The organism is Methylobacterium sp. Leaf113, assembly GCF_001423325.1.
In the GTDB taxonomy this organism is placed as follows: Bacteria; Pseudomonadota; Alphaproteobacteria; order Rhizobiales; family Beijerinckiaceae; genus Methylobacterium.
Map to the genome: position 1 here is coordinate 1 of NZ_LMNJ01000004.1, position 115343 is coordinate 115343.

At 69.3% G+C, this 115343-nt stretch carries 91 protein-coding genes, 1 tRNA gene and 1 pseudogene; 50 read left to right on the forward strand and 43 right to left on the reverse strand.

Annotated features, from left to right (window positions below; genetic code table 11):
• Positions 1–843: 843 nt before the first annotated feature.
• Together ASF60_RS04325 and ASF60_RS04330 are read left to right on the forward strand one after the other, a co-directional pair.
• Positions 844–2583 carry a type I secretion system permease/ATPase gene (locus ASF60_RS04325; protein ID WP_056180959.1) on the forward strand — a complete coding sequence of 580 codons (1740 nt, stop codon included), beginning with the start codon at positions 844–846 and terminating at the stop codon, positions 2581–2583.
• Complete coding sequence (locus tag ASF60_RS04330; protein WP_056180962.1) at positions 2583–3932, forward strand: HlyD family type I secretion periplasmic adaptor subunit; 1350 nt, start codon at positions 2583–2585, stop codon at positions 3930–3932. The genes ASF60_RS04325 and ASF60_RS04330 overlap by 1 nt, the downstream gene beginning before the upstream one ends.
• Positions 3933–3975: 43 nt before the next feature.
• Here ASF60_RS04330 and ASF60_RS04335 read toward each other — a convergent pair whose 3' ends face one another.
• The 5 genes and pseudogenes from ASF60_RS04335 to ASF60_RS04355 all read right to left on the reverse strand — a co-directional run bounded on the left by ASF60_RS04335 (position 3976) and on the right by ASF60_RS04355 (position 8445).
• Positions 3976–4827, reverse strand: a complete 852-nt coding sequence (locus ASF60_RS04335) for an alpha/beta hydrolase (RefSeq protein ID WP_056181265.1) — start codon at positions 4825–4827, stop codon at positions 3976–3978.
• Positions 4820–5737, reverse strand: a complete 918-nt coding sequence (locus ASF60_RS04340; RefSeq protein ID WP_056180965.1) for a polysaccharide deacetylase family protein — start codon at positions 5735–5737, stop codon at positions 4820–4822. Before ASF60_RS04340 ends, ASF60_RS04335 begins: the two co-directional genes overlap by 8 nt.
• Before the next feature lie 109 nt (positions 5738–5846).
• A complete protein-coding gene (locus ASF60_RS04345; RefSeq protein ID WP_056180968.1) occupies positions 5847–6626 on the reverse strand; it encodes an ABC transporter ATP-binding protein in 780 nt (259 codons plus the stop codon).
• Complete coding sequence (locus tag ASF60_RS04350) at positions 6619–7488, reverse strand: ABC transporter permease (protein ID WP_082507744.1); 870 nt, start codon at positions 7486–7488, stop codon at positions 6619–6621. The genes ASF60_RS04345 and ASF60_RS04350 overlap by 8 nt, the downstream gene beginning before the upstream one ends.
• Positions 7485–8445 (reverse strand): annotated as a pseudogene (locus tag ASF60_RS04355) (ABC transporter substrate-binding protein). Before ASF60_RS04355 ends, ASF60_RS04350 begins: the two are co-directional and overlap by 4 nt.
• Positions 8446–8594: 149 nt before the next feature.
• Between ASF60_RS04355 and ASF60_RS04360 the strand changes: the two are divergent.
• Together ASF60_RS04360 and ASF60_RS04365 are read left to right on the forward strand one after the other, a co-directional pair.
• Positions 8595–9503, forward strand: coding sequence for a LysR family transcriptional regulator (locus ASF60_RS04360; protein WP_056180971.1), 909 nt, complete (start codon positions 8595–8597; stop codon positions 9501–9503).
• Positions 9500–10636, forward strand: a complete 1137-nt coding sequence (locus ASF60_RS04365; RefSeq protein ID WP_156633854.1) for a hypothetical protein — start codon at positions 9500–9502, stop codon at positions 10634–10636. The genes ASF60_RS04360 and ASF60_RS04365 overlap by 4 nt, the downstream gene beginning before the upstream one ends.
• Before the next feature lie 16 nt (positions 10637–10652).
• On the opposite strand, the gene ASF60_RS04370 is transcribed toward ASF60_RS04365, so the two are convergent.
• The 3 genes from ASF60_RS04370 to ASF60_RS04380 all read right to left on the reverse strand — a co-directional run bounded on the left by ASF60_RS04370 (position 10653) and on the right by ASF60_RS04380 (position 13654).
• A complete protein-coding gene (locus ASF60_RS04370; protein WP_056180976.1) occupies positions 10653–11024 on the reverse strand; it encodes a pilus assembly protein TadG-related protein in 372 nt (123 codons plus the stop codon).
• Positions 11025–11171: 147 nt separating this feature from the next.
• On the reverse strand, positions 11172–12185 hold the full coding sequence (locus ASF60_RS04375) for an HD-GYP domain-containing protein (RefSeq protein WP_056180979.1): 1014 nt from the start codon (positions 12183–12185) through the stop codon (positions 11172–11174).
• Positions 12186–12403: 218 nt separating this feature from the next.
• Positions 12404–13654 carry a GGDEF domain-containing protein gene (locus ASF60_RS04380; RefSeq protein ID WP_056180982.1) on the reverse strand — a complete coding sequence of 417 codons (1251 nt, stop codon included), beginning with the start codon at positions 13652–13654 and terminating at the stop codon, positions 12404–12406.
• Between the two features lie 438 nt (positions 13655–14092).
• Between ASF60_RS04380 and ASF60_RS04385 the strand changes: the two genes are divergently transcribed.
• Entirely contained in the window at positions 14093–14770 is a 678-nt protein-coding gene (locus tag ASF60_RS04385) for an OmpW/AlkL family protein (RefSeq protein WP_162241291.1), read from the forward strand.
• A 24-nt stretch (positions 14771–14794) separates the two neighbouring features.
• On the opposite strand, the gene ASF60_RS04390 is transcribed toward ASF60_RS04385, so the two are convergent.
• From ASF60_RS04390 to ASF60_RS25965, 3 genes are all read right to left on the reverse strand, one after another.
• On the reverse strand, positions 14795–18247 hold the full coding sequence (locus ASF60_RS04390) for a YhaN family protein (RefSeq protein WP_056180988.1): 3453 nt from the start codon (positions 18245–18247) through the stop codon (positions 14795–14797).
• Between the two features lie 289 nt (positions 18248–18536).
• Entirely contained in the window at positions 18537–19787 is a 1251-nt protein-coding gene (locus ASF60_RS04395) for a metallophosphoesterase family protein (RefSeq protein WP_056180991.1), read from the reverse strand.
• Positions 19788–19881: 94 nt separating this feature from the next.
• Positions 19882–20016, reverse strand: coding sequence for a hypothetical protein (locus tag ASF60_RS25965; RefSeq protein ID WP_274533540.1), 135 nt, complete (start codon positions 20014–20016; stop codon positions 19882–19884).
• A 278-nt stretch (positions 20017–20294) separates the two neighbouring features.
• On the opposite strand from ASF60_RS25965, the gene ASF60_RS04400 reads away from it, so the two are divergent.
• Both ASF60_RS04400 and ASF60_RS04405 read left to right on the forward strand, forming a co-directional pair.
• A complete protein-coding gene (locus ASF60_RS04400) occupies positions 20295–20747 on the forward strand; it encodes a hypothetical protein (RefSeq protein ID WP_056180994.1) in 453 nt (150 codons plus the stop codon).
• A 386-nt stretch (positions 20748–21133) separates the two neighbouring features.
• Positions 21134–21589 (forward strand): Rrf2 family transcriptional regulator, encoded by a 456-nt coding sequence (locus ASF60_RS04405; protein WP_056180996.1) that lies wholly within the window; start codon positions 21134–21136, stop codon positions 21587–21589.
• A 131-nt stretch (positions 21590–21720) separates the two neighbouring features.
• Here the strand turns inward: ASF60_RS04405 and ASF60_RS04410 are convergent, their stop codons facing one another.
• Together ASF60_RS04410 and rocF are read right to left on the reverse strand one after the other, a co-directional pair.
• Positions 21721–22950, reverse strand: a complete 1230-nt coding sequence (locus ASF60_RS04410; RefSeq protein WP_056180999.1) for a sensor domain-containing diguanylate cyclase — start codon at positions 22948–22950, stop codon at positions 21721–21723.
• A gap of 149 nt (positions 22951–23099) precedes the next feature.
• Entirely contained in the window at positions 23100–24029 is a 930-nt protein-coding gene (gene rocF / locus ASF60_RS04415; RefSeq protein ID WP_056181003.1) for an arginase, read from the reverse strand.
• 380 nt (positions 24030–24409) lie between these two features.
• On the opposite strand from rocF, the gene ASF60_RS04420 reads away from it, so the two are divergent.
• Positions 24410–25459 carry a YeiH family protein gene (locus ASF60_RS04420; RefSeq protein WP_056181006.1) on the forward strand — a complete coding sequence of 350 codons (1050 nt, stop codon included), beginning with the start codon at positions 24410–24412 and terminating at the stop codon, positions 25457–25459.
• A 70-nt stretch (positions 25460–25529) separates the two neighbouring features.
• On the opposite strand, the gene ASF60_RS04425 is transcribed toward ASF60_RS04420, so the two are convergent.
• Entirely contained in the window at positions 25530–26420 is an 891-nt protein-coding gene (locus ASF60_RS04425; protein ID WP_056181009.1) for a LysR substrate-binding domain-containing protein, read from the reverse strand.
• 311 nt (positions 26421–26731) lie between these two features.
• Here ASF60_RS04425 and ASF60_RS25970 point away from each other — a divergent pair, with 311 nt between their 5' ends.
• A complete protein-coding gene (locus tag ASF60_RS25970; RefSeq protein ID WP_274533541.1) occupies positions 26732–26860 on the forward strand; it encodes a hypothetical protein in 129 nt (42 codons plus the stop codon).
• Between the two features lie 451 nt (positions 26861–27311).
• Here ASF60_RS25970 and ASF60_RS04430 read toward each other — a convergent pair whose 3' ends face one another.
• A complete protein-coding gene (locus ASF60_RS04430; RefSeq protein WP_056181271.1) occupies positions 27312–27617 on the reverse strand; it encodes an antibiotic biosynthesis monooxygenase family protein in 306 nt (101 codons plus the stop codon).
• Between the two features lie 196 nt (positions 27618–27813).
• On the opposite strand from ASF60_RS04430, the gene ASF60_RS23445 reads away from it, so the two are divergent.
• The 7 genes from ASF60_RS23445 to ASF60_RS04460 all read left to right on the forward strand — a co-directional run bounded on the left by ASF60_RS23445 (position 27814) and on the right by ASF60_RS04460 (position 36141).
• A complete protein-coding gene (locus ASF60_RS23445; protein WP_200940901.1) occupies positions 27814–27954 on the forward strand; it encodes a hemin uptake protein HemP in 141 nt (46 codons plus the stop codon).
• Positions 27951–28904, forward strand: coding sequence for a heme/hemin ABC transporter substrate-binding protein (locus tag ASF60_RS04435; RefSeq protein ID WP_244478324.1), 954 nt, complete (start codon positions 27951–27953; stop codon positions 28902–28904). The genes ASF60_RS23445 and ASF60_RS04435 overlap by 4 nt, the downstream gene beginning before the upstream one ends.
• Positions 28897–30030, forward strand: coding sequence for a FecCD family ABC transporter permease (locus tag ASF60_RS04440; RefSeq protein ID WP_056181011.1), 1134 nt, complete (start codon positions 28897–28899; stop codon positions 30028–30030). Before ASF60_RS04435 ends, ASF60_RS04440 begins: the two co-directional genes overlap by 8 nt.
• Complete coding sequence (locus ASF60_RS04445) at positions 30023–30883, forward strand: heme ABC transporter ATP-binding protein (protein ID WP_056181014.1); 861 nt, start codon at positions 30023–30025, stop codon at positions 30881–30883. Before ASF60_RS04440 ends, ASF60_RS04445 begins: the two co-directional genes overlap by 8 nt.
• A gap of 148 nt (positions 30884–31031) precedes the next feature.
• Positions 31032–33191 (forward strand): TonB-dependent hemoglobin/transferrin/lactoferrin family receptor, encoded by a 2160-nt coding sequence (locus ASF60_RS04450; protein WP_056181016.1) that lies wholly within the window; start codon positions 31032–31034, stop codon positions 33189–33191.
• A gap of 184 nt (positions 33192–33375) precedes the next feature.
• Positions 33376–35151 carry a rhamnogalacturonan lyase B N-terminal domain-containing protein gene (locus ASF60_RS04455; RefSeq protein WP_082507748.1) on the forward strand — a complete coding sequence of 592 codons (1776 nt, stop codon included), beginning with the start codon at positions 33376–33378 and terminating at the stop codon, positions 35149–35151.
• Between the two features lie 585 nt (positions 35152–35736).
• Positions 35737–36141 (forward strand): Panacea domain-containing protein, encoded by a 405-nt coding sequence (locus tag ASF60_RS04460; protein ID WP_056181019.1) that lies wholly within the window; start codon positions 35737–35739, stop codon positions 36139–36141.
• A 624-nt stretch (positions 36142–36765) separates the two neighbouring features.
• Here the strand turns inward: ASF60_RS04460 and ASF60_RS04465 are convergent.
• On the reverse strand, positions 36766–37335 hold the full coding sequence (locus ASF60_RS04465; RefSeq protein WP_056181022.1) for a hypothetical protein: 570 nt from the start codon (positions 37333–37335) through the stop codon (positions 36766–36768).
• 148 nt (positions 37336–37483) lie between these two features.
• On the opposite strand from ASF60_RS04465, the gene ASF60_RS04470 reads away from it, so the two are divergent.
• From ASF60_RS04470 to ASF60_RS04480, 3 genes are all read left to right on the forward strand, one after another.
• Positions 37484–38044 (forward strand): recombinase family protein, encoded by a 561-nt coding sequence (locus ASF60_RS04470; protein ID WP_056181026.1) that lies wholly within the window; start codon positions 37484–37486, stop codon positions 38042–38044.
• Positions 38045–38144: 100 nt separating this feature from the next.
• A complete protein-coding gene (locus ASF60_RS04475) occupies positions 38145–39317 on the forward strand; it encodes an AlbA family DNA-binding domain-containing protein (RefSeq protein WP_056181029.1) in 1173 nt (390 codons plus the stop codon).
• A gap of 86 nt (positions 39318–39403) precedes the next feature.
• A complete protein-coding gene (locus ASF60_RS04480; RefSeq protein WP_156633856.1) occupies positions 39404–39619 on the forward strand; it encodes a hypothetical protein in 216 nt (71 codons plus the stop codon).
• A 147-nt stretch (positions 39620–39766) separates the two neighbouring features.
• On the opposite strand, the gene ASF60_RS04485 is transcribed toward ASF60_RS04480, so the two are convergent.
• Positions 39767–40003 (reverse strand): hypothetical protein, encoded by a 237-nt coding sequence (locus tag ASF60_RS04485; RefSeq protein ID WP_056181037.1) that lies wholly within the window; start codon positions 40001–40003, stop codon positions 39767–39769.
• 207 nt (positions 40004–40210) lie between these two features.
• Between ASF60_RS04485 and ASF60_RS04490 the strand changes: the two genes are divergently transcribed.
• From ASF60_RS04490 to ASF60_RS04525, 8 genes are all read left to right on the forward strand, one after another.
• On the forward strand, positions 40211–40600 hold the full coding sequence (locus tag ASF60_RS04490) for a hypothetical protein (RefSeq protein WP_056181040.1): 390 nt from the start codon (positions 40211–40213) through the stop codon (positions 40598–40600).
• Between the two features lie 138 nt (positions 40601–40738).
• Positions 40739–40984 carry a hypothetical protein gene (locus tag ASF60_RS04495; RefSeq protein ID WP_056181045.1) on the forward strand — a complete coding sequence of 82 codons (246 nt, stop codon included), beginning with the start codon at positions 40739–40741 and terminating at the stop codon, positions 40982–40984.
• A gap of 270 nt (positions 40985–41254) precedes the next feature.
• A complete protein-coding gene (locus tag ASF60_RS04500; RefSeq protein WP_156633858.1) occupies positions 41255–42682 on the forward strand; it encodes a hypothetical protein in 1428 nt (475 codons plus the stop codon).
• Between the two features lie 118 nt (positions 42683–42800).
• The gene (locus tag ASF60_RS04505; protein WP_056181052.1) at positions 42801–43082 is read left to right on the forward strand and encodes a hypothetical protein; all 282 of its coding nucleotides are present in this window, start codon (positions 42801–42803) and stop codon (positions 43080–43082) included.
• Complete coding sequence (locus ASF60_RS04510) at positions 43079–43531, forward strand: hypothetical protein (RefSeq protein ID WP_056181055.1); 453 nt, start codon at positions 43079–43081, stop codon at positions 43529–43531. Before ASF60_RS04505 ends, ASF60_RS04510 begins: the two co-directional genes overlap by 4 nt.
• A 148-nt stretch (positions 43532–43679) precedes the next feature.
• Complete coding sequence (locus tag ASF60_RS04515; protein WP_156633860.1) at positions 43680–45938, forward strand: hypothetical protein; 2259 nt, start codon at positions 43680–43682, stop codon at positions 45936–45938.
• Positions 45939–46018: 80 nt separating this feature from the next.
• On the forward strand, positions 46019–49846 hold the full coding sequence (locus ASF60_RS04520; RefSeq protein ID WP_056181061.1) for a phage tail tip lysozyme: 3828 nt from the start codon (positions 46019–46021) through the stop codon (positions 49844–49846).
• A 111-nt stretch (positions 49847–49957) separates the two neighbouring features.
• Entirely contained in the window at positions 49958–50356 is a 399-nt protein-coding gene (locus ASF60_RS04525) for a ribonuclease H family protein (RefSeq protein WP_056181064.1), read from the forward strand.
• A gap of 98 nt (positions 50357–50454) precedes the next feature.
• Here the strand turns inward: ASF60_RS04525 and ASF60_RS24260 are convergent, their stop codons facing one another.
• The 5 genes from ASF60_RS24260 to ASF60_RS04545 all read right to left on the reverse strand — a co-directional run bounded on the left by ASF60_RS24260 (position 50455) and on the right by ASF60_RS04545 (position 57818).
• Entirely contained in the window at positions 50455–51930 is a 1476-nt protein-coding gene (locus ASF60_RS24260; protein WP_156633862.1) for a hypothetical protein, read from the reverse strand.
• 87 nt (positions 51931–52017) lie between these two features.
• A complete protein-coding gene (locus tag ASF60_RS04530; RefSeq protein ID WP_056181068.1) occupies positions 52018–53727 on the reverse strand; it encodes a site-specific integrase in 1710 nt (569 codons plus the stop codon).
• 97 nt (positions 53728–53824) lie between these two features.
• A tRNA-Ser gene (locus ASF60_RS04535) sits at positions 53825–53914 on the reverse strand.
• A 155-nt stretch (positions 53915–54069) separates the two neighbouring features.
• Entirely contained in the window at positions 54070–56202 is a 2133-nt protein-coding gene (gene mdoH, locus ASF60_RS04540; protein WP_056181274.1) for a glucans biosynthesis glucosyltransferase MdoH, read from the reverse strand.
• A 23-nt stretch (positions 56203–56225) separates the two neighbouring features.
• On the reverse strand, positions 56226–57818 hold the full coding sequence (locus ASF60_RS04545; protein ID WP_056181071.1) for a glucan biosynthesis protein: 1593 nt from the start codon (positions 57816–57818) through the stop codon (positions 56226–56228).
• Between the two features lie 378 nt (positions 57819–58196).
• Here ASF60_RS04545 and glmU point away from each other — a divergent pair, with 378 nt between their 5' ends.
• Both glmU and glmS read left to right on the forward strand, forming a co-directional pair.
• Positions 58197–59588 (forward strand): bifunctional UDP-N-acetylglucosamine diphosphorylase/glucosamine-1-phosphate N-acetyltransferase GlmU, encoded by a 1392-nt coding sequence (gene glmU, locus ASF60_RS04550; RefSeq protein WP_056181074.1) that lies wholly within the window; start codon positions 58197–58199, stop codon positions 59586–59588.
• 258 nt (positions 59589–59846) lie between these two features.
• Positions 59847–61673: a glutamine--fructose-6-phosphate transaminase (isomerizing) gene (glmS, locus tag ASF60_RS04555; protein ID WP_056181077.1), complete on the forward strand. Its 1827-nt coding sequence runs from the start codon at positions 59847–59849 to the stop codon at positions 61671–61673.
• A gap of 140 nt (positions 61674–61813) precedes the next feature.
• Here the strand turns inward: glmS and ASF60_RS04560 are convergent, their stop codons facing one another.
• Positions 61814–63157, reverse strand: coding sequence for a dicarboxylate/amino acid:cation symporter (locus ASF60_RS04560; RefSeq protein WP_056181080.1), 1344 nt, complete (start codon positions 63155–63157; stop codon positions 61814–61816).
• Between the two features lie 363 nt (positions 63158–63520).
• Between ASF60_RS04560 and ASF60_RS04565 the strand changes: the two genes are divergently transcribed.
• Both ASF60_RS04565 and ASF60_RS04570 read left to right on the forward strand, forming a co-directional pair.
• The gene (locus ASF60_RS04565) at positions 63521–65506 is read left to right on the forward strand and encodes a sensor histidine kinase (protein ID WP_056181082.1); all 1986 of its coding nucleotides are present in this window, start codon (positions 63521–63523) and stop codon (positions 65504–65506) included.
• On the forward strand, positions 65503–66861 hold the full coding sequence (locus tag ASF60_RS04570) for a sigma-54-dependent transcriptional regulator (protein ID WP_056181086.1): 1359 nt from the start codon (positions 65503–65505) through the stop codon (positions 66859–66861). Before ASF60_RS04565 ends, ASF60_RS04570 begins: the two co-directional genes overlap by 4 nt.
• Before the next feature lie 85 nt (positions 66862–66946).
• Here ASF60_RS04570 and ASF60_RS04575 read toward each other — a convergent pair whose 3' ends face one another.
• From ASF60_RS04575 to ASF60_RS04585, 3 genes are all read right to left on the reverse strand, one after another.
• Positions 66947–67528 (reverse strand): PepSY domain-containing protein, encoded by a 582-nt coding sequence (locus ASF60_RS04575; protein WP_056181089.1) that lies wholly within the window; start codon positions 67526–67528, stop codon positions 66947–66949.
• A 93-nt stretch (positions 67529–67621) separates the two neighbouring features.
• The gene (locus ASF60_RS04580) at positions 67622–69217 is read right to left on the reverse strand and encodes a PepSY-associated TM helix domain-containing protein (protein WP_156633864.1); all 1596 of its coding nucleotides are present in this window, start codon (positions 69215–69217) and stop codon (positions 67622–67624) included.
• A gap of 45 nt (positions 69218–69262) precedes the next feature.
• Complete coding sequence (locus tag ASF60_RS04585; protein ID WP_082507754.1) at positions 69263–71524, reverse strand: TonB-dependent siderophore receptor; 2262 nt, start codon at positions 71522–71524, stop codon at positions 69263–69265.
• 716 nt (positions 71525–72240) lie between these two features.
• On the opposite strand from ASF60_RS04585, the gene ASF60_RS04590 reads away from it, so the two are divergent.
• Positions 72241–72918, forward strand: a complete 678-nt coding sequence (locus ASF60_RS04590) for a Crp/Fnr family transcriptional regulator (protein WP_056181280.1) — start codon at positions 72241–72243, stop codon at positions 72916–72918.
• 11 nt (positions 72919–72929) lie between these two features.
• On the opposite strand, the gene ASF60_RS04595 is transcribed toward ASF60_RS04590, so the two are convergent.
• The 4 genes from ASF60_RS04595 to ASF60_RS04610 form a co-directional block, all read right to left on the reverse strand.
• Entirely contained in the window at positions 72930–73223 is a 294-nt protein-coding gene (locus tag ASF60_RS04595) for a hypothetical protein (protein ID WP_056181092.1), read from the reverse strand.
• A 92-nt stretch (positions 73224–73315) separates the two neighbouring features.
• On the reverse strand, positions 73316–73651 hold the full coding sequence (locus ASF60_RS04600) for a DUF6894 family protein (protein WP_200940905.1): 336 nt from the start codon (positions 73649–73651) through the stop codon (positions 73316–73318).
• Between the two features lie 252 nt (positions 73652–73903).
• Positions 73904–76189, reverse strand: a complete 2286-nt coding sequence (gene recD2 / locus ASF60_RS04605) for an SF1B family DNA helicase RecD2 (RefSeq protein WP_443136727.1) — start codon at positions 76187–76189, stop codon at positions 73904–73906.
• 51 nt (positions 76190–76240) lie between these two features.
• Complete coding sequence (locus ASF60_RS04610) at positions 76241–76930, reverse strand: hypothetical protein (RefSeq protein ID WP_056181098.1); 690 nt, start codon at positions 76928–76930, stop codon at positions 76241–76243.
• A 237-nt stretch (positions 76931–77167) separates the two neighbouring features.
• Here ASF60_RS04610 and ASF60_RS04615 point away from each other — a divergent pair, with 237 nt between their 5' ends.
• Positions 77168–77503, forward strand: a complete 336-nt coding sequence (locus tag ASF60_RS04615) for a hypothetical protein (RefSeq protein ID WP_056181101.1) — start codon at positions 77168–77170, stop codon at positions 77501–77503.
• Between the two features lie 124 nt (positions 77504–77627).
• Here the strand turns inward: ASF60_RS04615 and ASF60_RS04620 are convergent, their stop codons facing one another.
• A complete protein-coding gene (locus ASF60_RS04620; RefSeq protein ID WP_056181282.1) occupies positions 77628–77891 on the reverse strand; it encodes a hypothetical protein in 264 nt (87 codons plus the stop codon).
• A 186-nt stretch (positions 77892–78077) separates the two neighbouring features.
• On the opposite strand from ASF60_RS04620, the gene ASF60_RS04625 reads away from it, so the two are divergent.
• Positions 78078–78920: a DUF502 domain-containing protein gene (locus ASF60_RS04625; RefSeq protein ID WP_056181103.1), complete on the forward strand. Its 843-nt coding sequence runs from the start codon at positions 78078–78080 to the stop codon at positions 78918–78920.
• A gap of 34 nt (positions 78921–78954) precedes the next feature.
• Here ASF60_RS04625 and ASF60_RS04630 read toward each other — a convergent pair whose 3' ends face one another.
• Positions 78955–81444 carry a putative bifunctional diguanylate cyclase/phosphodiesterase gene (locus tag ASF60_RS04630; RefSeq protein WP_443136730.1) on the reverse strand — a complete coding sequence of 830 codons (2490 nt, stop codon included), beginning with the start codon at positions 81442–81444 and terminating at the stop codon, positions 78955–78957.
• 203 nt (positions 81445–81647) lie between these two features.
• On the reverse strand, positions 81648–83795 hold the full coding sequence (gene recG, locus ASF60_RS04635; protein WP_056181107.1) for an ATP-dependent DNA helicase RecG: 2148 nt from the start codon (positions 83793–83795) through the stop codon (positions 81648–81650).
• A 210-nt stretch (positions 83796–84005) separates the two neighbouring features.
• Between recG and ASF60_RS04640 the strand changes: the two genes are divergently transcribed.
• The 3 genes from ASF60_RS04640 to ASF60_RS04650 all read left to right on the forward strand — a co-directional run bounded on the left by ASF60_RS04640 (position 84006) and on the right by ASF60_RS04650 (position 86600).
• Complete coding sequence (locus ASF60_RS04640) at positions 84006–84299, forward strand: FAD assembly factor SdhE (protein WP_056181110.1); 294 nt, start codon at positions 84006–84008, stop codon at positions 84297–84299.
• Between the two features lie 112 nt (positions 84300–84411).
• Positions 84412–84906, forward strand: coding sequence for an NUDIX hydrolase (locus ASF60_RS04645; RefSeq protein WP_082507750.1), 495 nt, complete (start codon positions 84412–84414; stop codon positions 84904–84906).
• A gap of 182 nt (positions 84907–85088) precedes the next feature.
• Positions 85089–86600, forward strand: coding sequence for an MFS transporter (locus ASF60_RS04650; RefSeq protein ID WP_274533542.1), 1512 nt, complete (start codon positions 85089–85091; stop codon positions 86598–86600).
• 308 nt (positions 86601–86908) lie between these two features.
• On the opposite strand, the gene ASF60_RS04655 is transcribed toward ASF60_RS04650, so the two are convergent.
• The gene (locus ASF60_RS04655; protein WP_056181113.1) at positions 86909–87412 is read right to left on the reverse strand and encodes a cysteine hydrolase family protein; all 504 of its coding nucleotides are present in this window, start codon (positions 87410–87412) and stop codon (positions 86909–86911) included.
• Between the two features lie 94 nt (positions 87413–87506).
• Here ASF60_RS04655 and ASF60_RS04660 point away from each other — a divergent pair, with 94 nt between their 5' ends.
• Positions 87507–88442, forward strand: coding sequence for a GlxA family transcriptional regulator (locus ASF60_RS04660; protein ID WP_056181116.1), 936 nt, complete (start codon positions 87507–87509; stop codon positions 88440–88442).
• 1021 nt (positions 88443–89463) lie between these two features.
• Positions 89464–93072, forward strand: a complete 3609-nt coding sequence (mfd, locus tag ASF60_RS04665) for a transcription-repair coupling factor (protein ID WP_056181120.1) — start codon at positions 89464–89466, stop codon at positions 93070–93072.
• 126 nt (positions 93073–93198) lie between these two features.
• On the opposite strand, the gene ASF60_RS04670 is transcribed toward mfd, so the two are convergent.
• Both ASF60_RS04670 and ASF60_RS04675 read right to left on the reverse strand, forming a co-directional pair.
• Positions 93199–93543: a hypothetical protein gene (locus tag ASF60_RS04670; RefSeq protein ID WP_056181292.1), complete on the reverse strand. Its 345-nt coding sequence runs from the start codon at positions 93541–93543 to the stop codon at positions 93199–93201.
• A 308-nt stretch (positions 93544–93851) separates the two neighbouring features.
• A complete protein-coding gene (locus tag ASF60_RS04675; RefSeq protein ID WP_156633866.1) occupies positions 93852–95159 on the reverse strand; it encodes an AMP-binding protein in 1308 nt (435 codons plus the stop codon).
• 521 nt (positions 95160–95680) lie between these two features.
• Between ASF60_RS04675 and ASF60_RS04680 the strand changes: the two genes are divergently transcribed.
• The gene (locus ASF60_RS04680; protein WP_056181123.1) at positions 95681–96475 is read left to right on the forward strand and encodes an invasion associated locus B family protein; all 795 of its coding nucleotides are present in this window, start codon (positions 95681–95683) and stop codon (positions 96473–96475) included.
• Between the two features lie 134 nt (positions 96476–96609).
• Here ASF60_RS04680 and hspQ read toward each other — a convergent pair whose 3' ends face one another.
• Positions 96610–96939 carry a heat shock protein HspQ gene (hspQ, locus tag ASF60_RS04685; RefSeq protein ID WP_443136728.1) on the reverse strand — a complete coding sequence of 110 codons (330 nt, stop codon included), beginning with the start codon at positions 96937–96939 and terminating at the stop codon, positions 96610–96612.
• A gap of 103 nt (positions 96940–97042) precedes the next feature.
• Positions 97043–98095, reverse strand: coding sequence for an HpcH/HpaI aldolase/citrate lyase family protein (locus ASF60_RS04690; protein WP_056181126.1), 1053 nt, complete (start codon positions 98093–98095; stop codon positions 97043–97045).
• A gap of 204 nt (positions 98096–98299) precedes the next feature.
• Here ASF60_RS04690 and ASF60_RS04695 point away from each other — a divergent pair, with 204 nt between their 5' ends.
• Complete coding sequence (locus ASF60_RS04695) at positions 98300–99586, forward strand: patatin-like phospholipase family protein (RefSeq protein WP_056181129.1); 1287 nt, start codon at positions 98300–98302, stop codon at positions 99584–99586.
• On the opposite strand, the gene ASF60_RS04700 is transcribed toward ASF60_RS04695, so the two are convergent.
• Positions 99587–100816 (reverse strand): FAD-dependent monooxygenase, encoded by a 1230-nt coding sequence (locus tag ASF60_RS04700; RefSeq protein WP_056181132.1) that lies wholly within the window; start codon positions 100814–100816, stop codon positions 99587–99589.
• A gap of 180 nt (positions 100817–100996) precedes the next feature.
• On the opposite strand from ASF60_RS04700, the gene ASF60_RS04705 reads away from it, so the two are divergent.
• From ASF60_RS04705 to pncA, 3 genes are all read left to right on the forward strand, one after another.
• Positions 100997–102388, forward strand: coding sequence for a GntP family permease (locus ASF60_RS04705; RefSeq protein WP_056181135.1), 1392 nt, complete (start codon positions 100997–100999; stop codon positions 102386–102388).
• Positions 102389–102647: 259 nt separating this feature from the next.
• Positions 102648–103622, forward strand: a complete 975-nt coding sequence (locus ASF60_RS04710) for a quinone oxidoreductase family protein (protein WP_056181138.1) — start codon at positions 102648–102650, stop codon at positions 103620–103622.
• Complete coding sequence (gene pncA / locus ASF60_RS04715) at positions 103619–104251, forward strand: bifunctional nicotinamidase/pyrazinamidase (protein ID WP_056181141.1); 633 nt, start codon at positions 103619–103621, stop codon at positions 104249–104251. Before ASF60_RS04710 ends, pncA begins: the two co-directional genes overlap by 4 nt.
• A gap of 301 nt (positions 104252–104552) precedes the next feature.
• Here pncA and rimO read toward each other — a convergent pair whose 3' ends face one another.
• Positions 104553–105896, reverse strand: a complete 1344-nt coding sequence (gene rimO / locus ASF60_RS04720) for a 30S ribosomal protein S12 methylthiotransferase RimO (RefSeq protein ID WP_056181144.1) — start codon at positions 105894–105896, stop codon at positions 104553–104555.
• A gap of 323 nt (positions 105897–106219) precedes the next feature.
• Between rimO and pabB the strand changes: the two genes are divergently transcribed.
• From pabB to ASF60_RS04740, 4 genes are read left to right on the forward strand one after another with little or no spacing between them, the layout of a single operon-like run.
• Positions 106220–107656 (forward strand): aminodeoxychorismate synthase component I, encoded by a 1437-nt coding sequence (gene pabB, locus ASF60_RS04725; RefSeq protein WP_056181147.1) that lies wholly within the window; start codon positions 106220–106222, stop codon positions 107654–107656.
• The gene (locus ASF60_RS04730; protein WP_056181150.1) at positions 107653–108273 is read left to right on the forward strand and encodes an anthranilate synthase component II; all 621 of its coding nucleotides are present in this window, start codon (positions 107653–107655) and stop codon (positions 108271–108273) included. Before pabB ends, ASF60_RS04730 begins: the two co-directional genes overlap by 4 nt.
• Positions 108260–109090, forward strand: a complete 831-nt coding sequence (locus tag ASF60_RS04735; RefSeq protein WP_056181153.1) for an aminotransferase class IV — start codon at positions 108260–108262, stop codon at positions 109088–109090. The genes ASF60_RS04730 and ASF60_RS04735 overlap by 14 nt, the downstream gene beginning before the upstream one ends.
• A 32-nt stretch (positions 109091–109122) precedes the next feature.
• Complete coding sequence (locus ASF60_RS04740; RefSeq protein ID WP_056181301.1) at positions 109123–109506, forward strand: DoxX family protein; 384 nt, start codon at positions 109123–109125, stop codon at positions 109504–109506.
• On the opposite strand, the gene mazG is transcribed toward ASF60_RS04740, so the two are convergent.
• Complete coding sequence (mazG, locus tag ASF60_RS04745; protein ID WP_056181156.1) at positions 109484–110326, reverse strand: nucleoside triphosphate pyrophosphohydrolase; 843 nt, start codon at positions 110324–110326, stop codon at positions 109484–109486. The two genes, ASF60_RS04740 and mazG, sit on opposite strands and share 23 nt — an antisense overlap.
• A gap of 624 nt (positions 110327–110950) precedes the next feature.
• Here mazG and ASF60_RS04750 point away from each other — a divergent pair.
• The gene (locus ASF60_RS04750; protein ID WP_443136729.1) at positions 110951–112060 is read left to right on the forward strand and encodes a replication protein RepA; all 1110 of its coding nucleotides are present in this window, start codon (positions 110951–110953) and stop codon (positions 112058–112060) included.
• 127 nt (positions 112061–112187) lie between these two features.
• Positions 112188–112766, forward strand: coding sequence for a hypothetical protein (locus ASF60_RS04755; protein ID WP_056181162.1), 579 nt, complete (start codon positions 112188–112190; stop codon positions 112764–112766).
• Between the two features lie 284 nt (positions 112767–113050).
• Here ASF60_RS04755 and ASF60_RS04760 read toward each other — a convergent pair whose 3' ends face one another.
• Positions 113051–114811, reverse strand: coding sequence for a methanol/ethanol family PQQ-dependent dehydrogenase (locus ASF60_RS04760; RefSeq protein ID WP_056181165.1), 1761 nt, complete (start codon positions 114809–114811; stop codon positions 113051–113053).
• A gap of 139 nt (positions 114812–114950) precedes the next feature.
• Positions 114951–115256, reverse strand: coding sequence for a GCG_CRPN prefix-to-repeats domain-containing protein (locus ASF60_RS04765; protein WP_056181168.1), 306 nt, complete (start codon positions 115254–115256; stop codon positions 114951–114953).
• Between the last annotated feature and the right edge of the window lie 87 nt (positions 115257–115343).

Here is a 115343-nt window from a genome sequence, read left to right on the forward strand (position 1 = left end):
CGACCGCGACCTCCTGGAGGAGCGCGCCCGGGTCATGGTGAGCTCTCGAAACGTGTCAGCAATCGTCTCACAATCCCCACTACAGGGATCCGCAAGGACAATAATCGCCGCCCACGCTTCTCTTTCTCAGATTCACTTGTCAAAGAACACCAACAACAGACAGAAACGATATATCTCCGGCTTTTGGCCGAATACAGTATCTGCAGGTCTGTCAAGAAGCTCCGGCTGGCCGCCAAATCCGCTGGCCGCCGCCGATGAGCGGGGTATACGGACGGTGTCCGAGCCCGTCAACACCCATACATCACATTTTTACGACGGTTGCGCGTCGCCGCAGGCGATCCGTCATCCGGGGCGTGTCCTGACACTGGCAAGTCCGGGCCGCGAAGTCCGGGCCGCGAAGTCCTGGCCGCGAAGTTCACGCCACGAAGTCCGCACCGCCAGATCTCCACCGATCGCCTCTCCTGTAAGCCTGCCGGAAGGCTCGGGGGCAGGGCTCGCGCCGTGGCGCGTGACCTGAACCGCCAGCGCGCCGGACCGTCCCCCTCTTCTCGGGATGGGGAAGGGCGCGCCCCCGAGCCGTGGCCCCCGTCGGCGAGCCGATTCACCGCATCTTCACGCGCCTGGGGCCATCCTGATCGACGAGCGCTGGCGCCGCCCCTGCGGCTCCCGAATTCTCACGTCGGCCCACTCCGCACCTGATCCTCGCCACAATGCAGACCAATAGGGTGCCTGAACAGCGTCGGTCATGAGCGGTAGAAGCCTTGCTCCGACCTGGTCGTTCGCGCAAAATCCAGTTTTCGAAAGGGGCGGGCTGCTCAGGAGCCGCCGAGAAGGAAGCCCATCGTGACGAAGTCTCGGGATTCGGCCGAACTGGTCTCGGCCCTGGCGCGGTGCCGCACGGCCTTTATTGGCGTGGCCGCCATGAGCGGGCTCGTGAACGTGCTCTATCTAACGGGCTCGTTCTTCATGCTCGAAGTCTACGATCGCGTCATCCCGAGCCGATCGGTACCGACCCTGGTCGGCCTGTGCGTGCTGGCGCTGGTGCTCTACGTCTTCCAGGGCCTGCTCGAGGCCCTGCGCTCCCGGGTGCTCGTCCGCATCGGCGCGGCCCTGGACGAGTCCCTGAGCGGGCGCGTCTTCGACATCGTGGTGCGCGCCCCGCTCAAGGGGGCCGCCCCCGGCGACGGCCTCCTGCCCCTGCGGGACCTCGATGCCCTGCGGGCCTTCCTCGGCGGGTCGGGTCCGTCCGCCTTCTTCGATCTGCCCTGGATGCCGATCTACCTGCTGATCTGCTTCCTGTTCCATCCCCTGATCGGCGTCGCCGCCCTGATCGGCGCGGCCGTGCTGGCGATGCTCGGCCTCCTCACCGACCGGGCCACCAAGCAGCCGGCCCAGACCGCCACCGGCCACGGCCTGCGCCGCAACGGCCTCGCCGAATCCGGACGCCGCAACGCCGAAGTGCTCGCCGCCATGGGCATGCAGGGACGCTTCGCCACCCGCTGGGCGATCGCCAACCGCGACTACATGCTGTCCCAGCAGAGCACCTCGGACATCGCCGGCGGTTACGGCGCCGGGTCCAAGGTCTTCCGCATGGCCCTGCAATCCGGCGTGCTGGCGCTCGGTGCCTACCTCGTCATCAACGGTCAGGCCTCGGCCGGCATCATCATCGCCTCCTCGATCCTGGTGGCGCGGGCGCTCGCCCCGGCCGAGCTCGCCATCGCCAACTGGAAGGGCTTCGTCCAGGCCCGCCAGTCCTGGGCCCGCCTGTCCGAGCTGTTCGCCCGCATGCCGGCGGGGGACAGGCCCCATCCGCTGCCGGCCCCCATCCGTTCGCTCCAGGTCGAGGGCATCAGCGTGGCGCCGCCCGGAACCCCGCGCCTCGTGGTTCAGGACGTCACCTTCGCGCTGCAGGCCGGCCAGGGCCTCGGGATCATCGGTCCCTCGGCCTCGGGCAAGTCGAGCCTGGTGCGCGCCCTGGTCGGCGTCTGGCCGGCCCTTCGGGGCAAGGTCCGGCTCGACGGCGCCGCCCTCGACCAGTGGACGGCCGACGATCTCGGCCCCCATATCGGCTTCCTGCCCCAGGAGGTCGAGCTGTTCGCCGGCACGGTGGCCGAGAACATCGCACGCTTCGATCCGCAGGCCCCCTCCGAGGCGGTGATCGCGGCCGCCCGCGCGGCGGGCGTGCACGACCTGATCCTGCGCCTGTCCGAGGGATACGACACCCGCATCGGCGAGGGCGGGGCAGGCCTCTCCGCCGGCCAGCGCCAGCGCGTCGGCCTCGCCCGCGCACTCTACGGCAATCCCTTCCTGGTCATTCTCGACGAGCCCAACGCCAATCTCGACGCCGAGGGCGAGAACGCCCTGACCCAGGCGATCATCGGGGTGCGCCGGCGCGGCGGCATCTGCGTGGTCATCGCCCATCGGCCGTCGGCGCTGGGCGCCGTCGACCTGATCCTGATGATGGCCGAGGGCCGGGTCCAGGCCTTCGGACCCAAGGACGAGGTGCTCAAGCGCGTGCTGCGCCCGGCCTCGGTTCCCGTCGAAACACGGGCCGCCCCCGGCGCCCTGCAGGAGAGTGCATGATGGCCGTCGCCCTCAGCCCGACCAATCTCCATCCCGCCCTGACGGCGCCGCGCCCCACCGCCCAGGGCTCGATCCGCCGCCACCTCGCCCTCGCCCTCGGCCTGGGCGCGGTGCTGGTGGTCGGCGTCGGCGGATGGGCCACTTTCACCTCCATCTCCGGTGCCGTGATCGCGCCGGGCCAGCTCGTGGTCGAATCCGACGTCAAGAAGGTGCAGCACCCCACCGGCGGCGTCGTCGGCGAGCTCCGGGTGCGCGAGGGCTCGCGGGTCCAGGCCGGCGACATCCTCATCCGCCTCGACGAGACCCAGGTCCGGGCCAACCTCGACATCGTCCTCAAGGCGCTCGACGAGCTCTCGGCCCGACGCGCCCGCGACGAGGCCGAGCGCGACGGAGCCGAGCAGATCACCTTTCCGCCCGAACTTCTGGCGCGCGCGGGCAGCGACCCGGCAGTGGCCCGCCTGATCGAGGGAGAGACCCGGCTGTTCACGTCCCGCGTGGCGGGCCGCGAGGGCCAGAAGGCGCAGCTGCGCGAGCGCGTCCAGCAGTTGCGCGAAGAGATCAAGGGCCTGACCGAGCAGGTCGCCGCCAAGGCCCGCGAGGTCGGCTTCATCACCGGCGAGCTCACGGGCGTGCGCGAACTCTACGCCAAGAACCTGGTGCCGCTGGCCCGCGTCAACGCCCTGGAGCGCGACGCCGCCCGCCTCGACGGCGAGCGCGGACAGCTCGTTGCGGCGACGGCCTCGGCGCGGGGCAAGATCGCCGAGACCGAGCTGCAGATCCTGCAGATCGACGGCGACATGCGCACCGAGACCGGCAAGGACCTCGCGGAAATTCGCGGCAAGTGGTCGGAATACGTCGAGAAGCGCGTGACCGCCGAGGACCAGCTCAAGCGGGTCGACATGCGCGCCCCGCAATCGGGCACGGTCCACCAGCTGACGGTGCACACCATCGGCGGATTGGTGACGCCCTCCGAGGCCGCCATGCTGATCGTGCCGGAGGCCGACCAGCTCGCGGTCGAGGTCAAGATCCAGCCCCAGGACATCGACAACGTCCGCATCGACCAGCCGGCGGTGCTGCGCTTCTCCGCCTTCAACCAGCGCACCACCCCGGAGATCGACGGGGTGGTGAGCCGCGTCTCGGCGGACGTGACCACCGATCCGAAGACCGGGATGAGCTTCTACACCGCCCGCATCCGGGTGCCCGAGGATCAGAAGGACCGCCTCGGCCCCCTGCGGCTGGTGCCGGGCATGCCGGTCGAGACCTTCATGCAGCTCGGCAACCGTTCCGTGCTCAGCTATCTCACCAAGCCCCTGACCGACCAGATCGCCAAGGCGTGGAAAGAACGCTGACGCCGGGCTCCTCCGAGACTCGGGGCTCGAATCCGCCCGCGGCTCACGCGTGGGCGAGCTCGGCGGCAAGCCGGGCCAGGGCCCCCTCCGGGTCGATCAGGGTCTCGAGGATCGAGAAATGATCCGCCCCCTCCAGCGCGAGGCAGCGTGTCTCGAGATCCGCCGCGGCACGGGCGGCGGCATAGTCCCGTGACTGGCGCCGGAGCTCGGGCAGCTCGTCCGCCCCGTAGGCGAGGACGAGCGGAGCGCCAGGGCGGGTCATCCGGCGGATCGGCGACAGGGTCTCGACCTCCCCCGGCGTGAGGCGAAGCGCCTCGTCGAGGGTGGTGCCGCGGATCGGCGCGAGATCGAAGATCCCGCTGATCGCCAGGCCCGCATCGGCCTCGGGCCCGTCGAGCGCCAGGGCGGCGAGGTGTCCGCCCGCCGACCAGCCCGAGACCACGAGGCGCCGGCGCCCGAGACCGGCCGCCGCGTCTCCGGCGCGCAGGGTGCGCAGGGCCGACCGGATCTCGGCCGCGATCCGGGTCAGGGAGGCATCGGGTGCCAGGGTGTAGCCGATCAACGCCACGTCGAGGCCGAGGGCCATCGGTCCCTGCGCCAGGCAGGCGAAGCCCTCCTTGGCATTGCGCTGCCAGTAGCCGCCATGGATGAAGGCCAGGAGCGGCGCTCCCGGACGGCCGCAGCCGAAGCGGTCGATCCGGTTGCGGGGTCCGGCATCATAGGGCGGACCCGGATCGTAGGGCAGGTCGAGGCTGTGGCCCGGTCGGGCCCGGAAGGCTGCGCTGCGCGCCCGCCATTCCGCGAGACGGGCGGCGCTGTCGGCCACCGCGGCGGAATTGTCGTAGGCCCGGCTCAACGCCGCGCGATCGAGGTCGCGCCACTCCGCCTCAGGCATCATCGCCGGTTCCCCGATACCAATCGACGAGGTCGCCCCCTTGCGCGAACCAGAGGTCGTCGCGGGCGCACAGCGCCTCGAGGAGCCGCTCCAGCAGGCCGATGCGGTGAGGCACCCCGGTGATGTAGGGGTGGATGGCGAAGCTCATGACCTTCGCGCCGCTCAACGGTCCGTCGCCCGCCGCTTCCGCCGCGAGGCGATCGACCTGGGCCAGCGCCCGGGCCACGAACTCGTCGGCGCGATGGTGCTGGATCGCCAGCAGGGGGATGTCGTTCAGTTCCACCGAATAGGGCAGGGCGATGAGGGGCTTCGTGGCCGTCGTGATGCGGCTGGGCCGGTCGTCCACCACCCAGTCGCCGACATAGTCGAGGCCTGCGGCGGCGAGGTGGTCCGGGGTGTCGAGGGTCTCGGTGAGGCCGGGGCCGAGCCAGCCGCGCGGGTTGGCGCCCGTCACGGCCCGGATCGCCGCGAGGGTGCGGGCGATCATCGCGGGCTCGTCCGCGATCCGGTGGGTCGGCACCTGGTGGAAGCCGTGCCCCATGAACTCCCAGCCGGCGGCATGAGCGGCTTCCGCCACGCGGGGATAGGCCCCGCAGACCGAGCCGTTGATCGACAGGGTCGGGCGCAGGCCCCGCGCCGCGAAGGCCGCGAGGACGCGCCAGAACCCGACCCGCATCCCGTATTCGTGCCAGCCCCAGTTGGCGAGATCGGGCAGCAGCGGCGCGCCCGTCGGCGCCACCAGGATCTGGCGCGGCATCGGGTTGTCGATGAGCCAGTGCTCGACATTCACCACCGGCCAGATCGCCACGTGCTTACCTCCCGGCAGGGCGAGGCGGGGGCGGTCGATGGCGGCCCGGTAGGCGAGGCGATGCTCGGGGCGGCGGGGATCGGAGATATCGGGTTCGGTCATGGGCGGCGATGCGGCGATGGCGATGAAACGCTGGGTCGCGGCGGCGGCCCGTTCAAAAGAGGCGCGTCCCCCTCTTTCTTCGAGAGAGACGACCCGTCACGGCCGCCCCTCACGCCGCCACGCGGCCGTGGTGGCTGTGAAGCTGGGCCGAGAGCATCCGGCGCACGTCGTTGAAGGCCGGGCTCGAAACGTCGCGGCGGCGGGGCAGGGTGATGTCGTGGACGGCGTCGATGCGGCCGGGGCTCGGTGACATCACCACCACGCGGTCGGCGAGGAAGATCGCTTCCTCGATGGCGTGGGTGACGAAGAGCACGGTGAGCCCGGTGCGACGCCACAGGTCGAGGAGTTCGTCCTGCAGGCGCTCGCGGGTCATGGCATCGAGGGCCCCGAACGGCTCGTCCATCAGCACCACCTCCGCCTCGTTGGCGAGGACGCGGGCGATGGCGACGCGCTGCTTCATGCCCCCCGAGAGCTGGTGGGGATGCGCGTCCGCGAAGGCACCGAGGCCGACGAGGTCGATGTAGCGGGCCACCGTGTCGCGGATCTCGGCCGCCGGACGCCCGCGCGATTTCGGACCGAAGCCGATGTTGTCGCGGACCGAGAGCCAGGGGAACAGGCCGTAATCCTGGAACACCATGCCGCGCGAGGAATCGGGGCCCGCGATGGGCTTGCCCCACATCAGGGCCTCGCCGGAGGTGGCGGACTCGAAGCCCGCCGTGATGCGGAGCAGGGTGGACTTGCCGCAACCCGAGGCGCCGAGCAGGCAGACGAACTCGCCGCGCTTCACCGTGAGGTTGGCGCCCTTCAGGGCCGTGACGGTCTTGCCCTGGACCGCGAAAGTCTTTCCGACGTCGCGGATCTCGAGGATCGGGAGGGTCGGATCACCCATGAGAGGGACTCCAGGCGAGGAGACGGCGGCCGATCCCCATGACGATCCGGTCCGACAGGAAGCCCGCGACGCCGATGACGATCATGCCGCAGATGACGATCTCGGTGCGGGAGAGCTGGCGCGCCTCCATGATGATGGCGCCGAGGCCGGTCTGCACACCGGTCATCTCGCCGACCACGATCACCACCCAGGCGAAGCCGAGGCCGAGGCGCAGCCCCGTGAAGATCGACGGCAGGGCGGCGGGCAGCACCACCCGGGCGAACTGGGCCGAGCCCCGGCAGCCGAGCATCGCGGCCGCCTCGAACAGCCGTGGCTCCACCGAGCGCACCCCGAAGATGGTGTTGACGAGGATGGGGTAGAACGCCCCGAGGAAGACCAGGAAGTAGGCCGAGCGCGGCCCGAGGCCGAACAGGATCATGGCCAGCGGCAGCCAGGCGGTGACGGGCACCGGCCGCAGGATCTGGAAGGTCGGATCGAGCAGCTGGCGCATCAGCGGCACCCGCCCGATGAGGAGACCCAGCGGCAGCGCGAACAACACCGCCAGGGCGAAGCCGCCATAGACCCGCGACAGCGAGGCGCCGAGATGCGTGAGCAGGGTGGCGCTGAAGGCGTCGTCGTTGATGCCCCCCACGGCGAGGTCGACCAGCGCCGTCCACACCTCGGCGGGCGGCGGGATCAGGCTATAGGCCCGGCCGGTGGTCAGGACATGCCAGACCACCACCAGCACGGCCGGGATGGCGACCGCCAGGGCGGCCTCGCGCAGGCGCCCCCAGGGTAAGCGGCTCCAAGTCAGCGTGGGGCGCGGACGGGGCGCCGCCTCCGGCACGGGGGCCGCCGCGACGGCGGCCTGTGCCGGGCTCACGCGTCCCTCATCGCGTCGACGAAGCGGGTGTCGATGAAGGTCGAAAAATCGGGCAGGCGCTTGATCTGCTTCAGGGCCAGCATGCGGTCGGCATAGACCTTGGCCTGGGCAATCTCGGTCTCGCCCAGCTTCCACTTCAGCTCGACGTTCGGGGCGGAGAGTTCCAGCGCCTCGCGCTTCTGGCCGAGCTTGGCCACCGCCATGGCGATCATCGCCTCGCGGTTGCCCTGCGCGAACTCCGTGGCCTTGCGGTGGATCTCCAGCATGGTGCGGACGATCTCGGGCCGCTGCGCCGTGGTGTCGGCATGGGCGCCGAACACCATGTTGAGGGCGCCCATCTCGGTGCCGTAGGGATACTCGACGAGGGTGCCGATGCCGCTGGCGAGGCTCACGCCGGGGGCCGGCTCGGCGCCCACATAGGCGTCGATGTCGCCGCGTGCCAGCGCGATGTGCATCTCCGAGAACGAGATCCGCACCGGCGTGATGTCCTTCACGCTCATCCCCTCCTGGCGCAGGCGCTCCAGGGCGAAGACCTCCTGGGTCGAGCCGGGCCAGAGGGCGACGCGGCGACCCTTCAGGTCCTTGAGGGTGGCGATACCCGCATCCTTCTTGGCGATGATCGCCATGCCGCGGTTGCAGGTGGAGGCGATGATGACGAGGGGCTCGCCCGCCGCCGCCCCGAGGGTGCCGGCCGCGATGCCGAAGGTCCCGAAATCCACCGACTTCGTCACCACCGCGTTCTTGCACTCGGTGGGGCTCTCGAACGGCACGACCTCGACCTTGTACCCGGTCGGAGTGAACTGCTCGTAGAAGTGCGGTGCGATCGAGTGGATCAGCTTCAGGGAGCCCATCCGGATCACCGTCGGGCCTTGCGCGCGGGCCGGGCGGGGGGAGGCCGAGGGGCGCGGCCAGGATGCCAGCGCCGAGGCCGGCCAGGAGGGTGCGACGGCGGATCATGGCAGGGCTCCGGAAGGCACGTCTCGTGTGCCGAGGCTCAAATCTCGTGGGTCGAGGCTAGGGCTGTCGCCTGTTGCACGCGAGTGCTGTTTCTTGACTGCCCCGTTGCCGGTCGGGCAACAGGGTGGCGTGACGGTCGGGCTCCCGCGATGAAGCACTTGCGCATTCTCACCTACGTGGCCGAGGTGGCCCGGCACGGCGCGATCCGCCGGGCGGCCGAACGGCTCAACATCACGCCCTCCGCCCTGACCCGGCAGATCCAGGACATCGAGTACGAGCTCGGCACGCCGATCTTCGAGCGGGTGGCGCAGGGCATGCGCCTGAACGCCGCCGGCGAATTGCTGGTGCGCCACATCCGCGACCAGCGCGCCGACCTCGACCGGGTGCGCTCGCAGATCGCCGACCTGTCGGGAGTCCGGCGCGGCCACGTGGCGTTGGCCTGCAGCCAGGCCTTCGTCAACCACGTGGTCCCGGACGAGGTCGAGGCCTACCGGGCGCAATTCCCGCAGGTGACCTTCACCGTGCAGGTGCGCGACCACGTCCAGGCGGTGGCGGCGCTGGCGCAGTTCGAGGCGGATCTCGCCCTGGTGCTGCAGCCGCCGCCCTCCGCCGACATGCAGGTGCTGTTCTCCTGCCGCCAGACCCTGTGCGCCCTGGTCCGGGCCGGGCATCCCCTGGCCGCCGAGGCCGGGCCGGTGCGCCTGCGGGACTGCCTCGCCCACCCGATGGCCCTGCCGGACCGGTCGCTCGCCATCCGCCACCACCTCGACGACGCGCTGGCCCGCCGCGGCACGCCGCTGACGCCCGTCATCGAGTCGAGCTCGCTGGAATTCCTGCGCAACCTCGTCCTGCGCGAGGACGCGGTCAGCCTGCAGGTGCCGAGCGGCATCCCCGACGATCCGCGCCTGCGCTTCCGCCCCATCGACGCCCGCGACCTCGCCCCGATGACGCTGATCCTGGGACAGTTGCGCGGTCGCACCCTGCCGGTGGCGACGGCCAAGTTCGCCGACCGCTTCGCCAGCAGCCTGCACCAGCGCTATGGCCTGGAGGCCGCGTGACGGCGGAGGCGGGGATGCGCCTGCGCGACGGTGTCGTCTCGATGAACGCTGCGGCGCGCGGACGACGGGCAGCGGCGGGCTGGATCGGCCTCCTGGCGACCGGCGCGGCCCTGGCGGTCGCGGCGGCGCCGGTGCTCGCACCCGCTGTCCTCGCGGGCCGCCTTCTCGCGGCGGCCGACGATCCCGGCACCCTGGCGGAGATCCGCCTGGAACGGGCGGCCACGCCGCAGCGCCTGGCAGCGGGGCTCGATGCCGCCCTCGCGGCCGAGGACGAGGATCTGGCGCTGAGCTTCCTGGCTCTGGCCGATGCCCGCGGCCTCCCCGTCGATCCGGATCGGCGCCTGCGCGTCGAGGCCCTGGCGCAGGGACGGGTGGCGCGCGCGGCGCGGGATTTCGCCACCGGCGCGGTCTCGGGCGAGGCGGAGGGAGCGGCGGGTCTCGCGGGATCGCTCGCCGCCGACGTCACCGGCCTCGGCGACGTCCGCGACCTCCTGCGCGAGGGAACGCGCTACGCTCGTGCCGAGCCCTACGATCCGCTTCTCCTCGGCATGGCCCTGGTGGGCCTGCCGCTCACCGTCGCCACCTGGACGGCCGGGGCCGGGGCGGGTCCGCGTGCGGGCATGACCGTGCTGAAGGTCGCACGGCGCGGCGGCCGGCTCTCACCGGCGCTCGCCGCGAGCCTCGGCCGCACGTTGCGCGCCGGCCTCGATCGCGAGGCCGTGGCCCGCGCGGTCGCCGCCTCGTCCCGCCTGGACCTCATCGGCGCGCGGGCCGCCGCCGGTCTCGCCATCCGGCCCGGTACGGTGGCGCGCCTGACGACCCTGGCCGGTGATGCCGTCGTGCTCGGGCGCCGGACCGGCCAGCGCGGCGTGCTGCAGGTGCTCGGTCTCGCCCGCGATCCGACCGATGTGGCCCGCGCGGTCCGCCTCAGCGAGCGGCTGGGACCCCGCACCCGCGCCGCCCTGGCGCTCCTCGGGCGTGGGGCGCTGGCACTGGCCACCGGGCTCGCGGCCCTGGCGAACGCCCTCCTGGCGGGCCTCGCCTGGTGCGTCGGGCTCGCCCTGTTCTGCCGTCGCCTCGGGCTTCTCCTCGGGCGCGCGCTGTGGCGGCGGCCCGCACGCCGGGATGCCTGAACGCGATCTTGGCCCATCACGGTTTCGCCCTGGCGGTGGCGGTCGGCGCGACGGTGCCTGCTGATGGGTCTCGGGAGGGAGGGAGGGCGAGGCGGAGGTGCGTCGCCCTGCGCCGCTCCTTCGCGGTCCGGATCGCCGCCGCATCGTCGGCATTCGCGAGCTTGAACGGGTTGACGCCCGCGATGCCGCCGCTGTCGGCGGTGCGCTGGAGCTCGGCCCGCCGTTTGACCAGCGAGGCATAGTCGATGGCCACAGCGCTCAGACCCGTCAGGACCGGGAAGACGAGGGCTGCAAGAACAAGGACGCCGCCGCTCTGGCTCGCGCGAAACCCGGCAGCAGACTTGATAGCAGACGTGGTAGCAGGCGTGACGGCTTTGTCGGCTCTCATGAGGCCACGTTGCCTCAGGACCGTTTATCGACATCCTGAGCTTGTTTGCCGAAAACTTCCATTCATCGCCCAGTGGCGCGGATCAGGATTAAGGCAAATCTTCCTGACGCGAGAAATAACGGGGAATGGGAATGAGTCCGGCCGGCCTCATGCCCGGCGGCCGAGTCCCTTCAGAAAGGCATCGACGCAAGCGGGATCGAAATGACGACCGGATTCCGCCTGGAGGTGGAGCACCGCATCCGTATGCGACCAGGCCTTCTTGTAGGGCCTGTCGGAGGTGAGCGCATCGTAGACGTCCGCCACCGCGACGATCCGCCCGGAGAGCGGAATGTCCTCTCCGCTGAGACCGGCCGGATAGCCGCCACCATCCCAACGCTCGTGATGGGTTGCGGCGATCTCTGCCGCGAGCTGGACGAGGTGCGAGGCGCTGCCTTCGAGGATGCGGCGGCCCCGTTCGGCATGCGTCTCCATTTCGCGCCGCTCCTCCTCCGACAGGCGTCCGGGCTTGCGCAGAATGGCATCCGGAACGCTGATCTTGCCGACGTCGTGCATGGTGGAGGCGAGACTGAGTTGCTCCACCCTCTCCGGGGCAAGCCCCAGTTCTTCGGCGATCAGGGTCACGGATTCCGCGACCCGCGCCACATGGTTGCCGGTCTCCGTATCGCGATGTTCGGCGGCCTTCATCAGCAGGTTGATGATCTCGCGCTCGCGCGCGGCGATCAGCGCCGTGGCGGCCTTCACCTCGCGATCGAGCCAGGCCACGCGGTCGATCTGCACCCGGCGCGCCTGGTTGAGGGCCAGAAGGTTCGTGACGCGGGACCGCACCTCGATGGGATCGAAGGGCTTGTTGAGAAAATCGGTGGCTCCTGCGGCGAGGGCCTCCCGGCGCAGGCTGCGCTGGTCCAGGCTCGTCACCATGATCACCGGAACGTGCTCGAAGCCCGCAACCATGCGGGCGGTCCGGATGAAGTCGATGCCGCTCATGCCCGGCATCTCAAAATCGCAGATCGCGACGCCGATCTCCTCCGGATTCTCGCGGACGAAGGCCAGGGCATCCGCGGGATCGAGGAAATCGCGCGGGATGCAGCCCGGCAGGTCGCGAATGGCCTCGACCATCAGCATGTTGTTGAGCGGCGCATCATCCAGAATGAGGACGAACATCGGAGCAACCCTGGTTCCATCTGCCGTGTTGAGTTTTTCCTGACCGGGAAGGCCTATCGCCCGGCACTTAACGAAAGCGCCCGGGCACGAGGCGTCCTCCTGGATCGGAGATGAAAGCGCAGGCCTCACCGAAGGCCGATCGGTGACCGGGGCCGACCGGATCGAGCGCGGTGGTCGGCCCAGGATACACCACAGGATCACACCACAGGATTACGCACCTAGACCAGACGCAGTTCGGCGAGCGGCAGGGCCGCAGATGGCAAGGGAGCGAGCGACAGGTCGACGCCCTGGACCGCCCGCCCGGATTCCGGTGGGGGCGTCGGCTCGCGGCAGACGCGATTCCGGCCCTCGGCCTTGGCCCGGTAGAGCGCGGTGTCGGCCCGTTGCGTGACGCCCTCGAAACTCGGCTCGTCCGGCCCCATCATGGCGGCCCCGATGCTGACCGTCACGGGCAGCGCCCCGGCCGGAAGGAGAAACGGCCGGTCCGCGACGCTCACCCGCAATCGTTCGGCGACGAGCTGAAGTTCCTGCGGATTGGCGCCCGGAAGTACGACGAGGAACTCCTCGCCGCCCCAGCGCGCGATCATGTCCGTCGCCCTGAGGGCGGCCTTCATCCGGGCCGCGAACGCGGCCAGGATGAAATCCCCGCCCTCGTGGCCATACCGGTCGTTGATGGACTTGAAGCGGTCGATGTCCAGGATCAGGACGCCGCCCACCGGATGCTGACCCGGGGCCGGGAAGCGGTGCCGCAGCATCTTCTGCAGGCCGCGGCGGTTGGACAGCCCCGTGAGCGGATCGGTCTCGGCCTGACGCAGCAGCGTGCGATTGGCCCGCTCGGCCGCCATCGCGACGTATCCGAAATAGACGAAGACGCCCATGACCTGATCCAGGATCATGGAGGCGCGCTCGCTCTCGGCCGAGGCCATCGGCCAGTCGGTCCCGACCAGGACCAGGATCGAGGCGATGAAGACCAGCGCATAGGACCCGAAAGCGAAGGACTCGATCGACTGCGACCAGAGACGTTCGGTGCCGGGCGACAGGCGCACCGTCTCGTAGGCCGACAGGAGGACCACGACGAGGCAGCAGGCGAAGACGGCGGCGAAGGCCAGCCGGGTGGGGGCCCCGGCCCAGAGCAGGAGCGGGTGGAGGACGCCCGGAAGGGCAACCAGCGCGAGGGCGAGATCGATCCTCACGGGGCGGCCGAAGAAGCTGCGCAGGCCCGTCCAAGACAGGACCAGACTTCCGCCGTACAGCCAATAGACGATCATCGTGATCCAGAACGGAGGCGAAGTCTCCGAAGGAACCCGCATCATGATGAGCGACCCGAGCATCGACGCTCCCATGGCGCCCATCCATTGCCAAAGATACGTCTGCTGGCGCTGGCTAAGGGCCATCACGAGGAAAACGACGACGTAGGCGCACCGACTGGCAGCGCTGGCAAAGTGCAGCGTATAGAGATCAAGCATCATTGCATATCGCTCCCGGCAAGAACGAACTCGCCGCTAAACAATCCTTCCGGTCACTGATGGCGATCATAGCTCTTCTCATTCAAGAGAAACCGAGATCCCCGGGGACGCACATCATCGGCACACATCGATATTATGACTTTTATCTGAATAATATAAATGCAACCGGTGGTTATTCACCTGCAAGACCCTAGAGAACGACATTTAAAGACACTGAAATCAGTATACTTAAGAGTTTTATCAATTCTCCTGGCTAGGTCATGCCTGGACCCCTCGGAACGCTTCGCCGCTCCGGTCCTTAGAGCCCCCGAGATCGTCGCGCGGTCCGGACCTCCGAAAGCACACCCCATGTCGACGCTCCCCGCTCCCGCAAGCCTGGTCCTCTCCGGTTGCTTGGCCGGCGGCTTGGCCGGCGGCTTGATCGGCTGCTTGATCGGATGCTTGGCCGGTTGCCTCGCGCTCGCGCCGGGAGTCGGGGCTGCCCAGGCGGCGGAGCCGCCCCCGCGTTCCCTCGATACGGCGGAGCCGTCACCCCCGCCCCCCGACAGAACGGAGACGGGCCTGCGGGCCGGGGACTGGCTCGTGCGCGGCCGCCTGATGGGGACGATCCCCGTCGAGCAGACCTCCCGCATCGCCATCGTGGGCGGGCAGAACAAGACGCCCACCGCTCTCCTGCCGGACGGCGACGTGTCGTACTTCCTGACGGATCACATCGCCATCGAGGGCCAGGTCGGCGCGGTCCGGATCCGCCCGAAGATCCGGAATTCGCTGGTCGGCGACCTGGCGATCGGATCGATCTGGAACGCCGCCGCCATGGCGATCGTGCAGTATCACGTCCTGCCCGGCGCGCGCTTCAATCCCTATCTCGGGGTCGGCGTCGCCGTGACCGCCCCCATCGCGATCAACCCGGCGAAGGAGATTCCCGACTTCTCGCTCAAGGCGCAGACCAGCGCCGTGCTCCAGGCCGGCTTCGATTATCACCTCGTCGGCAACTGGTTCGGGAACGCCTCGGCGAAGTACGTCTTCGTGCCGCGCCAGTCCTACACGATCGCCGGCGTGGCGGTCGCGGTCGACCTGAACATGTTCGTCGTGGGTGCGGGCCTCGGCTACCGCTTCTGAGCCGTCCCGTCCGGCCGGCGCCCCTTACAGATCGAGCACGTCCACCGCATCGCCGAGGCGCGCCCGGGCGAGGTCCGCCACGTGCCGGTGGTGGGTGAACAGGATCGGCTGGATCGTGTCGCCCACCGCCGCGAGGGCCTCGAGTCCGTGGGCCGTGCGGGCATCGTCGAAGGTGAGGAAGAGATCGTCGCCGATGAAGGGGGCGGGCTCGGCGCGGGTGGCGTAATCCTCCAGGTAGGCCAGCCGCAGGGCGAGGTAGAGCTGGTCGCGGGTGCCCTCGCTCAGGCCCTCCACGGGAACCAGGGGGCCGGTGGCGCGCCGGCCGGCGAGGCGGGGCGTGTCGGAGGCGTCGTAATCCTGGGCGAGGCCCGAGAAGGCTCCACCCGTGAGGGCCCGGAACAGGTCGCCCGAGCGGGTGAGGAGCGGGTCCTGCTGGCCGGCGCGGTGGCGGCCGATGGCGGTCCCCAGCATCAGGCTGGCGAGCTTCAGCACCGCCCAGTGCCGCGCATTGGCCTGAAGCTCGGCCTCCGCCGCCTTGCGCTGGGCCAGCGCCAGTTCGGCGCCGATGCCGTTCTCCAGTTCGGCACGGCGGCGCTCGTGCCGATCGCGATCGGCGAAGGCGATCTTTCCGCGCCGGTCGAGGTCGTCCTCCTCCGCCGCGAGATTCGCGAGCAGGCCCTCGATGTCGTCGCCGGTCAGGGCGGCGCGTTCGTTCCGCAGGTCCGCCTCGGCATGGCCGTCGGCCATGCGCGCCAGTTCGGCCCGCCGCTCGGCAAGCTCGGCCTGGCACGCCCGGCGGGCGGTCAGGCGGGCATGCAGCACCTCCGGATCGGTGCCGGGCGGCAAGGCGCCCGCCGGCCCCTCCGCCAGCAGGCCGGCGAGTTCGGCGCGCGCGCCCTCCGCCGCCCGGGCCGCCTGCGCCCGGGCGGCCTCGGCCGCGTCGCGCTGGCGCGCCAGCTCGGTCCGGCGGGTCTCGCCCCGGAGGGCGTTCTGCAGGCGGGTGTGGAGCGCCTTCATCGCGGCCGTGGGGGGCAGGGCGGCGAGATCGGGCGCGACCGCCTCGGTCAGGCGCGCGACCGCGCCCCGATAGGCGTCGAGGTCGCGCAGGATGCCGTTGACCCGGGCGAGGCGGTTGTCGCGCTCGGACAGGGCCGCCGGCACCGCCCGCCACGCCACGAGGGCCGCTTCGGCCTCGTCCGGCCCGGCCTCGGCCGCCAAGCCGAGTTCGGCGAGGGCAGGCCCCCAGGCCGTGCGCCACGCCGCCTGCCGGGCCACCCCGTCGGCAAGGGCCGCCTCGGTGGCGGCGATCTGCTCGGCGGCCGCCTCGGCGCGGCCCTTGGCCTCGCGCACCGTGTCCCAGCGCTGGGCGAGTTCGGCGAGCCGGTCCTCGAGCCGGGCCAGCATCCGCCCGACATCGAGGCCGTCGAGGTCGGACAGGCCGGCCCGGCGGCTGAGATCGGCGAGGGGCGCCCGGCAGGCCTCGACCCGGGCGGCCATGCGGGCCTGCTCCAGCCGGGTGGTTTCCAGACCCTGGGCCGAATCCTGGAGGGTCTCGACCTCGGTGAGCCAGGCGGCCATCTCGGCCGGGGCGGCGGGGTCGATTCCGCACGGCGCCCAGGCCGCGCGCCAGGCACTCGCGCCCTCGGCGAGGCGGGCGTCGCAGGCGGCGAGCGCCTCCGCGGCGGCGGCGGCCTCGGCCTGCTCGGCCTCCAGGCTGCGATGATCGGCATCCTGCTCGGCGACGCGGGCGGCATCGGCGACGAGATCGTCGGCCGCGCGATCGGTGGCGGCCAGGGCCGCGCCGAAGCGGGCGAAATCCTCCGGCGCCCCGCCGGGGAGGGCGGCCAGGAGCCCGTCGCGGCGGTTGCGCAGGGCCAGGAGGTCGTCCCGCGTCGGGATCGGCCGCCCGGCGGCGCGGGCTCGCAGACGGGCCTGGCGCTGGGCCACCGCCGTCTCCGCCACCGACAGCCGGTCGGCGGCCCGGTCGCGCTCGCGCATCGCCGTGTCGAGGGTGCGCCGGTATCGCGTCACCGCCTCGGCCGAGGGTGGGCGCCCGGCGGTGAAGGCCGCCAGATCCGGGATCGGGGGGCTGAGGCGCGCGGCCTGCGTCCGGATCGAGGCGGCCTCGCGGGTCAGGGCACCGTCGAGGTCGTCGCGCCGGTCGAGATCGCGCCGCAGGGTGGCGAAGGGCTTGAGGTCGGCCCGCAGCGGAGCCGGATCGACGAGGCCACCGGCGCCCTGAAGGGCGGCGGCGAGCCGATCCCGCTCGCTGCGGCGTGCGGCGAGGTCCTGGCGCAGGCGGGCGAGCGCGGCGGCGTCCTCGCGGCCGGCGCGGATCAGGCCCTCGATGCGGGTGCGCGCCGCGTCGGACGGCTGGCGGGCGCGCAGGACCTCGGCATCGGGCAGCCCGATCCGGGCCGCGAGCTGGGCCAGTTCGCGGGCGAAGCCGTCGGCCTCGCCCTGGATGCGGGGCAGGTCGAGGCCGCCCTTGTCGAAGCGGTCGGTGCCGCGGAAGGCCTCCAGGATCGCGTCGGCGCGGGCGAGCACGCCCTCGTCCACCGGCACCTGCTCCAGGGCCAGGACCGCCTCGGCGGCAGTGGCCTCGGTGCGGGTGACGGCCTCGCCCGTCGCCCGCAGGCTCGCCAGCGCCTGTCCGAGCCGATCGATCCAGGCCTCCGGGACGGTGACCAGATCGGCCCCGGCCTCGGCCCGCAGGGCCACCGCGTCGATGGCCTGGAGCAGGGGCCCGACCCGGCGCAGCCGGGCGAGGCGGGCCTGCTCCACGGCGAGGCGCCCTCGCGCCGCCTTGATCTCGTCGAGTGCGGCGCCGGCTGCCTCGATCTCGCCGTTGAGGTCGCGCCAGTCGCCGGCCCGGAGTTCCCCGGCACGGATCGCCTTGCGAGCCTCGTCGTAGCGGCCGAGCGCCTGATAGAAGGTCCGGCTCTGGGCGGCGCGCGGCATGAAGATGCCGGCGGCCTCCCCGTCCAGTTCGGCCTGGAGGCCGCTATAGCCGCGCAGGCCGGAGGCCGCCGCGAACAGGCTGGCGCCGACCTCGCCCTCGGCATCCATCATCTCGGCCGCCCCCGCCCGCAGCGAGCGGGCGTCGAGGCCGAAGGCGCGGCAGAACACGTCGCGCGACAGGCCGCCGAGGAAGGGCGCCAGGGCGTCCTCGGGCAGGGCCGCGTCGGCGGCATCCACGAGGGTGTTCCGGGTGCCCTTGCGCCGCCGGAAGCCGAGGCGGCGTCCGTCGGCGGCCCGAATCTCGGCGCCGATCCGCATCTGGGGCATGTCGTGCAGGAAGTCGTAGCGGGTGCGCGTCTCGATGCCGAACAGGAGATCCGTGACGGCGCTCAGGGCCGAGCTCTTGCCGGCCTCGTTGGCCCCCAGAACCACGTGCAGGCGCGCATCCTCACGAAACGTGACGGTGCGGCCCGTGAAGGGGCCGTAGCGTTCGAGGGCCAGCGAGAGGAGACGCATCGGGACCTTGGGCGGCGAGTGTCCGGGAGTCGGGGCCAGACGTTTGATCTCCGCCGGCGATCTCCGCAAGCGGCCGGTCGGGCCCCGCACATGGCAGACCCGTCACCCCGCCATCTCCCGAGCCGTTTTCCGGAACGTACGCCGGAGACATGAGCCAGGGACGTGAGCCAGGGACGGGCGCCGGTTGCGGACCAGCGACACGCCCGCTCCGCCGAGCCGCCGTCTGGAGTTTGTCAGGGAGCTAAGTGGAAACCGGTTCTCCCGACAGGACAAACGAGAACGAAAGCCTCTAGCACGTGCGGCCGGAGAGGCGACCGAGGATCACCGCCTCGGCCTCCGCGCAGAGCGCATCGAGGTCGGCGCCGAAATCTTCCGCCTCGGCGAGGCCGCCCGGCATCTTGGCGGTGATCTCGGCGAGCGCCGCCCGGGCGCGGGCGCGGAACTCGGGGTCGCGGTCCACCGCCTCCAGCAGGGTAGCGGGATCGATGGCCGCGAAGGCGTCGGGCCGCGCCTCGGTGACGGCGCGGCGCGGGCGGGCGGTCTCGATCCTCAGGCGCTCCAGCCAGAGATCCTCGTGGATGCGGTGGGCAGCGGCCTGAATCTCGGCGGTGAGCCCGTCGCGGTCGGCCGCGAGGCGGTCATGGGCGGGGGTCTCGCCGTGCAGCCGCACCCGCACGGCCATGAGCCGCTCGGCGGCCGCCGCGCCGAGGGGACGCAGGGCCTCCTCGATGGCGACGACGGCCTCGCGCTCGCCGGCCAGACCGGAGAGATCGACCTCCAGGTGGTGGAAGCGGGCCTGGTCGACGATCAGGCGCTCCACGCCCTGGACCCGTCCGTCGGCGACGGACACCGCGACGGCGCCCTTGGGGCCGCATTCGCGGATGCTGCGCCCCTGGAGATTGCCCGGAAACACGATCCAGGGGTCGCGGGCGAGTTCGGCGTAGTCGTGCACGTGGCCGAGCGCCCAGTAGGCGTAGCCCCGCCCCGTCAGGTCCGCCACCGAGCAGGGGGCGTAGGTGGCGTGGGCCGCATGGCCGGTACAGGAGGTGTGCAGGATGCCGATGTTGAACCAGCCCGGAAGGGCGGCCGGGTAGGTGAGGGCGTAGTTCTCCTCCACCGCCCGGTTGGGGAAGCTGCGCCCGTGCAGCGCCACCTTGAGCTCGTCGAGGCGGTGGGTCTCGGCCCGGGTCGCGGAGAAGCTGCGCACGGAGGCCGGCAGGGTGATGGAGCGGGTGATGACGCTCTCGGCGTCGTGGTTGCCGCGTACCAGGATCACCGGGATGCCGGCCCGGTCGAGGCGGGCGACCTGCCGGGCGAAGAACAACCCGATGGTGTTGTCGGACCAGTCGCCGTCATAGACGTCGCCGGCCACGATCAGGAAGGCGACGCTCCGCTCGATCGCAGCCGTGACGAGGTCCTCGAAGGCCCGTCGGCCGGCCGAGGCGAAACGCCGGGCGATGTCCGGATCCTTGAGGGCGAGCCCGCTCAGCGGGCTGCCGAGATGCAGGTCGGCGGCGTGGATGAAGGTGAAGGCGGACATGCTCGACGGGTCGGAGGCCTAGAGCCGGGCCGGCAAGGTCGCGGGTTTGGCCACCGAATGCAACGGGGCCGCGGAAGACCCGATGCGGAAGACCCTACAGGAAGTGGCGGTACACCACGTTCGTCTCCGATTCCGGCTGACGGGCGGCGTCGCTGCAGGTCGCGGCAGCGAACGGCGAGATCAACGCGAAAACGGCCAGGAGCCAGCGGATCGAACCTGCGACAAGCATGGGGAATCTCCTGGGCCGGATGTGGAACGAAGCGTCACCTGCGATGTCTGGGGCCGAGGCCCGCTTTGTTGTAGGAAGGCCGAGGGCCGGTTCGCGGTGCCCTGACGCACGCGCCCCGCATCGGGCCTGCCTTGTGGATGACCGCCATTACCAGGGGCGGGGCGCCGAGTTTGGGCATAGGGCTGCGCCTCGGTGAGATCGTCGAGACGTCCAAAGGAGCATCGATTAAACAGCCCTCGATCCTGGATCGCGTCCGCTTCGCGAAATGCCGAGCGCTGATGGAGCGCGGCGCCACGTCCGGAGAACGGGCGGCGGCGCGCGCCGCCGCGACCCGACTGGCCGCGGCGGCCGGCCTGAGCCTGGCCGAAGCGCTGGCCCTGGTCGATCGAGCCCATGCGCCGCGACCCGGCTCGGCGGATGCGCCGCGCCGGCCCCAGCCCACCGGCCCCTCCCCGTGGACCCGGCCGGACCCGGCCCCGAAGCGGGCTGGTGAGCCGAAGCCGCCTCCCGAGCCGATCACGGCCGACGAGGTGCGACGGCAGAAGGAGGCGGACGAGGCCCGGCGAAAACGGGCGGCAACCCGCGCGGCGAAGCGACCGCGCCCCGTCGATCCCGCATGGGAGCATTGGTCCGCCGAGGTCCGCGCCGCCCAGGCCGCGCGGGACCGGGACTGGGCAGAACGCCGGCAGTCCGGCACCGCCCCTCGGTCCGCTCCACGTACCTCCGAGTGATCACGACAGGTCGGCGGGTACCGGCCTGAAGCGGGCCGTGTAGGCCGAGACAGTCTAGGCCGAGACAGCCGGGACCAGGGCCGTCGACGGTCCGGTCCGTCCGGCCCCCTCGGAAAAATATAACAAAAATCAAAATTTGCAGCAGGACTCCCTGTTCGATCAGACTTTATTTATGATACACATCACCCGGAAGAGTATAACTTCGAGTATTTCCACTGAGTGATATTCAATTTCAATGCAACTTACGGAATATCGCCGTCGATCTGGGGAACCTGAAGGCAACCTCAGAGAGGATGATGGCGGATAGGGTGTGGAACCCAGCTTGAACACTAAGCGGAGGCCGAGCGCTTCGCGAAGTTAAACTTGGCACGTCCGAAGGAATCCCGATGCGGCTCACGCTGTACACCGATTACGCCATCCGCATCCTGATGTATCTTGGCGTCAACGGCGAACGTCAGAGTTCGACGGCGGAGATCGCCCGCGCCTATCGGATCTCGGAGAGCCATCTCACCAAGGTGGTTCACAAGCTGGGACAATTGGGAATGATCCGGACCATGCGCGGCCGCGGCGGCGGGCTGCGGTTGGGAAAGCCGGCCGCGGAGATCCGTCTCGGCACCGTCATCCGGGCCACGGAGGAGGATTTCGCGATGGCGGAATGCTTTGCCGGAGGCGCCTGCCTCCTGACTCCGGCCTGCCGCCTGCGGAAGGTTCTGGCGGATGCGCTGACCGCGTTCCTGACGGTTCTCGACCAGGTCACCCTGGCGGATCTGATCGGCGAACCGCGGGCCGAGATCGCCGACCTGCTCGGCCTCGAGCCATCCCACGCCCGGGCGCTCGCCTGAACCGGGCTTTCCGCCGCCGCACACGTCCCTGTTCTCGGATCGTGCTCCTGGAATCTTGCCCCTGGGATCTTGCCCCTGGGATCTTGCCCCTGGGATCTTGCTCCTGGGATCTTGCCCCTGGGATCTTGCCCTCAGACGAACTCGACTTCGAGCTGTCCCTCGCTCCTGAGCACGATCCGGCACAGGCGGGAGACCTGGTCGGCCCCGATCGCCAGCTTGAAGGTCTCCGGCACGCCGGCCGTGCTGACGATCCGCAAGCCCGCCCCCGTCTCGGACAGGCCGCGCACGGTACAATCGAGGACCGAGCGACCGCCGTTGAAGGTGATCTGGCCCGCCTTCAGCACCCGACGGCGCAGGGGCTGCGACGGGAGCGGGGCGGCAGTCGGCGTCCAGGCCGCGCAGCGGTTCCGCCCCCCGGTCTTGGCGGTGTAGAGGGCGGCATCGGCATGCCCCAAGAGGGCATCGAGGCCGTTCACCGAGGCGTCCAGCGCCGCGACGCCGAAGCTGGCACTCACCCGAAGGGTGCCGGGGGCGGTCGGCACCTGCAGCTGGACGACGGACGCGCGCAGCTTGTCGGCGACGATCATCGCCGCGGCCAGATCGGTGTGCGGCAGAAGAACCGCGAATTCCTCGCCCCCCACCCGGCCAAAGGCGTCGGAGACCCGAAGCCCCCTACGGCAGCTCTCGGCCACCTCCGACAGGACCCGATCGCCGACCGGGTGGCCGTGCAGGTCGTTGATGGCCTTGAAGTGATCGAGGTCCATCATGATGCAACTCAGGGCGTGGCGATGCCGCAGCGCCAGGTCCAGGGTGCGTTCGCATTCCGCCCGGAAGGCGCCGCGCGACAGGGCGCCCGTGAGACTGTCGGTCATGGCGATGCGACGCAGCTCCAGTTCGCTCATCACGATCTTCGCGAGGTCGGTGAGCGACGCGACCGCATCGTCGGGGAAGGGGCGCGGCCGCGTATCCATGGTGCACAGGGTGCCGATGCTGTGCCCCTGCGGCGTGCGCAACGGCGCACCGGCATAGAACCGGATATGCGGCGCGCCGACCACGAAGGGATTGCGGGCGAAGCGATCGTCGGCGGTGGTATCCGGGACCACGAGGGCGCGCGGCGCGTGCCGCGCGACATCGCAGAGGGCGGGTCCCCTCGGGGTCTCGCAGGCGTCCACGCCCGACCGCGCCTTGAACCACTGGCGATGTCCATCGATGAGCGTGATGGTCGACATCGGCATGTCGAAGATCCGCCGGGTCAGCCGGGTGATGCGGTCGAACACTTCCTCCTGCGGGGTGTCGAGGATGTCGTAGCGATCGAGGGCCGCCAGTCGCTCCTGCTCCTCGAACTGCGCTTCGGCCTGCATGATGCGGTCCCGTTGAATCTTGTCGATGCCCGGAATTATCTTAAGATATCTTACGAAAGACCTCACACGAGCTTGGGTAATTTTTTACAATCCTGAGATGCTCCGACTTGATCGGAAAGCCATGCCGAACCGCCCGCCGCGATCCGGCATCAGTAGCTCTGCGTCGGCCGGTCGAGCACGGTCCGGCCCATCAGGCTCGCGGCGAGATCGACCATGAGATGCGCCGTCCGCCCCCGCTCGTCGAGGAACGGATTGAGTTCGACGAGGTCCAGGCTGCCGACGAGGCGGGAATCGTGCAGCATCTCCATGATCAGGTGGGCCTCGCGGAAGGTCGCGCCGCCCGGCACCGTCGTGCCGACCCCCGGGGCGATGCCGGGGTCCAGGAAATCCACGTCGAGGCTGACATGCAGGCGGCCGCCGGCCGCCGCGACACGGCCGAGGAACGCCCGCAGGGGTGCCACGACCCCGGCCTCGTCGATGCTGCGCATGTCGTGGATCAGGACGCCGGCCTCCAGCACCGCCACGCGCTCCGCCGGATCGAGGCTGCGGGTGCCCATCAGGCAGACGTTGCGCGGGTCGATGGGGGCGGGCGGCGCCGGCAGGAAGGCGGCGAAGCCCCGGCGCCCGGTGGCGTAGGCGAGGGGGACTCCGTGCAGGTTGCCGCTCGTCGTGGTGTCGAGGGTGTGGAAATCCGCGTGCGCGTCGAGCCAGAGCACGAAGAGCGGACGCCCTTCCTGGGCCGCCCGGCGGCCGAGTCCCGACAGGGTGCCGGCCGACAGGCTGTGGTCGCCACCGAGGAAGATCGGGAGCGCGTCGGCGCTGTGCGCATAGGCGGCCGCCGCCAGGACCTCGGTCCAGGCCGCGAAGGCCCCGAGATGGCGCAGCGCCCGGTTCGGATGGTCGCGCGCGACGATGGCGGCCGGCGCGAGGTCGCCCGCATCGACGATGTCGAGGCCGAGGCCCGACAGGGTCTCGGCCAGGCCGGCCGCCCGATAGGCGCTCGGCCCCATGTCGCAGCCCAGGCGACCGGCCCCCTCCTGGACGCGGGCGCCGAGGAGGATGCAGCGTCGGTTCGTCATGCGGTCTCTCGCTTCGCGTCGCCGGAAGGGCCGATCGCGCGCCCTTGCCGAGGAACGTCCTTTTGCCCCGGATCGCTCTCGAACGAGAATCGGGTCTGCCGACCCTGCAACCCTGCCGGAGCGTCCCTTGCCAGGGACGTGCCGCGATCCGGCACGATCCGCGCTCGATCTTCGTCGAGACCGTCTCTTTTCCGATGACGATCCTGCGGGACGGTCTCGTCGATTCCTTTTTCATCTCATTTATTGAACAAAGTCATCTTGACGTTCTGTTGGATCGAATGATGGGGTTATGAGACGGTACGGGCGTCAACCCGGAGCCGACCATGTCCATCCGACCCCCACCGGCAGATCGTCACCCGGCCGCCGCGACGCTGCGCCTTATGGTTTCCGGCACCGTGATTTCCGGCACTGTGGTTCCCGGCCTCGGGCTCTGCCTCGCGGTCACCGCAGGGGCGATGCTGCTCGAGGCGGTCGAGGTTGCCGTCTTCGGCCGGGCCTGGCTCGAGTCCCTGGTCCTCGCCATCCTGATCGGCACGCTGGTCCGGAGCCTGTGGGTTCCGGCACCGGGCTGGCAGCCCGGCATCGCCTTCGGGGCCAAGACCGTCCTGGAGGTCGCCGTGGTGCTGTTGGGCGCCTCGCTCAGCCTGGGCACGCTGTGGGCGGCGGGACCCGGGCTCCTCCTCGGCATCGCGGGGGTCGTGGCGGTCGCGATCGCGTCGAGCTACGGCGTCGGCCGGGCGCTCGGCCTGCACCACCGCATGGCGATGCTGGTGGCCTGCGGCAATTCCATCTGCGGGAATTCGGCCATCGCCGCCACCGCGCCGGTCATCGGGGCCGATGGCGAGGAGGTCGCTGCCGCCATCGCCTTCACGGCGGTGCTCGGCGTGCTGGTCGTCCTGCTGCTGCCGCTGCTCGTGCCGCTGCTCGGCCTCTCGCCGATGCAGTACGGCGTGCTCGCCGGCCTCACGGTCTATGCCGTGCCGCAGGTCCTCGCCGCCACCGCACCCATCGGATTGCTCAGCGTGCAGGTCGGTACCCTGGTCAAGCTCGTGCGGGTTCTGATGCTCGGCCCCGTGGTGCTGGCGCTCTCTTTAAGCCGGCCCCGGCCAGCGCCGGATTCAGGGCCGGATTCGGGACGGGATCGGGCGGAGGGCCGCGTCGCGCTGCACCAGTTGGTGCCGTGGTTCATCCTCGCCTTCCTGGCCCTGGCGGGGCTGCGCTCGGCCGGGCTGATCCCCGAAGCGGCCCTTCCGGCCCTGTCCGGCAGCGCCAACCTCCTCACCGTGGTGTCGATGGCGGCCCTCGGTCTCGGGGTCGATGTCCGGGTCGTGGCGCGGGCCGGCCTGCGGGTGACGTGTGCCGTGATCCTCTCCCTGCTGGCGCTGGGCGCGGTCAGCCTCGGGCTGATCCACGGCCTCGGCATCCTGTAGAGTTTGGCAGGGATCCGTGGAAACCGATTATCCCGACACGACAAACGGAAACGAAAGACTCTCGCCGCCGTCAGGCCTCGGTCGCCGCCGCGATCAGGGCGAGCAGCGCATCCGCCGCGCGGCTGCGATAGCGCGCCCGGTGGCGCAGGACCCGGAAGGGCCGCGACGGCAGGGCGAACCGGGCCCGCACCAGGGTGCCGGCGCCCAGGCCCCCGGAGACCACCGAGGCCGAGAGCACGCTCGCTCCGCCACCGGCCGCGACGGCGGCCTGCACCGCCTCGTTCGAGGGCAGTTCCAGGGCCACCGTGAGGCGGCCGGGCGACAGGCCCTTGGCCTCCAGCGCGGCCTCGAAGGCCGAGCGGGTGCCGGAGCCGGACTCGCGCAGCACCCACGGCGTCGCCGTGAGATCGTCGAGGCCGATCGCCCTGTCCTCCGCCAAGGGATGCCCGGGCGCCACCACCAGCACCAGGTCGTCCCAGGCCACATCGGTGCTGGCGAGCGCGGGATCGTCGAGCACGCCCTCGACGAAGCCCAGTTCGGCCCGGCCCTCGCGCACGGCAGAGGCCGCGTCCGCCGTGTTGCCCACCTCCAGCCGGATCGCGATCTCGGGATAGGCCCGGCGGAAGGCCACCAGGTGGCACGGCAGCCAGTGGCTGGCGATGGTCTGGCTCGCCTGGATCGCCAGGGTGCCCCGGCGCAGCCCGCTGAGATCGGCAAGCACCAGCTCGGCCGCCTCGGCCCGGGCCAGCACGGCCCGCGCCTCCGCCAGGAAAACCCGGCCGGCCTCGGTCAGCTGGATGCCGCGCCCCACCCGATGGAACAGCTTGGTGGCGTGGCGGCCCTCCAGGGTGGCGATGGCGGTGCTCACCGCCGACTGGACCAGGTTCAGCGCCTCGGCGGCGCGGGTGACGTGCTCGCGCTCGGCCACCGCTACGAAAATCCGCAACTGGTCGAGGGTCATGACGGGAGGTCGAGGTTCATGGCAGGGTCCCTTGCGGACCGCCCGCCCGGGCCCGCGCCACGCTTTATTAACCACTGCGACCCCAGCTTGGCCACGCGCCTGTAACGCCGTCGATCCGCGATACGGGCCGGGCGGGAGCCGGGGCGGGAGCACGGGACGGAGGCCGAGGACGGCATTCGCGCCGCGATCGCGCCGGCGCGTCGGAAATTCATCGGCCCGTCCTTAATCCCGCCCGTTTCTCCGAGCCCATTGGGAACGGCCGGGATCCTGGAACACGCAGCCGTTGCGGCCTCGGACAAGGAGTCTACCCCATGATCAAAACGCTGCTGGCGCTCTTCACCGTCGCCGCCGTCCTGACGATCCGGGCGTTCCTGAAGCTGCTGTGGCTGCCGTTCCACAGCTTCGGCGGCCTCCTGCGCGGCCGGCCCGCCGCCACCTGATCACCAGACGGGCAGCCGCGGGCGAGCCGCCGCGGCGCCCGCGCCCCGGCAGCATCGGGCCATCCCGTGGGATGAGGCCGATCCAGCGGCCCGAATCGATGCCCCCGCGGACCCGGCGAGGATCGGAAAGCCGTTCCCAGGCGCCGTCCCCGGACGATCGGCAATGGACCCGCACGCCACGTCGAGACTCCTGATCGGGTCGCCAGACCGTGCCGTCACGACGGCCGCGATCACCGGTCCGACGCAGCGAGATTCATTGACCCGACCTTTCAACGCGACATCGCGCCGTCCTCGAAAGCCGGGCGGCCCCTGAATATCCGGTGCGGGCGCACTTCGGACGCGACCACGAAGGTCCGTCCTCTTGACGCTTCGACCGAACAAAGTCCCAACGGTCGGGCTGCTTCCCCCACCCTGCGGTGCGCGAAGCGCCGCCTCGCCCTGTCCTACCGGATCAGGCCCGGATGGCTTCGAAGCCCTCGAAGCTCGGGTGCCCGTGGTAGAGGGGATTCGCCGAGGGCAGGCGGCGATGCGCCGCCTGGAATTGCTCCGACTGCGTCCACGCATCGAAATCGGTCCTCGATTGCCAGACGGTGTGCGAGGCGTAGAGCACGTGGTCGTCGGCCTCCGGGCCGCGCAGCAGTTCGAAGGCGACGAAGCCCGCCATCTCGCCGAGGCGGCTGTCGCGAGTGAGCCAGACCTGCTCGAATTCGGCCTGGGCCTCCTTGACGACCTTGAAGCGATTCATGGCGATGAACACGGAAAACCTCTTGGATGATCTGATGAGAGCCGTGCGATAGACCCGCTTGCGATGGCTGTCGAGAATATTTATCAGCATACATGCTCGTCAGCGTTCTTTTTAGTTGTTTTAACTAAAAGACATAGCCTGGAAGTTCGATCCCATGCCTTTCCCGGATGGCGCAAACCCTGCGCCCCACCCAAGCCAGGCCCCCGCGATGCCGAGGCCGCCGGGCGTGCCGGCGGAGGTCAGCACGCAGGCCCTCCTGCGTGGGCAGCGCGAAATCACCATCCTGCACGGAAGCGACCGCTACCGCCTGCGGATCACCGCCAACGACAAGCTGATCCTCACCAAATGACCCGCGCGCCCGCCTCGACCCGCCGCGCCGCGCTCCTCGCCGCCGGCTGCGCGCTGATGGTCCGGCCCGCGCGGGCGGAAGCGCCGCGGGAGGAATCATCACGGGCGGAATCATCCCGGGCGGAGGCATCACGGGCGGAGGCATCACGGGCAGAGGCGCCGGCCGTCCGCATCGCCTCCCTGGGGGGCGCCGTGACCGAGATCCTGTGGGCTCTCGGGGCCGCTCCGCGCATCGCCATCGTCGACACCACCAGCCTCTATCCGGCCGAGGTCCAGCGGCTGAAGCCGAATGCCGGCTACCTGCGGGCGCTCTCCGCCGAGGGTCTGCTCTCCGTGGCGCCCGATCTCGTCATCGCCGCCGAGGGGGCGGGCCCCCCGGCCGTGCTGGCCCTGGTGGCGGAGGCGGGCGTGCCGGTACGCTGGGTTCGGGAACCGCCCTCCGCCGAGGGGGTGCTGGAGAAGATCCGGCAGGTGGGCCGCCTCGCGGGGCTCGCGGCGGAGGCCGGCGGCCTCGCGCAGGCGGTGGCGGACCGCTTCACCGCCCTGGCGCAGGCGCGCCGCCGGGTCGAGCACCCGATTCCGGCCCTCGTCATTCTCTCCCTCGCCCATGGCCGGGTGATGGTCGGCGGGCGCAACTCCGCAGCGGACGGCATCCTGAAGCTCGCCGGGCTTCGCAACGCGGCCGCCGACCTCGAGGGCTTCAAGCCGATCACCGACGAGGCGATCGTGGCGGCCGCTCCAGATCTCGTCGTGATGATGGCGCCGGAGGGCACCCCGCCGACTCCAGAGACGGTGTTCGCGCCCGGAACCGCCCTGGGCCGGACCCCGGCGGCGGCCGCCCACGCGCTGGTGATCCTGGACGGGCTCACGCTCCTGGGATTCGGGCCGCGCACGCCCGAGGCGGCGGACACCCTGATGCGGCGCGCCTATCCGGACCTCCGGCATGGCTGAGGCGCGGGCCGCGAGGCCGTCCGGCGCGCGCAGGCCCGGCCTCGTCGTCTGGGCGATCCTCGGCCTGGTCCTCGCAGGCGCCGTGCTGATGTCACTCGGCCTCGGCGCGGTCTCCATTCCTCCGGGCCGCGTCGCCGCAATTCTGCTGCATGGGGGAGGGGAGCCCGGCGGTGGCGATACCGGCGCCGCCCGCGATGCCCTGGTGATCCTCAACATCCGCCTGCCGCGCACCCTCCTGGGCCTCCTGGTGGGCGCGGGCCTCGCGGTGTCCGGCGCCCTGATGCAGGGCCTGTTCCGGAACCCGCTCGCCGACCCCGCCCTCGTCGGCGTCTCGGCCGGGTCCGGCCTCGGCGCCGCGACGGTGATCGTCCTCGGCGATCGCCTGCGCGCCGCCCTCGGCCTCGCCGGCCCGCTGCCCGATGCGATCCTTCCTGAAGCGATCCTGCCTGAAGCGATCCTGCCTGAAGCGATCCTGCCTGCCGCCGCGTTCCTGGGCGGGCTCGCCGCGACCCTCGCGCTCTACGTCGTGGCTTCCCGGGCCGGGCGGACCTCGGTGGCGACCCTGCTCCTGGCCGGGATCGCCCTGGCGGCCCTGGCCAGCGCACTCACCGGCCTCCTGGTCTATGCCAGCGACGACCGGCAGCTGCGCGATCTCACCTTCTGGCTGCTGGGCAGCCTCGGCGGAGCCACCTGGGCCAAGGTCCTGGCGAGCGCCCTCGCGATCCTGCCCGTCCTCGTCCTCGTGCCCTGGCTCGGGCGCGGGCTCAACGCCCTCGTGCTCGGCGAGGCCGAGGCCTTCCATCTCGGAATCGCGGTGGAACGGCTGAAGCGCCGCGTCATCCTGCTGGTCGCCCTGGCGGTGGGCGCCGGGGTCGCGGCAGCCGGCGTCATCGGCTTCGTCGGGCTCGTGGTGCCCCATGCCCTGCGCCTCCTCATCGGCCCGGAGCATCGCCGGCTGCTGCCCGCCTGCGCCGTCCTCGGCGGGACGCTGCTGGTGCTGGCGGACGTGGCGGCCCGCCTCGTGGTGGCGCCGGCCGAACTGCCGATCGGCATCGTCACGGCGCTCGTCGGCGCGCCCGCCTTCCTGTGGCTCCTGCTGGGCCGGTCGAGCGTGGCGCATGACTGAGTCCGCCCTGCTCGTCGGCCGCGGCCTGTCCTATGCGGCAGGCGGGCGGCGCCTGGTGGAGGCGGCCGATTTCGAGGCCGAACCCGGAACGGTGCAGGTCATCGTCGGCCCCAACGGCGCCGGCAAATCCACCCTGCTGCGGCTCCTCAGCGGCGAATTGCGGCCCCTGGCCGGCAGCCTCGCCTATGCGGGCGAACCGGCGGCAGAGATCCCGCCCTGGCGCCTCGCGACCCTGCGGGCGGTGATGCCGCAGGCGACGCGGCTGGCCTTCCCGTTCGCCGCCGCCGAGGTGGCGCGGATCGGCCTCGACGGCATCGGCCGCCGCCTCGACCGCCGGACCCGCGACGCGCTCCTGGCCGACGCGCTCCGGCGGGCGGACGTCACCCACCTGGCGGACCGGACCTACGCGACGCTGTCCGGCGGCGAGCAGGCCCGGGTGCAGTTCGCCCGCGCCCTGTGCCAGATCGCGGCCGGGCGAACGGTGGCGCCGCGGCAGGTGCTCTTCCTGGACGAGCCGACGGCGAGCCTCGATCTGCGCCACCAGACGGGACTGCTCGAGGCCGCCGCGCGGGTCGCCGCCGAGGGGGCCGCCGTGGTGGCGATCCTGCACGACCTCAACCTCGCGGCGGCCTATGCCGACCTCCTTCTGGTGATGGAGGCCGGACGGATCGTCGCCCGCGGCCCGCCGGCCGCGGTGATCCGGGACGATCTCCTGGCGCGGGTGTTCGGCGTGCCGTGGCGGGTCGGCCAGCTGCCGGAGCCCGGCCAGCCCTTCGTGCTGCCGCCGCGGCGTATGGCGGGAATGTCACAAGCACCCTTGGAATCAAGCGGATCTGGAATCCCTGCAGACTGACCCGCTGGCAGATCCGAATGCTTCCAGACTCAGAGCCGACACGGTCGCTTGACCCATCCCGGACCGGACCGCAGACCACCCGGACATCAGCCAGCCAGCCCTCCGCCAGCCAGCCAACGGTTCCCCTGCGCTCTGGGCGGATGCACCCATGTCTCGACTGTCTCACCGTGCCTGGCTGGCGCTCGGCGTCTCGATGACGGCGCTCGGCGCGGCGCAGGCACAGGACGCGACCTCGGCGCAGAGCCTGGCGCCGGCCCGGAGGGGGCCGCCCGGGGCCGATATCAGCCTCGACACCATCTCGGTCACCGCGACGAAGACCCCGGGCCGCGCGGTCGACGCCCTCTCGGGCACGGGCGTGGTCACCCGGGAGCAGATCGACCGCATCCAGCCGAGCCGCCTCTCGGAGGTGCTGCGCGACGTCCCCGGCGTCACCACGCAGGAGAACCCGAGCGATCCGGCCCAGGCGATCAACATCCGGGGCCTGCAGGATTTCGGGCGCGTCAACGTCCTGATCGACGGCGCGCGTCAGGACTTCCAGACCTCGGGGCACAGCGCCAACGGCGTGTTCTACCTCGATCCCGAACTGGTCGGCGGCGTCGACATCACCCGGGGTCCGACCGCCACCATCTACGGCTCGGGCGCGATCGGCGGCGTCGCGTCTTTCCGGACCCGGTCGATCGACGACATCCTGGCCCCCGACGAGACGGCCGGCGCCGCGCAGAAGCAGGGCTTCGGCACCAACGGCCAGCGCTTCGTGAACGCGACCGCGCTCGGCGCCCGCATCGGAACGGCGGCCGACGTGTTCGGGCAGTTCGTGTTCCGCAACAACGGCCCCTACCGCGAGGGCTTCGGCACGACGGTGCCGGACACCGGCAACGAACTGTCCGCGGGCCTCGCCAAGATCAATATCCGGCCCGCCGACGGCCACGAGATCAGCGGCACGGCCCTGTTGCAGCGCTTCGACTTCACCAATGCAGGCCCCAACAACGCCGGTGCGCGCTTCGCCAACGCGGTGCAGGCCGACACCTATACGCTGGGCTATCGATTCGCCCGGCCGGACGTGCCCCTGATCGATGTCAGCCTCAAGGGCTACGCCACCACCACGCATAACGACCTGACCTACCTGCAGGACACCGCGAGCGGCCTCTACGGCCGCCTCGGCACCCGGGCGGGCGACCGCATCACCTACGACCTCGAGACCACGGGCTTCGACGCCCACAACACGGCCCGCTTCGACACAGGGCCCTTGCGCCACGCCCTCACGGTCGGCGGCGATCTGGTTCAGAATCGTGTGCGCACCAGCGACCGGGCCGGCGGCTTCGGCGGCGCCTTCACGCCCTCGGGGTCGCGCACCCTCGCTGGCGCCTTCGTGCAGGACGAGATCCGCTACGCCGACTGGCTCCGGGTGATCGGTGCCCTGCGCTACGATACCTACGCGCTGTCGGGGGGCGCCTATCGCTCCAGCGGCGACCGGGTCTCGCCCAAGATCACCGTGGGGGTCTCGCCCTTCGCCGGCATCGAGGTCTACGGCACCTACGCCGAGGGCTACCGCGCGCCCTCGATCACCGAGACGCTGGTCCAGGGCATCCACCCCTTCCCGGCCTTCAGCATTCTGCCGAACCCGGCCCTGCGCCCGGAGGTGGCCCGCACCGTCGAGGGCGGCGTCAACCTGAGATACAACGAGGTGCTGGTCCCCGGCGACGTGTTCCGCGCCAAGCTCAACGTCTTCCAGAATGAGATCGACGACTTCATCAACATGGAGGCGGTGGGACCGACCTACTTCGTGCCCGCCCTCGCGGGCATCCCGGCCTCGATCTGCGCCCGGATTCCGGGGCGCTTCCCCTGCGTCATCCCGGTCCAGTCGTTCCAGTACCGCAACATCGCGCAGGGCGAGCTCTCGGGGGTCGAGCTCGAGGGCGCCTACGATTGGGGTGGCGGCTTCGTCTCCCTCGCGGCCACCCACACCGAGGGCCGCGACAGGGCCACCCGCCAGACCCTCCTCACCGTGCCGCCCGACCGGATCAGCACCACCCTGGGCCTGCGCTTCCTCGACGACCGCCTGACCGTCGGCTCCCGCCTGAACCTCGTCGACGCCCGCACCGACGTCCCGCCCGGCGCCACCATCCTGGCGACCAAGGCCTACGCGCTGGTGGATTTCTTCGCCTCCTACCGGGTCAACGACCGGATCAAGGCGGATTTCATCCTGCAGAACGCCTTCGACAAGCGCTACACCCAGTACCTCAATGCCCTGCCGAACCCCGGCCTCGTCGCCAAGGCGGCGATCAGCATCACGTTCGCGACCCGGTGACGACCGTCATCGACGCTGGGGCTGGAGTTGGGGTTGGGTCCGGGGTCAACCGGGAAGCCGGCGGGGGCGTCACCGGGACGACGCTCCGGGGCGGCGAAGCCTGAGATCGCCGGCGTTGTGTCAGCCGGACGGGTTGCTTTCGGGCCGCCCCGGAGGGAGCGTCGGCGTGACAGGATCGAATCGCATGTCGAAGGCCCGATTCCGATCGTCCGGCGCGCGGGGGCTGGCGGTGGCCGTCGGCCTGCTCCTCACCGCCCGTCCGCTTCCTGCGCTGTCCGCCGCGTCATCCTTCGGGCTCAGCGAGGACGCCACATCGATCACGGTGAACACTGGGGCGGGCCTCGTGTTCACGGTCCGGAGCGGGGCCGCGGACGGCTCCGGCAAGGGGGTCGGCGACATCGTGTCGATGCGCTGGCACGACGTCGAATATCAGGATCCCGCGAAGGGCAGTCAGGTCAATATCGGCTTCCCGGGCCTGTACGAGGGGCAGACGACCGCCAGCGTCGCGGCGACGCGCGTCGATGCCGATCATATCAAGGTGACGGTCCGGGCCGGCGACCTGATCCACGCCTACATGGCCAGGCGCGGCGTGGCGACGATCTTCATGGCGACCACCTTCACGCGTGAACCGCGCCTGGGCCTGGTGCGCTACATCGCGCGACTCCGGCGCGCGGTGCTGCCCGAGGGGCCGGAGCCGTCGAACCTGACCGGGACCGACCGTCTGGTCGAGGCGCACGACGTGTTCGGGCGGCCCGACGGCCAGACCCGCTCCAAGCATTATTCGAACCTGCGCCTCAAGGACTGGCGCTTCTTCGGCGCGCGCGGGCCGGGCGTGGCCGCCTGGATGGTGCGCGACGACAACGAGGGCGGATCGGGCGGGCCGTTCTACCGCAGCCTGCTCGATCAGGGCACCGATACGGATCAGGAACTGACCTACATCGTGAATTACGGCGAGGCGCAGACCGAGCCGTTCCGGACCGGCATCCTCGACGGCTACGCCCTGGCGTTCACGACGGGCGGGACGCCCGATCCGCTCGACACGTCCTGGTTCGGCCGCATGGGCCTGACGGGATACGTCGCACCGGAGGGGCGCGGGACGGTCACCGGCACCGGCCTCGACGGCATGGATGCGGCCTTCGGCTACACCATCGGCTTCGCCAACGTGCAGGCCCAATACTGGACCGAGGCTCGACCGGGCGCGGGGACCTTCGCGCGGGAGGGCCTGCTGCCCGGGACCTATCGGCTGACGGTCTACAAGTCGGAACGCGCGGTGGCGGCGGGCGACGTCGACGTGCGCGCGGGAACGACCACGTCCCTTCCCACCCTCCGGATCGACGCCGATCCCGCCCGCGACAAGGCGATCTGGCGCATCGGCACCTGGGACGGGACGCCGTCCGGGTTTCTCAACGGCGACCGGGTGACGACCATGCATCCCTCCGACATCCGGATGGCGCCGTGGTCGACGCCGCCGTTCGTGGTCGGTCAATCCCAGGCGGCGACCGGATTTCCCGCCTATCAGTGGGCGGACGTCAACACGCCCGTGCGGATCCGCTTCACCCTGACCCGGTCGCAGGTCGCCGCCATGACGCTGCGCATCGGCATCACCGCGGCCTTCGCGGGCGCCAGGCCGGCGGTCGCCCTCAACGGCTGGCAGGCGCCGCCGCAGGTCTCCACCCCGCAGCCCAGGAGCCGCACGCTGACGGTCGGCACCTATCGCGGCAACAACCGGATCTACGCCATCGCGCTCCCGGCCTCCGCGCTGCGCGTCGGCCGGAACGAACTCCGTCTCGCGATCGCGAGCGGCATCCGGGGCATCGGCTTTCTCAGCCCCGGCCTGTCCTACGACGCCATCGACCTGATCCCCGCGACCCCCGCCGCAGAACGCACTCCGGACGGCACCACCATCGGTGGACAACCCGCCGGCGCCGGGCGATCGGGCACGGGACAGGACGGAGGCTGATAGCCGAACGGCCGGAGGGTCGAGCGCCGGACTGTCAAGCCCAAGTCGATCCAGCTCTCAGCGGCGCCTGGGGCGCCGTGGCGGGCGCATTTCGGGGAAGAACTTGGCGGAAACGAAACTGGCGGAAGGGGTGGGACATTCCACGCCACTCCTAAAATATCATATATATCAGACGCTTATGATACAGGTATCCCTGTTGCTGTAGCACCTGCCTGTAGCAGCACATCAGAGTGCGTCGGAGTTTAGTAGCAGGTGGGGATTCGAACTCCGTAGCTGCGCATGTGGAGGCGGCTCCTCGCTGTGAGGCAGCGTGGTTCCAATGGTCCCTTCCATGGTTCGGGCGACTCCAAACCAGCAAACTTTTTATCAGGCGATAACCGCGTCATTTTGTCGCCTATTGAAGAACGTTGCGTGAACATCCACTCTTTATTAAACCACATGCCTTGACATAGAATATGGATAGGCACGCCTCATCGCGCCGAAGGAGGAGCAGGCTGCGGCAGCAATGACGCAGGTTGCTTATTGAAAATGGCAGCACGTCTAGATTCAGTCTGCAAATTCATATGTGAGCGTGGAGGCTGGAGCGTGACCAATCTCCAGCTTCAAAAAACGCTTTATCTCGCCCAAATGACTTATATGGGCCAGAACGACGGTGAGCCTCTCTTTGAGGGCTCGTTTGAGGCGTGGGACTACGGCCCGGTAGAACCTTCACTTTATAGAAAGGTTCGTATGTTCGGCTCACGCCCTGTTAGTGACGTTTTTCTCGACGCCCGGCGTTTTGGGGATGATGATCCGCGGCGTGAGTTCTTAATGGGCATCTGCCGCGATCTTCTCAGCAAGCCTGCCAGTGAACTAGTCGAAATCACGCACTGGGAAGATGGAGCTTGGGCGAAGAACTATGTCCCAGGGGCAAGAGGGGTCCAAATCTCCGACGAAGACATCAACCAGGAGTACCACGACAGGCTCCGTGCGGGGGACGTCGAGAACTGACTCCCTTTTTACTTCAAGGGACCTGGGACCGACCTCGTTAACTAGCGCCGTCCTCGAAAGTCAACTTCAAGAGGAAAGGGCCGAGAGGCGTATTGAACGCTTTTTCTGGTTGCTCGCCGTAAGCGTGCTCCTCGAAGCCCTCCTCTACAAGTTTCTCGATAGCAATCTCGCCTTTCTAATAATATCTGGGTTCATTCTGGCCGGACTAATTGGACTTGCTAATTGGCTGGAAGTTCCTTGGGTCGTTCAGCCGCTAGAGCGACTGTTCTCGCGTGTCTCTGGAGGGATCAAACCCCCCGGCGAAGAAGAGCCCAAACCCCAAAAGAGCCGCAGCAAGACTGTGACGGGCCCAAAGAAGCCTCCAGAACTTCCCAGCTCCAGCCATCAGGAGGCTGCGTCGATCCCGGAAACGGAGCGAGACGCAAGCGAGAACTAGTCGCATAGGACAGCCGGTAGGGACCCGCTTTGTTTCACCGAAAAAATCTGTAAGGGCATCGACAGATTGGCGCGGCGGGTTTCCCCCCTGGCACCCCCTCCAGACGCGGGCCCGGTATCCCGCGCGGTATCGCGTTCAGGCGCACGAGAAAAGCACGTGCGGGGAGGGGGAGGCAGGCGCCGGCAAGCTCAGCGGTCGTGCTTCGTAATCCGCTTCTCGATCTTCTCTAGAGGTTCAACGTAGTCCCAGACCTTCTCCGCCGCCTCCACCTTGTGCTTCGCCCGGAGGTCTACCGCCAATCTCCATGCCTCCAGCCCGCGCGCTGTCGCCTCTTGTTCCACGTGGTCACCTATTGCGTCGTCGTTGAAGTAGATGGTGTCGTGAATGAGTCCCTGACTTTCGCGGACCTTGTTACGAAAACCAAGCGCACGACCGGCGAGCTGGCGGTCTAGGGCGCGCCAACCTTCGGCATCGTCGGGGTAGTCGGCTAGCTCCGGCAGGTTCACCTTCCAGTCTGGAAGTCGCTCATCCGGGCGGTGCTGAGCATTCTCGTTGGTCGATATCAAATCGAAGCATGCAGCTGCATATGCTTCCAGGATCACCGCTAGGCGTATGGCCATGTATGCCGCCCGTGATCTGCGGTCCCATTGCTCGCGGAGGATCGGTAACGCTCCCTGGATCAGGGCGGACCCGATACCAGCTCCAATGACTGTCTGAAGGATTGTCGCCCAGTTCACCACATCAGCTCCACGATCCATTCGTGCCATCGTCCCAATAGGGCTTGCCCGTGTGGAACGTTCCAGGCTCCTACCGTAACCGTTCCAAGAAAGTTGTATTGCATTTCGGAACGACCCATGGTTCAACGTCCTAGAACCTATTGGAACGATCCGGACCGGAACGCCTCTCATGCTCATCGGCTACGCCCGCACCTCCACCCTGGAACAGGAAGCCGGTCTGGAGGCCCAAACTCGCGACCTGACGGCCCTCGGCTGTACCAAGCTGTATCAGGAGCAAGCGTCCTCCGTGGGCCCTCGCAAGGCCCTGGAGGCGGCCCTAGAGTTCGCCCGTGAAGGGGACACCATCGTGGTTACGAAGCTGGACCGGCTCGCCCGTTCGGTGACCCACCTGGGCAACATCATTGCCGGCTTGGAGGCCAAGAGCGTGGCTCTGCGCATCGTCAACCTGGGCGTGGACACCGCGACCCCCACGGGCAAGCTGATGCTGAACGTTCTTGCGGGTGTCGCTCAGTTCGAACGGGAGATGATGCTGGAGCGTCAGCGGGAGGGCATCGCCAAGGCCAAGGGGGAGGGCGCCTACAAGGGCCGGAAGCCTACCGCACGGGCCAAGGCGGACCAGATCAAGGCCCTCGCCGCGGAAGGGCTGAGCATGGCCGCCATCGCCGCGAAACTCGGGATTGGCAAGGGGTCCGTGCATCGGGCGCTGAGCGAGCCCGCGAAGGCGGCGTAAGCGGCAGTGAAGCGGGCATCTACGCAGTGGCATGGAGCCGCGGCTGCACGTAGGGTTACGCTAGCATCCGCTCCTTTGCCCCTCCCACACAGGTGTTGCCATGCTCCCGAAGCCTTTCGAAGGGCTGACCTTCAGCGATGTGGCGGCGATGGTGGAAGCGGGTATCCGCGAAGGTCGCACCCTGGACTTCAAGCAAGCCCCTGTGGGCGGCAAAGACGACGACAAGCGCGAGTTCTTGGCCGACGTTTCCGCCCTCGCGAACACGGCTGGCGGTGACATCGTGTTCGGCATCACGGAGGCTCAGGGCGAGGCCACCGGCATCCCTGGCATTGAATTGGACAACCCGGATGCGGAGGTCTTGCGTTTGGAGGCCATCCTTCGGTCCGGCTTGGAGCCCCGCTTACCGCGCATCGAGCTGCAATGGTTGCCCGGAACGGACGGCAGGGGCCTCCTGATTATTCGAACGCCGCGGAGCTACCTAGGACCGCATCGAGTAACCTTCCGCAACCACGGGCACTTCTACGGCCGAACCAATGCTGGGAAGACATCCATGGACGTGGCCGAGGTGCGCGCCGCCTTCCTCGCCGCGGAGGGACTTCATGACCGCATACGCCGCTTCAGGAACGAGCGGCTGGGCATCGTTGAGGCGGCCGAAGGGCCTGTGGGCTTGCGAGACGGCGCCAAGGTGGTCCTCCATGTGGTGCCCTTAGAGGCGTTCGCCGCAGAGAGGGACATTGGGATCGACAGCAGCCGCGACCTCATCGGTCCATTCGGCTCCATGTCCGGCGGCTTCAATGCCCGCCATGTCCTGGAGGGGTTCGCAACATTCTCCGGCCAAGAGCACGACCCGCAGGGCGCCTATGGCTACTCGCTCCTCTTCCGCTCAGGGATCATTGAGGGAGCGGCAACAGCGGGCCACAAAGGCGAGGATGGTCTGTACGTACCCGCTTCGTCAGTCGAGTGGGCCGCCTTGTCCGCACTAAGGGAGTACCGGACGAAGCTATCGAAGAAGGGTGTCGAGTTACCTCTCTACGTTTTCCTGTCTCTCATCGGGGTTCGCGGGCATTACCTTGCGGCGGCTCGGCACCCCTTCGGCCTGCAACGCACAGTGCGAGCCGATGCACTGTTGCTGCCCGAAGCCATCATTACGGACCCACAACAGACCGATGAGGCGGTCTTGCGACCGGTCTTCGATAGGTTCTGGAACGCCTTCGGTTATGAGCAATCCTTCAGCTTCAACGCCGAGGGTAAGTACGTTGGACAGCGGTATTAGCGTTCCGGCTTACGGGTCCCATGAGGGGGGGAGCGGGGGGCCGGGGAGGGCAGGCTACCCCGAGCGGGAGCCGGAAAGGCATGCCCATGCGCAAGCTCAAGTCCGTCATCACTGAGACCGTCCGCGCCTCCGTTCCGGCGCTCACCATCACCGTCATGGACAACGAAGCGCGCGTCCTGGACACAGCCCTAGCGGAACAGCTCGGGATGGCTGAGCCCCGCAAGGTCCGTCAGAACGTCATTGAGCCGAACCGGGACGAGTTGGAGGCGTTCGGGGGGGGGCTTCGGATGGATCTCATCTAAACCGGAGGCCGTCCTGCAAGCGCCTTCTACCTGAACCGCCAGCAAGCCCTCCTCGTCTGCATCCTCTCCAAGACCGAGAAAGCCAAGGCGGTGCGCGCCGAGGTCATCCGGCGGTTCGACGCTTACGAGGAGCTGACGCGGCCCGCCTCAACCGTTGTCAGGAACCAGCGAGCCAATCAGCTTCAACAGGTTGGTGCGCGCGGTGCTGTCGTTGGACGCTAAGAAGGCAGCTAACTCCGCACGGCAGTCGCCCACGTTCTCCCGGTGCGCCCACTCCTTCTGAACGAACACCTCGCCCGTCTCGGTATCTCGGGCGAGAGCGTGCCACGTCTCATCGTGGTTGCCCTTCTCGTGGTAGTGAAATCGACGGGTGACTATCGCCATGTGGCCTCCGACTAGATGCTCAGAATAGGCTACAGCATGTCGATGTGCGAGTGGAGGCAGGGATGGGGGCTGGCATGGACGTGATCGCGGGAGTTGGTGCCCACTCCAATCCAGATTTTCGCTCACCTGACAACGTGACATGTAGAGTCATGGGCTGACGTGTCGCGGTGAGGTAAGCCCGGCTATTGTCGCGTTTTGGGCCGCTGGATGTTTGCTCTCAATCCACCCATCTACCTCACCGACTTCCAGGCGCTCATCCTCCACGAAGCAATCGAGCGGGAGTTTCGCCTTCTCGAAATCGTCACCGCCCAGGAGCGGGAGCAGGGCAACCGCGACGGCTGGGCCCTCGCCCGCATCAAGGTTCGCGAGTTGAGGAGTGTTTGCTCCAAGGTGGTCACCTGCATCCCGTGGACATCAGAGGACCGCTACGGCCTTAAGCCGGAAGACCGGGCGGAACTGGCTGGGCGCATCGCGGAGATTGGCCCGAGGATGAAGCCGCCCCGCGGGGAGATGGAGATGCAGCGTTCGGTCAAGGCCCGTCGCAAGTCGCTAGTAAAAGCCCAAGCTCGGAAATCCACCGAGGACACTTCGAAATAATCAACCCGGATGTGGGTAAGTATTGTCGTCGTGATTTCGTCCTGATAACAAAATTCCACTTCAAGTCTAGTTCTTTTTTTGATGATGTGGGAACTTTCCCTTGCGGGCCGGTGAACTGGCCCTTGGGGACCGACGACGATGATTACGTTCAGCCGCTCCGGTGTGACGGTGCTCGCGGTGAGCCGTACCGGTGTGACCTTGGGGAAATCTTTCGACTGTCTCTACGAGGGGGACAGCTACAGCCGCGGGCGGCGCTACTTCGATGGGATGTGGGGACCACAGGGCTTCGAGGTCTGGGCCGGGCGGCGCCACCTCATCGTGGAGTGTCCGCCTGTTGCTCGGCTCCTGAAGCGCGGGGGAGGGTCCGTACCGACAGCCGCGTGAGGGGGATTGCACGCCTCCCGCGGAAGCCCACACAAAGACTTCCGGCCGGGGCTGCGAATCACCACCCCCATAACGGCAGGCAATAACCACCCACCCCAGGAAACAGGTGGCTATCGGCCGATACGGCACCTTGTTTGTTTCAGGTACGCTTCTTCGCCCGGACGTATCGGTGCCCTGTCGTATCAGTTTTTTTGGACGGCGGAGCTTCGAGCATCGCCCTCCCGTCTTGGCTCACTGAACCCTTCACTCCACCATCAGGGAACCCACACCATGCCCACGGCTGTCATCCGCAGCCGGGACCCAGACGGCTGTCCTGTCGCTGGCGTTCCGGTGCCCGCCTCACAACCTCCCACACCTGAGAACGAGGACGCTAAGCCCCGCTGGTTCGACCCATGGATGGGCGGACGTGGGGAGGCGTTCACGTCGCTCATTGCCTTCACCGGGTCGCTCATCGCCCTCCACGACCCGAGCCACGCGACCCGCCAACGCGCCCGAAAGGTCGCCATCGAGGACCGCCGGATAACGGCTCTGAAGATCATCACGGCCAATCTCGCATACGCAGTGCTGATGCCGACTGAGACGGGGCGCACCCTCGTGCTCACCGGGAACACCGGCAAGCGCATCCCCCGTTACACGAGCCCCGCCACGGGCAAGCTCTTGCGGGACATCCTCTTCCTTCTCAGCGAAGCCGGGATGGTCGAGCACGTCACCTCCCGCCAGCGTTCGGCCGCATCCTACATCGTGCCAACGGACATGCTTAGGGCCGCGGTAGGTGCCTCAGGGCCGACGCTCCAGGACTTCAGGCGCCACGCGGGGGAAGAGGTCATCCGGCTCTCCATGAAGCCCTATGACGCCGCCAAGCCGTTCGGTGGGCACAAGGTCCGCGTGGACTACCCGGAGACAGCCGACACAACCGCGATGCGCACCCAGCTCCACGAGCTGAACCGCTTCCTGGATGCGGCGGACGTCACCTTCATCGAGGATGGGAGGGGCACGGTCGATGCCCACAACAGGGCCATGCGCCGTCATTTCGTCCTGGCGAAGCCCTCCGACGCACCCAGGCTGAACCGCGGCGGTCGCCTCTACGGCGGCTTCTGGCAGAACCTGGAGCGAGACCGCCGGTGCAGCATCAGGATCAACGGGGAGGCCGTCAGGGTCCTGGACTTCGCCTCGATGCACCCCCGGCTGATCTACGCACGTCAGGGCGTGTCAGCGGGCGAGGTGGACCTCTACGCCATCCCCGGCCTGGAGGACCACCGTGAGGCTGTGAAGCTCCTGGTGAACACGCTTCTCAATGATGGGCACAGCCGCAACGACTGGCCCGATGACGCGAAGGTGGCGCAGCCTCCGGGGTGGACGGTGACACAGATGCGGCATGCTATCTGGGCCCATCGACATCACCTCCGCCATGCCTTCGGTCGCCGCCTGGGGCTGGAGCTTCAGTTCACTGAGAGCCGCATCTTGTGTGAGGTCCTGGAGCGTCTCCGCGTTCGAGGCATCGTCGCCCTGGGCCTGCATGATGGTCTCTTGGTGGGTGACTCGCACGCTGATGAAGCTCGGGAGGTGATGGAGACCGTGTCTCAGGAGGTTAGCGGCCAACGTCTTCCAGTCACCTCGAAGCCTGCTGGGGCTCAGCCGGTGAACCCCATACTATCACCTATAGGACAGCTAAGCGTTTCCTCGCCTTTGGCTGCCTGAACCGCCCCATCTGACGCCTTCCATACCCTCAACGCACACCCAGCGCGGACCCCTACGGTTCGCGTGAACGCCTCCCCATGCCTGCCGCTGAGCCGGCCCAACACCAGGAACCCCAACTATGATCACCGACAAAACACCCCGCCTCTGGTTCGCCGGCCCGGAGAACCGCGCCCATGGTCTCATCGCACCCATTGGCACGGACGCTACCCGCGGAGTAGCCGGGTACGGTGAGTTCGTGCTGGAGCACCGGAAGGACGGTGACAGCCTCGTCATGCTCCTCACCTTCGAGGACGAAGACCAAGCGAAGCGCCCCATTCCGGTCTCAGTAGCCATCCCCGCGGCCATGGTTCGGGACCTTCTGAACCGCATCCCCGAGGGTACCGCGGAGGCTCAGGCGTGAACGGCGCTCTTGCTCCCCATGCGGGCAACCCGCTCGTCACTGAAGAAGCCACCGTCCAGGACCTCAAGCTGGCCCAGGCACTTGGCTTCGAGCGGCCCACGAACATCCGCAACCTCATCAAGCGCCACCGGCCCACGTTGGAGGCGATGGGATTGGTGCTCCAATCTGAAGCGCCAATCCGCTCCGGTAAGGGCCGCGTCTCCATGGTCACGGAGTTCCGGCTTAACCCGGCGCAGGCCGCCTTCATCATCGCCAAGGCCGGGACAAAGCGGGCGGACAGCCTCGCGGTCCTGATGGCGGAGGTCTTCGCCATGTTCTCGGTGGGCAAGCTTGTGGCGGTCGATGAGGACGCCGCCAAGGAGCTTGCCGCGGCCCAGGCTCGCGAGGCGAGGCGCCGCTACGAGGAAGAGCGGGACGCACGCTCCAAAGCGTTCGCCTTCCTCCGCTAGCCCTCCACGGCCCCTTCCGGTCCCAGCATCGGCGCCCAATCGGGACCCATCAGGGCCAGCTCCACGACACCCCGAACGAACCCCCACGCGCGGACCCTTGCGGCCCGCGTGAAGGCCCCCTCACGTCCACATACAGGACCCGTAACCCATGGCCCTTCAATCAGGTCTCACGCCCTTCCGCGAAGACACGCCCGAACCCGAGCGCGCGCGCCAGACCGTGCCTCTTCAAGACCCTAACTTCCGTGCCCCTGGGCTCGCCCCTGTGGCGGCCCCCGTCAGCACCTTCAACCGCGCCCTCTCGGCTCCCCAGGACGACAACGCTAACCGGCTCGCGGCGGCCCTCTCGGACATCAACCCGAGCCTCCAGCGGTTCGCTTCCTCGATGGCCGAAGAGGGCAAGGACGACGTCTCAAGCTCCGTCCAGGCCAAAATCCTGAAGGTGGGCGGGGACCCGAAGAAGGTCGAAGAGCTGATGGCCTCGGACCCCGAGATGCAGGCGGGTCTAGGCAAGGCCGCCGCCTCTCGCCGCCTCGGACAGCTCCTGGCGGCCCAGGCCGTGAACGAGGCCAAGACCAAGTACCAGACCGACTTCGACCGCGTGAACGGGGACCTCGGAGCCCTGACCGCGGAGACCATGAAGCCATACATCGACAAGTACGGAGAGGACCCCGTCTTCCGTAAGCAGTTCGTGGATGACGTCACCCCCGGCATCGCCTCGCTCCGCAACTCGGACGCACAGACGAAGGCCCAGGACGCCTACACGCGAACCCAGGATGACCAGTCCAAAATCTTCCTCGGCATTGTCTCGAAGGCCCAGGACGCCGGCAAGGACCCCAAGGCCACCGCCGCGGATGTCGTGAAGGAGTTCTACGGCAATGAGAAAATCCTCCGCATGCCCTACGCGGACCAGCAAAAGGCCCTCGTGCCGGTGGTCCGGGCGCTGGCCGAACAGGGCAAGTATGACGTGGTCCAGGCCCTCGCGGAGACCGAACGCAACGGCGAGAAGCTCCTCGACAACCCCACGGTGGGCCCCAGCATCGCCCAGGCGGTGACCCATGCGCGCTCCCAGCGGGACAAGCTGACGAAGGACGCCACGGTCGCGGACCGGCAGGACGACTACGCCCGCTTCCAGAACGGCGAGGCCACCCCCGAGGACGAGCAACGCATCCTCGCACTGGCCCGCAAGAAGGACGGGAGCATTGATGAGGGCACCGCGAACGCCTGGGTCCAGACGAACCGGAACCAGCGTGAAGCGGCCCAGGCGGCGGCGAAGAAGGAAGCCGAACGGGTCCAGCTCATGGACCGCCTGAACTCCCAGGAGGCCCAGCTCTCCAGCATGGGCGTGGAGGCCGTCCGCGGGGGTAAGGTCTTCAGCCTCCCCCAGGTGACCGTCCTGAACAAGAAGGGCGAGGAGGAGACCCTCGGGGGCGACAAGTTCCGCGAGCGGGCCTTCTCGGACTTCGAGGAGTGGTCCACCCAGTACGCCCAGCAGAAGGGCGAGAGCTGGGACCAGACGGTACTCCGCGAGGCGCCCATCTACGCCCAGAACGGCTACGCCCCGAAGAAGTGGAAGGACACCCTCGCCCAGGGTGGCGCGTCCATCGCGGCGTCCGCCCTGTCCGGTGAGGCTCCCCCCGAGGCGGCCCAGCGGGGCTACGCGATGTACAAGCTCCTCCACGCCAACAACGCGCGGCTCCTGAACGACCTCGTCCCGAAGGACCAGAGGGACTTCTACGAGGCGTGGAGAGTCGGTGAGCAGGATGTGGGGCTCACCGCTGAGAAGGCCCTTCTCCATGCAGCGGAGGCCAACGCGGACCCCAACAACCGCCTGAAGCGCCTCTCCAGCGTCACCACGCGGGAGATTAAGGACAAGGTGGCCCAGCTCGGCGGAGGCTTCCGGTCCCTCTTCGGTGGTCCCTCCAGTCCCGACAACATCGGAGAGATGGGCGCCACCGTCCAGCGGCTCGCGGAGAACTACGCGGTGCTCGGCCTCGGGGCTGAGAAGGCCGTGGAGCGAGCCGTCCAGCGCGTCCGCGACACGCACGTCCAGGTGAATGGCTCCTGGATCGATGCCAGTGACCGCCGGATACCCCCAGGGTTCCCCGAATTGGCCGGTGACGTCCTCGCCTCCTACGCCGCCAAGCACGGCAAGGCGGAGGGCCTGGAGGCTTCGGACCTGACGGTTAGAAGTATGGGCGGCGGGGGCAACGCCTGGAAGATTGTTCGCCGCTCTGACGGTGTCCCAGTCGATGACCAGCGGGACGGCGTGTTCGTCCTCACTGACCTCCTGAAGGCACGCGCCCTCCGCGACGATGCGGCGGACGAGAAGACCCTCGGACGGATGCGGAAGAACGCGACGACGCCCCCGCTTCCGCGCCTCGAAGAGCGGGACCCGAACACCCCCTAAGCGGGCCCCTTTTCCAACCCCGAACAGACCCCCACCGCGGAGCCACCCGGCCCGCGGAACGAGCACCCATGAGGTAACCAATGGCTGACAGGCAGAGCGAAGCCTACGAGTTCTTCAAGCGCAAATGGACCCCCGTTCAGGCTGCCGCCATCGTTGGGCACGGCATGGCCGAGAGCAACCTTGATCCGGGCATCGAGGGCGACAGCGGCGCGGCGTTCGGCGTCTTCCAGCACAACGACCGGAAGCCGGCGCTGCTACGTTACCTGGCGGAGCGGGGTCTCAAGCCCAACGACTTCCAGGGTCAGCTTGAGTTCGCCCAACACGAGCTTGAGACGTCCGAGAGCTACGCTGCCAGCCAGCTCCGCTCCGCCACCAGCATCGAGGCCGCCACCGCCGCCTTCATGCACTTCGAGCGCCCGAGCGGGTACTCTCGCGCCAACCCCACCGCGGGCCATAACTGGGCCGGGCGGCTCGCCAACGCGAAACGCGTCTATGACGGGTCCGCCTCCTACCCGGCCATCAGCGTTGGGACGGTGCCGGGAGAAGCGGTCACGGCCTCGCCCAGCCCGGCGAAGGTAAACTGGAGCGACCCGGTCCAGCCTAAGTCCCCCGTCAATGACGTAGAGATGGCCGCCTACCGCCAGCAACAGGCGGACGGAGCCAAGCCCTACGGTTTCGGTGAGGGGCTCTGGGAGGCCACCAAAGACGCTCAGACGATGACGTGGCTCCTGAAGGGGAGCACCGAACTACTCCCGGACCCGACCTGGAACCCCTCGAAGGAAACCCTTCAGGCGGCCCAGGAGGGCATCCCGAAGCAGTACCAGGACCAGCTGGGGGCGGCGTCCTCCCAGGCGCACCTTGAGCAAATCCGGTCCAACATCCTGGACGACGTGGAGCGCGAGAAGCGCCTCGATGCGATGGGGTGGACCGGAACGGGCATCCGCGTGGGTGCCGCGTTCACGGACGTCCTGGGCCTCGGGCTCACCGTCCTCGCCCCCGAGATTGGCCTCCCGGCGAAAGCCTCACGGTGGGCCGCGGCGGGCGTTCGGGGTGCCGAGGGCGCGGCGATCAACGCGGCGCTGGAGGTCCCCAGGGTCATGGAGAAGCCCACGGCCCATGGCTCAGACATCCTCTGGGCGGCCGGCGCAGGGCTCGCCCTCGGTGGTGCGTTCGGTGCCATCGGCCGGAACCCGGCGATTGCCGAGGAGGCCGGCGAGCTGACCCGCATTGGCAAGTCCATGCAGAAGCACGCGGACGCCGAGGACGTGGCCGGCAAGCAGCTCACCACCCCCACGCTCGGGGGAGGGGACATGACCCAGCTCGGGGGCACCGCTGGTGCGGCCCGAACGTCCGCCCGTGAGGCGCTGACGGTGGGTGCTGAGGACTGGGCCCACGCCGCCGTGGATGAAGCTATCGCCCGCTCCTGGAAGCCCGGCTGGCGCTGGGACCTCGCGGGCAAGGGCAAGGGCTCCGACAACGCCGCCACACGCGCCTTCATGGGGTCCACCGTCACGGACGTGGTGGGCAACGCCGACAAGGCGAAGGTGGCCGGGCGGACCGCCGAGGAGTACCAGAAACAAGTGGAGTTCGATTTCGGCATGATGTCGGACAAGGCCCACACCGAGGGCTTCGAGAGCTACGCCAAGCGCCTGGAACTTCCCCGCGGACAGCGTGACGAGGCCCGCGCCGCGTTCAACGCTGAGGTCACGGAGGTCTTCGACAACCGGGTTCCCGGAAGGGACTTCTCACCGGAGGCCGTAGCGACCGCCGAGAAGCTCCGTCAGGGCTACAAGGGCCTCCTGGAGCTGGCACAGAACCCAGGCCGCCTCGACGGGTCCACGCGACGCCCTGTGAAGGGCTTCGAGGAAATCCCCGCTGACCTGAACTACCGGCCCAACATCGCCAACCACGAGAAGATTGACGCCCTCACCACCCGCTACGGTGACGACGCCATCCGCCAGTTCCTCTCCACGGCCTTCAAGGCGGCCAACCGCGAACTTCCGGACGACGTGGCTGAGGCCATGTCCAAGGGCTATTTGCGGCGCCTCCGCGAGGCCACGGCGGGCATGACGAGCGTTGACCGTATGATGCACGGCAACGACCTGGAGGGGCTCCAACGGGCCCTTGGTGACCTCGACCTGGACGACGCGGCCCGCGAGGCTGTCATCCGCGCGGTGACCCCGAACCCGGACGCCGGGGGCGGCATCGCCCGGTCCAAGCGGCGGACCCTCTACGAGAACACCTTCGAGATGCGGATACAGGCCCGTGACGGGTCTTGGGACACCATCCGCATGAAGGACCTGTTCCACGATGACAGCCACCTCCTGTTCAACAGCTACGCCCGGCAGATGAGCGGGCAAATCGCCATGTCGATGGTGGAGGTGAAGAACCCGCTCCACCACCCGGTCAACAACCCGGATGCCCCCACACACCTCATCGACGGCATCACGAGCCGTGAGGACTTCGACAAGGTGGTTCGCGACATGCGCGCTACCTGGGACGCCCGCACGGACCTTCCGCACGACAAGCGGATGAAGCTGGCGGACGCCGACCAGAAGCGCATGGAGTTCGTCTACGACCGCGTCACGGGTGTCCCGGATCAATTCGACCGAACGACGCTCGGCCGCGGTCTCCAGGTGCTCCGGGACTACAACTTCATCCGGGTCATGAACCAAGTCGGCTTGGCCCAGATTGGCGAGACCCTCGGTGTGGTCACCCAGCTCGGCGTGAAGGCGGCCCTCCAGGGCATCCCGACATTCCGCGCCATGACCCGCGATGCCATGACCGGGGAGCTGAACTCGGCCTTCGCGCGTGACATGGAACAGCTCTCAGGCTACGGCGCAGACTGGTTCCGGGACGGCTTCAAGGGCCACGTAGAGGACGCCTCTGGGGTCCTCATCAATCGGTCCGCCCAGTCCAACGCCTACAACGCCACCCAGGACGTCCTCCACTCCGCCAAGCGCGTCACGAACGTCATCTCGGGCATGGCCCCGATTGACACCATGGCACGCCGCTGGGCGTCCGCGGCCATCGTCATGAAGATCATGAACGCCGCCGTGAAGTCGGAAGGCTCGGCCAAGGTCCAGGGCCTCAACGTGGGCCGCATGCGTGCCCTCGGACTTAGCGATGAGATGGCCCAGCGGGTCTTCGCCCAGATACGCGCTCACTCCTACCGCGAGGAAGTCGGCTCCACGGGCCGCAAGTACGTCCAGGGCGGCTTCCGTGAATGGCAGGACCAGGAGGCTCTAGCGGCCTTCCGCGGTGCCGTGTGGCGGTGGTCCCGAAGCGTCATCCAGGAGAACCACCTGGGACAGGGAAGCGTCCTTCTCGGGAGCGCCATGGGCCGGACCATCTTCCAGTTCCGGTCCTTCATGCTCGGCGCCTACACCAACCAGTTCCTCCGCGGCATCCATCACATGGACTTCAACACCTTCGCTACGTGGGTGATGACGTCCACCGTGGGGTCCATGGTCTACGTGGGCCAACAGCACCTCAACACGCTCGGCCGGGCGGACCGTGAGAAGGTCCTGAAGGAGAAGCTCTCGCCCAAGTCAATGGCCGCGGCGTGGGTTCAGCGGGGCGAGTGGTCATCGATCCTCCCAACGCTACTCGACAGCGGGGCGGACCTCACGGGGTTCCCGCACCTCTTCGATACCCGCGCCTCTGGGACGGCCTCTGCCATCGTTGGGAACCCGTCGATTGACCTCGCGAACAGCTCTTTCAAGGGCATCGGGGGGATTGGTCGGGCGGTTCGCGATGGGGGCTGGAGCCAACCCGAGGCACGAACGGCGGCACGCCTTCTGCCGTACTCGAATGCGCTTGGTATGGTGCCGTTGCTCAACACGATGATCAGCACGCTACCCGAGCACAAGCCGCGCAAGGCTCATGGCGATGGGGGTCTCTGGTGACCTCCCGACACCCCACGCGCTGAACGGCTCACACCGCACGACACCACAAACGAAGCAAAACCGAGAGGGGCCGCCAACGGCCTCTCTCACCATGCCCGAACAGGACCTTCTATGACCGAAGCACCAACCCGAAACATCTACGTTGCCATCTGGGGCATCTGCCAGGGGAACCCCGGACCGGGCGCCTATACGGCCACCATCCAGAACATCGATACGGGCGCCGAGAAGCGCCTTCAGGGCCGCGCGGGGTCCACCACAGCCAACCGCATGGAGCTGACGGCGGCCATCGAAGGGCTGAACTTCCTCCGCCCCGGTGCCGTGGTCACGGTCATCGCGAACAGCGAGTACGTGGCGAAGGGCATGAACGAGTGGCTACCCGGCTGGAAAGCGAAGGGGTGGCGCACGGCAAGCAAGAAGCCGGTGCAGAACGCGGACCTCTGGGGGAAACTGGATGCCGCCGCGGGGAAGCATGAGAGTGTGCGCTGGGTGGTGGGGGAACGGACCAGGTGACATCCACACCACGGCATCCCAAAGCCGCCTTCTAGAAACGCGGTGGTAGAAAATGTGACCGACTAGCCAGTGCCGCCCCTCGAAATAAAACAGTAAAATTAATTATCTCCATTCCTGTCTAAGGCTATCTTCTTCCTTCTTTGTTTCCTATTACCGCCCTCAACAGAATACCTAGACACATTTGGTGGATCAAAAACGGTTCTTGGGCTGGTCTCATCCAATATTTTACCTTCAGTTTTTATTCTCATTGCTAATTCCTGATCTTGATTAGTCCACTCCCTGAAATCAAAACTCATAAAATCTTCGCTTCTTCGTAACTTGCGCTTACCAGACTCGGTTACCAACCCATAGACATAATTTATGCTTGGATTTAGCGCCTTGACAACATAGGCGTATGCCTGAAGCATGTTTTGTCTGGCGATCCTAAAAGCATGGTGAGTTTGATGCGCGGTTCGGGAAACTAGAAGAAAAACAAATTTTCTATCATCGTACACTGAACTCAAAACCAAACTTGTCCTCATGTTTGGAGGCGTAGTCGCAACTTTTTGGAGGATGGCCTGAGCGAACATGCTACGATTGACTCGTGATTCAGAAGCTAAAAATCTGATATTATGCTCATGAGAGGCGAAAGAGTAATCACTGCCGTACGCAAGCGTTCCATCTATTATATTAGTTGAGACGTTTTCAATAAGCTTATCGATCAAATAGCTTGGTGCCATAAATTCTTTTTGGAACCTATATAAATCGCTTCGTATAAATTCGTCCCAAAGTCCTTCGACTATTACTATCGCACTATTCCCCGCTTGCGGAAAACTCGATAGATCGAAGGATGGACCGCCGCCCGCTCGAAAATTCCTGAGATAAAAACTCAGCAATTCTTCTTCACCATGGCAGATTGCTACTTTAGAAGAGGAAAGAAATCTTTCTTTTTCTTGAAGATAATTTACAAAATCATATATAGTGTCTAGTTCCGAAAGAACGATATCTAAGGTTACATCATCGAATATATGCACAAATCCGCTTTCAGGATTTGGTTGTCCAACGCGGAATGGACCACAAAGCGCGTCACTGTTACAATGTTGATCGCCTATAATCGAGGGTACAATCATAAGACTGCCGCGACTTCCACCTCCATAGTATTTCTCAGCTCGCCTACCTGCGCCAAGAGCTACAACAATGCGATGTATCCTGATTTCATCAGCACTTGGAAGATTAATCGGGAATTTATTTGTGCATTTATTATCTACGTATATACGGTCTGGATACCTGTTAATCCACCGCTCTGCTCCATAAATCTGCTCAGCAGACTTTTTGACAGCTCTCTTATACCACCTATTCCAATCTAATTGAACATCTCCCGAGTCGGGAACATCACACGACTTATCAGAGAAAATCACAACATCACGACCGAAGACTACCAGCAAATCACAAAGTTCTTTGCCTTGAGGATTGCTCCTACTGACTCCCCGATCTGTAAATGGGTTTGAATAGCTCCATAAACTCAAGAAAGAGCTTCGACAAATTTCCGAAAGGTACTGCTCCGAAGGTGTCAATCCGCCCACTGTCTTATCCATAGCTTGTCAGAAAACATCCATGTCTACACAATTCGCACTACGCAAAACGCGTTTTCATAAAAATACAGTACTGCAAATACTTGTTATTTAAGACTTACTAGTCTGATGCAGCGCTGATAAATCAAGCCCCTCATAATGAACCTTCTCAATCTCTCGGTAAAGAGTTACGGCCTTCAGGCCCTTCCCGTAGATAGACTCCTCTCCATCACTGTCTCTTCGCCATCCTCCAAGGGCACGGACCCGCTCAAGGCTAATCTCGGCTTCCCGTAACGCATCCCGATAGTTGTGCCTGAAGCTATGAAACGAGACCCCCGTCACGGCCATGTCGAGCTTCCCGAGGAAGCGTCGCTTGTCGTTGAACCACTTCGAGAACGGCCCTGAGAGGTAGCCCAGCGCATCCGGCTTCAGCTCTGAGAAGAGACGCCGCTCACCCTTCGCGCGCATCCTCGCGGCGAACTCCAAGAACCCGATACGCTGAAGCTCGGGGTGGACCGGCACGAACCGTTTTCCGGCCTCGGTCTTCACCCGCTTCTTGTCCGCCTCATCGGCCCCAGGCTCCCCGGCATCGTCAATGAGGATGACCGGCGCGCCCTCCAGCTCCGTCACATCATCCACCCGGAGCTGGCAGCACTCGCCCAGGCGCATGCCCGTCCAGAGCGACAAGAGGGGCACCCAGAAGCGCCCCCTACGGATCACGTTTGGTCCCGGCTTGGCGTAGCCCTCCTCATCGTCCTGGCAGCCCGTGTAGAGGGGCGCGTTGAAGATGGCTTGGAGCTGCGCCGTGCTGAACGGCTGGCGGAGGTCTCGCTCATCCCGGTCATCCGGCAGCGCCAGCCCCTCGGCCGGATTGCGGACCACCCGCCAGTTCTTCACGCCCCACTTGAACAGGGCCGAGAGGTTGTGGAGGTAGTTGTTGACCGCCGCGACCCCGAGGCGCTCCAGCTTCTCCGCATCAGCCACCTTGGCAGCATCCTCTAGGGACAGCTTCGGGAACCGCTGGGTAGCGTTCCTAGGCAGGCGCATGACGACGTTTCGGATGCGCTCACAGTCCACCCGGTGAACGCTGTCCACGGGCGTGTCAGGACCTAGCAGCTCCCGCATGGCACGGAAGACTGTCTGGTAGGTCTTCAGGGTCCCCGCTGTGCGGCTCCTGGTAGGGTCCGCAAGGTAGGCGACAATCAGCTCCTCAACGGTGCAGGAGCGGGCTGTAGAAGCCGCTGAGGGCAGGGCAGGGGTATCGACTACCTCACCCGCGTTCCGCTCTTGGAGGGCCTTGGCGTAGCGTTTCTGGGCCTTCAGCATCGCATAGGAGAGGCGGCCCCACGCCTCCGTCCCTGGGCGAACGCTCATCCCTTGGGACTGAAGGACCTCCTCCATCTCGAAAGCCATAAGGCCCTGGTCACCGCGGGCGAGGGCAACACCGCCGCCAGCCTCCAGGATGTCCGCGGCCTCTGTCTTCTTCCGAAGCTCCCGCTCAGAGAGCCCAGAGCGGCGCCCTTCCTCGTCCTCCTCAAGGACCCAGGAGAGCCAGACGGAGGCGAGGCGCTCGGCCTCAGCCACCGAGAGGTCATCAGCGCGTCCCTTCAGGAGGCGCCGAGCGGCGTCCAGCTCCCGGTCGAACTCCACGGACTTGAGGCGAGCGCGGCGTACAGCCTCAGCCCTGTCCGAAGTCCCCAGGGCAATCCACTTCTGACCGCTACGGCCACCGGGAATCACCTCACGAAGCTCAGGGGGCACCCAAGCGCGAAACGAGTAGGTGCCGGTCTTGCGTCGAACGAGGCGGGTCTCAAGGCCCATCGGGGAGGGTCACCTGTAGCAACAACCTGTAGCAGGGATGTCGCCTAACCCTCTGAAAGTCAACGCTTCTAGCCCCAGCAAGGGCTTAGGAATATACTGGCGGAAGGGGTGGGATTCGAACCCACGGTGGGCTTTCACCCACGGCGGTTTTCAAGACCGCTGCCTTAAACCACTCGGCCACCCTTCCGTCCGGGCGGTTCTATCGGAGATCGGGCGCCGCGGAAATCGAAAAACGCGCCGATCGGGGATCGGCCAAGTCCAGGGATCGGCCGAGTCCGAGGATCCGGCAAGTCCCGGGGATTGGCCAGCCCTGGAACAGACCACATCCCAGGACCGGGCGTGTCAGGGCGCCAGGCGGGTGAGGCGATCGAGGAGGGCGCGGTCGTGGAGGAGGGCCATGCGCTCCTTCGGGGTGAGCCAGGCCTGGGCCTCGGCGAGGGCGTCGGCCTCCACCACCTTGGCCTGGGCCAGCGCGCGGTCCGGGTCGATGGCGCCGCGCGGGCGCGGGGCGGTCTCGGGCAGCATCATGGCGTGGGCCTGCGCCAGGCCGGCATCGGCGTGGAGCGCCCGGAGCGCATCCGCGTCGTCGAGGCCGGCCTCGGCGTTGCGCCGGCTGAGGGCGCCCGCCTGCACGGCGATGGTCGGGGGCGTGCGCTCCTCCGGGGTCATCAGCAGGCCGAAGCGCTTCAGGGCCAGCCCGAGGCCGAGCTGGCCGCTGGCCCAGGAGATCGGGATCGCCAGCACGAGGCCCAGGATGGTGGGCGACATCCAGAGGAACAGCGAGGTGGCGATGGCGAAGGCGGCCACGCCGGTGATCAGCCCGAGGGCCATGTGCCAGCGGTGGCGCCGGACGATGTCGGCCCAGGGGATCGAGCCGTCGTCGCGTCGCTGCGGGTTCCAGCCGGTGTCGCGGCCGAGCAGGATCTGGAACACCGAGCCCGACTGGATCAGCATCGCGATCGGGGCGATCAGGGCCGAGAGCAGGATCTCGATCAGGCTCGAGAGCACGAGGCGGATGGCTCCGCCGCAGGCCCGGCGCACCGGCCCGTCGATCAGCGCGAGGGCCAGTCCCAGAAACTTCGGCGCCAGCAGGATGCCCATGGTCAGCCCGAAGAGCTGGAGCGCGCGCACCGGGTCGAAGCGCGGCCAGACCGGATAGAGACCGAACTCGCTCGTGAAGTATTCCGGCCGCACATAGGCGGTCTGGAACACCAGGGCGATACCCACCACCAGCTGGGCCAGCCACAGGGGCGAGGCGACGTAGCCGGCGATGCCGGTGGCGAAGTGCTGGCGCGAGGCGAGCGCCAGGCCCGCGGTGCCGATGATGCGGCTGTGCTGGAGGTTGCCCTGCGCCCAGCGCCGGTCGCGCACCGCGACGTCGATGAGCGAGGGCGGGCTCTCCTCGTAGGAGCCGGGCAGCGCCGGCAGCATGGTCACGCTCCAGCCGGCCCGCCGGATCAGCGCCGCCTCCACGAAGTCGTGGCTGAGCACGTGGCCGCCGAAGGGCGGCTTGCCCTTCAGGTCCGGCAGGCCGCAGGCTGCCGCGAAGGCGCGGGTGCGGATGATGGCGTTGTGGCCCCAGTAATTGCCGTCGCGGCCGGACCAGACCGACAGGCCCGTGGCGATCACCGGCCCGTAGATGCGCGCGGCGAATTGCTGGACGCGGGCAAACAGCGTGTTGCGGTTGATGATCAGCGGCAGCGACTGGATGATGCCGGCATCCGGGTCCGCCTCCATGGCGGCGGCCAGATGGACCACGCAGGCGCCGGTCATCAGGCTGTCGGCGTCGAGCACCAGCATGTGGTCGTAGGCGCCCCCCCAGCGGGCGACGAAGTCGCCGATGTTGCCGGCCTTGCGATGGTGGTTCTTCGGGCGGTGGCGATAGTAGAGCCGGGGCTCCGCGCCCCAGCGGGCGCGCAGATCCAGGAAGGCGCGCTCCTCGGCGATCCAGGCATCCCCTTGGGTCGAATCCGACAGCACGAAATAGTCGAACGCGTCGCCGTGGCCGGTGGCGTCGATCTCGGACCGCATCGCCTCGAGGCCCGCGAAGGTGCGGGCGGTGGCCTCGTTGTAGACCGGCATCACCACCGCGGTCCGGGTGGCGAGGTGCGACGGCAGGGGCGGGGTCTTCAAGCCCCGCAGCAACACGAGGAAGCCCAGGATCGCGCCCGTGAAGGCCAGCGCGATCCAGGAGAAGTTCAGGGTGAAGAGCGCGAGCAGCACGTATTGCAGCGCCGTGGTGCCGCCCGAGACCGCCACCACCTCGTACATCTGCATCGCCCCGTAGGCGGTCAGCAGCGCCGCCCCGCCGAAGACGAAGGCGCGGGCGAGCCAGGGCCTGCCGTGGCGCACCGGCCGGTGGCCGGTGGCCGGGTCCCAGCGCACGAGGTCCTGCACCGGCATCGGCAGCGGCGCCTCGGGCGGCATCGCGGGGGCGAAGGAGGCAGCGGTCGGGGCTGCGACCGGCGCGGCCACGTCGGGGGAGAGCGGGGATGCGGTCACGGGGTCCAACGGTAGAGCCAGGTTTCGGTCAGAGGCGTGCCGGCGCGCTGCAGGGCGAGCCGCAATTCGCAGGACTTCCCGCCCTTCGGGTCGAGCTCGAAGGCCACCCGCAGGGTGTCGCGCTCGGGGTAGCGGTACAGGGTGCTCGACGTGATCGCCCCGGAGACCGCGCTCAGCTGGGTCTGGAGGTCGTCGGGGGCGGCGAGCCCCTGGCCCGTGAAGTCCACCAGGAACAGGCGCCGGTTCTCGGGCCCGCGCCCGCTGCGGGTGCCCGAGACCAAGGCGACGGGCGGCGGCTCGGGGGGCTGCCAGCACCAGTGCTGGCGGTAGCTGAACGGCATCTCGGCCCCGGCCGCGAGGGTCGCCTTCGGGCGCCAATAGGCCAGCACGTTCTCGTTGAACTCGGAATCGCTCGGGATCTCGAGAAGCGTCACGGCGCCGGGCCCCCAGGCGCCGAGGGGCTCGAGCCAGAGCGAGGGGCGCCACTCCCAGTGCTGCACGTCGTCCTGGAAGTCCCTGTAGTCGCGCGCCCGCTGCATCAGGCCGAAGCCTTTCGGGTTCTCGTCCACGAAGGAGGAGATCTGCAGGGTCTCGGGGTTGTGCACCGGGCGCCAGATCGCCTCGCCGGCGCCGGTGCGGATCTGCAGGCCGCCGCTGCTGTAGGCGCCGGCCCGGGCATCGTCGGACCCGCGCCGGTCGTGCGGGCCGAACAGGTAGCTGGTGGTCATGCCGCCCAGGCCCAGATGGTCGATGGCGGCGCGGGCGAAGACCGTGCCCTCGACGTCGCAGAGCGAAGCGTCCCCGGCGCGCAGGCTCATGCGCAGGGCGGCCGTGGCGGAGGGGGAATCCACCAGCGCGTGGAGGACGAGGGGGCCGCCGGGACCGGGCCGCTCGATCCAGATCGCGCGGAATTCGGGGAATTCCTCGCCCCGGGCGTCGGCCGGGCGCAGGGTCAGCGCCCGCGCCGTGACCCCGAACCCCTGGCCGGTGGCGAGCAGGCGAAAGAACGACGCCCCCTGGAACATGGCGAAGTCGCTGAGGTCGCCGCCCCGGAAACGGGCGCGGATGCGAAAGCCCGAATAGCCGGGGTCGTCCTTGAAGGGCGGGAGCGCCACGCCCTCGGTCTCGAACCGCGCCGGATCGTAGGGCAGGGCGCGCACGGTGCCGTCCTCGATCAACGCGAGCGCCACGCGGGAGCGGAACACCGAGCCGCGATGCAGGGGCTCCAGGGTGAAGCCCAGGGCCGCCTCGGCCCAGACCGCGCTGCCGGGTCGGGTGCGGATGGCGGCGTATTGCTCGCGGTTGAGGCCCGCCAGGGCTTCGGGCAGGTCGTCGGTGCGCGGCGCCGCATAGGCGCGCTTGGCCAGGGCCCGGGCGAGGTCGGTGACGAGTCCGGGCTGGAACGGCGTGCCGTCCGCCGGAAGGGCGGGGGCCTCGTCGGCGGCGGCGGCCCCCGGCAGGGCCGCGAGCCCGCCGGCCAGGGCCGCGAAACCGACCTGCCGCAGAACGGTGCGGCGGCTGGGGCCGGTGCAGCCGCCGGGGCTGCGGGCGGACGGGTCGTCGAGGAGATCCGGGTTCGGCGGCGTCATCAGGTCCGTGTGGTCGGCGCGGGCGCGCGGAAAAGGCAAGGGCGTTGCAAGGGCGTTAAGGCGAGGGCGTTGGGGATCGGGACTTGCGGAGGTCGAGGTTCGTATGTGTCTACCATGCCGAGCCCTGAACCGGGGGTTAAGCCGTCCCGAACCGCGCCGGTCAACGCCGAAAGCGTCCGGACCGTTCGGCCCGGGCCGGGTCAAAGCTTAGTCGCAAGATCCGATCACGCGACGGATACTGCCGAAAGACGGCGGCAGGTCCGCATCGATGCAGGTCCCCATCGATGAAGCCCGTCCCGATCGCGCCCGGACTTGAAACAGCCCCATCCGCGCTTTAGCCGACGGGGAGCAACAGCTTGGCCCGCGGCGGACCCCTCGATGACCGATCAGACGACCCGGAACGCAGACCGCAGCCTCACCGCCATCGTGCTGGCCGCCGGCAAGGGCACGCGGATGCGCTCGGACCTGCCGAAGGTGCTGCACCGGGTCGCCGGCCGGACCCTGCTCGGGCACGTGCTGACGGCCGCGCAGGGGGCCGGCGCGACCCGGATCGCCGTGGTGGCGGAGCCGGGGCAGGCGGCGGTCGCCCGCGAGATCGCCACCCTGGCACCCGGTGCCGCCGTCTATCCGCAGGCCGAACGCCTCGGCACCGCTCACGCGGTGCTGGCCGCCCGGGCCGCCCTGGAGGCGGGCGACGACGACGTGGTGATCGCCTTCGGCGACACGCCGCTGATCACCGCCGACACCCTGGCGCGCCTGCGCGCGCCGCTGGCCCAGGGCGCGGCCGTGGCGGTGCTGGCCTTCGAGAGCCCGAATCCCACCGGCTACGGCCGGGTGCTGACCGACGGGGACCGCGTGCTGGCGATCCGCGAGGAGAAGGATGCGAGCCCGGCCGAGCGCGCCGTCACCCTGTGCAATGCCGGCCTGATGGCCCTGTCCGGCCCCCATGCGCTCTCTCTCCTGACCCGCATCGGCAACGCCAATGCGGCGGGCGAATACTACCTGCCCGATGCGGTCGCCCTCGCGGTGGCGGACAGCCTGCCGGTCGCGGTGGTGCCGGTGGCGGAGGCCGAGGCGCAGGGGGTCAACGACCGGGTCCAGCTCGCGGTGGCCGAGGCCGAGATCCAGGGGCGCCTGCGCCGCGCCGCCCAGATCGCGGGGGCGACCCTGATCGCGCCCGAAACGGTTTTCTTCAGCATCGACACGGTGTTGGGCCGTGATGTTCTGGTGGAACCTCACGTGGTGTTCGGGCCCAACGTGACGGTCGGCGATGCGTGCGTGGTGCACAGCTTCTCGCATCTGGAGGGCGCCACCCTGGCGGCCGGCGTGCAGATCGGCCCCTATGCCCGCCTGCGCCCGGGAGCGGTGCTGGAAGCGGGCGCCCGCATCGGCAACTTCGTCGAGATCAAGAACGCCCGGATGGGCGCCGGCGCCAAGGCCAACCACCTGACCTATGTGGGGGACGCCGAGGTGGGGGCGGGGGCCAATCTCGGGGCCGGCACCATCACGTGCAACTATGACGGGGTGAACAAGCATCGCACCACGATCGGGGCGGGGGCCTTCATCGGCTCGAACACCGCGCTGGTGGCGCCGGTCAGCGTCGGCGCCGGCGCCATCGTGGGGGCCGGCTCGGTGATCGCCTCGGACGTGCCGGAGGAGGCCCTGGCGGTCTCGCGCGGGCGCCAGCGCACCCTGCCCGGCTGGGCGCCGGGCAAGCGGGCGGCGCTCCAGGCGGAGAAGGTGGCGCGGGCCAGGAAATCGCAGCCGTGACGCCAGCGTGGGATTCGTCCCGGCCGACCAAGGCTGCAAGCCCTCGTTCAGCATTGTCGGGGCAGGCTCCAGACCGGGCTTGGCAGGCTCCGGACGGGCTTTCCGCGCCGTGGGGCACGCGGCTGGCGCGCGCCTGTCCCGATCCGGTACAAGCCGGGACGCGTGCGTTCGCGTCCGGGCTCCGCGCCGGGCATCCGCCTGCCATCCCGTCCGGGCTCCGCGCCGGACATCCGAGAGACACCTGAGAGACACCAACCCATGTGCGGAATCGTTGGCATCGTCGGGCGGGACGCCGTGGCCGGGCAGCTGGTGGAAGCCCTGCGCCGGCTCGAATATCGCGGCTACGATTCGGCCGGCATCGCCACCCTGACGCAGGGGCACCTGGAGCGCCGGCGCGCCGAGGGCAAGCTCGCCAACCTGGAGATGCGCCTGCGCGACGCGCCGCTCGGCGGCAGCATCGGCATCGGCCACACCCGCTGGGCCACGCATGGCCGTCCCAACGAGACCAACGCGCATCCGCACGCCACGACGCGCGTCGCCGTCGTGCATAACGGCATCATCGAGAACTTTCGCGCGCTGAAAGCCGAACTGCAGGGCGAGGGCGTGCGCTTCGAGAGCGAGACCGACACCGAGGTGGTGGCCCAGCTCGTCAGCCACGCCCTGGAGGGGGGCCTGGGTCCGGTCGAGGCGGTGGCGGCCTGCCTGCCACGCCTGCACGGGGCCTTCGCGCTCGGCTTCATCTTCACCGGCCACGACGACCTTCTCATCGGCGCCCGCCACGGCGCCCCCCTGGCCATCGGGTTCGGCGAGGGCGAGACCTATCTCGGCTCGGACGCCCTGGCGCTGGCCCCCTTCACCCAGGAGATCACCTACCTGGACGAGGGCGACTGGGCCATCCTGACCCGGGACGGGGCCGAGATCCGCGACCAGGACGGCCAGCCCGTCACCCGCGAGCGTCAGCGCATCGTCGCCCAGGCCTACCGGGTGGAGAAGGGCAACCATCGCCACTTCATGGCCAAGGAGATCCACGAGCAGCCCGAGGTGGTCGGCCGCACGCTGGCCCATTACGTCGATCTCGCCAACGGCCGCGTGGCCCTGCCCGAGGCCCTGCCCTTCGACTTCGCCAAACTCTCGCGGATCTCGATCACGGCCTGCGGCACCGCCTATTATGCCGGGCTCGTCGCCAAGTACTGGTTCGAGAGCCTGGCCCGCCTCCCCGTGGAGATCGACGTCGCCTCGGAGGCGCGCTACCGCGAGCCGCCGCTGGACCGGGACGGCCTCACCCTGGTGATCTCGCAATCGGGCGAGACCGCCGACACCCTGGCCTCCCTGCGCTACGCCAAGGGGCAGGGCCAGCACACGCTCGCCGTGGTCAACGTGCCGACCTCCACCATCGCGCGCGAGGCCTCCGCGACCGTGCCGACCCTGGCCGGCCCCGAGATCGGGGTCGCCTCCACCAAGGCGTTCTCGTGCCAGCTCACGGTGCTGCTGTGTCTCGCCATCCATGCTGGCCGGGCGCGCGGCACCGTGAGCCCGGAGGAGGAGCGCCGCCTCGTCGACGCGCTGATCACGGTGCCGGGCCTGATGGCCGACGCGACCAAGCTGGAAGGCCCGATCGAGGTCCTGGCCCGCGAGGTCTCGAAGGCCCGCGACGTGCTCTACCTGGGGCGCGGCACCAGCTATCCGATGGCGCTGGAGGGTGCCCTGAAGCTCAAGGAAATCAGCTACATCCACGCGGAAGGTTATGCGGCGGGTGAACTCAAGCACGGCCCCATCGCCCTCATCGACGAGAGCGTGCCGGTGATCGTCATCGCGCCCCACGACGCGATCTTCGAGAAGACGGTGTCGAACATGCAGGAGGTGGCCGCCCGCGGCGGCCGCATCATCCTGATCGGCGACGCCAAGGGCGCGGCGGCCGCCGGCCTCGACACCATGGCCACCGTGACGATGCCGGACCTCGATCCGGTGGTGGCCCCCATCGTCTACGCGGTGCCGATCCAGCTCATCGCCTACCACACCGCCGTCTTCATGGGCAAAGACGTCGACCAGCCGCGCAACCTCGCGAAATCCGTCACGGTGGAATAGGCCCATCACGGTCGATTCGGGGGTTCCGATATCAAAAGGGACGCGACGACCAACCGGTCCGCGCGTCCCTTTTTCCGTAGGCCAAGCGCTCGCTCCTTCGAGCGCTTGGCGCCCGGCCGCGATCATTTGGCCGGCCGCAATCACTCGGCTGGCTGGAGAGCCGGCAGCTCCGAGTCGAGCGGCATCGGGTTGCCGCCGAGCGCCGCCGCGAGCTTGACGTCGTCGACCTCGCCCTCCCAGCGGGCGACCACGATGCAGGCCACCGCGTTGCCGATGAAGTTGGTGAGCGCGCGGCACTCGGACATGAAGCGGTCGACGCCGAGGATCAGCGCCATGCCGACCACCGGCACCGAGGGCACCACCGCGAGGGTCGCCGCCAGGGTGATGAACCCCGAGCCGGTGACGCCGGCCGCGCCCTTGGAGGACAGCATCGCCACGAGGAGCAGGAGGCCCTGTTCGCCGTAGGTGAGGGGCGTGTCCGTAGCCTGCGCGATGAACAAAGCCGCCATGGTCATGTAGATGTTGGTGCCGTCGAGATTGAACGAGTAGCCGGTCGGGACCACGAGGCCGACGACGGGCTTCGAGCAGCCGGCGCGCTCCATCTTCTCGAGCAGCGAGGGCAGGGCGGACTCGGAGGACGAGGTGCCGAGCACCAGCATCAGCTCTTCCTTGATGTAGCGGATGAGCTTGAGGATCGAGAAGCCGTTGTAGCGGGCGACGAGGCCGAGCACGCCGAGCACGAAGATCGCCGAGGTCAGGTAGAAGGCGCCGACCAGGTAGGCGAGGTTGGCGAGCGAGGCGATGCCGTACTTGCCGATGGTGAAGGCCATGGCGCCGAAGGCGCCGATGGGTGCGACCTTCATGATGATGTTGACGACGCCGAAGATGGCCTCCGACAGCACCTTGATGATGTCGAGGACCGGCTTGCCGCGGTCGCCCAGGAAGGCGAGGCCGAAGCCGAACAGCACCGAGAAGAACAGCACCTGGAGGATCTCGCCGCCCGAGAACGCCCCCACCGCCGTGGTCGGGATGATGTTCATCAGGAAGTCGGTGATGGACTGCGTCTTCGCCTTGTCGGCGTACATCGCGATCGACTTCGGATCGAGCGACTTCGGATCGATGTGCATGCCCGCGCCCGGCTGGACGAGGTTCGCCACGATCAGGCCGACGATGAGCGCCAGGGTGGAGAAGGTGATGAAGTAGATCAGCGCCTTGCCGCCGACGCGGCCGACCTTCTCCAGGTTGGTCATGCCGGCGATGCCGGAGACCACGGTGAGGAAGATCACCGGCGCGATGATCATCTTGACGAGCTTGATGAAGGCGTCGCCGAGCGGCTTCATGTCGGCGCCGACCTGCGGGTAGAAGTGTCCCAGCGCGATGCCGATCGCCACCGCGACCAGGACCTGGAAATACAGGGTCCGGTAGAGCGGCCGGGGCTTCGGCGGATCGTGGGGCGCGGTGAGGGGCAGTGGTACGGTGGCCATGAGGGCGTTCTCCCGGTGGGTCTCGCGAAGGATGTCGGTTCGGGTCCAGGGGCTCGCCCCGGTTCCGTCCGTTCTTGGTCTTGGTCTTGGTCTTGGTCTTGATCTCGAACCGATGGGCCTCGGCCGCCGGAGATCCGGCGGCGTCCGCGTCCCGGTCGGCAGCCCCGCGGAAAGCGCAGGGCTGCGTTACCGCCTCGGAATGGCAACCGGCATGCCAGATGCCGGCAGGCCGGAACTTTTTGTTAAGTCCTCGAAACGAAGATGCTTTTTGCCTGCGATGCCCGTGATGCCGTGGCGCGGGTCTGCGGAAACTCGGACGCGGTCCGGGAATCCTGTCCGGAAATTCGCAGTGGTTCGGACCCGATGAGGCGCGAGGCCGGACCGCATGGGCGGCTGCACGTGCCGAGCCGCCGGAGCCTCGTCCTGCTGGCGAGCCTTGCGGCCATCCTGCTCGCCGCTTGGTCGGCCGGACGGGTCGCCGAGCGCTGGGCCCTGGCAGATCTGCGCCGCACCGCCCAGGCCGCCCTCGGGCTGCAGGTCGGGGCGCTGCGGGCCGAGATGCAGAAGCAGGCCTCGCTGCCTCTCGCCCTCGCGGCCGACCCGGAGATCGCCGCCGCGGCCGCCGCGACCTCGGGAGACCCGTCGTCCCGCCCACTCCTCGACCGCGTGAACCGGCGGCTGGCCCAGGTGGCCGAGGCCACCGGCTCGGCGGTGATCTACGTGATCCGGCCCGACGGCATCACGGTGGCGGCCAGCAATGCGGGCACCTCCGGCAGCTTCCTCGGCCGGGACTACGCGTTCCGGCCCTATTTCCGGCAGGCCATGCAGGACGGGGTCGGCTCGCAATTCGCCCTCGGTACCGTGAGCGGCCGCGCCGGCCTCTACCTCTCGCGCCGGATCGGGACGGCCGGCGGCGTCGTGGTGGTCAAGATCGAGTTCGCGGCGGTCGAGGCCGCCTGGCGCCGGGCCGGCGACGGGGTGTTCGTCGCCGATGGGCGCGGCATCGTCCTGGTGGCGAGCGACCCGGCCTGGCACCTCGCCACCCTGCGGCAGATCGACGAGACCGAGCGCAGCCGCATCCGCGAGGCCCGGGAGTTCGGCGACAGCCCCCTTCCGGCCATGCCGCTCTACCCCATCGCGGGCACCACCGACCTGGTGCGGGTGGGGCAGGGCGGGCAGCCGGCGCGGGCCGCGCTCCTCCTCGACGCGCCGATCCCCGGCACGGGCTGGCGCCTCTTCACCTTGACGCCCCTCGGCCACGCGGTGGAGCGCGAGCGGGCCCAGGCCTGGATCATCGCCGCCCTGGTCACCGGCTTCGCCTGCCTCGGCCTCAGCGCCCTGGCGGGCCGCGGCCGGCGCAACCGGGAGCGCCTCGCCCAGGCCTCGGCGCAGCGGGACATCCTCGAGGCTCGCGTCGGCGAGCGGACCCGGGAATTGACCGACGCCAACCGGATGCTGCGGCTCGAGATGGAGGAGCGCCGGCGGGCGGAGGCCGAGCGCGAGCGCCTGGGCCGCGAACTCGCCCAGGCCGGGCGCCTGGCGGCCCTGGGCCAGTTCGCCGCCAGCATGGCCCACGAGATCAACCAGCCGCTCGCGGCCATCCGCTCCTACGCCGACAACGCCGCCATCCTGGTCCGGCGCGGCCGGACCGACGAGGCGGAGGAGAACGCCTTCGCCATCGGGCGGCTCACCGACCGCATCGGCGGCCTCACCCGCCAGCTCAAGGGCTTCGCCCGGCGCTCCTCCGGCAGGCGCGAGCCGGTGGTGCTGGCCGAGATCCTGCACAACGGCCTGGAGCTGGTGGCGGCCCGGGCGGCGGCGGCCGGCATCCCGCTCACGGTGCAGACGGGGCCGGCCGGCCTGCGGGTCCTGGGCGACGGGCCGCGCCTCGAGCAGGTGGTCGTGAACCTGCTGCAGAACGCCCTCGACGCGGTGGCGGGCCAGCCCCCCGGACACGGCAGCCCGGCAGGCCCGCGCGTCGATCTGCGCGTCGATCTGCACGCCTCGGCCGAGGCCCCGGACCGCGTCCGCGTCGAGGTCCGGGACAACGGCCCGGGCATGCCCGAGGCCGTCCGGGCGCAGGTCTTCGACGCCTTCTTCACCACCAAGTCGGACGGGCTCGGGCTGGGGCTCGCCATCGCCCGCGGAATCGTCGAGGATTGCGGCGGCAGCCTGACGGTCCTCGACGATCCCGCGGGGGGCACGATCTTCCGCATGGTGCTGGCCAAGGTCCTGGCCAAGGTCCGGGACCCCGAAGAGGGCCTGGATCGGCAGACGATTCTGGAACAGCAAGAGAGCCTGGGACAAAAGGCCGGCCGGGCGGCGGGACCGGCGGAGGCGACCACGTGAGCGAGACAGCGGATGGGCCGGGTTCGGCCGAGCGGGTCGTCTTCATCGACGACGAGGCGGAGGTCTGCCGCGCCAACCGGCAGAGCCTGGAGCTCGACGGCTTCCGGGTCGAGACCTTCGGGGCGGCCGGGCCGGCCCTGACGGCGATCCTGGCCGATCCGCCCGGCCTCGTCATCACCGACGTGCGCCTGCCCGACCTCGACGGCAATGCCCTGTTCGCGCGCCTGCGGACGATCGACCCGGAACTGCCCGTGATCCTGATTACCGGGCACGGCGACATCCGCATGGCGGTCGCGGCCATGCGCGACGGCGCCTACGATTTCCTGGCCAAGCCCTACCCGGCCGAGGCGCTGCTGGCCTCGGCCCGGCGCGCCCTGGAGCGCCGCCGCCTCGTGCTGGAGAACCGCCAGTTGCGGGCGCGCCTCGATGCCGCCCTGGAGGAGGACCCGGCCTTCCTCGGAGTCTCGCCCGAGATGGTGCGCCTGCGTCAGCTGGTGCGCGAGGTGGCCCATGCCGATGTCGACGTGCTGGTGTTCGGCGAGACCGGGGCCGGCAAGGAGGTGGTGGCCAGCGCCCTGCACCGCTGGGGCCGGCGGGCCAAGCGCAACTTCGTGGCGATGAATTGCGGCGCCCTGCCCGACAGCGTCGCCGAGAGCGAATTGTTCGGCCACGAAGCCGGGGCCTTCACGGGCGCCCTGAAGCGCCGGGTCGGCCGGATCGAGCACGCCCAGGGCGGCACGCTCTTCCTCGACGAGATCGAGAGCATGCCGCTCAACCTGCAGGTGAAGATGCTGCGCGTGCTGCAGGAACGCAAGGTCGAACCGCTGGGCGGCAACGACACCCTGGCCGTCGACATGCGCGTGGTCGCCGCCACCAAGGTCGATCTCGGACAGGCGGCGGCGCAGGGGACGTTCCGCGACGACCTCTACCACCGGCTCAACGTGATCACGATCGCGATCCCGCCCTTACGGAACCGGCGCGAGGACGTGATCCTGCTGTTCCAGGAATTCCTGCGGCGGGCCGCCACCCGGTTCGGCCGCGAGGTCCCGGCGATCACCGGCCCGGTGCTCGACCACCTGCGTCGGCACGACTGGCCCGGCAACGTGCGCGAACTCGGGCATTTCGCCGAACGCTTCGCCCTGGGCCTCGCCGACCTGGAGCGCTCCGCCCCGGAGGCCGTCACCGCCGGCACCCTGGCGGATCAGGTCGACCGCTTCGAGCGCAGCCTGATCCGCGAGGAGCTGATCATGGCCGGCGGGGATGTCCGGATGGCGGCCGAATCCCTCGGCACGCCGCGCAAGACCCTCTACGACAAGATCGCCCGGCACGGGCTCACGCCGACCGACTACCGCTGAGCCCCGGCGGGAGGGGGGCCGTCTCGCCGGCATGGAGGCCGGGACGGAGGGAGGCCGGCCCGGGGGCCGGCCGTCCGGGGTGGGATCAGTCGACGACCTTGCCGTCCGGGCCGACCTTGACGGTCTGCTCGCGGTCGGCATGCGCCACCTTGATCTCGTACTCGACCGAGGCGCCCTCGCGCTCGACCTCGGCCTCGTAGGCCTTGCCGCCGCCGGCCTTCTTCTCGGCGATGACCAGGGCGTCCTTGAGCGAGACGGTGGCCTTCTGGAAATCGGCCGGCTTCAGGCGGGTGAAGTAGCGCTCGATCGGCTGGTTCTCGGTCTTGTAGAGAGCGCCGTCATCGGCGTTGATGCCGTACTCCACCAGCTTGCCGTCGGGGTACACGACCTTGATGCTGTAGTGGTTCGGGTTCTTGCCATCGGCCTTCTCGAAGTCGGCGTCGATGGCGCGGCCCTTCTCGCCCTGCTTCTCGGCGGTGGTCAGCGCCTGGGCGAGGGTGACCTTGCTGACGGCGGCGAGCTGATATTCCTTCAGGTCCTTGTCGGTCTTGGCGACGGTGCCGCCGGCGGCGGTCCCGGTGGCAGGGGTGGTGGCGGGGGTCTGGGCCAGCGCGAGGCCGGCGCTCATCGCGAAAAGGCCGGCGGCGGCGGCAAGGCGGTACATCATGGCGGGTCGTCCCGTTTCGGGTTCGTTGAAGGACCCTGGAAACGGGCACGGGCCGGTTTGGTTGCCCCGCACCGAGCCGTTTGCGCGCCCGCCTCAGCGGGCGGACGGGCCGATGGGGGCGAAGTCGCCGAGGCCCGCACGGGTTGGCGCGGCCGCGGCGGCCCGGGCCGCCCGCCGCGGCCCGGCATAGCGGGCGAGCTTGCGGGCCGCGAAGGCGAACAGGCCCGCCAAGGCGAGGAGCGTCGCGTCGAACCACACGAACCGCGCCTGCCCGGCAAAGAGCCCGGCCCAGCGGTGATCGACCAGGGCGAGGTCGGCGGCCACCACCGCGAGATAGAGACCGGCGGTCGCGGCCAGCGCCGCGCCCCAGGCCCTGCGCCCCGACCCCGCGAGGGCCGCGAGCGTGACGAGGCCCCAGGTGGCGAAGAAGGCCCCGATCTCCCAGTCGCCCCGCCCCGACAGGCCGAGGGGCAGCAGGCGGTTGGCCAGGAAGTAGGCCGCGATTCCCGCCGGCAGCCCGGCGACGGCGCCGATATTGAGGGCCTGGACCAGGCGCAAGCCGAGGAAGCCCCGCTCGCCGGCCTTGGGCAGGCGCGCCACCGACCACAGCACGAGGCCGGTCGCCACCATGGCGGAGCCCATCAGGCCGCAGACGAAGAACAGGATGCGCAGGGCCGGCCCGGCGAAATGCGCCTCGTGCAGGCCGACCATGGTGGTGAAGGTCCGGGTCGCCGGCTTGAGGCCGCCCTGCCGGACCTCGCGCACCGCGCCGGTCACCCCGTCGAAGGCGATCTGCGGATGCGCGTGCGAGAGCCCGTGCGGCTCCTCGAACATCGCCGTCACCACGGAATTCGCGTCCCGCGGGTTGGCGATCGACAGCCGCTCCAGGGGTTCCGACACCTGCGCCATCGCGTCCCGCACCATCGGGCCGATGGGCGCGAGCGTGCCGGGCTGCCCGGCGGGGGCGCGCGGCGCCGGGATCTGACCGCTCTCGGCGAAGAAGGTCTGGGCCTCGCCCTTGTAGGCCGTGGTGATGCCCCAGGGCATGTACATCACCGCGAGGGTGACGATGCCCGTGTAGGTGATCATCAGGTGGAACGGCAGCGCCAGCACGCCGGTGACGTTGTGGGCGTCGAGCCAGCCGCGCTGGGGCGACTTGTCCCGCCGCAGGGTGAAGAAATCGGCGAAGATGCGCCGGTGGGTGACGATGCCGGAGATCAGCGCGACGAGCATGACCATGGCGCAGATGCCGACGATCCAGCGGCCCCACAGGGGCGGCATGTGCAGCTCGAAGTGGAAGCGGTAGAGGAAATCGCCGCCCTTCGTGTCGCGGATCGCGGCCGGCGCGCCCGTCGCGGGGTCGAGCCGGGCCTGCCCCGGCGGGGTGCCGGGCTTCGTCCGCCAGAACAGGTCGATGACCGGGCTGTCGGGCTGCGGCAGGCCGACGAACCAGGTCCGGGCCCCGCCCGCATGGGCCGTCAGGTGGGCGACGCCGAGTTCGGCCGCCCGCGCCATGGCGTCGGGCGAGAGCGGCGCGGCCTGCACCAATTCGGGGCGCATCCAGCGCGAGATGTCGGCCCGGTAGTAGCTCGCCGTGCCGGTGACGAAGACCGCCAGCAGGACCCAGCCGACGATCAGGCCGGACCAGGTGTGGAGCCAGGCCATCGCCTGACGGAAGGTCGTCCCCATGCGGTCCTCCGGTTGCGGATTGTCGCGCCGCCCTGAGCCTGCGCGTTACCAGCGGTAGCGCAGGGTGGCGTAGACCGTGCGGGGCAGGCCGTAATAGCAGTTCGAATAACTGAAGCAGCCCGTGACGTAGCGCTCGTCGAGGAGATTCTGCGCGTTGACCTGCAGGGTGAAGCCGTTGAGCGTCGTGTCGAGGTTCTTCAGGTCGTAGGACAGCACGGCATCGACCAGGACGCTCTCCGGGACCTTGAAGGTGTTGGCGGGGTCACCCCAGGACGACCCGAGGTAGCGCACGCCGCCGCCGATGCCGAGGCCCAGCAGGGGGCCGCTGGTGAAGCGGTAATCGGCGAACAGCGACACGGTGGTGTCCGGGATCTGGACCGGGACGCGGCCCTGGAGCGCCACCTGCTGGTTGGTGACCTGGTTCAGCGTGGTGGTGAGGTCGGTCACGACGCGGGCGTCGATGAACGAGAAGCCGCCGATGACGTTCAGGCCCTCGGCGAGATTGACCCGCGCCTCGAACTCCATGCCCTGCACGCCGACCGCGCCGGTCTGCACCACGAAGTTCCGGTTGACCGGATCGGGGTTGGTCGCGTTCGAGCGGCGGATGTCGAAGGCGGCGGCGGTGAGCAGGATGTCGGTGCCGGGCGGCTGGTACTTGATGCCGGCCTCGAACTGGTCGCTGGTGATCGGGTCCGGGATGCGGCCGATCGAACCGAAATTCGCGTCGAAGATCCGTCCGGCCGTGATCGGCTCGAAGGCCTCGCTGTAGGAAACGTAGGGCGCGAAGCCGTTGTCGAAGAGGTAGAGCAGGCTCGCCCGGCCGGTGAAGGCCTCGGACGGCACGTCCTGGTTGGTCACGACGTTGGTGGCGAGGCTCCGGGTCGGGCCGGAATTGCGGGCCCAGTCGTAGCGGCCGCCGAGGGTGAGGACGAGGCGGTCGAATTTCACCTGGTCCTGGAAATAGACGCCGGTCTGCTCCGAGGTGATCCGCGAATCCGTGGTGAAGGGCGGCGTCGGGATGTTCATGGCGTAGTTCGGAAACAGGACGTTCAGGCTGGGGGCGGCCGGAAAGGCCGACGACAGCGTCCGGGTCTCGAAGCTCCGGTAATCGACGCCGACCAGGGCGGTATGGGCGAAGATGCCGGTATCGAACTTGCCCACGAGGTTGTTGTCGAGGGTGTAGGCGTCGATGCCGACCCGGGTGGCGATGCGCGAGCGGTCGATGAGCGGGCCGCTGGCGAAGGGTCCCGTGGTGTCGTTGAAGGCGCCGTAGACGCTGCGGTAATCGCCCTCGGTGCGCAGGTAGCGCCCCGCCGAGTGGAAGTGCAGGGCCTCGTTGACATTGTGGTCGAAGATGTAGCTGATCGAGGCCTGGGTCCGGTCCGAACGCTCGAAGTTGCGGTCGCCGTCGTAGAAGTCCACCGGCAGGCGGCCGGTGAAGCCGTTGCCGAAGTTGCGCGGGAACACCGTGCCCACGGCCGGGAAGCCGCCGTAGAAGCCCGAGAACGGATCGCGCTCGTAATTGCCGATGATGGTCAGCGAGGTGTCGGTGGAGGGCCGCCAGGTGACGCTCGGGTTGATGAGCACGCGCTCGACCCGGGTGGTCACCGCCGGGCCGTCGCCCGTCCAGCCGAGGCCGATGACCCGGTAGGCGAACTGGTCGGCGAGCGGGCCGGCCTCGGCGGGGAGGGGGCCGCCGATGTCGAAACCGCCCCGGACCTCGTTGAAACCGCCGCCCTGGACGAAGATCTCGCCGTGGCGGACGAATTGCGGAACCTTCGACACGAGGTTGACGATGCCGCCCGGTCCCGATTGCCCGTAGAGCACCGAGGCCGGCCCCTTGATGATGTCGATGCGCTCGAGCCGGTAGGGGTCGATGCTGGCCGAGGCGTCGCGGCTGCCCGGCAGGGCGAGGCCGTCGAGGAACAGCGGCGCCGTAAAGCCCCGGATGAAGAACTGTTCCAGGCGGCTGGCCCCGGAGCCGCCGCGCTGCTCGGTGGTGACGCTCGGCGAGTAGCGCAGCGCCTGGTTGATCGTGATGGCGTTCTGATCCTCGATCTGCTGGCGACCGACCACCGAGATCGACTGCGCGGTCTCCAGGATCGGCGTGTCGGTCTTGGTGCCGACGCGGCTCTGGGTGGCGACGTAGCCCCGCACCGGCCCGACCGCCCCGCCCGGCTGGCTGCCCGACGCGTTCCGCCCGAGGCCGACGCCCTCCACCGAGAGCGTGTCGAGGGTGACCGCATCGGTGGCGCTCTGCGCATGAGACTCGCGAATACCGAACCCGATCGCGGCAACGCCGGACATCAGCGTCGCCAGAAGGCAACGCTGGGCTACCTTGGCGATCGGACGGGCGTTATCATTCAGCACAAAGCGGTTCACAGCCAAAGACCATTCCGGGTGAGCACGAGAGCGGTGTCGCAGACGTGAATTGACTTACTGTCCGTGACCCAAAATCGTCTTGGCAGGATTCATAATTACGATGCAAGGACTATGTTTTTTACTTATTCCAGGTTGGAACTACGGACGACGCCACGGGCCATCGCCGCCTCTCATCCCGACGCCTCGTGAAAGCGTCGCGGTGTCGCCGAAACCGCACAGCCCGCAGCGTCGAACGGGTTTCGCGACCGGCACCATGCCCAGGAGGCCATTCCACAACCGCCCTCGTCTTCGACACGCACTCGTATTTCGATACGCGAAAAGTCGGTTTTTTCAGCAGATGCGCATCGTGATTTCTGGAAATACTTGATTTTTACGTCGGGATGACCACTATCAAATGGTTGCTTGCTCCGGTTCGGCCGCAAGCGATTGGGAGACAGAGCGCGCTCTTGCCGTCGTGAGGGAGCGCCATGCCCGACACTGTCCAGCCCAAACCCCCTCCTTCCAATGCTCCTCTGGCCAACGCTCCTCCGGCCAACGCTCCTCCGGCCAACGCTCCTCCGGCCAAGGCTCCCCTGAACAGGACCGAGCAGACCGGCCCGGTGCCCCGGCAGGGCGATCTGCGCAACCGCCTGCTCCGCGCCATGGCGCCGGACGACTTCGCGCGTCTGCAGCCGCACCTGGAGCCGATGGCCGCCCCCCTGCGCCAGTCCCTGATCCTGCCGCACCAGCCCGTCCGGCAGCTGTACTTTCCCGAGGACGGGTTCGTCTCGGTGGTGACCGGATCGGCGGCGGGCCGGGTCGAGATCGGGATCATCGGGCGCGAGGGGCTGGTCGGGGCGACCCCCATCCTGCTCGACAGCGACCGGACGCCGAACCACGCCTTCGTGCAGAAGGCCGGGCAGCTGCTCGCCATCGACGCCGCCTTGCTCAACCGGGCCGTGGCGCAAAGCGCCTCTCTCCGGACCCTGCTGCTGCGCTACGTCCAGGTCCAGATCATCCACCTGGGCAAGGCCGCGCATGCCAACGCCACCTACACCATGGAGGTGCGCCTCGCGGGCTGGCTGCTGATGTGCCACGACCGGGTCGATGGCGACGAGATCGCCATCACGCACGAGTTCCTGGCCCTGATGCTCGGGGTGCAGCGCACCGGGGCGACGCTCGCCGTGCAGGTCCTGGAAAGCCAGCATATCATCCGGGCGCGGCGCGGACGGATCACCATCCTGGACCGCTCGGCCCTGCTGGATCTGGCGGGCGGAAGCTACGGCACCGCCGAGGCCGAGTATGCCCGGCTGATCGAAGGCGCCGGACCCGGCGCCTGATCCGACCGGCCTCAGGCTGCCAGCGGGAGGGCGTCCCGGGCCGGTGCGGCGGAGCGGATGCCCAGGAACGCCTCCACCGCCTCGAGGGAGTCGAAGGCCATGAATTCCGGGCGCAGGGGCTGGGGCAGGCCCGCGAAGGTCAGGCTCCGGAAGGTGTCCGGATGGGGATAGAGCTGGTAGGGGCCGCCCGCCGCCAGGGGCGGGAACAGGATCGCCACCTTCCGGCCGCCGAGCCGGACCAGGCGGGTGCTGCTGTAGGACAGGGTCTCGATCGTGTAGGCGGCCCGCTTCGGCGTGGTTTTCATACCCTTTTGCCTTTCATGACCTTTTGCATTTCATGGATTTTGCCTTGCATCACGCTGGCCGTCGCAGCGCCGGCCCGTGCCCCGCGCCGGGGTCAGGCCGCCCGCGACACCCGCGCGGCTTTGCCGACGGGGCGAACCTCACCGGCCGGGAGAATCTCGCGGACGGGAAGAATCTCGCGGATAGGGAGAATCTCGCGAAACGGGAGAACGAGGACGCGGCGTCCCTGCCCGTCGTGGACGTCGACGATCCAGTCCGACCAGTCGAGCGCCGCCCCGACCCGCTCCATGGCGTGCAGCGCCACCTCCACGGCGTGGAAACGGACCTGGGTCCGGTCGGCGATGGCGAGCCCCGTCGGGTCGATGATGGCCATGTGGCCGTCGGTGCAGTGAAAGCGGTACGGGGATTGGGACTGACGCGGGACAGCCATGTCCGGGCCTCTCCTCGGTTTGAGTCGCGACGCGTCTCCCAAGAGGACCGACAATCTTCGGAGGCGGGGCCTCGCGAAGGACGGGTCCTGTCGACAAGACGGGTCTGCAGCGGCGTTCCGTCGATATAAGTTCTTCTTTTGTTCTCATCAAGATTCCGGCCCTGCGCGTTCTGACGCGGCCCGGTGCTCAAACTTGGCCGGTGGCCACGGGTGCGAACCCGTTGCTGGCCGCCGCCCTGAGAAAGCCCCCTCCTAGCCGCGCTCGCGCAGCCATTGGCCGAGCTTGGTCCAGCGCCGCGCCTGCCGCACGCCGGACAGAGCCATCCGGATCGCCCGGGGCTGGCCGATCAGCACCACCAGTTGCCGCCCCCGCGTCACCGCCGTGTACAGGAGGTTGCGCGCCAGCATGGCGGCGTGCTGGGTCACGATCGGGATCACCACCGCCGGATATTCGGAGCCCTGGCTCTTGTGGATGGTGGTGGCGAAGGCCGGCACCAGGGTGTCGAGTTCGCCGTACGGATAGGCGACCGCGCGCCCGTCGAACGACACGATCACCGCCTGATCCTCGGTATCGATGCGGGTGACGCAGCCGAGATCGCCGTTGAACACGTCGCGGTCGTAGTCGTTCCGCGTCTCCATCACCCGGTCGCCGGGGGCAAAGCGCCAGCCGAAGCGCTCCACCGCCTCGGCCCCCGGCGGGTTCAGCACCCGCTGGAGTTCGTGGTTGAGGTTGCGGCTGCCGAGCACCCCGCGCAGCATCGGCGTCAGCACCTGCACGTCGCGGATCGGGTCGAGGCCGAAGCGGGCGGGGATGCGCGTCGTGACCACGTCGACCAGCCGGGCAAGCCCGATCTCGGGATCGTCGACCGCGATCCAGTAGAAATCCGCCGCATCCGGAGATGCCGGAGCGGTGGTCTCCGACCCCGGAGGCCCGGCCTCCGGGACCGGGGGTAACGCCTCCGGCACCGGAGGCAGCGCCTCCGGCATCAGCCCGCGGTTGATGCGATGGGCGTTGACGACGATCCGGCTCGCCGCGGCCTGGCGGAACACCTCGGTGAGGCGGGCCACGGGAACGCGCGCCGAGGCGATGAGGTCGGCCAGCACCTGGCCCGGCCCGACCGAGGGCAATTGGTCGACGTCGCCGACGAGGAGCAGGGCCGCCCGCTCCGGCATCGCCTTGAGGAGCGCGTTCATCAGCGGCACGTCGATCATCGAGGCCTCGTCGACGACGAGGAGGTCGCAGTCGAGCGGGCGGTCGGCGTCGCGGGTGAAGCCGCCGCCCGCCGGGTCGATCTCCAGGAGGCGGTGCAGGGTCCTGGCCGCCAGCCCGGTCTGCTCGGTCATGCGCTTGGCCGCCCGGCCGGTGGGGGCGGCCAGCAGCACCCGCACGCCCTTGGCGCCGAGGATGCGCAGGAGCGCGTCGAGCGTGCTGGTCTTGCCGACGCCGGGCCCGCCGGTGAGGACGCAGAGCCGGGCGGCGAGCATCGTCCCGATGGCGGCCCCCTGCGACGGCGACAGGGTCCGGCCCGTGCGCGCCTCGACCCAGGGGATCGCCCGGGCAGCGTCGATGGCGGGCCAGGGCGGGGGGCCGTCGCGGCGCGCGATCAGGCGCTCGGCGATGGCCCGCTCGGCCCCGTGCAGGCCCTTGAGGAACAGGCAGGTTTCGGAGCCGGAAGGCCCGGTCTCGATGGTGTCCGCCACCACGTCGGCGCCGCGCAGTTCCAGCGCGATGGCGAGGCGGATCAGATCGGGCTCGACCGCGAGCAGGCTCTGGGCGAGCGCCACGAGGCGCTCGGTCGGCAGGGCGCAGTGGCCCGCGTCGGTGGCGGTCTGGAGCGCGAAGGTGATCCCGGCACGCAGGCGCTGCGGCGCCTCCGGCGCCATCCCGAGCCGCATCGCGATGGCATCGGCGGTGCGGAAGCCGATGCCGCGGATGTCGCGGGCGAGGCGATAGGGGTCCTGCGTCATGACGGGAATCGCGTCGCGCCCGTAAGTGCGGAAGATACGCACCGCCCGGGCGGTGCCGACCCCGTGCGCGTGCAGGAACACCATGATCTCCCGCACCTGCTTCTGCTCGGCCCAGCCGCGCAGGATGCGGGCGGCGCGCTTGGGGCCGATCCCCGCCACCTCGGTCAGGCGGCCGGGCTCCGCCTCGATGACCGCGAAGGTGTCCGCGCCGAACAGCGCCACGATGCGCTCGGCCATGGCCGGTCCGATGCCGCGCATCTGGCCCGAGGCGAGATAGCGGGCGATGCCGTCGCGGCCCGTCGGCGGCGTCACCCGCAGGGTCTCGGCCCGGAACTGCAGCCCGTGCTGGCGGTTGCTGGTCCATTGGCCCGCGGCGGCGATCCACTCGCCCGCCGCGATCGCCGGGGCGTGGCCGACCAGGGGCACGAGGTCGCGCCGGCCCGCCACGTGCACCTTGAGCACGCAGAAGCCGGTCTCGGCGTTGTGGAAGGTGACGCGCTCGATCGTGCCCGCGAGGGTGTCGTGGCCCGGATGCGGTTCGATCTCGCCCGGGCGGATCATCCTGTTCACGCAACAAGTCCTGCGTCAGGCTCAGGCCGCGCGGCGGCTGTTTCTGTTGAATCAGGCCGCGCGGCGGCTGGGTTTCTTCGGCGGCCAGCCCAAGGCGACGAGGCGGGCGCGGGCGTAGTCGCGGACTTCGTCGCGGGTGCCCGGCGGCATTCCGGCGAGCACCTGCTGGGTTTCGGCATCGAGCATCAGGTCGGTCACCGCGTCGATGCTGTCCTGCGCGTCGATGCGGCGCTTCAGGTCGGCCTCGGCCTCCGTCACCGCGTCGAACGGATCGGGATCCGCGAAGGCGTCGTCGACGGCCTCGATCGCGGCCGGGTGGCCCTGCCGGAACTCGTCGGCCTCCTCCTCGGAATAGACCAGCCCGTGCAGTTCCAGGAGCTTGAGGATCACCCGGTCCTTGGCCCGCTTCTCCGCCATGGCGTAGACGTAGCCGGCCTGGCGGCCGGACACCCGGTAGTTCACGTTGACCAGGGCCTCGCCGATCGACCACTCGACCCGCTCGGTCCCGGCCTTCGTCCCGGTTTTGGTCCCCGCCATCCTGCCCGTCACCAGGATGACGGCCTCGTCGCGCTCGGCCCGCACCAGGGTCGGCGGGTCGAAGGTGATGCCGGCCTGGGCCGCGATCCGCTCCAGGGTCCGGTGATAGATCACCGCCGTGCCCTTCACGCGCCAGACATTGCCGCCGAAGGGTTCCCCGTAGCGGACCAGAATGTCCGCGATCTGCTTGTCCGCCGTTCTCATCCAGTCCGCCCGTCGCGATGCGGAGCCCCCATCGCGTTCATGATTTGTTCCGACCGTTCCGATGTGGTTCCGGCGGGTCGCGTCTGCAAGTGGGTCTTTGCGAGTGGGTCTTTGCGAGTGGGTGCGTCGCATTCGATGGTCGGCTAGAGTTGCCCGCCGAAGACGTTGCCCTCGCGCCGCAGCAGAGACCCCGTCGAACCGGCATCATCCCAAGCAAGCATGACCATAGGAGCCTCGATGACCGCGCTGATCTTCTCCGTGTCACGCTCCGATGGCGAGGGCGTCTACCGGATGGAGGCGACGAAGACGCCACGCGGCGTGCGCTTCACCTGCACCTGCCCGGAGGGAGTCGCGGACCAGCATTGCGAGCACCGCCTCGCCCTGCTCCTGGGCGATGTCGCCCACCTCGCCTCGGTCGATCCCGCGGCGGTGGAGGCGCTCAAGGGCCTGACCCGCGGCTCGCCCCTGATGCACGCCGTCCATCGCCTGGCCCAGGCGGAGGCCGCGGAGGCCGAGGCCCGCGCCGACCTGGAGCGCGCCCGGCAGGTGCTCGCCACCATCTTGGGTGGATGAATCCACCATTCCGGGCGGATGAATCCGCCATTCCGGGTGGATGAATCCGCCGTTCTGGGCGGCTCGCCCCGCCGGCCGGGCGGTGACCTCGGCCGGGCGGGCAACCGGACCCGGTGCGTCGGCTTCAGCCCCGGTCGGGCCGCGCCTCCCAGATCGCGGCCTCGACGAAGGGACGCCGGAGCTGCGGCCCGGCGCCGCTGCGGTGGATGAAGTCGTTGGCGCCGGGATGGCGGCGGATGGCCTTGGCCAGGTTCAGCCGGTAGCCGGCCGCGAACACGAAGGGCGGCGCCATCGGGTCGGCCATGAAGGCCTCGATGGCCGCCTTGACCTCGGTCTCGGGGATGAGGCCCAGGTCGCACAGGGCGCGGATCGTCAGCTTCTCGGTCATGCGGTCCTCCATAGGCGCAAGGGGGATCGGCGCAAGGGGGGCGCCGCCGCAACGCGGCCTTGAGCCGAGGCACCGCACCGGCTACCTCTTGGTGCGGGGGCCAAGCTTGCCCGGAAACCCGGCCGCGCCGCGCGCGGCGCCGCCGGGGCATTCCGAGACGCCGTCCCGCCGGCCGAAAGTGCATCCGTGGCGCCCACCCTGTCCCCCCCGCTTCCCCCCCCAGAGCCCGAATCCGGCGGCCGCCCGCGGGTGAGCGCGCGCGGCCGCCTGCGGACCTACTTCCTCACCGGCATCATCGTGTCGGGGCCGCTCGCCATCACGATCTACCTGACCTGGTGGTTCATCAGCCTCATCGACGGCTGGGTGAAGCCCCTGGTGCCGGCGAGCTACCTGCCCGACCATTACCTGCCGTTCTCGATTCCGGGACTCGGCCTCCTCATCGCCTTCGTGGCGGTGACGCTGCTGGGCTTCCTCACCGCCAACCTCGTCGGGCGCAGCGTGGTCGAGTTCGGCGAGGTGCTGCTCGCCCGCACCCCCGTCATCTCGGGGCTCTACAAGGGCCTGCGCCAGATCTTCGAGACCCTGTTCTCGGCCAACGGCACCTCGTTCCGCACCGTCGGCCTGGTGGAATTCCCCGTGAAGGGCACCTGGTCGGTGGTGTTCCTCTCGGCGCCCGCCGCCCCGGACGTGCAGAACGCCCTGGCCCCGGGGGGCGACCATGTCGGGGTGTTCCTGCCCTGCGCGCCCAACCCGACCACCGGGTTCTTCTTCTACCTGCCGCGCAGCGAGATCGTCGAAGTGGCCATGAGCGTCGACGACGCGGCCAAGCTGGTGATGTCGGCCGGCGTGATCCAGCCCGAGGATCCGCACGCCCGAGACACCCATGCTCGGGAAGGCCATGCCCGGGAAGGCCATGCCCGGGACGCCCACGCAAAGGAGTCCCACACCAGGTTCCAGGCCCTGGCCTCCACCCTGCGGGCGGCCCAGGGGGAACCCGCCGGCCCGGCGTCCCGCCGCGAAGAGGTCTGATCCGGCGCCTCGCCGGGACGCGGATCGATTCCGGTCAGGCCGGCGGGAGCGGAGCTGCCAGACATCGCCGCCGGGCCTCCGCCGCCGGCGCGGGGTGCCCGAACAGGTAGCCCTGGACCTCGTCGCAGGCGGCCGCGCGCAGGCGGGCGAACTGCGCGTCCGTCTCGATGCCCTCGGCGGTGGTGGCGATGCCGAGGCTCGCCCCGAGGCCGATGACCGCCCGGACGATGGCCGCCGCGTGCGGGTTGGATTCCATCTCGCTCACGAAGGTGCGGTCGATCTTGATCCGGTCGAACGGAAAGGCGCGCAGGTAGCTCAAGGAGGCATAGCCGGTGCCGAAATCATCGAGGGCGATCCGGACGCCGAGGGCGCGCAGGCGGTGCAGGGTGGCGAGGTTGGCCGCGTTCTCCGCGAGCAGGACGGTCTCGGTGATCTCGAGTTCGAGCCGTTCGGGCGCCAGTCCGGCCTCGGCCAGGATCCGGCCCACGCCCTGGGCGAGGCGGCGGTCCCGGAACTGGAGCGGCGAGAGGTTGACGGCGACCCGGAGGTGCCCGGGCCAGCCCGCCGCCTCGGCACAGGCCCGGCCCAGGACCCAGTCTCCGATCGGCCCGATCAGGCCCGTCTCCTCGGCCAGCGGCACGAACTCGGCGGGCGGGACGAAGCCGCGTTCGGGATGGCGCCAGCGCAGCAGGGCCTCGAAGCCGGTGAGCTGCCCGGACCCGGCCCCCAGGATCGGCTGGTAATGGACCTCCAGGGCGCCCGCCGCGAAGGCGGTGCGCAGGTCCTGCTCCAGGGCGCGCCGCCGTTGAAGCCCCGCCTCCATCGCGGGTTCGAAGACCCGGTGGGTGTTCCGGCCCGCGGCCTTGGCCTGGTACAGGGCGAGATCGGCATTGCGCAGGAGACGGTCGGGATCGGTCCCGTCCCGGGGCAGGCGGGCGAGCCCGATGCTGACGCCGATCCGGACCGCCTGCCCCTGGATCGGGAAGGGCCGGCCGAGGCTTCGGATCAGCCGGGCGGCGAGGGTCCGCACGCGCTCGACCGGGATCGGCGCGGAGGCCGGGTCGTCCACCATCAGGATCGCGAACTCGTCGCCGCCCATGCGCGCGACGACCACCTCCCGTCCGACCGCCGGCCCGGCTTCTCGGCCCTCTTCTCGGCTGCCTTCTTGCCCGGATTCTTGCCCGGATTCTTGCCCGACACCCTCCAGCAACCGTTCGGCGACGCCGCACAGCAGCGTGTCGCCGGCGGAATGCCCGAGGGTGTCGTTGACGGATTTGAAATGGTCGAGGTCGAGGCAGAGCAGCCAGGCCCCGACGCCGCTCCAGCGCGGCTGCGCGATCACCTCCGCGAGGCGATCGCGCAGCCGCACGCGGTTGGGCAGATCGGTCAGGGCGTCGTGATGCGCCATGTGGGCGATGCGGGCCTCGGCCCGGCGCCGCTCGGTCACGTCCACCACGGCGGCCAGCACCGCCGCGCGCCCATGGAACTCGAGGCGGCGCTCGAACAGGTTGACCTCGATCCGGGTGCCGTCGGCCCGCCGATGGACCCGGGGCAGGCCCGGATCCGTCATCGCCCGGGTTGCGGGCTCGAGGTCGCCCTGGGTCAGGGCGAGGAAGCGATCCCGGGCGTAGCCGTAATGGACCAGGGCCGCATCGTTGACCGCGAGAAAGCGATGATTGTCGCGGTCGACCAGCCACATCGGCAGCGGGTTGTTCTCGAACAGGAGGCGCGCGGACGCCTCGCGGGCCTTCAGGTCGCCCACATCGACGAAGGTCAGGGCGAGGAGATCGCCGATGCAGCCGGCCTCGATCTTCAGGTGGAGGACGGCCCCGTCCGGCACCGGAACGCTGAGTTCGAACACCGCACGGCGTTCCGCCTCGATGATGCGGAACAGGCGCCGCAGGGCCCGGGTCTCGACAAGGCCCGGGACGATATCGGTGAGGCGCCGCCACTGCAGCTCCGGGATGGTCCGGCCGAGCATGCGGGCGGCTCCCTCGTTGGCCGCAACGATCTTGAAATCGTTCAGCCGCCCGTCGGGGCCGCGGACCGTGCTCAGGGCCAGCATGCCCTGGTCGGTGGCGCCGAAGATCGCCTTCACGAGGTCGTAGCGCGAGGGCGGACCCGACAGGCTGACCAGGACCAGGGGCTGCTCCCCGCCCCAGGACAGGGGCAGGGCCAGGAACGTGATGCCGGTGACGATGCCGTCCTGCACGCGGTCGCAGCGTGTCCGGGCGGGACCGTTCTGGTCGAGGGCCCGGGCGACGACCTCGTCGAGAGGCTGGCGCACGTCCTCGCCGAGATCCGACACGGCGCAGCGGACCTCGCCGGGAACCCGCTCGCTGCGCCCGAGCCAGATGGCGAAATGGCTGCCGCTCCAGAGGATCCGGGTCGGCCGGCCGTCCTGCGTGGCGATCAGGGCGGCGTGGTCGGCATGGCGCCCGAGCGTGCCGAGCACCACGGACTCGTAGGTGGGGATCGCCTCGCCGGCGCGGCGGGCGGCGTGCCAGCGATCGATCAGGGGCATCGGCCGCGCGGCGTCGCGTCGCGATCCCCGGGGTTCGCCCTGGCCCTGGCTCGGCATCGACCCCGCTCCCCTGGTTGCAGGCGGAAGGTTGCAGGCGGAAGGCTGCGCACGGGAAGGTTGACGCCAGGTTCATCAGCCGGCGCAGGACTCTGATCCTTGAAAACCGATCCTTGAAAACCGATCGTCGAAAACCGGTCCGTGCCCTATCCGGCGCCCAGCAGCCGGATCGCGGCGTCGCGCTCGAACAGGTAGAGCAGCACCCGCAGGGCCTGGCCGCGCGCGCTCTTCAGGCCGGGATCGCGCTGGACCACGAGTTGCGCATCGTCGCGGGCCACCTGCAGCAATTCGGCGTCGGTCTCCAGGCTGGCGAGGCGGAAGGCCGCGAGGCCCGATTGCCGGGTGCCCAGCACCTCGCCCTCGCCGCGCAGGCGCAGGTCTTCTTCCGCGATGCGGAAGCCGTCCTCGGTCTCGCGCATCATCTCCAGGCGCGCCCGCGAGACCTGCCCGAGGGGACCGCGATAGAGCAGCAGGCAGGTGGAGGCGCGCGTACCCCGCCCGACCCGGCCGCGCAGCTGGTGGAGCTGGGCCAGCCCGAAGCGCTCCGCATGCTCGATGACCATGATGGTCGCTTCCGGCACGTCGACGCCGACCTCCACCACCGTGGTGGAGACCAGGATCCTGGTCTCGCCCCGCTGGAAGCGCTCCATGGCGGCGTCCTTGTCGGGCCCCGGCATCTTGCCGTGGATGAGGCCGACCGCGTCGCCGAAGCTGTGGCTCAGATCCGCGAAGCGCTCCTCGGCGGCGGCCAGATCGACGAACTCGGATTCCGCCACCAGGGGGCAGATCCAGTAGACCCGGTCGCCGGCGGCCACGGCCCGGCCCAACCCCGCCACCACCTCGTCGAGGCGGTCGGTGGAGACGAGGCGGGTGGCGATCGGCTGGCGTCCGGCGGGCTTCTCGTCGAGCACCGAGACGTCCATGTCGCCGAAGCAGGTCAGCGCCAGGGTGCGGGGAATCGGGGTCGCGGTCATCACCAGGATGTCGACGGCGGCGCCCTTGGCCCCCAGCGCCAGGCGCTGGTGCACGCCGAAGCGGTGCTGCTCGTCCACCACCGCCACGCCGAGATCGGCGAACACCACGCTGTCCTGGAACAGCGCGTGGGTGCCGACCACGATGTCGACCGCGCCGGATGCCAGCGCCGCCAGGGTGGCGCGACGCTCGGAGGCCTTGTCGCGCCCGGTGAGGAGGCGCAGGCGCAGGCCGTCGGTGAGAGGCGCCAGGCGCTCGAAATGCTGGCGCGCCAGGATCTCGGTGGGGGCCATCAGGGCGGCCTGGCGCCCGACCTCCACGGCCGACGCCATGGCGAGCAAGGCCACGGCGGTCTTGCCGGAGCCGACATCGCCCTGGAGCAGGCGCAGCATGCGCCGGTCGGAGGCGAGATCGGCGCGGATCTCGGCGACGGCGCGGCTCTGCGCCCCCGTGAGCGCGAAGGGCAGGGCGGCCTCGATCCGGCCGCTCAACGTGCCGTCCCCCGCATTGGCCCGGCCCGGGGCGCGGCGGTTGCGGGCGCGCATCAGGGCCAGCGCCAGCTGCGAGGCGAGAAGCTCGTCATAGGCGAGGCGCCGCCGGGCCGGCGTGCGCGGCGGCGCGGTCATGCCCTCCGGCACGGGCGGCGGCGCGCTCTCGGGCCGGTGCTCGGCCCGCAGGGCGTCGGCGAAGGCCGGCAGCCCCTCGCGGGCGATCCAGGCCGGGTCCTGCCACTCGGGCAGCACCGGCAGGCGCTCCAGGGCGGCATGGGCGAGCTTCGAGATCGCCCGCGAGGTCAGCCCCTCGGTGGCGCCGTAGATCGGCTCGACCACGGGGAGAGCGGCCAGCCCTGCCTCGTCGACGATGCGGGCGGGATGGACCATCTGGCGGTGCCCGTCCCAGAGATCGATGCGCCCGGTGATGTAGCGGTGGCTCCCGAGCGGCAGCATCTTCTCGACCCGGGCCTGGGGCATGCCGAAGAACACCAGGGTGATGTCGCCGGTGGCGTCCTCGACCAGCACCCGGAACGGCCGCCGGCCGGCCCCGGGCTGGGGCGCCCGGTAGCCCGTCACGGTGACGCCGAGGGTCACCGGCTCGCCGGGGGGCGCCTCCGCGATGGAGCCCATCAGGCGACGGGCGACGCCGCCCTGCGGCAGGTGGAACAGGAGGTCGACGATGCGGGCCGGCTGCTCGGGCGTGCCGAGCAGCCGCTCGATCATCGGCGCCATCTTGGGGCCGATGCCCGGCAGCCCGCGCGCGGGCGCGAACAGGGCATCGAGGATGCTCGGACGGAGCAGGGGCTGGCGCGGCGCGGCGTCGGTCATGCGGCTCGTTGGAGGGAAGGCACGGATGGGATGCGGAACGGGCGCCACCGTGCGTGACGGCGGGATGGTGGCGCGGGCGGCTGTCTCTATATACACCCACGAAGGCTTGGTCCTGCGACGGATGCCGCATCGGGGCCGGGCAGGGGATGGCATGATCCGGGGATCCCCGGATCACAGCATCCCGGGATCCCCGCATCACAGGCTGACCGCATGTCCGGCACCACCCGCACCAGCGCCGACCTCGATCCGCGCCGCCGCCGCACCCTCTTCCGCGCCTGGCACCGCGGCATCCGCGAGATGGACCTGATCATGGGCCGCTTCGCCGATGCCGAGATCGGCACCCTCTCGGAGGAGGAGTTGACCCTCTTCGAGGCCCTGATCGAGGTGCCGGACCGCGACCTGTTCCGCTGGCTCACCGGCGAGGACCCGACGCCCGAGAACTACGACACCCCGGTCTACCGCCGCCTCAAGGCGTTCCATAAGCACGACGCGCCGATTCATTAGGGGGCGATGGCGACCCGTTCGCGCCCTCGGTATCGCCTGTCGATCGTGCCCCGTGCAGACATCCTGTCTGGCTTGAGCCGCAAGCGTCGGCGTCGGCCCGGAGCATCACGCCATGACGTCCGTCGCGTTTCCAGACATCCGCATCGCCGCCGGGTTGATCGACGACGGTCACGGTCGGCTCCTGCTGGTGCGGAAACGGGGCACCCGCTGGTTCATGCAGGCCGGCGGCAAGATCGAAACGGGCGAGAGCGCGCGGTCGGCCCTGTGCCGTGAACTCCACGAGGAAATCGGCGTGACGCTGGAGGAGGGCGAGGGCCGCCATCTCGGCTGTTACCGGGCTGTCGCCGCCAACGAGACCGGGATGATGGTTCAGGCCGAACTCTTCCATCTGAGACTGGCCGGGACGCCGACGATCGGCTCGGAAATCGAGGAGGCGATCTGGGTCACGCACGACGCAGCAGGGGACCTCCCGCTGGCCCCGCTCACGCGCGACCATGTCCTTCCCCTGGCGAAAGCCCTTCCCCTGGCGAAAGCCCTTCCCCTGGCAAAAGCCCTTCCGCTGGCGAAAGCCCTTCCGCTGGTCCTTCCTCTGCCACGAGCGCTCTGAACGTCCGGTCCCTCACGCCCCCGTCCGGTTCGGCACCCACGGAGACCGTCGATTCCGTTTCGGTGTCACGCTGATCGACGGCGTCCGATTGCAGAGGGATCGCGTTCGCGCCAAGTCTTGCGCCGACCGCAACCTGCAGCTGCATCTTTCGGGGTGCAGCGGCGTCAGCCGAGACGAGGCCCGTGAGCGCATCCATCGCGACCGCGAAGAACGGGGCGGCCCTCACCGCCGTTTCCCTGTCGGCCCTCATGCTGGGACTCGAGATCTCCAGCATCCCGGCCATCCTGCCGACCCTCGAGCGGGTCCTGCCCGCCGACTTCCGGCAGCTGCAATGGATCGTGAACGCTTACACGATCGCCATGACGACCTGTCTCATGGCGATGGGGGCGCTCGCCGACCGCCTCGGGCGAAAGCGCGTCTTCATGGCCGGCGTTCTTGCGTTCGGCCTCGCCTCCTTGGCCTGCGGGCTGGCAACGCAGGCGCCGGTCCTGATCGCCGCCCGCTTCGTGCAGGGTGCGAGCGCCGCCGCCATGCTGGCCTGCCAGATCGCCATCCTGTCCAACCCGTTCCGCGATGGGGCGGAGCGTGGCTCGGCCTTCGGCTGGTGGGGCGTCGTCTTCGGATTCGGTCTCGGATTCGGCCCGCTGATCGGCGGGCTCACCGTGGCGGTTGCGCGTTGGGAATGGGTGTTCCTGGTTCATGTCGGGCTTGCCGCCGTGACATGGGCCGCCGCGAAGGCCGGCATCACGGAATCCTTCGACACCCAGGCGGTGCGGTTCGACTGGCCGGGCGTGGCCACGCTCTCCTTCTCCGTCTTCGCGCTCGTCTATCTCATCACGCAGGGCGAAGCGCCCGTCCCTGCCAACTCCGCAGCCCTCGCGCTCGCCCTCGCGGGCCTTGCGAGCGTCCTCGCCTTCCTTCTGGTGGAGACGCGCACGCCTCGCCCGATGTTCGACTTCGGCGCGTTCCGCAACCGGGCCTTCTCCGGCGCCCTTCTCGGCGCGGCCGGCATGAACTTCAGCTTCTGGCCCTTCGTGATCTACCTGCCGATCTACGTCCAGGCGGTTCAGAACCTCGACAGCGTCCGGATGGGTCTGGCGCTTCTCGCGTATACGTTGCCGACGCTCCTCGCCCCCCCGCTGGCCGAGCGATTGCTCCTGGCGCGCGGACCCCGCTTCGTGATCCCGCTCGGCCTCCTCACCATCGGACTGGGCTTCGTCCTGATGCGGCTGGGGGCAGGCGTCGGCGAAGCGGCCTGGGTCACCCTGCTGCCCGGCTGTGTCGTGACCGGTCTCGGCGTGGGCCTCACCAACACGCCCGTCGCCAACACGGCGACAGGCTCCGTCGCGATCGAGCGCGCCGGCATGGCCTCAGCGATGGACATGAGCGTGCGGATGATTGCGCTCTCGATCAGCATCGCCCTGATGGGCCTCATCCTCGTCCGGGGCATCCGCGCAAGCCTGGAACCCGTCGCGCCCCACGCGGCTTCAGGCCTGACCGCGCTCTCCGAATCCGTCGCCGCCGGCAACCTCGCCGCGGCCGAGGCCGCCGGTATCCCCATTGAGCTGGCCCGTCACGCGCTCGGAGAGGGGTTCGATGCGGTGATGCTCTATGGGGCGACGGCAGCCTTCGGGTTTGGGTGTCTCAGCTTGTTGACCCTGAAGGGCGGAGCAAGGATGCCGGCTCTCCGCTGACGCATGGGATTTGTCAGGGATCATCGGGTTTGTCAGGGATCCGTGGAAACCGGTGATCCCGACAGGACAAACGAAAACGAAAGCGTCTCAAGCCTCGCGCTCCGCGGATCAGGTGCCGAACCCCGTCGTCGTCCGAGTTTCGAGTTCCGAGCGTCGGCAAACGGCAGGCTGTCGTCGAAAAGATTTGACAATATTCCTATACCGTGCCTTTATCCCCACACCTGCCGCCCGAACGAATCGGGAGCCTGACCGGAGACCGACCGGGTGGGCTGGAGGGCGGCGGGGCGGTGCCCGTGTCGGTGGCTCGGTCAACCCCATGCGTCTGCGAGCGTCGCGGTTGCCAGCTTCGAGCCGATGGCATTGACCGCAATCCGGTGAATGGTTTCGGTCGGAGCGGTGCAGAGGTCGACAAGGACCCTCCGCTTGAACTGTCTGGCATCGTCCGACATCGCGGTGAAGACGACGCAGTTCTGCGTCATCATCCCGCAAATCAACAGCTCTTCGGTTGTCTCCAAATGTCGGCTCAGGTCGGTGTCCTGGAAGGCATCGGCATGGTGCTTGGTGACGATCGGCGTGTCGCCGGCCGCAGCCAGAACACCGGATCGAATGGCGGTGCCGGGTGCACGGGACGCGAAGAGGCCTTCGGGTTTCCCTGAGACGTGCTGGACCAGCACGATTCTGTCACCAGCCGCCCGCCCCTTGCCGATGGCGTCGACGATGCGGGCCTCGGTTTCCTCCGCCCGCCAGAGCGGCAATGCCCCACCTGGGAAATAGTCGTTCTGGATGTCGATCACGAGAAGCGTGCGTGGCATGGGGGCGGATCCTCGGTTCCGATGCCAGACCATAGAGTTCCGGCTCGGCATCGATCGAGTGGCCCGATGGCCATTCTCCGATTAGATTGGGCCAATGCGCCTCGCCGTTCTCGCCTATGACCGCGTCAGTCCCTTCATGCTGTCGACGCCCTTGGCCGTGTTCGGAGAGCCATTTCTGGCGAGCGGTCACCAGATCGCCGTGTGCGCCGCCGAGCCACGGCTTTCCACCAGCGGCGGCTTGATGATCGAGGCGAAGTTTGGGATCGATGCCGCGCGCGATGCCGATATCGTCATCCTGCCGGGCTGGCGTGATGCGGACGAACCGGTCTCTGTCGAAATCGTGGCCGCCTTGCGGGAAGCGGGCGAGCGCGGCGCCATCGTGGTTGGATTGTGCCTCGGTGCTTTCGGGCTGGCCGCGGCAGGACTGCTCGATGGACGGCGGGCGACGACGCACTGGGCCAAAGCCGCGATCTTCGCAGCGCGCTACCCGTCCATAACGGTCGACGCTGGCGCAATCTTCGTCGACGAAGGTCGAATTCTCACGTCTGCCGGTATCGCCTCGGGCCTCGACTGCTGCCTACATCTCCTCTCCCGCATGTCCGGAATTACCGAAGCCAATCGCGTCGCTCGCCATCTCGTCGTCGCACCGCAACGCACCGGCACCCAGCCGCAATGGATCGAACATCCAGCAGCCGGTTCGCCGGCCGGCCAATACACGACCGAGATGCTGCGAGACCTTCTCGCCGACCCGGCAGGGACCCCGTCGCTCGATACGCTTGCGAGACAAGCAGGACTCAGCAGACGGAGCCTCACGCGTCATATCAGAGCGCAGACGGGCGGGAGCTTGGGAGCGTGGCTGAAACAAGCTCGCCTGGCACGGGCGCAGGGCATACTGGCTTCGGGCGGACGGGGATTGGAAGACGTCGCGGCGCGCAGCGGCTTTCCCGACGCCCAGGCTCTGCGCGCGGCTTTCCGATCCGAACTCCGCATGACGCCGATGCAATGGCTCGCATCGCAGCGACGTTCTTAGCTGCGCGCGACCCGGCTGCGCGCGACCCGGCTGCGCGCGACCCGTCAGTTGCGGCGAGAGCCTCGCCAGTCACGACAGGTGTCCTGACCCAGGCACGCAGCGGAACGACGGCATCTTCCACGCACACGTCGAAGCGACCTGACCGAAACTCGCCCCCCGCTGTCCCTCACACGTCGGTACCGAGGGTGAGATCTTGAGGGTTTGGGCAGACGACAGGAGAGGCGCCGGCCGCCAGGCCAACGAAGTTTATTGACAATATTCCTAAATTATGCCTCTATCCCCACACCTGCCGCCCGAGCGAATCGGGAGCCTGACCGGAGACCGACCGGGTGGGCTGGAGGGCGGCGGGGCGGTGCCCGCGTCGGTGGCTTCGGTCGCTGCCGCCTCGGGCGACGGCTCGTTACAACCGTTGGCTCGGGTCTGGGCGGCGCGCCGGGGGAGGAAATGCCCTCGCCGTTCGACCCGTCCCTGGGGCAGCGGGGAAAAGCTGCGGCGCCGCCCATGACGAGGCGGCGTGCGACGAAGGCTCGCTCCGAAGCGTGCGGGGTCTCTCCGAAACCCGCCGAACTTAGCGCCAGCACGAGATCCGTTGGAGACATCGCGACGTGAACGGCCCCGGCGGCGACGCCGGAGCCCGGGACGCCGGGGGACCGGCAACCATCAAAAGCGCACAGAAGGGTTCCGCGGCGTCCCGCGTCCCCGTTCGGCGTGTTCCTTGGGCCATGCCCCCGGCGCAAAACCGCGCGCGGGGGTGAAGCCGCTTGGGGGGGGCCGCTTGGGGGGGCCGGCCGCACGCCGCTGCGCTGGATCAACGCGGCGGGGTGCGTTAACGCCGGTACGGCGCGGGGCAGGTCTGGTAAGGACCGGGCTCAGGGATACATACGCGTTCGTCGCTTCCGGGTCCGCGCCCGGGGGAACGCAACGTCCTTTCGAGGCCGCCGCGGCGGTCCTTCCGAGACAGGAGGGCGGACGGAGACAGTCGCTTCCGCCCGGCCCAGCACGAGTTCAGAACCCCGACCCGATGGCCAAGCCCCAGACGAACCCGCCTCAGATCAAAGCGGCCGCCCCCGCGCCGAAGCCCCAGACGGCGCGCTTCGCCCTGCCGAAATCCGGGGCGCTGGCCCGCGCCCTCGACGCGCTGAAGCGCGGCGACAGCCCGACCCTGGCCAATGTGCCGGAGGGCTTCGACGCCCTCGTGGTGGCGGATCTGGCCCGGGCGCTCAGCCGCGATTTCGAGGGGCCGGCGGTGCTGGTCCACGTGGCCCGCGATTCCGGGCGCTCGGCCGCCTTCGTCAGTGCCCTGAAGTTCGTCGCGCCCGAGATCGAGACGATGAGCGTGCCGGCCTGGGACTGCCAGCCCTACGACCGGGTCTCGCCCAACGGCGCCATCGCGGCCCAGCGCATGACGGCCCTGTCGCGGCTCGCCCGCTCGCGCTCCTCGGAGGAGCAGCCCCGCATCCTCTGCACCACCGTCAACGCCCTGATCCAACGCGTCCCCCCCCGCGAAAAGATCGCGGTCGAGACGTTCTCGGCCGCCATCGGCAACGTGGTGCCGATGGACACGGTGACGGCCTGGGTCGAGGCCAACGGCTTCCTGCGCACCGGGACGGTGCGCGACACCGGCGAGTACGCGGTGCGCGGCGGCATCCTCGATCTGTCGCCCCCCGGCCTGCCCAATCCGATCCGCCTCGACTTCTTCGGCGACACCCTGGAGTCGATCCGCGCCTTCGATCCCGAGACCCAGCGCACCGTCGGGCAGCTGCGCTCCCTCGACCTCGTGCCGATGAGCGAGGTGCAGCTCACCACCGAGACGATCCGGCGCTTCCGCCAGGGCTATCTCTCCACCTTCGGCGCGGCCACCCGCGACGACCGGCTCTACGAGACCATCAGCGAGGGCCGGCGCTATGCCGGCCTCGAGCACTGGATGCCGCTGTTCTACGACCATCTCGACACGCTGTTCGACTATGTCGGCGGGGTGCCGCTGGTGTTCGACGCCCAGGTGGACGAGGCGGCGGGCGAGCGCCTGACCCTGATCCGCGACTATTACGACGCCCGCGCCGAGGCGATGAAGGCGCCATCCCCGGGCGTCGCACCCTACAAGCCGCTGAAACCCTCCGCCCTCTATCTCACGCCGAACGAGTGGCGCGACCGGGTGGCCGCGGCCTCGGTCGCCCGGCTCTCGCCCTTTTCGATGCCGGAGAGCCCCGACCGGGCGACCATCGACTGCGAGGGCCGTCAGGGCCGCACCTTCGCGGCCGAGCGCGCCGACGAATCCGCCAGCGTGTTCGACGCCGCCGTCGCCCACGTGAAGAACCTGCAGGGGTCCGGTCATCACGTGATCCTGGGCTCCTGGTCCGACGGCTCGCGCGACCGGCTCTGCTCGGTGCTGGCCGATCACGGGCTGAAGAAGCCCGTCGCCATCAACACCCTGACGGCGGTGAACGCGCTGAAGCGCGGCACCGACGTGGCGGTGGCGGTGTGGGGCCTCGAATCCGGCTTCGTCGTCGACCGGCTCGCGGTGATCTCGGAGGGCGACATCCTCGGCGACCGGCTGGTGCGCCAGAAGCGCAAGGCCAAGCGCCCGCAGGACATCATCCTGGAGGTGCAGGCCCTCCAGCCCGGCGACCTCGTGGTCCATGCCGACCACGGCATCGGCCGCTTCGTCGGCCTCAAGACGGTGACGGCCGCGGGGGCGCCGCACGATTGCCTGGAGATCCAGTATGCCGGCGGCCTGCTGCTGCTGCCGGTGGAGAACATCGAGCTTCTGACGCGCTACGGCTCGGAGGATGCAGAGGTCGCCCTCGACCGTCTCGGCGGCGGCGCCTGGCAGGCCCGCAAGGCCAAGATGAAGAAGCGCATCCTGGAGATGGCGGGCCAGCTCATCCGGATCGCGGCCGAGCGCTTCGTCCGTCAGGCGCCCCGGCTCCACGCACCGGAAGGCCTGTACGACGAGTTCGCGGCGCGCTTCGCCTTCAACGAGACCGAGGATCAGGCCAACGCCATCGACGCGGTGCTCACCGACCTCAACGCCGGCCGGCCGATGGACCGCCTCGTCTGCGGCGATGTCGGCTTCGGCAAGACCGAGGTGGCGTTGCGCGCCGCCTTCGCGGGCGCGCTCGGCGGCAAGCAGGTGGCGGTGGTGGTCCCCACCACGCTGCTGGCGCGCCAGCACTACCGGACCTTCGCCGAGCGCTTCAAGGGCCTGCCCGTCGAGGTCGCCCAGATGTCGCGCTTCGTCTCGAACACCGAGATGAAGCGGGTGCGCGACGGGCTCACCGCCGGCACCGTCGACATCGTCGTCGGCACCCACGCGCTGCTGGCCAAGACCGTCGCCTTCAAGGATCTCGGCCTCATCATCGTCGACGAGGAGCAGCATTTCGGCGTCGCCCACAAGGAGCGCCTCAAGGCGCTCCAGGCCGACGTCCACGTGCTCACCCTGTCGGCGACGCCGATCCCCCGCACCCTGCAGCTCGCCATGACGGGGGTCCGCGAACTCTCGATCATCGCGACGCCGCCGGTGGATCGCCTGGCGGTCCGCACTTCGGTGACGCCGTTCGATCCCCTGCTGATCCGCGAGGCGCTGCTGCGCGAGCGCTATCGCGGCGGCCAGTCGTTCTACGTGGTGCCGCGCATCGAGGACCTCGCCGAGGTCAAGCGCTTCCTCGACCAGGAGATGCCCGAGACCACCGTCGCGGTCGCCCACGGCCAGATGGCGGCGGGCCAGCTCGAGGACGTGATGACGGCCTTCTACGAGGGCAAATACGACGTGCTGCTCTCGACCACCATCGTCGAATCCGGCCTCGACATCCCCACCGCCAACACCCTGATCGTGCACCGGGCCGACATGTTCGGCCTCGCCCAGCTCTACCAGCTGCGCGGCCGCGTCGGGCGCGCCAAGGCCCGGGCCTACGCGCTGTTCACCACCCCGGCCAACCGCACCCTCACGGTCCAGGCGGAGAAGCGCCTGCAGGTGCTCCAGACCCTCGATACCCTCGGGGCCGGCTTCCAGCTCGCGAGCCACGACCTCGACATCCGCGGGGCCGGCAACCTCCTCGGCGACGCGCAGTCCGGCCATATCAAGGAGGTCGGCTACGAGCTCTACCAGCAGATGCTGGAGGATGCCGTCACCGCGCTCAAGGCCGGCATCGACGAGCCGGTGGAGGAGGCGTGGTCGCCCACCATCGCGCTCGGCGCGCCGGTCACGATTCCGGAAGACTACGTGGAGGATCTCACGGTCCGCCTCGGGCTCTATCGCCGGCTCTCGACGCTGGAGAACGACGCCGAGATGGAGAGCTTCGGCGCCGAGCTGATCGACCGCTTCGGCCCCCTGCCGCCGGAGGTGGAGCAGCTCCTCAAGATCGTCACCATCAAGATCCTGTGCCGCGACACCAACGTGGAGAAGGTCGAGGCCGGCCCGAAGGGCGTCGTCGTCCACTTCCGCGACAAGGCCTTCGCCAACCCGCAGGGGCTGGTGACCTACGTCGCCGAGCAGGCCTCCTTCGCCAAGGTGCGGCCGGACATGAGCATCGTGTTCATCCGCGAACTCGACACCATCCCGGAGCGCCTCAAGGTGACGACCACGATCCTGCGCAGCCTGTCGACCATTGCCCGCCGCAAGAAGGCCGCCTAAGCCGCGAAGCGACGGGTCTCCCAAACGCGAAACGGGCGCGCCGCGCGGCACGCCCGTTTCGAAAAGCCGTTCTCCAAGAGCCATTCTCCAAGAGCCGTTTCGGCCCGGTCGCTCAACCGATTCCGGTCAGAGGTCGGGCTCGTTGAGCACGTAGGGACCGATCTGGCTCTGCAGGTCGATGGCCGTTCCGGACCGGCGCGCCATGCCCTCGTCCACCACGATGACGGGAATGCCCGCCTGCCGCATCTGCTCCCGCAGACGCTCCGAGAGCTGGGCATAGGCCGGATCCCGGCGGGACGAGGCCTGGAGCAGGATTGCGGCCGGGCGCGCGATCACCGCGAGCACGTCGTGCGCCGCCTCGAGCGAGGCGGTGACGCTGGCATAACCGAGCTCGGCGAGTTCGGCGGCAAGCGAATGATCGATGGCGCGGTGACCATCATCGACAACGAGAACTTGTTGCAGCGCACCCATGAGCATCAGTGCTAGCCCATCCATCGTCCCTTGGAAAGAGACCCGTGTGACAACACACATGGGGGCGGTTGGTTCGCCGGCCACGTTTCAAACATGACCGTGACGTCGACCGCCTGACCGGAACCTGAACCGATTCGGTGCGCCGCATCATTCCGTGCCGGAACGGCGCGAAGGTTTCGGCGCAAGATCCTCCAACGACCCGACAATCCGGTTCGCGGCGCTGCGCGCCCGCATCCCTCGCCCTTTGACCGCGCGCATGACGGGCAGGGCCCGGATCATCGGCTCCCGCGTGACGGGAGCATGACGCGTCAGGCGCGACGGATCGCGAGGGTCTGGTCGTCCTCGACATCGACCGAGAAGGCCGAAGCCGCCCAGGCATCCACCGTTTCGGGGATGGTGATGTCGCGCTGCAGCGCGCCGGCATGGCAGGCCCGGCCCCGGAAGGCGAGGCGTCCGTCGGGGTCCCGCCGCAGGGCCATCAGGGTCGAGAACAGGTGCCCGCGCTCGGGATGGGTCAGGGACAGGGCGACATCGTTGGCCTCGCGGGCCCCGGCGAGCAGAGCGGTCTCCTCGAAGGCGACCGCATCGATGACCGGCCGGTTCGCCTGCGGGGTCAGCCATCGGGGGCCGAGGCGTCCCGGCGCGCGATGGGCAAGGACGATTCCGTCGAGGGAGGTCGGCAGCCGGCTGGCGGCGAGGTTGCGTTCCAGAGCGGCGGGCACCACGAGCCGGGTCGGCAGCGGCCCGTCGAGGGTGGCGGCGAAGCTGCGGGCCTCGAACACCGGGAGCGTCTCCAGGCCAGCCCCCGCCACCAGGGCCGCACCAAGCCCGGTGACGAGGCCGCGCAGGTCAGTCTGCGGCAGCAGGCTGAGAATGCGGTCTCCGGGCTGGACCCGGGCCGTGACGAGGTAGACGGCGATCGCCGCGAGCAGCGCGTCGCCGCTGCGATGGACGGGCCGCGCGGGGTCTCCCTCCGCGAAGCTGATGAACCCGCCGGGTCCGGGCGCGAAGGGGCCGCCCGCCGCATCCAGGACCATCGCGTCGAGGTTGATCACCCCGTCGGGAACGTCGGGTCCGAAGGCGGCGAGGTAGCGCAGGCCGAAATAGCGCACCGCGACGCGACACAGGCGCTGGGCCGGGGCGAGGGGGCCGAACCGCGTCTGGGTGATGACCGCCGGGAGGCCTGCGGTCTGCACCGCCGCAAGCAGGCCGTCCTCGTCGAGGGCGAGCGGCAGCAGGCACGGGATGTGACCGGCGGCCTCCACGGCCAGATAGGCGAGAAAACTCTCGGAGCTGCCTGCGAGTGCGATGCCGATGCGGCTCGCCGGTGCGAGGCGCCAGCCGCGCAGGCCGTTGGCGAGGCGGGCCACGATCTCCGCCGCCGCCGCGGTGGTCCAGGTGATGGCGGCCCGTCCGCTCCACAGGGGCTTGTGCGGCGGATCGATGAAGGCGACGCGGTGCGGATGCGCCTGCGCCGTGGCGGCGAGCAGGGTACAGAGACGCTGCGCCCGGGGCGGAACCCGTACGGTATCCGGACCCTCGCCGGCCGGTCCGGAACCCGCCCTCGGACCGATCAGGGCCGGGCGGTCGCGGCCGGCGGGGGGAAAGCCGGTCATCCGGCCACTGGCCTGGGACAGGGGAATCCCTGCCCGGACGGAGTCCAGAAGGTGGGCGGCTTGAAGATGGGCTGCATGCTGCGCCGGCACGTGCGCTGACTCCCGAGACCCTTCGTTCATGGGGCTTTAGGGTTAAGCGCTCCTTAACCGATCGGCCGCCGGGCAACGGCTCCGATGTCATGTCTTCGCCGCATTCGGGAGGAAAGCAGGCCGCCTTGTCGTCGAGGCGGGACTGGCCGTGAACGGTCTGGTCCGAGGGGTGCCGCGGCGCGGGAAGGATCTTCCACGGCGCCGGTGCGGTCCCGGTTCCATCAAGTCTCTCCGTCCCGGGGGAATTCGGTCAGAAGGCGCCGTTTCGGCAGGCTTGGGTTCGGTGATTCCGCCGACCGGGTGCCGGAAGTCCGCTCCGACGCCCGAAGCGCCCTTGCAGTCCGAACCGTTCGATGCGAATCCGCGCCCCAGCTTCGAGGCGCATCCCGCGAGCCGAATCCGTTACGCCGTATCTTAAGGGGTCAGAGCTGATGTTCTTCGCCAACCATCCTGCGCGCCCGCTGCGCGTCGCCGCGTTCCTCGCCCTGGCGGGTGTTACCGGAGTCGCGGGTCTCGCCGGACCGGCCCTCGCGCAGGCGCCGAAGGGTAAGGCTGCGCCGGCCCCGACCGCTCCCGCCCCGACGGCTCCTGCGGCCGCCGCGCCGACCGGCGCAGCCCAGACGGGGCCGCAGATCGTCAACGTGAAGTCCGATCCGGCCCAGACGGAATGGACCAAGGTCTGCGGCAAGGACCAGGGCAGCGGCACCGACGTCTGCTACACCACCCGCGACTTCGTCTCCGACCAGGGCCAGCCCGTGCTGGCAGTCGCCGTCTACGAGATGAAGAATGCCGCCCAGAAGCAGGAAGTGCGGGTCATCCGCTACCTGCTGCCCCTCGGTCTGCTGCTGCAGCCGGGCATCCGCTTCACCATCGACGGTCAGCAGGGCACCGCGGGCAAGTTCGCCGTGTGCTTCCCCAACGGCTGCTTCGCCGAGGCCGGCAATGTCGGACCCGAGATCATCGCTGCAATGAAGAAGGGCACCACCCTCAACGTCAGCGTCCAGAATCAGACCCAGCGCGAAGTCACCTTCGCGGTGCCGATCGCGGGCTTCGGCAAGGCCTTCGACGGCCCGGCCATCGACCCGAAGGTGCTGGAGGAGCAGCAGAAGAAGCTGCAGGCGGAACTCGAGAAGCGCAGCGAGGACATGCGCAAGAAGCTTGAGCAGCAGAACGCCTCCGGCGCCGCTCCGGCGGCGGGCGCACCGGCCACCGCGCCGAAGCCTTGAGATCGCGAGGCTGAGACCTTCGATCCTGCCGGCCGCGCAAGCGGCCGGCCCCAACGAGGCCGGGCGCGATGCCCGGCCTCGTTTCGTTGGGGTATGGCCGGCCGGATCCTCGGGCCGCGCCGTCGCCGTCGCCGTCAGTTGGCGTGGGCGGCCCCGCGCATGCGGTAGCTGCCATCGTCGCCGCGCTCGAACACCTCGGCGATGCCGGTATGGCGCAGGGCCTCGCCGGAGGTGTCGGGCACGAGGTTCTGCTCGGAGACGTAGGCGACGTACTCACTTTCCGCGTTCTCGGCGAGCAGGTGATAGAAGGGCTGGTCCTTGCGCGGGCGGACTTCCTCGGGAATCGCCAACCACCACTCCTCGGTGTTGTCGAACACCGGATCGATGTCGAAGACGATCCCGCGAAACGGGTAGATGCGGTGACGCACCACGGCACCGAGGCCGAACTTGGCGGTTCTCATCATGGAATCGGCAGTGGTCGTATCAGTCATGATCACAAAATAAGATGCCTCGGTGCCGTTGTCATCGGCGGCCCAGCGCCGATGACAGGGAGGCGGAGGGAAAAGCTCAGGCGAGACCGTAGGTCTTGGCCAGATCCGGGTCCTTCTCGGCAACCAGCTTGGCGAGATCGACGATGACCTTGGCCTGCTTCCAGGTGGCGTCGTCCTGCATCTTGCCGTCGAGCATCACCGCGCCCGTGCCGTCGGGCATCGCCTCGACGATCCGCACCGCGAAGGCCACTTCGGCCGGATCGGGCGCGAAGACCCGCTTGGCGATGGCGACCTGATTCGGGTGCAGGGTCCAGGCCCCGGCGCAGCCCATCAGGAAGGCGTTGCGGAACTGGGCCTCGCAGGCCTCGCCATCGGAGAAGTCGCCGAAGGGGCCGTAGAAGGCTTTGAGGCCGTTGGCCATGCAGGCATCGACCATTTTCGCGATGGTGTAATGCCAGAGGTCCTGCTGGGCGGAGGCGCGGGCGGCGCCATCGCTCGTCGGGTCGGCGATGACGCGGTAATCCGGGTGGCCGCCGCCGACGCGAGTGGTCTTCATGCCGCGGGAGGCTGCGAGATCGGCAGGGCCGAGGCTCATGCCGTGCATGCGGGGCGAGGCGGAGGCGATGGCATCGACGTTGGCGACGCCCTCGGCGGTCTCCAGGATGGCGTGGACGAGGATCGGCTTCGAGACGCCGTGCCGTGCCTCGAGCTGGGCCAGCAACTGGTCGATGTAATGGATATCCCACGGCCCCTCGACCTTGGGCACCATCACGACGTCGAGCTTGTCCCCCACCTGGGACACGATCTCGAACAGGTCGTCGAGGATCCAGGGCGAGTTCAGGGCATTGATGCGGGTCCAGAGGCCGGTGCCGGTGCTGGCGAAGTCGGTCGCCTGCGCCATCGCCACGAAGCCCTTGCGGGCGGCCTCCTTCTGATCGATCGGCACTGCGTCCTCGAGATTGCCGAGCACCACGTCCACGGTGGCGGCGAGTTCCGGCACGCGGGACCGGACCTTCTCGTTGTGGGGCGGAACGAAGTGGATCATCCGCTCCAGCTTGATCGGAAGCTCGCGGAACGGGGCCGGCGCGCCGGTGGCGAGGGGCTGAAAGAAGCGACGTGGCAGTTTCATGGGCGTTTCGGGCTCCCGGTTCTTCTTGATGAGATGGGCGTGCCGGACCAGCCGTTAGGGCAACCTCAGGCCCCCCGTAAAGGTGTGCGGGCACACGCAAGCCATTTGCCACGCCGCTGCCTGGAGTGAAGTCGCGGAACGGGCGGCCCCGGCTCACGTTCTCACGATCGAGGGGGCTCCTCACCAGATACGAAGGACGGACCCATGTCCGGATCATCGATCAGCCGAACCGGCTTGCGCCATCCGGCTCTGCTCTGGGCCACCGTCATCGGTCTCAGCCTTCCGCAGACGACCTTCGCAGGCGAGCGCGCCAAGCCCCACGTGGACAGGACGTCGGCCGAGAATCAGGTTCGATCCGAGAAACAGAGCGGGCGCGTGACCTTCACGGCGGCCGAGGCCGCGACCGCCCGGCCGGACGGGCTTTCCGCGGACATCCGCCTCCCCGGCGACGACGCCGGCGCCTTCCGCGCCCTGATCGATCAGGCCTCCGCCGCCGATCGGCCCTGGCTCGTGCTCTCGGGCGGGGGCGAGAACGGCGCCTTCGCGGCGGGCCTGCTCAACGGCTGGAGCGAGGTCGGCACCCGACCGGATTTCGGGGTCATCACCGGTGTCAGCACCGGCGCCATGATCGCTCCCTTCGCCTTCATCGGCGCGCGTGGAGACGCCGCGCTGCGGGAGAACTACACCGAGATCTCGGCAGCCGACGTGTTCGAGTTCGGCGGCACCAACGAGGCGCTCACCGACACCTGGCCGCTCAAGCGCCGCATCGACCGGGCGGTGACGCCGGCGCTGCTCGAGGCGGTGGCGGCCGAGCATGCCAAGGGTCGCCGCCTTCTGGTGGCGACCACGGCGGTGGACGGCGAGCGCCCGGTCCTGTGGGACATGGGCGCCATCGCGAAGGCCGGCGGCCCGAAGGCCCTGGCGCTGTTCCGGTCGGTGATCCTGGCCTCGTCCGCGGTACCGGGCGTGTTCCCACCGGTCATGATCGACGCGGTGGCGGGCTCCGGCAAGCGCTTCCAGGAGATGCACGCCGACGGCGGAACCACAGCGCCGTACTATCTCGCCCCGGAATCGGTGCTTCAGGCCAAGGACCCGACACCGCTGCCGACTCGTCAGGTCTATCTCGTGGTCAACAACACCCTGACGCCCGACTTCCAGATGGCGTCGCGTACCACCTTGAGCGTGCTCGGCCGCTCGATGTCGGCGGCGATCAAGGCGCAGACCCGCGCGGCGCTCGCGCTGAGCGAGGGGTTTGCCCGGCGCACCGGCCTCGACCTGCAGGTGGCCCAGATCGACGGACGCTTCGGCAAGACCTCGTCCGCGCCTTTCGATCAGAGCTACATGAAGGCGCTGTTCGCCCACGGCGTGGCCCTGGGCAAGGCCGGCACGGCCTTTCAGGACAGCCGAACGGACCCGGCGGAGATCGCCACCGGTTCGGTGGAGCGCCGGGCTACGCAGGACGCTCCGGTCCGAAGCGTGGCCGGACGCTGATCAGCGCATCAGGCTCGGCGCGCCGAGGCGGGGCAGCACGCCCTCGCGCATGACGACGCGGCGCAAGGGACCGATCGTCGTCATGGCGAGGAGCCCGAGGCCGCGCAGGGCGTCCACCGGCAGGAGGCTGGTGAGAAGGCTGCGGTTGAGGGCGTCGACGGCGGTATTCCGCAAGCGCGCGTCGAGGTCACGTCCCCGGGCGAAGGCCGACAGCGCGGCGCGCGAGCCCGGGTCCCGCCCATCCTCCACCGCCCGCATCACCGCGTCGCGCAAGGACGCCGCGTCGCGCAAGCCGAGGTTCAGACCCTGCGCCCCGATGGGTGGGAAGACGTGGGCGGCCTCGCCGATCAGGGCGAGGCGGGCCGCGACCGGACTTGGCACGGACAGGCCTCGCATCGGCACCAGGCCGCGCGGGCCGTCGATGCGCATGGCGCCCAGCATCGCCTGGGCCTGATGCCCCACCGCCCCGGCGAGGGCCCCGTCGTCGAGGGCCGCCAGGCGCTTGGCCGGACTCTCGCCCATCACCCAGACCAGGCTCGAGCGGTGCCCGCCGGGCAGCGGCACGAGGGTGAACGGCCCCTGCCGGGTGTGGAACTCGGTGGAGACGTCACGGTGCGGCCGCGTATGGGCCAGGATCGTCGTGAGGGCGCTCTGCGGGTAGGTCCAGGTGCGCGGCACGATGCCGGCGGCCTCACGGACCTTCGAGCGCGCGCCGTCCGCCCCGGCCACGAGGCGGGCCGACAGGGTGGCGCCCCCCGCCAGGGTGATCGTGGCCGCGTCGGCGCCTGCGGCGAAGCCCGCGGCGTCTTCCTCGAACAGGGTGAGGTTGGCCGCCGCCCGCGCCTCGGCCCGCAGGCCCTCCACGAGGCGGGCGCTCTCGACGTTCCAGCCGAAGGCGTCGAGCCCGATCTCGGTGGCGACGAAGCGGGCCGGTGGCGGGCGGAACAGGCTACCGGTGTCGTCGACGATGTGGAGTTCGGCCAGCGGGCTCGCATGCGGCGCGATCGCCGCCCAGACCCCGAGGGCGTCGAGGAAGCGCACCGATCCGTCGAGGAGTGCCACCGTGCGCCCGTCGGCCACGGGGGCGTGCCGGCCGACCAGGGCTGTGGCGACGCCGTCGCGGGCGAGCGCCAGAGCGAGGCTCAGGCCCGCCGCGCCGGCTCCCACCACGGCGACCGCGAAAGGTTCGGATTTCGCGAAAGGTTCGGATTTCGGAGGAAGTGTCGCCACGGCTTCGCGGACTCCTGAACGGCATCGGGCCGAGCATCGGCCCGGGGCTTAGCGAAAGACCCTGACGCTTACAGAGGCGTGTCACCGCGCCGGTCAAGGCCGCGATGGTGCCGCAGGGGCGGGGCTTGTACCATCCGGCGCAAGGCCGTGACCATCGGCTGCCCGGAGGCCACCCCGATCATGAGCCTGTTCATCGCGCTGCTGGCGCTCGGCTTTCTGATGCTCGTCGCCTATCGCGGCTTCAGCGTCATCCTGTTCGCGCCCGTGGCCGCCCTGCTGGCGGTACTGCTCACCGATCCGTCGGCGGTGCTGCCGGTCTTCTCCGGCCTGTTCATGGAGAAGATGGTCGGCTTCGTGAAGCTGTACTTCCCGGTGTTCCTGCTCGGGGCGGTGTTCGGCAAGGTTATCGAGATGTCGAGCTTCTCCCGCTCCATCGTGACCGCGGTGATCGAGCTCGTCGGCGCGCGGCGGGCCGTGCTCTCCATCGTGCTGGTGTGCAACCTGCTCACCTATGGCGGCGTCTCGCTCTTCGTGGTGGTCTTTGCGGTCTATCCCTTCGCGGCGGAGGCCTTCCGCCTCAGCGACATCCCCAAGCGCCTGATCCCCGGCACCATCGCGCTCGGGGCCTTCTCCTACACGATGGACGCGCTGCCCGGCACGCCGCAGATCCAGAACATCATCCCCACCACCTTCTTCGGCACCAACACCTGGGCCGCCCCCTGGCTCGGGCTGATCGGCGCGGCCTTCATCCTGGTGGTCGGCGTCGCCTATCTCGACCGGCGCATCGCCTCGGCCAAGCGTCAAGGTGAGGGCTACGGCACCGGCCACAGCAACGAGCCGCAGGTGATGGACGAGGCCGCCCGCGCCCACCCGGCCATCGCGCTCCTGCCGCTGATCGTGGTGGGGGTGTCGAATCTCGCCTTCACGGCCGCGATCCCGCGTCTCTACGGCCCCAAGGCCGAGACGGTTCTGGCCGGCCTCGACAAGCCCATCGTCACCGCGGTCTCCTCCGTGACCGCGATCTGGGCGGTGGAGCTGGCGCTGCTCGCCGGCATCCTCACCGTGCTGGTCTTCGCGTGGCGCCCGGTCTCGCAGGGCTTCGCCGAGGGCAGCCGCGCGGCGGTGGCGGGCTCGCTGCTGGCGGCCATGAACACCGCCTCGGAATACGGCTTCGGCGCGGTGATCGCCGCGCTCCCGGGCTTCCTCGTCATCCGCGACGCGCTCTCGGCGATCCCCAACCCCCTGGTCAACGAGGCCGTGACGGTGACGGCGCTCGCCGGCATCACCGGCTCGGCGTCGGGCGGCATGAGCATCGCGCTGGCGGCCATGTCCTCCACCTTCATCGCGGCCGCGCAGGCCGCCAACATCCCCATGGAGGTGCTGCACCGGGTCGCCGCCATGGCGAGCGGCGGCATGGACACGCTCCCCCATAACGGCGCGGTCATCACCCTGCTGTCGGTGACGGGCCTGACCCATCGGCAGGCCTATGCCGACGTCTTCGCCATCACGCTCCTGAAGACCGCGGCGGTGTTTCTGGTGATCGGCGTCTACTATCTCACCGGCCTCGTCTGAGCCGGTGTGCCGGCGCCCGCCTCCGACGCGACGCGCCGCAGGGCGAGACGGGGTGAACGGCCGGAGGCCCCTGTCCGGTGCGCCGCCGCACATGGCGCGGCCCGAGAGGGATGAGACCCTGCGGCATTGCCGGCGCACCGGGACCGTCTATGTCGCTGCTCATCGGGGTCGATGGACCCGGGCGGTGTCGACGACCGACCGGAGCCCCGTCGAAGATCATTCGAAGACCATTCGAAGACTTGCATTAGGGAACGACACGATGCCGAAGGCGATCCAGGTTCACGAGTACGGCGGCCCCGAGGTGATGCGCTACGAGGACGTGACCCTGCTGGCACCGGGCCCCGGCCAGATCCACGTCCGCCAGACCGCCATCGGGGTCAACTTCATCGACATCTACTTCCGCTCGGGCGCCTACAAGGCGCCGCAGCTGCCCTTCACCCCCGGCAAGGAGGGGGCCGGCGTGGTCGTGGCCCTGGGCGAGGGCGTCACCGAGTTCCGGGTCGGCGAGCGGGTGGCCTACGGTTCGGCCGCCAGCACCTACGCGGAGGAGGTGGTGATCGAGGCGAGCGCCGCCGTGCACCTCGCTGACGGCGTCGACGACCAGACCGCCGCCGCCATGATGCTGAAGGGTCTCACCGCCGAGTACCTGCTGCACCGGACCTACGCGGTGAAGCCGGGCGACACCATCCTGTTCCACGCCGCCGCGGGCGGCGTCGGCCTCATCGCCTGCCAGTGGGCCAAGCACATCGGCGCCACGGTCATCGGCACCGTCGGCTCCGCCGAGAAGGCCGAACTCGCCCGCGCCAACGGCTGCGACCACGTCATCCTCTACCGCGACGAGGACTTCGCCGCGCGCGTCAAGGAGATCACGGGGGGCAAGGGCGTGCCGGTGGTCTATGACGGCGTCGGCAAGGACACCTTCCCGGCCTCCCTCGACTGTATCAGCCCCTTGGGGATGTTCGTCAGCTTCGGCTCGGCTTCCGGCCCGGTGGACGATTTCAGTCTGGCCCTGCTCGGCCAGAAGGGCTCGCTCTACGCCACCCGCCCGTCGCTCTTCGCCCATGCGAGCAAGCGCGAGACCCTCGACAGCATGGCCCGGAACCTGTTCTCGGTGGTGGCGAGCGGCGCGGTGAAGATCCCGGTCCACCACACGGCCAAGCTCGCGGACGTGCAGCATGTCCATCGCGATCTTGCCGGCCGCAAGACCACCGGCGCCACGGTGATGATCCCGTGAGACCGACCGAGGGGGACGTCCTCCTCGTCATCGACCTGCAGGCGGACTTCCTGCCCGGCGGGGCGCTGGCGGTGCCGGACGGCGACGCGGTGATCGCGCCGATCAACCGCCTTCTCGGGCAGTTTCCGCACGCGGTCCTGACCCAGGACTGGCATCCGCCGGGGCACGTCTCGTTCGTGACGAGCCATCCCGGCTGGGCACCCTTCGAGACCGTGCCGCTGGCCTATGGCCCGCAGGTACTGTGGCCGGAGCATTGCGTGCAGGGCAGCGCCGGCGCGGAACTCGCGCCCACCCTGAATGCGGCGCGCGCCGAACTGGTGATCCGCAAGGGCCATCACCGCCACGTCGACAGCTACTCGGCCTTCCTGGAGGCCGACCGGCGCACGCCGACAGGGCTCGCCGGCTACCTGCGGGAGCGCGGTTTCACCCGCGTGGTCCTGTGCGGCCTCGCCACCGATTACTGCGTCGCCTGGAGCGCCCTCGACGCGCGGGCGGCGGGGTTCGAGGCCGTGGTGGTGGCGGACGCCGTGCGGGGGATCGACCGCGACGGCTCGGTGGCGCGGGCCTGGGCCGAGATGGCAGCGGCCGGGGTCGGACGGGCCAGCAGTGGGACGTTCGGAAGAGGGTAGGGCGATTTCAGATGGCACCACTCCGTCATTCCGGGGCGCGTCAGCGGCGTGCAATCCAGAGCCGCGAACGGTGTAAAGTCTTGCACGACCTGCGTTTCTGGATCCCGGTCTCCGCTGCGCGGCCCCGGGATGACGCGGTGCTACGGGCGGGTTTCCGACGAGCAAATCGGCATCTGAGATAGCCCTGCCCTTGTGGGGGAGGGGCCAGGGGTGGGCCCGCTGGCCTCCGCAGCTTGGGGGGCACCCAATCACCCCCACTCCTAACTTCTCCCCACAAGGGGGAGCGGGACGGGTCGCGCTCCTACACCGCGCTCCCATAGAGGTCGTACGCATCCGCGCGCTCGATCTTCACGGTGACGATGTCGCCCACCCGCAGGGGGCGGCGTGACGTGATGTGGACGGTGCCGTCGATCTCGGGGGCGTCGTACTTCGAACGGCCCTTGGCGACGGTGCCGTCGGCCGCGTCGATGAGGACCGGCAGGCGCTTGCCGATGCGGGCCTTCTGCAGGCGGACGGAGACGGCCTGCTGCGCCTCCATGAAGCGGCGCTTGCGCTCGGCCTTCACCTCCGGCGGAACCGGGTCGCCGAGGCCGTTGGCCACCGCCCCGCCCACCGGCTCGAACTCGAAGCAGCCGACGCGCTCGAGCTTGGCTTCGCGAATCCAGGTCAGCAATTCCTCGAACTCGGCCTCGGTTTCGCCGGGGAAGCCGACGATGAAGGTCGAGCGGATGGCGAGATCGGGGCAGATCTCGCGCCAGCGCCGGATGCGCTCGAGCTGGCGTTCCTGGTTGCCGGGCCGGCGCATGCGGCGGAGCACGGACGGGCTCGCGTGCTGGAGCGGCATATCGAGGTAGGGCAGGATCTTGCCCTCGGCCATCAGCGGGATGACCTCGTCCACGTGCGGATAGGGATAGACGTAGTGCATCCGCACCCAGGCCCCGAGCGTGCCGAGTTCGGCGGCCAGATCATAGAACTTGGCCCGCACCTCCCGGTCGCGCCAGGGGCTCGAGGCGTAGCGGATGTCGACGCCGTAGGCGGAGGTGTCCTGCGAGACCACCAGCAGTTCCTTGACGCCGGCCTTCACCAGCTTCTCGGCCTCGCGCAGCACGTCGCCGGCCGGCCGGCTGACGAGATCGCCGCGCAGGGACGGGATGATGCAGAAGGTGCAGCGATTGTTGCAGCCCTCGGAAATCTTCAGGTAGGCGTAGTGGCGCGGCGTCAGCTTCACGCCCTGCGGCGGCACGAGATCCAGGAACGGGTCGTGCGCCGGGGGCACCGCCTCGTGCACCGCCGCCACCACCGATTCGTAGGCCTGCGGCCCGGTGACCGCGAGCAGGTTCGGATACTTTTCGCGGATTTCCTCGGGCTGGGCGCCCATGCAGCCGGTCACGATGACGCGGCCGTTCTCCGCCATGGCCTCGCCGATGGCCGAGAGCGACTCGGCCTTGGCCGAATCGAGAAAGCCGCAGGTGTTGACGATGACGACGTCCGCGCCGTCATGCCGCCGGGCGAGCTCGTAGCCCTCCGCCCGCAGGTGCGTGAGGATGCGCTCGGAATCCACCAGCGCCTTGGGGCAGCCGAGGGAGACGAAGGAGATTTTCGGCGCCGCCTTGGCGGGGGCCGGCGGCAGGAGGGATGCGGTCATGGATGCTCGTCGGGCCGGAGCGGCTTCTGAAACCGGATCGGCCGTGGAATCGGGGGAGGGCGGGACAAAGAGGTTGACAGCCCTATAACGGGATTCGCGCGCCCAAGCGAGCCGGGCCGCGCCGAGCCATGCGCGGATCGCGCTTTTGCCACGGCATCGCGCATGCCGCCTGTGCATGATACCGCAAGCCGCGACGGATGCATCGGCCCCAGTTCCTCAGTCCGGGTTCTTCACTTCGAGTTCTTCACTTCGAGTTCTTCACTTCGAGTTCTTCGGCCCACCGGGATCGTCCGTCCGCGGCGTCCCCGAACCTTCGAGTCATCATGTGGATTGCTGACCTCCCGTTCGTCGAGCCGGTCGCGGCGGCCGAGGCCCTGGGCGCCCTTCCGGGCCTCGCCTTCCTCGACAGCGCCATGCACCACGACACGCTCGGCCGGACCTCGACCCTGGCGGCGGACCCGTTCGGGCGCTTCCGGTTTCGCGATGGCGTCGCCACGCTCGACGGACGGACGGTGCCGGGCAGCGGTCTCGCGGCGCTGCGGGCCTGCCTCGCGCCCTACCGCACGGCACCCGATCCCGATCTCCCGGCCTTCGCCGGCGGCGCGATCGGCTATGTCGCCTATGATTTCGGGGCCGCCCTGGAGCGGGTGGCGCCTCCGGCCCGCCGGGCGGGCCTCTGCGATGACATCGCCTTCAATCTCTACGACACGGTGCTGAGCCTCGACCACGCGACCGGGCGCTGCCGGCTCCTCGCCACGGGCTTTCCCGAAACCGAGCCGGCCGCGCGCGAGGCCCGCGCTCAGGCCCGGCTGGCCCAGTTCACCCGCCTGCTGGAGCGCGCGCGCCCGAGCCCGGAACCTCCGGCGCAGGGGCCGCTGGCCTGGCGCTCGAACTTCACCCGTCCGGCCTACGAGGCGGCGGTGGAGCGGGTGCGCGACTACATCCGGGCCGGCGACATCTACCAGGCCAACATCGCCCAGCGCTTCGAGACCGACCTGCCGGAGGGCTTCGACTCCTTCGCCCTCTACCGACGCCTGCGCGCCACCAACCCGGCGACCTTCGGTGCCTATCTCGACTTCGAGGGGCTGCGGGTCGCCTCCAGCAGCCCCGAGCGCTTCATCCAGCTCAAGGGGCGGGCGATCGAGACCCGGCCAATCAAGGGGACGGTCCGCCGCGTCCCCGATCCGCAAGAGGATGCACGCCTCGGGGAAGCCCTCCAGGCCAATGCGAAGGAGCGGGCCGAGAACATCATGATCGTCGACCTGCTGCGCAACGACCTTTCGCGCATCTGCGAACCCCACAGCGTGCAGGTGCCGGTGCTGTGCGGGCTCGAATCCTACGCGTCCGTCCACCATCTCGTGTCGGTGGTCACCGGAACCCTGAAAGCCGACATGGACGCCCTCGACCTGATCGCCGCCACCTTCCCGGGCGGCTCGATCACCGGCGCGCCGAAGCTGCGCGCCATGGACATCATCACGGACATCGAGGGCGACGCGCGCGAACTCTATTGCGGCGCCATCGGCGCGTTGGGCTTCACCGGCGACCTCGACACCGCCATCGCCATCCGGACCGTCTTCATGAACGACCGCACGGCCGTGCTGCAGGCCGGCGGCGGCGTCACCCTGTTGTCCGAGCCGGGGCCCGAATACGAGGAGACCCTGACCAAGGCCGCGCGGGTGTTCCAAGCCTTTGAACCGGACGCCTTCGTACCGCACGCTTGCGAACCGGATGCCCAGTCCGGGGCGGGGAGGGCGCCGTGATCCTCGTCATCGACAATTACGACAGCTTCGTCTTCAACGTGGTGCGCTACTTCGAGGAACTGGGCGAAACCGTGCGGGTGGCGCGCAACGACGCCCTCGACGTCGCCGGCATCCGTGCCCTCGACCCCGCCGCGATCGTGATCTCGCCCGGTCCCTGCACGCCGGCGGAGGCGGGCATCTCGCTGCCCGCCATCCGTGAACTCTCCGGGGCGGTGCCGCTGCTCGGCGTCTGCCTCGGCCACCAGGCCATCGGGGCGGCTTTCGGCGGCCGGGTGGCGCGCGCCGGGCGCCCCCTGCACGGGCAGGCCACGCCGATCCGCCACGACGGGGCCGGTCTGTTCACCGGACTGCCCGACCCGATGCAGGTCGGGCGCTACCACTCGCTGATCGTGGCGCCGGAGCCCGGCATGGCCGACCGGCTCAGCATCGACGCGGTCTCGACCGAAGGGGAGGTGATGGCCCTGTCGCACCGGACCCACCCGACCTGGGGCGTGCAGTTCCATCCGGAATCGGTGCTGACCGAGAACGGCCATGCCGTCTTCGCCAATTTCCTGCGCCTCGCCCGGGATTGGCGCGCGACCCGGGATCTGCCGGCTGCGACCGATGCTGTGGTTTGACGGACGACTCACCGAGGGGCCGGTGTCCTTCGACCTCGCCGACCGGGGCCTGACCCTCGGAGACGGGGTGTTCGACACGGCGCTGGCCCGGCGCGGCCGCATCCTGTTCGAGGCCGCGCACGTGGCCCGCCTCGCCGCCGCGACGGCGACGCTGGGCTTTCCCATGGCGCCCGCGCACATCGCGGCAGCGATGATTTCGCTCGCGGCGGAAATGGGGCGGGTCCACCCCCTGGCGGCGATCCGCACCACCGTGACCCGCGGCTCCGGCCCGCGTGGGCTCAGCCCCCCGGCCGAACCCCGGCCGGTGCTGTGGGCGAGCGCCGCCCCGGTGGGAGACGCCCTCGCCTTCGCGCCGCTGACCCTCCACGCGACGGGCATTCGCCGCAACGAGACCTCGCCGGCCGCGAGCCTGAAGACGCTCGGCTATCTCGACGCGGTGCTGGCGGCGGGCGCGGCGCGGGCGGCGGGCTTCGACGAGGCCTTGTTCCGCAACACGCAAGGGCGCGTCGCCTGCGCGGGCACCGCCAACCTGTTCGCGGTGCTCGACGCCGCTCTCGTCACCCCGCCTCTCTCGGACGGCGTCCTGCCCGGCATCCTGAGGGCCGAGATTCTGTCGCGGGCCCAACGCCTGGGCCTGCCCACCGCCGAACGGAGTTTCGACCTCGACGCCCTGCACGCCGCCGAGGCGGTGTTCCTCACCAATTCCCTGCGCGGTCTCGCCCCTGTGACGGCCATCGACGCCACCGCCTTCGCCAGCGCGGGTCACCCGCTGGTGACGGCCCTGGTCGACGACCTGCGCGGGGACTTCACCCCGTGACGGCGTCCCGGCTGTGGTGGCGCCTGCCGCTGATGGCGGCCTATGGCTTCATCGGCGTGGTCCACCTCGCCGCCCCCGACGCGTTCCTGCCGATCATGCCGGCTTGGGTGCCGGAGCCTCGGCTCACCGTGATCGTCACCGGCCTGTGCGAACTCGCCGGGGTGCTCGGCCTCGCCTATCCGCCGACCCGGCGCTGGGCCGCGATCGGGCTGGCCCTCTACGCCGTCTGCGTCTTCCCGGCCAACCTCAAGCATGCATTGGAGGGCATCGTCGTGCCGGGCCTGCCCGACAGCTGGTGGTATCACGGGCCCCGGCTGGCGTTTCAGCCGGTCTTCGTCTGGTGGGCGCTCTATGCCGGCAGAGTCATCGACTGGCCGTTCCGCCAACCGTCGGTCAGCCCGTCTCCGACATCTTGACCTCCGACATCTTAACCGCCCGCCAGGCCGCCTCCATCGCGTCGAGATCGCTGTCGGAGAGGCCCGAGCCTTGAGCCTCCAGGATCGCCGCCATGGCGGTGAAGCGGCGCGCGAACTTCATATTCCCTTCTTGTAAGGAATATTCCGGGTCTATTCCGAGGTGGCGGGCGAGGTTGGCGACCGAGAACAGCAGGTCACCGAGTTCCTCCGCCACCGCCGCCCGGGTGCCGTGGACCATGGCGTCGGCAACCTCGTCGATCTCCTCGCGCACTTTCAGCACCACCTGGGCCGGATCGCTCCAGTCGAAGCCGTAAGTCGCCGCCTTGGCGGAGAGCTTGTGGGCGCGGGTCAGGGCGGGAAGGGGCAACGGAATGCCGGCGAGCGGGCCCGTCTCCTGCGGAGGCTTAGCCCGGCGCTCTTCGGCCTTGATCGCCTCCCATTGCCGCGCCACCGCCCCTGGGTCGCGCCGGGGCGAGCCCTTCGGCAGCAGAGTTCCGTCCGGCGCGAATACGTGCGGGTGGCGCCGGACCATCTTCTCCACCACCGCCCGAACCACGTCCGGGAAGGCGAACAGCCCGGTCTCCTCGGCAATGCGGGCGTGGAAGACCACCTGGAGCAGCAGGTCGCCGAGCTCGTCGCGCAGGTCGTCCGTGTCGCCCCGCGCGATGGCGTCGACGACCTCGTAGGCCTCCTCCACGGTGTAGGGGGCGATGCTGGCAAAATCCTGGGCCACGTCCCAGGCACAGCCGACCTCCGGGTCGCGCAAGGTCGCCATCAGGGCCAGCAGATCCTCGATCTTCACCACGTCTTCTCCGCCCATCGGTGTCGGTCCGACCCCTGTAGCGGATTGCGGGCCAACCCGTGAGGCTGGGGATGGTGGCGGGAGAAGCGGTGTTGTCTTCCCCAAATTCCCTTGAAAAAGCCTTGGCCGGGCGCGTGTTCGTTCTTCCGAACGGGCATCTCGACCCTTAGGAAAGGTATCAGTAAGAGATTCTCAGAGAGTCATTTCTGAGAGTTATATGGAGGGCCGAAAAACCCTGCCGGACTGAGGACTTATGGGTGGTTCGCGTATCGAACTCTGCGCAGGGTCGTATCGAACTCTGCGTGCCGGCGTATCGGATTCAGCGGTAGAATTCGGGTCGCGCGTATCCGAGTCTGCGTGAACCCGTATCGGGTTCGGCGTGGATAAGGCCTCCCACCGGTGAACTCTGGGGATTGTGCCGAATCCGGTCCCGTATCGAACTCTGCGTCAGCGTCTGGCGCCGGATGCGGCCTGCGGATCGACGGCAATTTTTCCCGTTCCGGCCGGTGGATAGCCGGGATGATTCCCACTTGCGGCGCTTGCCGCCGAGACTCCGCCGCGGGGAATCGGGCATGGTCGGCGCATCGCGGTCCGGGACTCACTGTCGGGATCATGGGCCAGGATTGATCGGGGCGGGGTCTGTTGGGGATCGAGGACACATTGGCGGGCATCCGCGACGCCGACCTCCTCGCCGAGGTCGAGGCGGCGCGCGGCAGCTTCCTATTCGCCACGATCGCGGAGACCATCCTGCACCGGCAGCGGGCCCGGGATGCGGAGGTTGCCGCGCGCGGAGCCGTGGCCGGGCGACGCCAGGCCATGGGCCGCGACCAGCGCCGCCGCGATGCCATCCGGGAGGTGATCGAGACTGAGCCAACCGGCCCGGAGAACCTGCAGCACATCCACTCGGTGCTGGCCCTGTGCGGCCTGCCCTATCGCGACCCCGGTGACGCCCGCGAGTTCTTCCGCGAGTACGGACGGAATTCCCTGAGCCTGCTGGCGGGGCGCCTCAAGAACCCGGCCACCGGCGAGATGGAGTTCCAGGGCCTGCCCTACGGCCCCAAGGCCCGCCTCGTGCTGCTGCACCTCTGCACCGAGGCGGTGCGCCAACGCAGCCCGACCATCGCGGTGGCCGACAGCCTGTCGGGCTTCATGAAGGAGATGGGATTCGCCGTCACCGGCGGCGAACGTGGCACCATCCGGCAGTTCAAGGAGCAGCTCGCGCGGCTGGCCGCCTGCACCCTGCAGATCGGCCTCTGGGACGGGGCGGGCAGCGCCAGCACCCTCAACGTGCCGCCCTTCCGCCAGCTCGACCTCTGGCTGCCCCAGGGGGCCGACGGAGTTGTCTGGCAGAAGAGCGTGCAGTTCCACCAGGATTTCTACGACAACCTGATCCAGCACGCCCTGCCGGTGGACATCCGCGCGGCCCGGGCCTTCTCGGGCTCGGCGCGCAAGCTCGACCTGCTGTTCTGGGTCGGCTACCGCCTGCGCGCCCTGCAGCGCCCCTTGCGCCTCACCTGGGACAACCTGCACAAGCAGTTCGGTGCCGACAACGCCAGCATCCGCAGCTTCCGGCAGGCCTTCAAGGCGGATCTCGCCCATCTGCAGGAGGTGTTTCCGAAGCTGCCGATCCGCCTCGACGACACCGGCATGCTGCTCCAGCCCGCCGACCCGAGCGCCCTTCTGATCCCGCCGCGCGGGACGAAGCTGCCGCGCGGCGCCAAGCCGGCAAGCAGAGCCGCAGCGACGGGCTAAGTCCGTATTCCCTCTTTACAGAAGGAATATACGGCAGGAGAGGACTTGCGACGCGACCTGCCATAGGGAATAGGATCTAGAATACGGAGTTGCCGCGGCAACACACGGAATATTCCAAGGGGATCCGATGTTTCTGTCCGAAGCCGAAGCGGAAGCCGCCCTAGGGGATCTGCGCCGCCGCCGCGACGAACTCGACCGCGCCATCGCCGACCACCAGCTCTACCTCGAACTCGGCCGGCGCCTGCGGCCGATCGGCCCGGCGCCCGCCGCTGCACCGCAGGCGCCTCCGCTCGGCGCCTGGGCTGCTCCGGGCCACTTGTCCGCCGCGGCGGAACCGGCCTCCATGACAGGGCAGGCCTTCGTTTCAGGAGACGACTTCGCTGCAGGAGACGACGTGGCGCCGGGCTCGATCTCGGGTCCCGGGCCGGTCGAGCCCGCACGCGCCGGCGACGATCTCGTGGCGGCGCGCCGGCACGGACGCGCGCTCGTCGCGGCGGCCGTCAACCTGCTGCACGAGGCCGGCCGGCCTCTCCATGCCCGCGAGATCTGGCAGGGCCTCACCGGCCTCGGCTTCGAGATTCCGGGCCACGACCCGGTGGCGGCCCTCAACACCCGTCTGTGGAAGCGCGCAGGCCCGGGCGGCCCGCTGAAGCGCCTCGGCGAGGCGGTCTATGCCCCGGCCGAAGAGGACGAGGATCTGGGCTGAGCCGCGCCCCGGCACGGGGCAGGGTGACGGGGCGAGGGGGGGCCGCCTTCGCGGCCTTCGAACGAGGCTCCGTGCCGATCGGCCGGCTCCTTGGATCAGCGGGAACGCCGTCGGCCGGCTGCGCCGGACGCGTTCGATCCTGGGCCGGCGGAGGCGTGAACATCCGGCACCTTGCGTCATTCGGATCCTGGGCTTGGCTGCGCGGATCCGGCATGACGAGGACTGGAAGCGGGGTTCCGGTTCGGCGCACCGCCTCTGCGATCCCATCACACCCCTGAAAAAAATCACTCCGGCAGGGCGAACACGGTGAGCTGCCCGCCGAGCGCCGTGTAGCGCGACAGCGCGGCGTAGCCGCCGACCGCGCCGGCGCCGTCGTTCGGATCGGTGAGGCCGGCCGCCAGTCCGATGCCGGCCCAGCCGCCGATTCCGGAGAGCACGGCGACGTATTGCCGGCCCTTATGCAGGTAGGTGGTGACGTTGCCGACGATGCCGGACGGCGTCTTGAAGCGGTAGAGTTCGCGGCCGTCCCGCGCGTCGACGGCCTTGAGATAGCCCTCGAGGGTTCCGTAGAACACGACATCCCCGGCGGTGGCGAGCACGCCCGACCAGACCGAGAACGGCTCGGGAATGGTCCAGCGGATCGCCCCAGCGACCCCGTCCCAGGCGGTGAGGGTGCCGGTGCGGGGATCGTCGGGGGCCGGGTGCAGACTCACGGTGGCGCCTACATAGGGCAGGCCGGGGGTGTAGGAGACCCGGAACGGCTCGTAATCCATGCAGATGTGGTTGGTCGGCACGTAGAACAGCCGCGTCCGGGGCGAGTAGGCCGCCGGCTGCTGGTTCTTGGCCCCGATGGCACCGGGGCAGATGCCCGTGGTGGTCTCGTCCTCTCCGGTGGCCTCGGGGGCATGGCGCGGATCGAGCACCGGGCGCCCGTAGCTCGGCGAGGCCGCGTCGAGGTCGATCTGCGTCGCCCAGTTCACCGCGGGGTCGAATTTCTGCGCCACCAGGAGTTCGCCGGTGGCGCGGTCCAGGGTGTAGCCGAAGCCGTTGCGGTCGAAATGGGTGAGGAGCGGGCGGGTGGCGCCGCCGAATGCCTGGTCGGTCAGGATCATCTCGTTGACGCCGTCATAGTCCCACTGGTCGTGGGGCGTCATCTGGTAGAGCCAGCGGGCGATGCCCGTATCGGGATTCCGCGCCACGATCGACGTCGCCCAGCGGTTGTCGCCGGGGCGCTGCGCCGGGTTCCAGGTCGAGGGATTGCCGGTGCCGTAATAGACGAGGTCGAGGGCGGCATCGTAGGCGAACCAGCCCCAGGCGCAGCCGCCGCCGGTCTTCCACTGGTCGCCTTCCCAGGTCTTCAGGGAGGAATCGCGGCCGATGGGCTTGCCGAGCGACGTGGTCCGTTCGGGGTCGACCCGCATCTGTTCGTCGGTGCCCGTGGCGGTGGCGCGCCAGAGCCGGTCCCCGGACTTCGCATCGTAAGCGGTGACGTGGCACTGGACCCCGAACTCGCCGCCCGAGAGGCCGACCAGGATCTTGCCCTTCACCGGCAGCACGGCGGCGGTGTTGGTCTCGCCCCGGGCCGGGTCGCCGTTCTTCACCGACCAGTTCACCCGGCCGGTCTTCGCATCGAGGGAGACCAGGGTGGTGTCGGCCTGCTGCAGGACGAGGGCGCCGTCCGCGTAGGCGAGGCCCCGGTGGACCGTGTCGCAGCACAGCAGGGCCGAGACCGCCGGGTCCTGCTTCGGTTCGTAGCGCCAAAGAATGCGGCCCTCGTGGTCGAGGTCCAGGGCCGTGACGGTGTTGGGAAAGGGGGTGTGGACGTACATCACCCCGTCGACCACCAGGGGCGCACCCTCGTGGCCGCGCAGGATGCCGGTGGAGTAGGTCCAGGCGACCTGAAGCCGGCCGACATTGGCGGCTTTGATCCGGTCGAGGTCCGCGTAGCGGGTGTTGGCCGCGTCGATCGTCGGCAGCACCGTCTGGGCCGCGGCGGGACCCGGAAAGGCGCCCGCCAGCAGGACGAGCAGGAGGAGGGCGCGCATGGGACTCCCGGTTGCGAAGGGGCGGAGACGTCCCCTCCCCGTGCCACAGCCGGGGGCCGAAGCGAAGGGACCGGCAAGCGCGTGGGCCGGGATGCGGGGGCCGGGATGCGGCACGCGGCCCGGCCCCCTCGAACCGATCCTAGAAGTAAGGCCCGAACGGCGGGCGCGGGCGATAATATCCGTAGCGCGGTCCGTAGAACGGCCGGGGGCCGTAGAACGGACGTGGACGATAATAGCCGTAGGGGCGGTACATCGGCCGGCAGTCGCCGAACCGATTCGGGATGAAGCCGGGGCCGCAGCCATAGGCGACGGTCTCGACGGCGGCGCCCGCCAGCGTCCCGGCAGAGGCAGGGGCAGGGGCGATGGGCGCGGCCTGGGCGACCGCGGCGAGGCCAACGGTCCCGCCGAGCCCGAGCGCCGCAGCGAGCATCGTGCGGGCAAGCATTGTACGAGCGGAAATCGGGTGAGTCAGCGATTTCACGGACATGACGCCATGACCTTCTGCTGGTGTGACCTTTGCTGTTCTTTATCT

Bases quoted from the DNA above. Each gene is read 5' to 3' on its own strand.
- ASF60_RS04330 (WP_056180962.1), top strand. From the start codon at position 2,583: ATGGCCGTCGCCCTCAGCCCGACCAATCTCCATCCCGCCCTGACGGCG.
- ASF60_RS04335 (WP_056181265.1), bottom strand. From the start codon at position 4,827: ATGCCTGAGGCGGAGTGGCGCGACCTCGATCGCGCGGCGTTGAGCCGG.
- ASF60_RS04340 (WP_056180965.1), bottom strand. From the start codon at position 5,737: ATGACCGAACCCGATATCTCCGATCCCCGCCGCCCCGAGCATCGCCTC.
- ASF60_RS04345 (WP_056180968.1), bottom strand. From the start codon at position 6,626: ATGGGTGATCCGACCCTCCCGATCCTCGAGATCCGCGACGTCGGAAAG.
- ASF60_RS04360 (WP_056180971.1), top strand. From the start codon at position 8,595: ATGAAGCACTTGCGCATTCTCACCTACGTGGCCGAGGTGGCCCGGCAC.
- ASF60_RS04370 (WP_056180976.1), bottom strand. From the start codon at position 11,024: ATGAGAGCCGACAAAGCCGTCACGCCTGCTACCACGTCTGCTATCAAG.
- ASF60_RS04375 (WP_056180979.1), bottom strand. From the start codon at position 12,185: ATGTTCGTCCTCATTCTGGATGATGCGCCGCTCAACAACATGCTGATG.
- ASF60_RS04380 (WP_056180982.1), bottom strand. From the start codon at position 13,654: ATGATGCTTGATCTCTATACGCTGCACTTTGCCAGCGCTGCCAGTCGG.
- ASF60_RS04390 (WP_056180988.1), bottom strand. From the start codon at position 18,247: ATGCGTCTCCTCTCGCTGGCCCTCGAACGCTACGGCCCCTTCACGGGC.
- ASF60_RS04395 (WP_056180991.1), bottom strand. From the start codon at position 19,787: ATGTCCGCCTTCACCTTCATCCACGCCGCCGACCTGCATCTCGGCAGC.
- ASF60_RS25965 (WP_274533540.1), bottom strand. From the start codon at position 20,016: ATGCTTGTCGCAGGTTCGATCCGCTGGCTCCTGGCCGTTTTCGCGTTG.
- ASF60_RS04400 (WP_056180994.1), top strand. From the start codon at position 20,295: ATGGAGCGCGGCGCCACGTCCGGAGAACGGGCGGCGGCGCGCGCCGCC.
- ASF60_RS04405 (WP_056180996.1), top strand. From the start codon at position 21,134: ATGCGGCTCACGCTGTACACCGATTACGCCATCCGCATCCTGATGTAT.
- ASF60_RS04410 (WP_056180999.1), bottom strand. From the start codon at position 22,950: ATGCAGGCCGAAGCGCAGTTCGAGGAGCAGGAGCGACTGGCGGCCCTC.
- rocF (WP_056181003.1), bottom strand. From the start codon at position 24,029: ATGACGAACCGACGCTGCATCCTCCTCGGCGCCCGCGTCCAGGAGGGG.
- ASF60_RS04420 (WP_056181006.1), top strand. From the start codon at position 24,410: ATGGTTTCCGGCACCGTGATTTCCGGCACTGTGGTTCCCGGCCTCGGG.
- ASF60_RS04425 (WP_056181009.1), bottom strand. From the start codon at position 26,420: ATGACCCTCGACCAGTTGCGGATTTTCGTAGCGGTGGCCGAGCGCGAG.
- ASF60_RS25970 (WP_274533541.1), top strand. From the start codon at position 26,732: ATGATCAAAACGCTGCTGGCGCTCTTCACCGTCGCCGCCGTCCTGACG.
- ASF60_RS23445 (WP_200940901.1), top strand. From the start codon at position 27,814: ATGCCGAGGCCGCCGGGCGTGCCGGCGGAGGTCAGCACGCAGGCCCTC.
- ASF60_RS04435 (WP_244478324.1), top strand. From the start codon at position 27,951: ATGACCCGCGCGCCCGCCTCGACCCGCCGCGCCGCGCTCCTCGCCGCC.
- ASF60_RS04440 (WP_056181011.1), top strand. From the start codon at position 28,897: ATGGCTGAGGCGCGGGCCGCGAGGCCGTCCGGCGCGCGCAGGCCCGGC.
- ASF60_RS04445 (WP_056181014.1), top strand. From the start codon at position 30,023: ATGACTGAGTCCGCCCTGCTCGTCGGCCGCGGCCTGTCCTATGCGGCA.
- ASF60_RS04450 (WP_056181016.1), top strand. From the start codon at position 31,032: ATGTCTCGACTGTCTCACCGTGCCTGGCTGGCGCTCGGCGTCTCGATG.
- ASF60_RS04455 (WP_082507748.1), top strand. From the start codon at position 33,376: ATGTCGAAGGCCCGATTCCGATCGTCCGGCGCGCGGGGGCTGGCGGTG.
- ASF60_RS04465 (WP_056181022.1), bottom strand. From the start codon at position 37,335: ATGGATCGTGGAGCTGATGTGGTGAACTGGGCGACAATCCTTCAGACA.
- ASF60_RS04470 (WP_056181026.1), top strand. From the start codon at position 37,484: ATGCTCATCGGCTACGCCCGCACCTCCACCCTGGAACAGGAAGCCGGT.
- ASF60_RS04475 (WP_056181029.1), top strand. From the start codon at position 38,145: ATGCTCCCGAAGCCTTTCGAAGGGCTGACCTTCAGCGATGTGGCGGCG.
- ASF60_RS04480 (WP_156633856.1), top strand. From the start codon at position 39,404: ATGCGCAAGCTCAAGTCCGTCATCACTGAGACCGTCCGCGCCTCCGTT.
- ASF60_RS04485 (WP_056181037.1), bottom strand. From the start codon at position 40,003: ATGGCGATAGTCACCCGTCGATTTCACTACCACGAGAAGGGCAACCAC.
- ASF60_RS04490 (WP_056181040.1), top strand. From the start codon at position 40,211: ATGTTTGCTCTCAATCCACCCATCTACCTCACCGACTTCCAGGCGCTC.
- ASF60_RS04495 (WP_056181045.1), top strand. From the start codon at position 40,739: ATGATTACGTTCAGCCGCTCCGGTGTGACGGTGCTCGCGGTGAGCCGT.
- ASF60_RS04500 (WP_156633858.1), top strand. From the start codon at position 41,255: ATGCCCACGGCTGTCATCCGCAGCCGGGACCCAGACGGCTGTCCTGTC.
- ASF60_RS04505 (WP_056181052.1), top strand. From the start codon at position 42,801: ATGATCACCGACAAAACACCCCGCCTCTGGTTCGCCGGCCCGGAGAAC.
- ASF60_RS04515 (WP_156633860.1), top strand. From the start codon at position 43,680: ATGGCCCTTCAATCAGGTCTCACGCCCTTCCGCGAAGACACGCCCGAA.
- ASF60_RS04520 (WP_056181061.1), top strand. From the start codon at position 46,019: ATGGCTGACAGGCAGAGCGAAGCCTACGAGTTCTTCAAGCGCAAATGG.
- ASF60_RS04525 (WP_056181064.1), top strand. From the start codon at position 49,958: ATGACCGAAGCACCAACCCGAAACATCTACGTTGCCATCTGGGGCATC.
- ASF60_RS24260 (WP_156633862.1), bottom strand. From the start codon at position 51,930: ATGGATAAGACAGTGGGCGGATTGACACCTTCGGAGCAGTACCTTTCG.
- ASF60_RS04530 (WP_056181068.1), bottom strand. From the start codon at position 53,727: ATGGGCCTTGAGACCCGCCTCGTTCGACGCAAGACCGGCACCTACTCG.
- ASF60_RS04545 (WP_056181071.1), bottom strand. From the start codon at position 57,818: ATGACGCCGCCGAACCCGGATCTCCTCGACGACCCGTCCGCCCGCAGC.
- glmU (WP_056181074.1), top strand. From the start codon at position 58,197: ATGACCGATCAGACGACCCGGAACGCAGACCGCAGCCTCACCGCCATC.
- glmS (WP_056181077.1), top strand. From the start codon at position 59,847: ATGTGCGGAATCGTTGGCATCGTCGGGCGGGACGCCGTGGCCGGGCAG.
- ASF60_RS04560 (WP_056181080.1), bottom strand. From the start codon at position 63,157: ATGGCCACCGTACCACTGCCCCTCACCGCGCCCCACGATCCGCCGAAG.
- ASF60_RS04565 (WP_056181082.1), top strand. From the start codon at position 63,521: ATGAGGCGCGAGGCCGGACCGCATGGGCGGCTGCACGTGCCGAGCCGC.
- ASF60_RS04575 (WP_056181089.1), bottom strand. From the start codon at position 67,528: ATGATGTACCGCCTTGCCGCCGCCGCCGGCCTTTTCGCGATGAGCGCC.
- ASF60_RS04580 (WP_156633864.1), bottom strand. From the start codon at position 69,217: ATGGGGACGACCTTCCGTCAGGCGATGGCCTGGCTCCACACCTGGTCC.
- ASF60_RS04585 (WP_082507754.1), bottom strand. From the start codon at position 71,524: ATGTCCGGCGTTGCCGCGATCGGGTTCGGTATTCGCGAGTCTCATGCG.
- ASF60_RS04590 (WP_056181280.1), top strand. From the start codon at position 72,241: ATGGCGCCGGACGACTTCGCGCGTCTGCAGCCGCACCTGGAGCCGATG.
- ASF60_RS04595 (WP_056181092.1), bottom strand. From the start codon at position 73,223: ATGAAAACCACGCCGAAGCGGGCCGCCTACACGATCGAGACCCTGTCC.
- ASF60_RS04600 (WP_200940905.1), bottom strand. From the start codon at position 73,651: ATGGCTGTCCCGCGTCAGTCCCAATCCCCGTACCGCTTTCACTGCACC.
- ASF60_RS04610 (WP_056181098.1), bottom strand. From the start codon at position 76,930: ATGAGAACGGCGGACAAGCAGATCGCGGACATTCTGGTCCGCTACGGG.
- ASF60_RS04615 (WP_056181101.1), top strand. From the start codon at position 77,168: ATGACCGCGCTGATCTTCTCCGTGTCACGCTCCGATGGCGAGGGCGTC.
- ASF60_RS04620 (WP_056181282.1), bottom strand. From the start codon at position 77,891: ATGACCGAGAAGCTGACGATCCGCGCCCTGTGCGACCTGGGCCTCATC.
- ASF60_RS04630 (WP_443136730.1), bottom strand. From the start codon at position 81,444: ATGCCCCTGATCGATCGCTGGCACGCCGCCCGCCGCGCCGGCGAGGCG.
- recG (WP_056181107.1), bottom strand. From the start codon at position 83,795: ATGACCGACGCCGCGCCGCGCCAGCCCCTGCTCCGTCCGAGCATCCTC.
- ASF60_RS04640 (WP_056181110.1), top strand. From the start codon at position 84,006: ATGTCCGGCACCACCCGCACCAGCGCCGACCTCGATCCGCGCCGCCGC.
- ASF60_RS04645 (WP_082507750.1), top strand. From the start codon at position 84,412: ATGACGTCCGTCGCGTTTCCAGACATCCGCATCGCCGCCGGGTTGATC.
- ASF60_RS04655 (WP_056181113.1), bottom strand. From the start codon at position 87,412: ATGCCACGCACGCTTCTCGTGATCGACATCCAGAACGACTATTTCCCA.
- ASF60_RS04660 (WP_056181116.1), top strand. From the start codon at position 87,507: ATGCGCCTCGCCGTTCTCGCCTATGACCGCGTCAGTCCCTTCATGCTG.
- mfd (WP_056181120.1), top strand. From the start codon at position 89,464: ATGGCCAAGCCCCAGACGAACCCGCCTCAGATCAAAGCGGCCGCCCCC.
- ASF60_RS04670 (WP_056181292.1), bottom strand. From the start codon at position 93,543: ATGGGTGCGCTGCAACAAGTTCTCGTTGTCGATGATGGTCACCGCGCC.
- ASF60_RS04675 (WP_156633866.1), bottom strand. From the start codon at position 95,159: ATGACCGGCTTTCCCCCCGCCGGCCGCGACCGCCCGGCCCTGATCGGT.
- ASF60_RS04680 (WP_056181123.1), top strand. From the start codon at position 95,681: ATGTTCTTCGCCAACCATCCTGCGCGCCCGCTGCGCGTCGCCGCGTTC.
- hspQ (WP_443136728.1), bottom strand. From the start codon at position 96,939: ATGATGAGAACCGCCAAGTTCGGCCTCGGTGCCGTGGTGCGTCACCGC.
- ASF60_RS04690 (WP_056181126.1), bottom strand. From the start codon at position 98,095: ATGAAACTGCCACGTCGCTTCTTTCAGCCCCTCGCCACCGGCGCGCCG.
- ASF60_RS04695 (WP_056181129.1), top strand. From the start codon at position 98,300: ATGTCCGGATCATCGATCAGCCGAACCGGCTTGCGCCATCCGGCTCTG.
- ASF60_RS04705 (WP_056181135.1), top strand. From the start codon at position 100,997: ATGAGCCTGTTCATCGCGCTGCTGGCGCTCGGCTTTCTGATGCTCGTC.
- ASF60_RS04710 (WP_056181138.1), top strand. From the start codon at position 102,648: ATGCCGAAGGCGATCCAGGTTCACGAGTACGGCGGCCCCGAGGTGATG.
- rimO (WP_056181144.1), bottom strand. From the start codon at position 105,896: ATGACCGCATCCCTCCTGCCGCCGGCCCCCGCCAAGGCGGCGCCGAAA.
- pabB (WP_056181147.1), top strand. From the start codon at position 106,220: ATGTGGATTGCTGACCTCCCGTTCGTCGAGCCGGTCGCGGCGGCCGAG.
- ASF60_RS04735 (WP_056181153.1), top strand. From the start codon at position 108,260: ATGCTGTGGTTTGACGGACGACTCACCGAGGGGCCGGTGTCCTTCGAC.
- ASF60_RS04740 (WP_056181301.1), top strand. From the start codon at position 109,123: ATGGCGGCCTATGGCTTCATCGGCGTGGTCCACCTCGCCGCCCCCGAC.
- mazG (WP_056181156.1), bottom strand. From the start codon at position 110,326: ATGGGCGGAGAAGACGTGGTGAAGATCGAGGATCTGCTGGCCCTGATG.
- ASF60_RS04755 (WP_056181162.1), top strand. From the start codon at position 112,188: ATGTTTCTGTCCGAAGCCGAAGCGGAAGCCGCCCTAGGGGATCTGCGC.
- ASF60_RS04760 (WP_056181165.1), bottom strand. From the start codon at position 114,811: ATGCGCGCCCTCCTCCTGCTCGTCCTGCTGGCGGGCGCCTTTCCGGGT.
- ASF60_RS04765 (WP_056181168.1), bottom strand. From the start codon at position 115,256: ATGCTTGCCCGCACGATGCTCGCTGCGGCGCTCGGGCTCGGCGGGACC.